Source organism: Janthinobacterium sp. LS2A, from assembly GCF_036543145.1.
Lineage (GTDB): Bacteria > Pseudomonadota > Gammaproteobacteria > Burkholderiales > Burkholderiaceae_D > Janthinobacterium > Janthinobacterium aestuarii.
Genome location: NZ_JAZHPB010000001.1, coordinates 458949 through 572401 on the forward strand (window position 1 = coordinate 458949; position 113453 = coordinate 572401).

Below are 113453 nucleotides of genomic sequence, written 5' to 3' on the forward strand. Positions count from 1 at the left end.
AATACCAGGCCAGCAGGAAAGAGAACAGCAGGCTGGCGGCGATGGCGGCGGCCAGGGGAATAAAGGTGCGGTAGGGCGTGTCCATGCGCGGGGGCGGGCCGCGGCTGAATTCGCCGCGCGGCGGCGGCGCGCCCGCTGCGTGGGGCTGCGGACCGGGTCCCATGGCGCGCGGGCCGCTCATGGCGACGGCGTTCAGCGTGTCGCGCGCGGCGCCCGCCTCGGCATTGCGGAAGCGTTCGGACGAGGGCAGGAACAGCAGGTAGCGCTTGCCGTCGCTGCCGGCCGCGTCGCGCACGACGGGATGGGCCTGGCCCTCTCCCTGTCCCAGCATGGCGCGCGCCTTGGCCAGCATGGTGGCATGCACCGTGCGGCCCATCAATTCTTGTCCTTTGGCATCGACGGCAAATACGCGCATGCGTTCGAGCTTGCCGAGGAATTGCCGCAATGCCTGGCTGCCACCCGCTTCCAGGGTGGCGCTGGCGGCCTCGATGATCATTTGCGCGGGCGGACTGGTGTCGATGTCGAGGGCCCGCTCCTGCTGCGCGGCGCGGTTTTTCAGCCAGAAGGTGCCGCCGATGCCGATGGTGGCCGTCACTTGCGCCAGCATGATGCACAGAAAAAACTTCCAGAACAAACGGCCCACGCTTACTCCTTGATCAGCTGGTAGCCGAGGCGGTACACGGTCTGCAGGCAGGAACGGCCGTCGGCCAGGCTGCCGAGCTTGCGGCGCAGGCTGCTCAAGTGCACGTCGATATTGCGGTCGAAGCGGGCCATCGGGCGGCCCAGACCCAGTTCCGACAATTGATTCTTGCTCACGGGCTTGCCCGCATGGCGCACCAGCACTTCCAGCAAATTGAATTCCGTGCTCGTCAGCTCCAGGTGCGCGCCGGCCCAGGCAACGCGGCGCTGTTCGGGCCACATCGTCAGTTGCCCCACGGTCAGGGGCGCGAGGCCCGACGCATCGTGCGGCGCCGCTTGGGCGCGGCGCAGGATGGCGCGGATGCGCGCTGTCAGCTCGCGCGGCGTGCACGGTTTTGTCACGTAATCGTCGGCGCCCAGCTCCAGGCCAACGATGCGGTCCGTATCGTCGCCGCGCGCCGTCAGCATCAGGATGGGCAGGTTGCTGCCGGCGCGGATGCGGCGCAGGGTTTCCAGGCCATTCATGCGCGGCATCATGACGTCGAGGATGGCGATCGCGTACAGGCCCGTCAGCGCTTCGGCCGCGCCGCTTTCGCCGTCATGCACGGCGCGCGCGTCAAAACCTTCCTGCGTCAGGTATTCCTGGAACATGCCGACCAGTTCCACGTCGTCATCGATTAACAAAACCTTGCTCATGCCTGTGCTTTTTTCGGGTGAATATCGTCCGATGATAGCAGTCAACAGGCGCTGTTCAGCGTGGTTTTACCCGCTTTTACACACGTTCGCTTACATTTGCTGCCCTTCCTTTACGTGCTTTTACGCGGCCCTGACGTTGCTTTACACGCCAGGCGCCGACAATCAGGGCTGACCGTTACGAAAGGAAATCCCGATGAAATACCTGAGCATCATGCTATCCCTGTTGCTGTTGTCCGCCTGCAGCATGCCCTTGCTGGCGCTGGCCCAGCCAGGACCGCCGCCCGGCTTGCCGCCGTTTCTGCATGGCATCGGGCTGAACGAAGCACAGCAGGACAAGGTTTTTGCCGCCACCTACGCCCATGCGCGCCTTGAGCAGCAATTGCTAGCCGTGCTGACCCCGGAACAGCGCCAGCAGGCGCAGCAGCGGCACGACGGCCGCCAGGGCCCGCGCCACCTTGAGCGCGCCGAGTAAGCGGCCGGCGCGAGCACAGGGATAGCCAGCATGCGCATCCAGGCGCTTTCGCGACGGACCACGCAGGTGTTGTACCTGTGCGCCAGCCTGAGCCCCGCCCTGGCGGGCTTGCCCCATTTGATGGAATATATATGGAATTACATGATCACGGTCTGGCATCCGACCTCGAAATGATGCGCCGGCAGGCGGCTGAACGGCGGCAAGTGCTGCGCTGGCTGCTGGCCGGCGCCGCCACCTTGCCTTTGATCAGCTGCGGCGGCGGTTCGGCCGCCGGCACCACGGCGGCCGGCAACGGCGCCAGCACGGGCACGCTGGCGACACCCGCCACGGGCGCCTGCACGGTGATCCCCGAAGAAACGGGCGGGCCCTATCCGGCCGATGGCACGAACACGCATGGCGGCAGCATCGTCAACGTGCTGAACCAGTCGGGCGTCGTGCGCGGCGATATCCGCGCCAGTTTCAATGGCGCCACCGGTGTGGCGGCGGGCGTGCCACTGACCATCCAATTGCAGTTGCTCAACGCCAGCGGCGGCTGCGTCAGCCTGGCCGGCTACGCCGTATATGTATGGCATTGCGACCGCGACGGCCTGTATTCACTGTATTCGAGCGGCGTCACGGCGCAAAATTACCTGCGCGGCGTGCAGGAAACGGACAGTACTGGCAACCTCAGCTTTACGACCATCTTTCCCGGCTGTTACGCGGGACGCATGCCGCACGTGCATCTTGAGGTCTACCCGAGCCTGGCCAGGGCGGCCTCTGCCTCGAACCGCATCAAGACCTCGCAATTCACGTTCCCGATGGCAACCTTGAACGAGGCCTACGCGGCCAGCGGCTACACGGCCAGCGTGCGCAACCTGGCGCAGATCAGCTATGCGAGCGACAACGTTTTCAGCGACGGCACCCGCCTGCAGATGGCCACGGTGACGGGCAATGCCACCGATGGCTACGTCGCCACCTTGGTGATCGCCGTGAACGGTTAAGTCACCGTCATGAAACCCAGGTCGCGCCGGCTGAAGTTGCCGATGTTCGGGAACACCTCGGCCAGCTGGCTGTCGGCCACGCCGAACCATTTGGCCAGGGTGGCGCCGTACTGGTCGACGGACGTGGTCGGCAGCAGGGCGCCGGAACCGACGTCCAGCGCATGGCCGACGCCCGTGACGGGGAAGGCGCCATAGATGTCGCGGCCCTTCACGGCACCGCCCACGACAAAGTGGTGGGCGCCCCAGCCGTGATCCGTGCCATCGCCGTTGCTGCTGAAGGTGCGGCCGAAGTCCGACGCCGTAAACGTCGTCACCTGGCGCCGTAGATCCACACCCTGCAGAGCTGCCAGGGTTGTGTCGAAGTATGCGAGCGCATGGGCCAGACGCGCCATCAGGTCGCCATGCAGCACTTTTTGCCGGTCATGCGTGTCGAAGCTGCCCAGGGTCACATAAAACACTTGCCGTTTTGCCCCCAGGGCGCCGCGCCCGCCGATGATGCGCGCCACCGTCTGCAATTGCACGGCCAGCGGATTGACGCCGGACGCGCCCGTGTTCGGATTGATGTAGGGCGGCGGATTGGGCACGCCGCCCGTGCCGGCCGCCAGCATGGCGCCGCTCAGTACGCTCTGGCTGGAAATGGCGCGCTGAACGACGGCCACGTGTTCCTGTTCGATCAGGTCGCTGCCCGCCTCGTTGATGATGGCTTGCAGCGCGCCCGCGCCGCCCGTGCTGCCATACAGGCTGCCGCTCATGCCACGGATGGGCACGGCGCCTGCCTGGCCCACCTGGAACTGGCGCACCTGGCGCCCGCTGAGGAAGACGGTATTGCCCGCAGCGGAAATGGCCGTAAACATGGCATTCGTATTCAGCGAGCCGGCCACGTCGGCCACCCGGCCGCCCCAGCCCACGGTGGCGCCTTCCGGCGAACCCGACTGCCACGTCGATTGCTGGTCGTTGTGCGAAAACAGCTTGGGTGGCAAGGCCACGCTGCCCGCCTTGTATTGCGCCAGGGTGGCCGGCTGGATCAGCGTGCCCACATTGGCCACGATGGCGGCGCGGCCATTGTCGAACAGGCCTTTCAGGGGCGCCAGTTGGGGATGCAGGGCGAAGGCGCGGCCCGTTTGCGCGGTGGCGGGCACGATGGGCAAGACGCCGCCCGTCTGGCCCACATCGGGCAGATGGATGGAATCGCCGCCGCCCGTGTTGCGCAAGCGCGTGTATTCAGCCCACGAGGTGGGATCGGTGGCCAGCACCGTGTTGAAGGCGTCGTTGCCGCCTGCCATGAACAGGCAGACCATGGCCTTGTAGTCGCCGGCCGATTGCGCGGCGGCATTGCCCATGGCGGCCAGGTTCAGGGCGAAGGGGGCGGCCGTGGTGCCGGCCAGGCTCAGCATGGAGCCGAGGAAGCGGCGGCGGGAAAATGGGGTGTTTTGCATGTGATCGCTCTTACTTTTGTACCAGGTAGGCCGGCGAGGCCATGGTCAGGAAAATGGCCAGCTTGACGCGGCTGGCCTGGGCGGCGGCTACCTGGGCGGCATTGCTGGCCGTGGCCGCAGGGATGCTGATGCCATTGACGGCGGTCAGGATTTGCCCGCGCAGTCTGGCGGGCATGCTGCCATGCATCAGGAGCAGGTTGATGCGGTCGAGCAGGGCGCCCGGGTCGGCGGCCAGCGCCAGTTCGCGCGTGTAGTCGGGCTTGATGGCGCGGCCGTCGCCCACGCCGCTGTTGATGGCTTCCTGCATGAAGTTCAGATAGCCGGTCACCGATGGTTCAGCCGTGATCTGCAGTTCCGGCGCCACCAGGCCCGCGCCGGCCAGGGCGGAGTTGGGCGGCGTATAGCCGGGGCGGAAAAAACTGAACACGGAGGATGGATTCAAGGGACTCTGGCCCAGGCCGCTCAAAGGGTCGTCGAGGTAATACAGAGTGTAGCGGCCGCTGGCCGGCTTGGCATCGAAGGCGCGCATCCAGCCAGCCAGGCGCAGCAGCGGTTCGCGCAGCTTGCCCGTACGCAAGGTGGTGCCGCCTGGGGCCAGCGCTTCCGGATCGAGCAGCACGGCGCGGATGACGGCTTGCATGTCGCCGCGCACGCCGCTGCCATTGTTGGCAAACACGGCTGCCACGCGGCCCACGTAGGCGGCGCTGGGATTGCTGCTGACCAGGCGCTGGATCAGCTGGCGGGCAAAGAACGGCCCCGTATTGGGGTGGTTGAACAAGGTGTCGAGCGCCAGTTTCAGGTCGGCCTGGCCGCTGCTGGCGCCGGAGATGCTCTGGCCCAGGAAGCGCTTGTCGCCGCTGGAATGAAAGGCCGCGTAGTTCTGCATCGGCTTCCAGTCACGGTCGGGGTCGGTCGTGCTGGCATAGAAGCGCGCGTCGCTCTGGTCCGGACCGGCCCAGCTCCAGCCCGTAAAGACGCGAGCCAGGCCTGCCACGTCATCGTGCGTGTAGGTATCGATGGGCTTGCCACCGGACAGTTTCAGGCTGCCATCCGCATTCAACTGGTACAGGCCAATGGTAAACAGCTGCATCACTTCGCGGGCGAAGTTTTCATCGGGCGTGCGCGTCGCCGATTCCTTCTGGTTGCGCAGGTGGGACAGGTACAGTCCCATCATCGGATGCAGGGCCACGCCTTCCAGCAGATTGCGGAAGTTGCCAAAAGCATGCTGGCCCAGCATGTCGTAGTAACTGGCCACGCCACGCACTCTTGGGCGCACGGACTCGTTCTGCATGGAAATGACGAAGATTTCGGACAGGGCAAAGGCCATGCGCTGGCGCAATTGATCCTCGCCGCGGATGCCCTGCTGCCAGAACGTTTCATACATCCCCGTAAAGCCGACCGCTTGCCCGCCGGCGGCCTGCGTCGCCAGCATGGCGTCGATATATTTCCGGTGCAAGGTTTGCGGCTTGGAAAACTGCGCGCGGAACCACGCTTCGCTGTCGCTGGCGGCCAGCGCGTCGATGGCGGCCATATTGGGCCCGAACGTGGCGCGGCCCAGGAAACGCGACGCTTCCTGGCGCGTGAAGGTGACGGCCGTCCGGCTGGCTGGGGGCGTGGTCAGGGGGGGAGGCGGGATGGTATCGCCCGCCGAGCTGTCGGAGGCGTCGTTCGCTGGCGGCACGACCGAGATGTCCGGGTTCTGGATGGAGCCGGTTTTGCTGTCGCCGCCACCGCCGCAGGCGGAAAGCAGGCTGAACAATGTGATGGCCAGTAAACGGCGCAAAGTAGGATCAGTCATTAAGTTTCTTTCAGGCAATCAAATTCTAGCCCGTTAATTGTAGGCCTTAGCTACCAAAATCCTGTTTTCAATTAACTATTTACGTGTTGGCCACGTTTTCAGTTGCCGGACGTTGGCATGATGTTGTGGTTGTTTTTGAAGCTGTAGAGCGAACTTTACTGTTTGAAAATAAAAAATATTTTTTGCCGATCGCGGTCACTGTTGCGGATAGGCGACGTAATAAATTTCATCGAATTAAGCTTGTTTGAAAGCTCATGGACAGGGCGAAAACAGCTTCGCCGGAAACCATGGTTTTTACGCTATCGGCGAAACGCCGTTCGCCGCTACCCGCTCCTCTCCCTTGTCCTTGCTGGCACGGCCCTTGCGATAACAGGGCATGGGCCGCGTGCCTTCCCTTGTTGCCGGAGTCTGCCATGACCAGCCGTCTGCTCGCCTATCGTCCCGAAATGGAATTGCCTGAAGCGCCGGGCATGCTGCCTTTGCAGCAGGAAGATGAACTGGCACTGGCGGCGCAGTTGCTGGAATTGCAGGCGCCGGCCCAGTTCGATGGCTTTTTGGCGCGCCAGCTGGGTGCCACGGCGGCGGGCCAGCAAGTGCGCGGCACGCCGCTGGAAGGGCCGCTGCGCCAGCTGCTGGGCAAGGTGGTGGCGTCCCTGCTGCCCCTGCATGGCGGTTCGCCGCAGGCGCTCAAGCGGCGCGCGGCCGGCATCTTCGGCATGGAACTGGAAGGATTGAGCCCGGAAGACAAGGAATTCGAACTGGCGCGCCAGGTCGTGCACCTGATCGATGCCGTCAATACGGCGCTGGCGCAGGACGGCGGCACGGACGCGCGCACGCCCAGGGCGAGGGTGGAAACGGCCTTGCTGCAAGTGGCGCGCAGCGTGGCGCCAGGCTTGCTCAGGCAGGCGGCGCAAACGCCGGTGCGGGACGGTGGCCGCTGGCGCCGCGAGGGCGGGCACATCGTCGTGCTCGATTGTTAGCCGGACGGCCATCTGTCCGGCGCTGTAGTGTCAACTGAGGTCTCAACCAAGGTGCTAACTTTTAGGAGCTCATCATGCATGACTTAGATCGTACGACCCTGGAATACGGGCAGGAGATGTCCGGCTTTGAAGCGGAACAGTTCGAGTTTGGCCAGGGCGAGTGGAGCGGCGAGGGGGGCGCGAACGCCATGTTTTCCGAGACCGAGGAAATGGAACTGGCGAATGAACTGCTGTCGGTCAGCAATGAAGCCGAACTGGAACAGTTTCTCGGCAATTTCCTGCGCAAGGCTGCCTCGGTGGCGGGCGGCATCATCAAGTCGCCCGTGGGACAAGCCATCGGCGGCGTGCTCAAGGGCGTAGCGAAAAAAGCCATTCCCCTGGCCGGCGGCGCCATCGGCGGCTATTTCGGCGGCCCGCTGGGCGCCAAGATCGGCAGCGGCCTGGCCTCGGCCGCCGGCAACGCGCTGGGGCTGGAAGCGGAGGCGTCGTCGAACGAAGACCGCGAATTCGAGGGCGCCAAGCAGTTCGTGCGCCTGGCCGCCGACACCGTCAACCGCGCCGCGCAGGCACGCGGTGCGGGCGACCCGCGCGCCATCGCCCAGGCGGCCGCCAGCGCGGCGGCGCGCCAGTTCGCGCCCGGCTTGCTGGGACGCCCCGGCAGCCAGGTCGCCACGCAGAACGGCAGCGGCGCCGGTGCGGGCGGCGGCATGACGCAGGGTGTCGGACGCGGCCAGGGCCAGGGCGGCATGCGCCCGGCCAGCGGACGCTGGGCGCGCCAGGGCCACAAAATCGTCCTGTACGGCGTCTGACATCATGGCCATCGGCGCTTACGCAGCCTGGATGCTGGCGCAGGAGGCGCGCTCGCTGCTGACGCGGCTGGCGCGGCTGGAACCGTTCGCGCTGATCGAGCCGACGGTGCTGGCGGCCGCCCTGATGCCCAGCGCCCAGTCGGCCATCGAAAGCCAGCTGGTGCAGGGCCGGCGCGCATTGCGGCGCATGGTGGCCCAGTTCCAGTGGTGGCTGCGGCGCGAGCACGCCGACGGCGCCAGCATGGCCACGGCCGCCGAGGCACAGCGCCGCTTCACCTTCCTGCGCCTGAAATTCAATGCCGCGCTGACCCAGTTCGACCTGTTCAACGAAGTCATCACGCAGCGCAGCGAGCACAAGACGGGGGTGTGGCTGGCCGGCCTCGACATCGTTGCCGCCGACGCGCTGGCGCTGCCCGGCAATGTGTACCAGGCGCCGCCCGTGATCTGCTACCTGGACCGGGGGCCGGGCGCGGCCATCCGCCGCGCGCGCACGCGCCTGCCCGGTGGCGGCGACAATCCCGTCGCCATCATCCGCCTGCCGCGCGAACGCATGATCGGCAGCAGCATCGCCTCGTCGCTCGTGCACGAGGTGGGCCACCAGGGCGCGGCGCTGCTGGACCTGGTGGCGTCCTTGCGGCCCGTGCTGCAAGCCATGCAGCACGGCGGCAGCGGTGCCGTGCACGTGTGGCAGCTGTGGGAACGGTGGATTTCCGAGATCGTGGCCGATTTCTGGTCGCTGGCGCGGGTCGGCGTGGCCGCCACCCTGGGCCTGATCGGCGTGGTCAGCCTGCCGCGCGTGTTTGTTTTCCGCCTCAATATCGACGATCCGCACCCGGTGCCATGGCTGCGGGTGCGCCTGAGCTGCGCCATGGGGCGGGCCCTGTATCCGCATCCGCAATGGGACCGCCTGGAGCAGCTGTGGCTGTCGTACTACCCGCTGGCTGGTCTGCCGCCGGCCCGGCAGCGGCTGCTGGAACAGCTGCAGGCCAGCATGGCGGCCCTCGTGGGCTTGCTAGTGCAGCACCGGCCGCCGGCCTTGCGCGGTGGCTCGCTGGCCGAGGCCATGGCCGTGCACACGCGCCAGCCGGCCGTGCTGGCGCAGCTGTTGCGCAGCTGGACCCTGGCGCCGGCGCAGATGTACCAGGCCGCGCCGACCCTGGTCTTCGCCGTGCTGGGCCAGGCGCGCGCCAGCGGCACCTTGAGCCCGGAAGACGAAAGCGAGCTGCTGGGGCGTTTGCTGACCCACTGGGCCCTGCGCAGCACCCTGGACACGTCGGAGCTGTGCGCCGATGTCGTGCGGCATGGCCGCCAGTCCGGCAGGCCGCTGCCGCCCCTGGCATCCCGTTTGATTATCCATTGAGGAGAATGACATGAGCAGCAAGACGAGCAGCAATATGGGTGGCAAGAACAGAGGGGCGGGCCAGGCGGGTCCGAAACACCACGGCGGCAGCATCGCCGTCACCGTGCACGAGCAGGATAGCGGGGCCATGGTCGTCAATGCCGCCATCAGCCTGTACCGGGGCAATGATGCTGATTGCCATCTGTTCAATGCCGCCACCTGGGTACCCGCCCCCGCCATGCTGGTGAGCGTGCGCTGGACGGACGGGCGTGGCGGCACCGTGTTTACCGACCTGGCGACGGGCAGCTACGTGGGGGTGTATGGCAATTTCCCCGCCACGTCGCCCCAGTGCGTGACGGTGCAGGCCGGCTGCAGTGCCGTGCTGTGCTTCACGCCACAGCTCAACCCGCAGGTGACGCTGGCGTTTGAAACGGCCGATTGCCATCCCAGCGACTGCAATTTCGGCAGGGTGGGCGACCGCGCCGTGGCCACGATCTCGTTTGACGGCGATCAAAGCGCCGATGGTCGCGACCAGGTGCAGGTGCTGGCCGCCGCGCCATGGGTACCCCTGCGCGGCACGCCGAACGCTTTCTCCACCCCGGTGCGGCGCGCCGGCATGCACCGTTTCATGGGGCAGATGATGCTGTCGCAGCGGCCCGAACTGCGCAGCGCCTTGCCCGTGCCGGAAGGGCTGAGCCCGAACGCCATGCTGGCGCTGGATGCGGAATACGAGACGGAAGAGCGCCAGCCGCAACCGATCTCGGGCAATGTGGGCGTGTCGCTGACGCGCACGGAAACGGAGCCGACGGAAGACTTGCCGCTGTGGACCCTGATACGCAACAGCACCGAGGCGATGTCGTTTACAAATTACCTGCATTTCATGGACAGCCTGTTTTGCGGCGACCTGGCCAGCGTGCGCGGCTTCGAGCAGGAACGCTTCGTCAAAAAGACGGAGATGTTCCAGCAGCTCAAGCAGCGCCGCGCGCTGCCGTTTTCCGATGCCGATTCCTACCGCGTGCTGAAAGTGGCGACGGAAGCGTTCGTGATGGTCAATTGCGGCGTGCTGAACCAGCCGCTGGCCTTCAATCCGGCCGAGGACAACGCTTACCTGGACCGGCGCGACATCCCCCAGGGGCGTGACCTGGAAACCGTGCTGCGCAATGACTACCTGGAAAACATCGACGGCTTCCAGACCTTGCCCTACCTGGCCGTGATCCGCCGCAAGCTGCCCGACATTCCCATCAGCATCCCGCGCGGCCAGGAAGGCGAAGTGGACCTGTGCTTTGGCATCATCCAGGAAAAGCTGGCCAATCCTTGCCTGCTGGAACTGATCTGGTCGTACTGGCATGAAGAGGGCATGCTCGTGCAAACCATGAACGCCATCGCGCAACGCTTCCAGAACCTGCGCGCGCCGGGCAACCATCTCGACCCCCTGTCGAACACGGAAATCGACATGCTGCGTCCGCTGAATAATTTGCTGTGGGGATACACGCAGGATGAACAGCATCGGCTGACCGTGATGCGCCGGAACTATGAGTATGACCATCACTACGGTGTGCGCCTGGACGGCAAGGCAGTGCAGCACTTCCGGCCAGCCGATAGCCGCTCCAAATTCCTGGAAGCGTTCCACCACTTGCTGCGCCTGCTGACTTCGTTCTACAAGCAGGATGACGACACCACCGTGAAGGCCGACGCCTTCCCCGTGCTCAATGCCTTGAAGGAAATCCACCTGATCCTGTCGCAGGGCGCCCACAACCAGTTCGGCGACTTGCCGTCGACGGCGCGCATCGAGATGCTGATGCAGCAATGGATGCTGGCGCGCCCCGAATTCCGTGAATTTTTACCGACGCGCGTGATGGTCGCGTATCCGGAACCGTGGATGGACAGGGTTGACGCCATGAAAAAACTGCAGGGCTGGACGGATACGAGCGTGATGCATTTCCGTAACCTGGCCATCTTTGGCGAGCAATTGCTGCTCTCCGTGCGCTACGGCAACTGGAGCGACATTTATGAGCCGACCCAGGCGTTCAACTGGGCGCGTTTCTGGCGCCCGCAAGTGCAGGGCTATATCCACGGCTACCGTGCCGCCACCGGGGTCGACCTGTCCGTCGACAGCAACGACCCGGTGGTCGAATCGACGATGCCCTCGGTGTTGTTGCGCCAGCGCCTGAGCCAGCAGCTGCGCAGCGTCTAGGACGGGAGCGGGGCGCGTGCATGCTCGACTTTACCAGTGCCCTGTATCTGGGCATGCGCCATCCGGCCGCCGCGCTGGCGCCGTGGAGCAGCCTGACCCTGGGCCAGCCGGCGGCGCTGCAGGAGCTGCCCGGCGCGCCGGCCCTGGCCGCGGATCTGGCGGCTCTGCAAGGCTGCGAGGCGGCCTGCGTGCTGCCGTCGACCCTGCACCTGTTCTGGGACCTGTTCGGCATGCTGGCTGCCGAGCGCCTGGTGATCCTTGTCGATGGCGGCAGTTACGCCATCGCGCGCTGGGGCGCCGAGCGGGCGCAGGCCCTGGGCTTGCCGCAGCAAGTGTTTCCCAGCGGCGAGATGGCGGCGCTGCGGCAACTGGTGGCGGCCTGGGGCAGGCAAGGGCGGCGTCCATTGATACTGGCCGATGGCTATGTGCCTGGCAGCGAACAGGTCTTGCCGCTGGCCGGCTATGCGACGCTGGCGCGCCAGGGCGGCGGTTATCTGCTGCTCGACGACACGCAGGTGCTGGGCGTGGCGGGTACACAGGGCGGCGGCTCGGCGCGGCTGCATGGTTTGCAAGGGGAGTCGCTGATCATCGGCGCCTCGCTGGCCAAGGGCTTCGGCGTGCCGCTGGCCGTGCTGGCCGGCAGCCGCAAGCTGCTGCGGCGCTTCGCGGCGCACAGCCAGACACGCGTGCATGCCAGTCCGCCTTCGGCCGCCGTGCTGGCGGCGGCGCGGCGGGCGCTGGCGCTCAACGCGCGCCATGGCGACACCTTGCGCGCCAGCCTGGCGGACAGGGTGGCGCAATGGCGGGCGGGAATGGCGGCGGCCGGCATCGCTTGCCGGGGCGGCAGCTTTCCCGTGCAGCGCCTGCCCGGGCGCGCCCATTTGCAGCTAGCCTTGCGCGCCGCGGGCGTGCTGGCGCTGGCGCAAGCGGGGGACGGTCCCGGCGCGCTGACTTTTCTGCTGCGGGCCGACCAGACGCCCCGGCAACTGGAACAGGCAATGAACTTGCTTGAACATCATACGAGGAGGCGATATGAACGAAGCGTTTGAAATGCTGCCCTTTGGGGGACAGGCGGGAGCGGCCGGCGAGCAGGAGTGGCTGGGGGAATGGTCGCAGGAGTGGTCGCAAGAAGGGACGCAAGAGGGGGAGGACGAGGGCGAGTGGGAAGGTGAATGGGAGAGCGAATGGGAAGGCGAGCGTGCGCGCCCTGGCGGTGGGCGCGGCGCCATGCGCGGTGGCGGCCTGCGCGCAAGGCCGCCGCTGCGGGGCCCGCGCCGTCCCGCGCCGCCACGCTACCAGGGCCAGGGGCGCCGGCCACCGCGCTATCCGCCGCCGCCCTTGCCGTATCCGCCACGCTACCGGGGCTGGGGCGGCTATGGCGCCATCTATCCCACCATTTATCCGGCGCCGTATCAGGACACGGGCCAATATCAAGACCAAGACCAGGGGCAGGATCAAGGAGCGGATCAAAACCCGGACCAGGATGACGGCCAGATGCAGGGCGAAGTGCCGCCCATCCTGGCGTCCACCCTGGGCCGCGTACCGGGCGCGGCCGCCTTGCGCTACCAGGCGGTGGGCGCGATTCCGCAGGCCGTCAACGATGCGAACGCCACGGGGCCGGGCCTGTATGTGATCGAGTTTGACACCAAGGATGGCCGGCGCGCCTACAGCGGCCAGACCGACGATTTGCGGCGGCGCCTGAAACAGCACCATCTGTGCGGCAAGATGATGGGCATCGACATGAGCGCGCATGACGTCTATGTGGCGCCGCTATCGTCGGCCGCACAGCGGCGCATTCTGGAAAAGGGTATCCACAGCGACATGTTTACCCACCGGCGCGGCGTGTTGACGAACCAGCGGCGCGAACTGGAAATGGCCGTGCTGGGCGAAATGTGGGGTTGACGACGACAGTAGCTTGACGACTGTGAAGGAGAGCATCATGCACCAACTCGAATGTGAATGCGGGCAATGCCGGCAGCGGGCCGGCGCCGCGTTTGAAGTGCTGGAATTCGGCCGGGAGTGGCCCGGCAAGGGCCGCGCGCCGGCCGTCTTCAGCGAAGAGGAAGAAATGCAGCTGGCCATGGAATTGCTGGAAGTGGCCAGCGAGGAGGAACTGGAGCAGTTTCTCGGCAATGTCTTCAAGAGCGTGTGGAAGGGCGTCAAGAAAGTGGGCGCTACGATCGCCAAGGTGGCCAAGCCGCTGGGCGGCGCCTTGAAGGCCGTGGCCAAGACGGCCTTGCCCTTTGTCGGCGGCGCCCTCGGTTCGATGATCCCGATACCGGGCGTGGGCACGGCGCTCGGTTCGGCCCTGGGGCGCGCGGCCAGCAATGCGCTGGAGCTGGAAATGGAGAACGCGGCGCCGGCCGACCGCGAGCTGGAACTGGCGCGCCGCTTCGTGCGCATCGCGGGACAGGCGGCGCGCCTGGCCGGCGACAGCGATGGCAGCGCGCGCGCCGTGGAAAGCGCGCTGACGCGGGCCCTGCACCAGCAATTGCCGCACTTTCGCTCGCCTGCGCCGCAGCAGGAAGATGAAAGCGGACGCTGGCGCCGGCGCGGCAACCGCATCGTCGTCATGGGCGACTGGCAATAGCGTGGCACGATGATCATCGATTGCCATTGCCATGCGGGTCCGGGAGACGGCTTGAGCGGGCCGTGGGACAGCGATGCGCCGCTGCAGGCCTATTTGCGCCGCGCGCAGGCGGCCGGCATCGCCCGCAGCGTGCTGTTTGCCACCTTTCACTCCGACTACGCCATCGCCAACCATGGCGTGGCGCGCCTGGTCGCCTCCGATCCGCAGCGGTTTTACGGCTTTGCCTTCGTGCATGCGCGGCGCGACCGGGGCCGCATCCAGGACATGGTGCGCACGGCCGTCGAGCGTTACGGTTTTGTCGGCATCAAGGCGCACCGGCTTGACGCGCGCATCAGCGGCGAACTGTGCGAGGCGGCGCGCTTCTTCGGTTTGCCCGTGCTGTACGACCCGGCCGGCGAGGTGGCCGTGGCCGAGCTGCTGGCGCAGCAGTATCCCGACGTCAATTTCATTTTGCCGCACCTGGGTAGCTTTGGCGACGACTGGGCGGCGCAGCTGGCGCTGATCGACCACCTTGTGCGCCATCCGAATATCCATACGGACAGCTCGGGCGTGCGCCGCTTCGACTTGCTGCAGCAGGCCGTGCGCCGCGCGGGGCCGCACAAGGTCCTGTTCGGCTCGGACGGTCCGTGGCTGCATCCGGGACTGGAATTGCACAAGATCGAGTTGCTGGGATTGCCGCCGCTCGATGCGGCGCTGGTCACGGGCGGCAATTTTTTGCGGCTGGCGCGGCTGGCGTGAGGCAGATCAAAAGGCCGCCGGCGGTGTCGCGGCAGTAGCGGCTTGCTCCGCGCAGGTAGCCGCCTTGCGGCGTATCTGCAGGGCGCGGTCGGTCACGCCCAGGCGGGCGGCCGCGCGCTGGTTATTGCCGTGCTCCTCGGCCAGCACCAGGCGGATGGCCACGTCGGTGGCGCAACGCGTGATGTGCGACAGCTTGCAGCCCTGGGCCAGGGCCCGCCGCACGGCCGCTTCGAAATACTGGTCAGGCCAGTGCGGTGCCAGCAGCTGTTCGTTTGGCGGCAGGGCGCCGATGGTGATGGGGCCGGGGCCGCAATGGCGGTGCCAGATGCGCGTGACGGTCTGGCGCAACTCGCGCACATTGCCCGGATAGTCGCGCAGCAGTAGGTATTCGCGCACGGCCGCGTCCAGCGCGGGCGGAGGGCGCTGCGCCAGCTCGGCGAGGAAATGCCGGGCCAGCGGCAGGATGTCGTCCTGGCGCTCGCGCAGGGGTGGCGTTTGGCAACGCCAGCCGGCGATGCGGTAATACAGGTCGGCGCGAAAGGTGCCGCGCGCCACCTCATGTTCCAGTTCGCGGTTGGTGGCGCAGACGAGGCGAAACTGGGTCGGTTGCCAGGTATTGCCGCCCACGCGCTTGTATTTGCGCTCCTGGATGGCGCGCAGCAGCTGCGCCTGCAAGGGCAGCGGCAGTTCGCCCACTTCGTCGAGAAACAGCACGCCGCCGTCGGCCAGGGCGAAAGCGCCATCGCGCGCGGCCGCCGCGCCTGTAAAAGCGCCCCGTTCATGGCCGAACAGTTCGCTGCCAGCCAGGTCCGGCGACAGGGTGGTGCAGTCGAGGATGGTGAAGTCGCCGCTGCAGTTGCCGAGGCGGTGGACCAGTTGCGCCAGTAAATCCTTGCCCGTGCCCGTCTCGCCCGTGATCAGCATCGACGCCTGGCTGAAGGCGGCCATTTCCACCACCTGGTGCAGCAAGGCGGTCCAGGCCGCGCTCTCGCCCACCAGCTGCTGGCGCACGGCGCCGGACGCCAGCAGCTGCGCCACGGCCTGCCAACGCTGCAGGCGCGCCAGCACCTGGCCCGCATCGATGCTACCGGCCGGCCACAGCAGCACATCGAGCGCGCCGGCCGCCAGCAGGGCGCGCTTTTGCGCGCAGCTGGGAGGCTGGCCGCAGGCGGCAATGGCCAGCACGGAGGCATGGCGGCACAGTGCTGGCAGCGCTTGCAGCAGCGAGGCATTGGCCTCGGCAAACAGGACGATGCCCGCCCCATCTTCCTCGCCATCGTGCCGCCGGGCTACAGTTACCTGAGCCTGCTTCAAGGCCGTCATCAGCAAGGCGCCACTGCCAGCCGCCGCCTGCTGCACGATTTCCAGCCACACCTTGAGCGTCATATGCCAGCCATCACGAGGGCACGAGTGGCCCATCTTAGAAGCCCGATACCCCAGCCGTTTGATCTGGCGCAAGCGTGCGCGGTAGTGCATCAAATGAAAAACGCCGCCTGATTTGCATCAGGCGGCGCTATTTAATGAAGTTCAACGAACGTCAACGTCTTTAGACGTTCTCATCCAATTTCACGCAATCAACAAAATATCCGCGCTTGCCATCGACTTCGCGTTTCACGAGACCATGCACATCCGTCTCGAAGCCCGGGAAGCGCTCGTTGAAGTCGCGCGCGAAGCGCAGGTAGTCGACGATGGTCTTGTTGAAGCGCTCGCCGGGGATCAGGAGCGGAATGCCCGGCGGATACGGCGTCAGCAGGATGGACGTGATGCGGCCTTCCAGTTCGTCGATGGCCACGCGCTCGATTTCGCGGTGCGCCATCTTGGCGAACGCGTCCGACGGCTTCATGGCCGGGATCATGTCCGACAGATACATTTCCGTCGTCAGACGCGCCACGTCGTAAGCCTTGTAGAAATCGTGGATCTGCTGGCACAGGTCGCGCAAGCCCATTTTTTCGTAGCGTGGGTTGGCTGCCGCGAATTCCGGCAGGATGCGCCACATCGGCTGGTTCTTGTCGTAGTCGTCCTTGAACTGCTGCAACGCGGTCAGCAGGGTATTCCAGCGGCCCTTGGTGATGCCGATGGTGAACATGATGAAGAACGAGTACAGGCCGCATTTTTCAATGATGACGCCGTGCTCGGCCAGGTATTTGGTGACGATGGACGCGGGGATGCCCGTGTCGCCGAACTGGCCGTCCAGCGACAGGCCCGGGTTGACGATGGTCGCCTTGATCGGGTCGAGCATGTTGAAGCCGGGAGCCAGGTCGCCGAAGCCGTGCCAGTCATCCTCGGCGCGTATCATCCAGTCTTCCTGCTGGCCCATGCCTTCGTCGTTGAAGCTGGACGGACCCCAGACCTGGAACCACCAGTCCTGGCCCCATTCCTGGTCGATCTTCTTCATGGCGCGGCGGAAATCGAGCGCTTCCATGATCGACTCTTCCACCAGGGCCGTCCCGCCTGGCGCTTCCATCATGGCCGCGGCCACGTCGCACGAGGCGATGATGGAATACTGCGGCGACGTCGAGGTGTGCATCAGGTAAGCCTCGTTGAAGGCGTCCTGGTCCAGCTTGACCGTGTCCGATTCGCGCACGAGGATTTGCGAGGCCTGCGACAAGCCGGCCAGCAATTTGTGCGTGGACTGGGTCGAGAAGATCATCGATTCCTTGGCGCGCGGACGGTCCTTGCCGATGGCGTGCATATTCTTGTAGAAATCGTGGAAGGTGGCGTGCGGCAGCCATGCTTCGTCGAAGTGCAGGGTGTCGATCTTGCCGTCCAGCATTTCGCGCAGGGTTTCCACGTTGTAGATCACGCCATCGTAGGTCGATTGCGTGATGGTCAGAATGCGCGGCTTCTTGTTCTTTGCTTCGCGCGCAAACGGGTTCGCCTCGATCTTGCGGGCAATGCTTTCCGGCGTAAATTCATGCAGCGGGATAGGGCCGATGATGCCCAGGTGATTGCGCGTCGGCATCAGGAACACGGGAATCGCGCCGCACATGATGATCGAATGCAGGATCGATTTGTGGCAATTGCGGTCGACGACGACGATGTCGCCTGGCGCGACGGTCGAGTGCCATACCATCTTGTTCGAAGTCGACGTGCCGTTGGTGACGAAATAGCAATGATCGGCATTGAAGATGCGCGCCGCATTGCGTTCCGACGCGGCGACAGGACCCGTATGGTCGAGCAGCTGGCCCAGTTCTTCGACGGCGTTGCAGACGTCGGCGCGCAGCATGTTTTCACCGAAGAACTGGTGGAACATCTGGCCGATCGGCGACTTCAGGAAAGCCACGCCGCCCGAGTGGCCGGGGCAGTGCCACGAGTAGGAACCGTCGTTGGCGTAGTGCACCAGCGCGCGGAAGAACGGCGGCGACAGGCCGTCCAGGTAGGATTTCGCTTCGCGGATGATGTGGCGCGCGACGAATTCCGGCGTATCTTCGAACATGTGGATGAAACCGTGCAGTTCGCGCAGGATATCGTTGGGGATATGGCGCGAGGTGCGCGTTTCGCCGTACAGATAGATGGGGATGTCGGCGTTCTTGTAGCGGATTTCCTCGACAAAGGCGCGCAGCGATTTCAAGGCGTGGTCGGTTTCCTCGATGGAACCGCCGCCGAATTCTTCATCGTCGATCGACAGCACGAAGGCTGACGCGCGCGATTGTTGCTGGGCAAATTGCGACAAATCGCCGTAGCTGGTCACGCCCAGCACTTCCATGCCTTCTTTTTCCATTGCGGCGGCAAGGGCGCGAATGCCCAGGCCGGACGTATTTTCAGAACGGAAATCCTCGTCAATGATGACGATAGGGAAACGAAATTTCATGCATGTCTCCAAAAAAGCAAGCCGCCCCTGACAGATGTGAAGGGGCGGACTAGGGCGCGACCTCAGGCGGTGATACAAGCCGGCAGCCGCAGAAAAAAAATAAGAACGGGATTCTCGCAGAAATGCGGCCTCTGCGGGAAAAAAATATCGTAGTAAAGCGTCACAAGCGTACGCTAGCGTGACGCATGGGTGTGACAGGGGTATTACAGCAACATTCTGGCCATAATTCTCAACCTTATCAGGCTTTGCGTTCCAGCGTGACAAAGGCGTAAGGCAGGCCGGATTTCTCCGAAACATGCGCTTCGCGCGCGGTCTCTTGCCACACGGTATGGTCAACGGCGGGGAAAAACGCGTCGCAGTCAAATGTCTGGCCGATTTCCGTGATGAGCAAACGCTGTGTCAGGGGCAGTGACTGCTTGTAGATTTCCGCGCCGCCGATGACGTAACCTTCGGCGCCATCGAGCAGGGCGATGGCCGCTTCCACCGACGATACCGCTTCCACGCCCTCATGGCGCCAGTCCGGGTTGCGCGAGATGACGATGTTGCGGCGGTTTGGCAGCGGACGGCCGATGGAGTCGAAGGTCTTGCGTCCCATGAGGACGGGATGGCCCGTCGTCAAGCGCTTGAAACGCGCCATGTCTTCCGGCAGTTTCCACGGCAGGGTGTTGTCGATGCCGATGCCGCCTTGCTGGTCGGTGGCGACGATGATGGTCAGATGGCTCATTGGTTCTGTCAAAGTGGTGGGGGCGATGCCCGATGCCCGTCATTATCGTTGAAATTGCCCGCCGCCTCCAGATGCGCACGCATGGCGCCGGCCAGCGGTCCCGGCGCCTCCAGCGGAATCATGTGGCCGGTGTTCTCTTTCAGCAGGTGCAAGGTGGCCTGCGGCAAGCGGGCGGCCATGGCGCGCAGGTCGTCGGGATTGACGAGCTTGTCGTCTTCGGCGCCCACGATCAGCACGGGAAAACCGAGTTCCGGCAAGCGCGCCATCAGGTCCGGGCGATCGATGGTGGTGATGAATTGCGCCAGCAGCACGTCCTTGCCCAGGTCCAGACCCATCTGCTGGATCAGGCCCGTGATGCCGGTGTCCTGCAAGTGCGCTGGGTGCAGCAGTTCGCGCAGGCGCTGGCGCGTGATGCCCGCATAGGCATTGCGTTCCAGCATGGCGACGATGCGTTGGCGTGCCTCAATTTCCGCCGGCAGCAAACCTTTGGCGGAATTGGCGATCAAAGTGAGCGACTGGACACGCTGCGGGTGCGCCAGCGCGTGCTCGAGCGCCAGATAGGCGCCCAGCGAAAAGCCCACCAGATGGGCCCGTGGCGCGCTGTGGCTGGCGATCAGTGCCTGCATCTGCGGGCGCGTGCGCGCCTCGTGCAGGGGCACGTGCCGCAGATCAAAGGCGCCGCCCAAGGCAGGGGTCAGGCGCGACCACAGGCGCTCGTCGCACAGGGTGCCGGGGATGCAGTCGAGCCGTATCTTGGTATTGTTCAAGGGCAAGCTTGGTTGGGAAAATTTTTGTCGAGCGGCATTATCCGTCATTTTGCGCATTGAGGCAGCGGCATGGTATTTTCTGCATGGCATTATTTTCAATAGTGCGCGGCTGGCAAACAGCCACTTTATGGTAGGCTCATGGCTCATCAAGCCGGCGTACCGGCGACGTGACCTGAAACACCGAATGCAACCCACTAATTATACAAAGAGGAAACACCATGGCGATCAGTTTGCAAAAAGGCGGCAATGTCAACCTGAGCAAGGAAGCTCCTGGCTTGAAGAAAATCGTGATTGGCCTGGGCTGGGACCCGCGCGCCACCGATGGCGCCGCATTCGATCTGGACGGCAGCGCCTTCCTGCTGAAAACGGATGGCAAGGCCCGTTCCGATGCCGATTTCATTTTCTATAACAACCTGAAGTCGGCCGACGGCTCCATCGTCCACGCGGGCGACAACACGACGGGCGGCGGCGATGGCGATGACGAAAAAATCGCCGTCGACCTGGCCAACGTGCCTGCCGACATCGACAAGATCGCCGTGGCCGTCACCATCCACGACGCGGAAAACCGCAAGCAGAACTTCGGCATGGTCGGCAAGGCCTACATCCGCTGCCTGAACGGCGACAACGGCGCGGAAATCGCCCGCTACGACCTGTCGGAAGACGGCTCGACGGAAGCGGCCATGATCTTCGGCGAAGTCTACCGTGCCGGCAGCGAATGGAAATTCAAGGCAATTGGTCAAGGCTTCAAAGGCGGCCTGGGCCCTCTGGCCCGCTCTTTCGGTATTAATGCTTAACAACCAGTTGTTTGCGTAAATGTACCGGGTGGCACCGCTGCCCGGTTCTGTCTTTCCCATCTTTCTCCCTGACTCCATGGAAAACCTGATCAAGGGGCAGCGCTTGGCGCTGTCCGGCCTCGTCACGGGCAATATTGTGCAACTGGGTCTGGCCAGCGCCGGCGTGACGCTGGATTTCGCCTGTTTCGGCCTCGACGCCAACGGCAAGCTGTCCGATGACCGCTACATGACTTTCTTCAACCAGCCGCGCACGCCGTGCGGCGGCGTGGAAACCGCGGCGCCGTCCGGCGATGCGGCCGGTTTCAGCTATCAGCTCGACCGTTTGCCTGCGTCCATCGAGCGCCTGGTCGTCACGGCCGCCATCGATGGCGATGCCACCATGGCGCAGCTGGGCAGCGGCTACCTGCGGCTGCTCGACGGCGGCAGAGAATTGGCCCGCTACACGTATGCAGGCGCTGATTTTGCGCAAGAAAAAGCCGTCATGCTGGGCGAGTTCTACCGCAAGGATGGCGGCTGGCGCTTCATGGCCGTGGGCCAGGGTTTCAATGGCGGCCTCGATGCGCTGGTCGCGCATTTCGGCGGCGAAGTAGCGCCGGCGGTAGCGGAGCCGGCGCCGGCGCCCAAGATTTCCCTGTCCAAAATTTCGCTGACCAAGGCGGGCCAGACGCACAAGGTGTCGCTGGAAAAGGGCGCGGGCGCGCCGAAGAAACTCACCGTCAAGGCGACCTGGGTCGATAACGGCGATGGCGACGACGATAACGACGACCTCGATTTGCGTGTCGGCATCCTCTTGCCGAATGGCCAGATGCGCTTCATCCAGGCGCCGGACACGGCAGGCAGCTTCGACGCCATGCCCTACGTGCGCCACCTGGGCGACGTGGCGGGCGCGGCGGGCAAGGAGCCGGCCACGGAAACAGTGGAAGTCAACCCCGCGCTGGCGCAGCATTACGGCGGCACGGTGGGCCTCGTCTTCAGCGTGTATTCGGCGGTGGCCAATGGCGCCGTCTCGGTCGCGTCCATGCGGCCGAAGATGGTCATGCAATATGGCGAGCAGATCGTCGAGTGCGCGTTCGACTTCCGCCTGTCCAAGGCGGCCGACGATGATTCCGTCTACACCTATGTGATCGGCATGGCGCGCATCACGAACGACAGCATCATCCTCGAGCCGTCCGGCAAGACGTCGGAGCCGGGGAGCGAAGCGACGCCGTGGCTGAGCTGGCAGGGCGAGAACCTGCAGCTGGCCTTCAACGGTCCCGTCGTCTTCAAGGGCGAGGACAAGGAAGACGAAGATGACTGCAATGCCGATAATCCGCGCCGCTACATCGCCTAGGAGACACTGATGGAAACCTTGTCCAAGGGACAGCGCTTGCCGCTGGCCAATCTCGTTCCCGATGGCGTGCTGCAGATCGGCGTGGCCGCGCAGGGGCTGGCGCTCGACGTGGCCTGCTTCGGCCTCGACGCCAGCGGGAAACTGTCCGACGAACGCTACATGACCTTTTTCAACCAGCCGCGCACGCCGTGCGGCGGCGTGGAAGCGCGTGCCGGCAGCGGCGGCGACACGACGGAGTTTGCCTTGCAGCTGGCGCGCTTGCCGGCCGGCATAGACCGCCTCGTCGTGACGGCGTCCATCGATGGCGGCGGCGTGATGTCGCAGCTGCAAGCTGGCCACGTGCGCCTGCAGGCGGGCGCACGCGAGCTGGCCCGCTTTGCGTTTGCCGGTGCGGATTTTGCAGAGGAAAAAGCCGTCATGCTGCTTGAACTCTACCGCAAGGATGGCGGCTGGCGCTGCATGGCCGTGGGACAAGGTTTCAATGGCGGACTCGATGCGCTCGTGCGCCACTTCGGCGGTGAAGTCGAGCAGGCTGCCCCCGCAGCGGCCTCGGCCGTCATGCAGGCGAAGATCAATCTGGAAAAGCGCGTGGAACGCGAAGCGCCGCAACTGGTCAGCCTCGTCAAGCAGGCGGGCGTGTCCCTGCAAAAAGTGGGGCTGCTTGATCACCGCGCCAAGGTGTGTCTGTGCCTCGATATTTCCGGTTCCATGGGACGGCTGTATAAAGAGGGGCTGGTGCAGCGCTTTGCCGAGCGCATCCTGGCCCTGGGCTGCAAGTTCGATGACGATGGCGAGATCGATGTTTTCCTGTTCGGCAAGAACGTCCACCATCCGGCGCCCATGGCCTTGAGCAACTGCAATACCTATGTGAGCCAGGCGATACAGCGCCATCCGCTCGAAGGCGACACGCGCTATGGCGCCGCCATGCAGGCGATCCGCGCGTTCTATTTCCCCGACAAGGCCGGCGGCGAGCGCACGCGGCCCGTCGCGGCCGAGGTGCCCGTGTACGTCATGTTCGTCACCGATGGCGGCACGAGCGATCAGGCGACGACGGAGAAGCAATTGCGCTGGGCCAGCAATGAACCCATCTTCTGGCAATTCATGGGCATCGGCAAGGGACGCAAGTCGAAAAGCAAGTTTCTTTCCGCCTTTGCCGATTCCGATTTCCCGTTCCTGGAAAAGCTCGACGAATTGCAGGGACGCCTGGTCGACAATGCCAATTACTTTTCCGTCAGCTCGCCCGACGAGCACAGCGATGCGGAACTGTATGACTTGTTGATGACGGAATATCCGGGCTGGCTGAAATTGGCACGCGGCAATGGCTTGCTGAGGTAGTGGTCATCGGATGAGGCTGTATGACCACAAGTGCAAGAGATTTGTAAATTGAAGTAAATAACAATGGTTCGCATTTGCTTTGCGTAATGGAGTCGTGGCATGCTTGAACTGTGCCCACACCTGTGCCCTCACGCCGCGGCGTAGTGCCTCATCCGTAGCGTCTCCATTATTTTTTAAGCAAATGCATAAAATCCTCTTTCACTGTCTGGCGGGCGGCAGCCTGCTCGTCTCCGGCGCCGCTGTCCAGGCCCAAACCACGACTATCAGCGGCGACACCGTCGTCAAGCCCGCACCGGCCAAGGCGCCCGCCGCCGATTCTACGCCTTCCGTCAGTGTGACGGCCGAACGTCCCACGGGCCGTATCGACCGCCAAGTCTACGACGTCAAGTCCGACGTGGGCAGCAGCAACGGCACGGCGGCCGATGCCTTGAACAATGTGCCGTCGGTGGCCGTCGATCCCGATGGTTCCGTGTCCCTGCGCGGCAGCAGCAATGTGCAGATATTGATCGACGGTAAACCGTCGGCCATGCTGCAGGGCGACTCGCGCGGCGCCACCCTGAACGCCATGGCGGCCGACGATATCGAATCCGTGGAAGTGATCAACAATCCCGGCGCCCAGTTCGGCAACGAGGCCGGTGGCGGCCCCATCCTGAACCTGGTGATGCGGCGCAACCGCAAGCCGGGCGGCTTTGCCACCGTCAACGCGAATGCGGGCATCGCGGGGCGCTACAACAGTTCAGTGTCCGGCACCTACAACGAAGGCCCGTGGGGCTACCAGGGCGGCATCAATGTGCGCCATGACGGCCGCAATTCCGTGGGCGAGGTCAGCCGCGAGCGCCTGGAACGTAGCACAGGGGCATTTTCCCCCAGCAGCCAGCAATCCACCAACAATGGCTTGAACGACTCGCTGGGCTTGCACGGCACCGTCAATTACAACCTGAACGCCAACGATACCCTGGCCGCCAGCGTGTCGTATAACGGGCGCAGCAACGACCAGCGCTCGCTCGACCGCTACATCAATGGCGACAGCACGGGCAGCACCATCGGCGACTATGTGCGCAGCACCGTGCGCAATGGCGACAGCCGCAACTACAGCTGGGGCGCGCGCTACGACCACAAGGGCGAATTGCCGGGCGAAACCCTTAAAATCGACTTGCGCGTGTCGTCGTCGACCAACGAGAGCGACAGCGATTACGCGAATATCTACGCGGTGGCGCCCGTCAACACCTTCGACAGCCGCGCACGCCAGCACAGCGAAACGGGCAACCGCATCGTCGACTTCAGCGGCGACTACGAGCGTCCGCTGGCGGGCGGCACGGCCAAGCTCGGCTACAAGGTGGCTGACAACAAGAGCAGCTTCGACACTTTATATACGGACATCAACCCGGCCAGCCTGGCGGAAATCGTCAACCCCATGCGCAGCAACCGTTTCGAGCTCGACGAGCGCACTGTGGCCCTGTACGGCTCCTACCAGATGCGCCTGACCGAACGCTGGGGCGCGCTGGCCGGCTTGCGCGCCGAATACACGGACTTGAACGTGCGCCAGATCACCAGCGGCATCGAGGCCAGCAACAATTACGTCAACTACATTCCCAGCCTGTTCGCCACCTACAAGGTCAGCGACGAGAGCAACTTGCGCTTCAGCTATGCGCACCGCATCCGCCGCCCGAATGCGGGCGACCTGAATCCGTACGTGGTCTACCGCGACGAGTTCAATGTGTCGGCCGGCAACCCCAAGCTGAAACCCACGCAGACGGATTCGTTCGAGATCGGCTATGAAACGAAGATCGCGGGCCTGGAAAGCAGCTTGCGCGCCTACCACCGCCGCGACACGGACGCCATCGTCGATTACCGCTACTTTATCAGCGACAATGTGCTCTTGACCACGCGGGAAAACGGCGAGGGCAGCCATTCGAGCGGCCTCGAGTTCAGCGTCAGCGGCAAGCTGACACCATCCTTGACCCTGAACACGAGCGGCAACCTGGCGCGCAGCCAGCAAACGAGTTCCGACGACCTGGGCAACCGCAGCACGCGCACGGCGAATGCACTGAGCGGCCGCGCGCGCCTCAATTACCAGTTCGATGCCAGTAACCAGTTGCAACTGGCCCTGCAAATGCAGGGCAAGACGCTGTCGGGACAGGGCTACCGCTCGCCGAACAATACTTTGAATGTGAGCTGGCGCCACACGGTGACACCGCAGCTGAGCCTGGTCATGAATGTGACCGATGTGTTCAGCAGCAACAAGATGGAAACCGTCATCAACAGCGCGTCCCTGCGCGAGACGAGCACGCGGCGCTTTGATGGACGGATGATTTATGTGGGGCTGTCGTACCGCCTGGGCGGCGCCACGTCGGCGGCGAAAGAGGGCGAGCGCGAACCGCGCTTCGGTCCGCCGGGCGGACGCGGGCCAGGCGGACCTGGCGGTCCCGGTCCGGGCGGACCGGGAGGCGAACCGGGCTAGGCCGCCAGCGCGATCTGGTGCAGGAAGTCAATGAAATCGTCCGTATGAAGCTCGAAGCGCCATCCGCCCGCGCCATGTTTGGCGCGGTACACGGGCAAGTCGCCGTCGATGCTTCTTTCTTCCAGATGCACGCAGTACGGGTCGCCGCCCGCGTCAGCAATCACCACCAGCTTCGGTGGCCAGGACGCGATTTGGTGATGGTGCACCGCATGGACGGAGTAACCGTGCTGTGCCTTCACCAGCTCGGCCGCACCGTACAGATGCAGGCCCTGCGGGAAGCGCTTGCCGTCGACATGCACGCGCAGCGGCGAATACCATTCCAGGAAGCGGTGGTATATTTCCGGCAAGACCCAGTGCGCGTCGATCTCGGCCATGTCCATGGCGCTGGCGATCGTCAGCCAGTTCGACGGTTGGGCCAAGTCCTGTTCGTGTTGGCGCCGCGGCGCCAGTTTTCGTTCCAGGAAGGCGGCTGCCATTTCCAGGCGCGAAAGCGGCTGGGTTAACGTGTAATGCGTGGCGGGCGCCCTGTAGCCTGCGCCGTCAAAGTAGCCGTCCGCTTGCCATGCCAGCACGGCGTCCAGCCGCAGTTGCTCGGCCTTCCAGTGGCCGGGGTCCTGCGGCAAACCGGCATCGAAAGGCTGGCGGCTGAACACGGCCAGGCTTTTGACGGCCTTGGCGCGCACGCTGAGCTTGGCGTTTTCCGCCGTGGCCAGGGCCACCAGCCGGGCATAGGCTTCCTTGCCCATGCTTTTCAGCATGCCATCCACGCCCCAGTAGGCGAGGCCGTCGATATCGAGGCTCCAGCTGAAAAAGTCGCCGTATTCTCCCGGCTCGGCCAGGGCGACGATATCGGTCATCAGGAAGGCGCGCCAGTGCAGCAGCTGGCCTTCCCTGGCATAGGCGATCAGGATGGCCAGCACGGCTTGCCGCTCGTCGGCCCCATGCTTTTTCAGCAGCCGGTCTTTCAGGCGGGCGAACTTGTTGCCGTCCGTTTCGTCAAACAGCTTGCGGTGCAGTGCTGCCAGCGGTGCGGCCGCCATCAGACGGCCATCGCCGCCTTGATCGGCGCATGGTGTTCATAGCCTTCCAGCGAGAAATCCGATGGCTCGATCTTTTCCAGCCATTCCGGCTCGTACTTGCCCGTTTTGGCGTAATCGGGCACGCGGTCGGAAATGACAAACTTGGGCGCCGGGAAGGGAGTGCGCTTCAATTGCTCTTCCACCATGTCGAGGTGGTTTTCATAGATGTGCGCGTCGCCGATGAAATAGGTGAACCAGCGCGGCGTGTAGCCCGTCAGGCGCGCCACCAGATGCAGCAGGGCCGCGCCTTCGGCGATGTTGAACGGCGTGCCCAGGCCGATGTCGTTGCTGCGCACATATAAGCACAGCGAGATTTCGCGCGTGCTGGCGTTCGGGATGAACTGGTACAGCAAATGGCAGGCGGGCAGGGCGACGGCATCGAGCACGGCCGGGTTCCAGCCGTGGAACAGGATGCGCCGGCTGCCGGGGTTTGTCATGATGGTGTCCAGGCATTCGCGCAACTGGTCGACGGCCTTGTACAGCAGCACTTTTTGCACGTCATCTTCGACGATGGGAGCAACGAGCGTAAAACCGTTCGCTTGCGCGTCGGCGATTTGCGCGGGCTGGGCGGCGTCGAGCAGTTTATACGCAGGCCACTGGCGCCATTGCACGCCGTACACGGGACCGAGGTCATCCTCGCCTTCGCGGTAGGGGTTGGCCAGCCATTGCGCATTTTCATTGGCGTTCTGATCCCAGACCTTGCAGCCCAGCGCGCGGAACTCGGCCGCGTTGCGCGAAGCGCGCAGGAAGGCGCACAATTCGCCGATCACGGATTTGAAAGCCAGTTTCTTGGTCGTCACGGCAGGGAAGTTGCCGTTGGCCAAGTCGAAACGCATCATGGCGCCCGGCACGCTCAGGGTGCGGATGCCCGTGCGGTTGTCTTGCCAGCTGCCCGTTTCGAGCACGGTCTTGATCAAATCTTGATATTGCTGCATGTATTTCTCCAACGGTAAGGATGGTGATTGTAACGCAGGCGCGACAGGCGGGATGTGGCCCGCACACATAATTACGCTGCTGTCTTACCTGCAAACATGACTCTGTGGTAATTTGTGTGTCCTTAAAGAAATACACAGAAACGGCAGACGCTGCACCATGTTCTTGCGACAATTTGTAAATAATAATAACGGCGCCATGGTGGAGATGAGCAGGGCCGATTTTCTCAAGGCCAACTTGCGCCTGATCCTCGCCTGGCCCCTGCTGGGACTGGTCCTGTGCGCGGTGCTGTGGACGGCCACCTTGCTGCAGCTGGAGGCGGAAAAGAAGGTGGCGCAGCAGCAGGCGCTCGACAGCGTGTCGTCGCTGTCGAAAGCCTATGGCCAGTATCTGCTGCGCACCCTGGAGCAGATGGACCAGCTGACCTTGCAACTCAAGTATGAATGGGAAAATTCGCGCGGCCAGCTGCGGCTCGACCAATTGAAGACGCAGGGCATGTATGCCTTGCCGCAATTTGCCATCGTCGCCATCCTCGACCGCAAGGGGCATCCCGTGACGGCCACGGCGCCGCTGCAGCGCCTGCGGGTCAACGAGCGCAGCGATTTCCTGCTGCGCCACTGGCGCAGCAATTCCAGCGCCCTGCGCATCGCGCTGGGGCGGGCCAATGCCGCCAATGTGAACGATCAGGCCACGGTGCCCGGCGCCGACGAAAGCCTCGTGCATTTCACGCGCCGGTTGGAAGACGAGGATGGCAATTTCGACGGCGTGCTGCTGATCTCGATTCATTCCGGCTATTTTTCCGAATTCTATAACAGCGTCAGTTTTGGCAAGTTCGGCATGTCGGCCATGGTGGGCGAGGAGGGCGAGCTGTTCAGCACACGTCTCGGCTCGCGCGTGCTGCCGGCCCAAAGCGCCCAGGGCACGCCATTCCTCGACACCAGCTTCCTGGAAACGGAGAGCGGCGCCCTGCATTCGGGCGGCAGGATCGCTTTTTCCGACAAGCAAAGCCGCTACGTGGGATGGCAGGCGCTGAAAGCCTATCCGTTCACGGCCGTGGTCGGATTGTCGGACGGCGAAATGCTGCATCCCTACGAGGAAACGCGCACGATTTATATCGGCATCGCCCTGGCCGTCACCATGCTGCTGCTGGCCTTTACCGCCATCGCCACCATGCTGTCGCTGCGCCTGGCGTGGCGCCACCACCAGTCCGAAGGCGTGCGCAATGCCTACCGCATGGCCACCGAAGGCACGAGCGACGGCTTTTATATCATTGCCGCCCTGCGCGGCGCGGACGGCAGCATCCTCGATTTCGAGATGGTCGACTGCAACGAGCCGGGCGCCGGCTACTTTGGCGTGCGGCGCGAACAATTGCTGGGCATGCGCCTGCAGTCGCGCGCCCATGAGCCGTATTTCCGCGACCTGATCCATAATTACCGGGCCGCCATGGTTTCCGGTTTTTCCGAGGAAGAGATCGAGCTGCCGGAAGGTAACCCCTTCAAGCTGCGCTGGATACGCCGGCGCGTGGTGCGCAGCGGCGACCGCCTGGCCGTCACCCTGCAAGACATCAGCACGGCCAAGGAGCACGAGCACGACTTGCGCCGCCTGGCCAACGAGGATGGCTTGACGGGCTTGCCCAACCGCTACTGGCTGCAGCAATTCCTGCCCGGCGCCCTGGGCCGGGCCGCCATCGCGCGGCGCATGCTGGCGCTGCTGTTCATCGACCTCGACGGCTTCAAGGATATCAACGATACGCAGGGCCACGCCGAGGGAGATAAAGTGCTGCGCGCCGCCTCCTTGCGCCTGAAGGCCGTGCTGCGGCCGGGCGACCACGTGGTGCGCCTGGGCGGCGACGAATTCGTCGTCGTGCTCGACCCCGTGGAAGACGACAGCCGCGCCGAGCAGGTGGCGCAGCGCATCGCCATCGCCTTTGACGAGCCGTTCTACCTGGGCAGCGAGCGCCACAAGATGGGGGCCTCGATCGGCATCAGCCTGTATCCGCGCGATGGCGCCGAAACGGACGTGCTGCTGAAGAACGCCGACATCGCCATGTATGCCGTCAAAGTGGCGGGCAAGGGCCATCACCGCTTCTTCCAGCCCGAACTGTTCGAAACCATCCGCAGCCGCCGCGAACTCGAGCAAAGCCTGGTGGCGGCGCTGGAGCTGGACCAGTTCCTCGTCGTCTACCAGCCGCGGGTCGACGCCATGAGCGGGCAGCTGTGCAGCATGGAGGCGCTCGTGCGCTGGCACCATCCGCAGCACGGCATGGTGCCGCCGCTGGAATTCATCCCCGTGGCCGAGAGCAGCGGCCTGATTTCGCAGCTGGGCGAAGTCGTCATCGAGAAGGTGTGCCTGCAGATGGCGCGCTGGCAGGCCAGCGGACTGGAACTGGTGCCCGTGTCGATCAACGTCTCGGCGCGCCAGTTCGGCCGTGGCGACGTGCACCAGGTGCTGGCGTCCGCGCTGGCGCGCCACCGCATCGATGCGCGCCTGATCGAGGTGGAAATCACGGAATCGGCCATGATGGATGAACAGAACCGCGCCGTGGAGCAGCTGTCGGCCATCCGCGCGCTGGGCGTGCGCCTGCTGGTGGACGATTTCGGCACCGGATACTCGTCGCTGTCGCAGCTGCAGAAGTTCGCCATGGATGGCTTGAAGATCGACCGCGCCTTCACCATGGAGCTGGGCCGCTCGGAGCAGGGCGAAGTCTTCGTGCGCGCCATCCTGTCGATGGCGCATGCGCTGGGCATGAGCGTGGTGGCCGAAGGGGTGGAGACGCGCGAGCAGCTCGACATCCTGCGCACGCTGCAATGCAACGAAGTGCAGGGCTATTTCATCTCGCGCCCCGTACCCGCCGAACAGATGCTGGCGCTGATGCATCAGCGCTTTCTGATACCGCTTCCAGCCCCGGCGCTGGCCCTGTAGAACGCCGTGATTGGTGTGGAAAACAACGCTGTTTCATAAAAAGAGCGAACGTTCGCTTTTTTCTAAAAAATATTATATGCTTCGCTCATGCCGTCAGTGAATTGGAGTTCACGGCGGCAAGAAAAGTGCAAGACGGGGCGGCTTGAGATGCCCGCGACAGTGTGCCGAAGACCTTCATATAATAAAGAGAGACTAACTTGAAACATAAATATCTGCCCCTCCTGATCGTTGCCGCGTTCGCCGGCATCTCCTCCACCGCACAAGCATCGGGCTACCGTTTTGGCTCGCAAAGCGTTTCCGCGCAAGGCTCGGCCGATGCCAGCGGCGCGGAAGCGGCCGACGCATCGACCATTTTCTACAACCCGGCCGGCATGTCGCGCCTGGAAGGCACGCAATTCCTGGGCGGCGGCACCCTGGTGGTACCGCATTCGACTTACCAGGACACGGGTTCGAAGACTTTCACCGGCCGCAATCCGGGCGGCACGACCAAGGACTACGCGCCGGACGCCGTCTTCGCGCCAGCCCTGTATGCGAGCAAGAAGCTCAATGAGCAATGGACCGTCGGCATGGGCTTGTTCGTGCCGTACGGCGCCAAGCTCGATTACGGCAATGACTGGAGCGGCCGCTATGCGATCACCAACATCAAGCTCGAAGCGATCGCCCTGAATCCTTCCGTTTCCTTCAAGGTCAATGAACACCATTCCTTCGGTTTCGGCGTCACCGCTGAACACATGAAGGCGGAACTGGGCCAAGCGGTTGACGTGCCGGGTTCCGTGGCCTTCCTGGCCCAGCACGCGCCAGCCGCGTCGCAAGCCTTCCTGGCCAATATCGCCAAGACGCAGGGACTGGCCGCCGCGCAGGCAGCCGGCGCCGCGCTGAAGGGCGCCAAGGATGGCCACGCATCGATGGATGGCGACGACTGGGGCTTCGGCTTCAACCTGGGCTACCTGTACCAGATGAATGAAGGCACGCGTTTCGGTATTTCCTACCGTTCGTCGATTTCGCACAAGCTGAAAGGCGACACGATCTGGGACTTCTCGCAAGTGTCGGACAACGCCGCCGTCAATGCCTTCATCGCCAAGGCATCGAACAAGGTCAATTCCAAGGCGCTGGTGGAAGTGCGCACGCCGGAAACCCTGTCGATCAACGCCTTCCATCAGATGGATGACCGTTGGGCCTTGATGGGCGACGTCACCTGGACCCGCACTTCGCGCCTGCAGAACCTGGACATCCAGTTCCCGCCGACGGCCGAAGGCGCCGAGCGCATCCGCCAGCAGTGGAAGAACACCTACCGCGTCTCGCTGGGCACCAACTACAAGTACAGCGAAAACCTGCTGCTGCGCGCCGGTATCGCCCACGACCAGGCGCCAGTGCGCAGCGCCGAGCTGCGTCATCCAGCGCTGCCGGACAGCGACCGCATGCAGTACTCGATCGGCGCGAACTGGAAGCTGAACGCCAATTCCTCGCTCGACCTGGCTTACAGCTTCATCGACTTCAAGGATGCCAACGTCAACTACAAGAATGACTGCTCGCCGGTGACCCCTGGCTGCACCGGCAACGGTGAAACCACCAAGGGCCTGTTCAAGACCCGCATGCAGTTGATCGGTCTCGCTTACAACTACAAGTTCTAAGCAGGTAGTGGCGGCCGACCCGGTCGCCATGAAATGAAAAAAGCGCCTTCGGGCGCTTTTTTTTCGGGGTCAGACCCGCTGGGTCTGACCCCAGCCTTTCATGGGTTTTCGGATGTTGTCGGCTTACGCGCTGCGCGCTAACCCGACCTACCCGACCTACGCCGACCTGCGTTGCTCAGGCTTTCATGCGCATGGCCTGATCCAGCAAGGTCAATGCCAGCCGCACGGTGTCGTCGGGCAGGTCCAGCAAGTTATCTCCCACATACCACTCCACCACGCTGTGCCCGGGCAGGGCGGCGTGGCTGGCGCGGCCGAACAGCCAGATGCCGTGGTCTTCCGCCACCTGGTTGCGGATCGCGATGGCCCGCTCGCGCGAGACGGGCAAGTGCAGGTGCAGCATGTTGGCTTGCGGGGCGGCGGGATTGACGGCAATCGATGGAAAATCGCGCAGCAGCGCGTACAGCCACTGCGTGCGCGCAAAATACTGCGGCATGGCGGCGAGGCGCGCGTCGAACTGCATGGCGGCGGCCACCACGTAGGGCGTACGGTGGACGATATTGCCGCCTTGGCGGCGGAACCACTCGCGCGCCCGTTCGACAAACGGGCGGCTGCCAGCCAGCACGGCGCCGCCGAGGCCGCCGATGCCCTTGTACAGCGACACGTAGACGGAATCGAAGCCGCCGCAGATGGCGGGCAGGGACTGGCCAAAACCCGCTTGCGCTTCCCACAGGCGCGCGCCATCCATGTGCAAATGGATGTTGTGCTCGCGGCAGTGCCGCTTGATGTCGTTCAATGCGTCCCACGACGGGCACTGGCCGCCGATTTCGCGCATCGGCAGCTCGACCTGCGCGGCGCCCAGGGCATCGGGTACGGCGCGCAAGTCGTCCACCGTCCACGGACGGTGCGGGTCGCCCAGTATCAGACCTTTGAAGTGGTCGAGCAATTCGTGGTTGCCGCGCTCGTGGCGCAGGATGTGCGAGGTCGGGTGCAGCGCCACCAGGCGCGAGCCGCGGTCCTGGCACGCCAGGCGCAGGGCGGTGACTTGCGTCATGGTGCCCGTGATGCAGAACACGGCCGCTTCGAAACCGAGCAGGCTGGCGATCTTGTTCTCGAACTGTTCGATCAGCGCGCCTTCGCCATAGATGTCGTGCGCAACAGCGTTGGCGTCGCACCAGGCGGCCATGGCCGCGAAGGTGGCCGCTGGCGTTGGCTGGCGTTGGCCGGGCAGGACGGTATGGCAGCGCTGGCGCAGTTCAAGCTCGTTCACGGTGTTTTCCTTACAAGGTGGCGGTGGCCAGTTTCGCGCCAAAGCCGATGAACATGGCGCCCACGCCGCCACCCATGCCGGCCGACAGGCGGCGACGGCGGCGGAAAGTGTCGGCCAGGCGGGCGCCGACAAAGATGATGGCCGTCAGGTAGCTAAAGCTGATCACTTGGCAAATCAGGCCCAGGCCGACGAAGGACAGCACGGGATTCGGGAAGGCCGGGTCGACGAACTGGATGAAGAACGAGATGAAGAACAAAATGGCTTTCGGGTTCATCAGGCTGATGATCAAGGCCTTGCGGAATGGATCGCTTTCCTTGACGGGCGCTGGCGCGGCAGGCGCTTCACCGTCGGCTGGCGCGGGCGCGCGCAGCTTGCGCCAGCAGCCGATCAGCATTTGCAGGCCGATCCAGCCCAGGTAGGCCGCGCCGATGTATTTCACCACGTAGAAGAGGGCAGGGCTGGCTTTCAGCAGGGAGGCCACGCCGCAGGCCGACAGCACCATCAATATCAGGTCGCCGGCGAAGATGCCGAAGGCGCCCTGGTAGGCGGTGCGCACGCCGCGCTGGGCCGCGACCGACAGCACATACATGGAATTGGGACCGGGCAGGATGACGATGAAGATGGTCCCCAGTAAAAAGGTCCAGAAATCGGTGATGCCCAGGTTGGCGTGGAAAAGTGCGTTCATGATGGTTCTGTTTAATTGAGTTGTACGTGATGGAATTGCAGGGCCGCTAGATTCGCATAGATGCCACCCAATGCGACCAGTGACGCGTGCGTGCCTGTCTCGACGATCTTGCCGTCTTCCATGACGATGATGCGGTCGGCCCGCTGGACGGTGGCCAGGCGGTGCGCGATGATGACCGTGGTGCGTCCCACCATCGCCGCTTCCAGCGCCTTTTGCACCAGGCGTTCCGATTCCGCGTCCAGCGCGCTCGTCGCTTCATCGAGCAGCAGCAGCGGCGGGTTTTTCAGCAGGGCGCGGGCGATGGCGATGCGCTGGCGCTGGCCGCCGGACAGGCGCACGCCCCGTTCGCCGAGGAACGATTTGTAGCCGTTCGGCAGGCGCTCGATGAATTCGTGGGCGGCCGCCATCTTCGCGGCCGCGATCACTTCCGCGTCGCTGGCGCCGGCGCGGCCATAGCGGATGTTTTCCATGGCGTCGGCCGAGAAGATCACGGTATCCTGCGGCACGATGCCGATGGCGTCGCGCAGGGTGTGCAGGTCCAGCTGCTTGATATCGACGCCATCGAGGCGGATGCTGCCGCTTTGCGGATCATAGAAGCGCAGGAACAGCTGGAACAGCGTGGTCTTGCCGGCGCCGGACGGGCCGACGACGGCCACCGTTTCGCCAGCGCGGATGTCGAGGCTGACGTGATCGAGCGCGTGGGTATCGGGACGCGACGGGTACGAGAACATCACGTCGTCGAGCGACAGCGCGGCGCCGGTGGCGGCGCGCGCGGGCAGCGGCAGCGGCGTGGCCGGGGATTCGATTTCCGATTTGACGGCCATCAGTTCCAGCAGGCGCTCGGTGGCGCCGGCCGCGCGCTGGGCTTCGCCCATCACCTCGGACAGGGCGCCGATGGCGCCGGCCACGATGGAGGCGTACAGGATGAACTGGCCCAAATCTCCGCCCGTCATCGAGCCTTCCAGCACGGCGCGCGCGCCCAGCCACAGCACGAACACGATGGTGCCGAAGACGAGCAGGATGGCGATCATGGTGAGCAGGGCGCGGGCGCGGATGCGGCGCATGGCTGTCATGAAGGCGCCTTCGACGGAGTCGCCGAAGCGCTTCGATTCGATTTTCTCGTGCGTGAATGCCTGCACGGTGGGCATGGCGTTGAGGATTTCGCCGGCCATGGCCGACGCGTCGGCGATGCGGTCCTGCGAATCGCGCGACAGCTTGCGCACGCGGCGGCCAAAGACGATGATGGGCACGACAACGAGGATCAGCAGGCCGATGATGATGCCGGCCAGCTTGGCGCTGGTGACGAACAGCATCACCAGGCCGCCGAGGAACAGCAGCACATTGCGCAGCGCCATTGAGATGCTGGTGCCGACGACGGCCTGGATCAGGGTCGTGTCGGTGGTGATGCGCGACAGGACTTCGCCCGTCTGCGTCGTTTCAAAGAAGGCGGGGCTTTGCGTGACCACGTGGCGGTACACGGCGCTGCGGATGTCGGCCGTGACCCGTTCGCCCAGCCACGACACCGTATAGAAGCGCGCGGCCGTGGCCAGCGCCAGGATGGACGCCACGCCGAACAGGGCGAGGAAGACCAGGTCGACGTGCTGGATGCTGCTTGAACCGGCCGCGCCGCCGAAACCGAGGTCGATCATCTGCTTGAAGGCGGCAGGGATGGCCAGGGTCGAGGCGGCGGCCACCACCAGCGCGATACCGGCCAGGAAGAACTGCTTGCGGTACGGCGTCAGAAAGGGCATCAAGCCCTTGAAGGCGGCCAGGCTGCCTTTTTTCAGTTCGCGGCTGGTGCCGGTGTCGGGCGTGGGTGCGGTGCTTGCGGCGGTTGTTGAACTGGTGCTGCCTGTTTCTGTGCTGGTTGTCATTGTTTTTCGCTTAGTCTTTACTGTATTTTGTACTGCTTATAACTTCATCGGCTGGACGTAGCCCGTCATTTCCAGGTAGGCGCGGCCCACCGGCTGGCCGTCGCGCTCCACCGTCACGGCGCCTTCCCAGTACACGGCCCCCGTCGAGCGGCGCGAATCGAGTTCCTGGTCCGCTTGCAGTGGCTTGATGTGCCAGCGCGTGGCACCAGTGCGGATCTCGGTGGCGACCGGGTATTCGGCTTGCGTGCGGGGCGAACGCCACAGCTGCGTGGGCGTGAAATCGACGTCGCCGGGCGCGAACTGCGTCATCTTACCGGACGCATCGCGCCATGTCGCGTGCGCCCATAGTTTAGCACCTGTCTTGCTGCGGATCTGGAAGGCCATCAGGGCGCCGCCGTCATCGAGGTTGGCGCCTATCCAGTTCCAGCCGCTGGCATCCGCATCGAGCACCTGGCTCGACCACTCGTGATCGAGCCAGGTGGTGCCCGTCACGGCTTCCGGCTTGCCGCCCGCGCGCGCGATCGTGCCCGTCGTGCGCAGCTGCGGTTCGCTGTAGTAGTAACTCGATTGCGCGGGCCGCGCGCCCTTGCGCGAGTAACCGTTCTCGCCCTGCAGCAGCACGGGTTGGCTGGGGGAAAGGGTCAGCTGCAAGTTGAATTCGCGCGCGGCCAGGCTGACCCGGTAGCTGCCGTCTTTTTGCCGCTGCATGCGCCAATCGTCGAGCTTCACGTCCGTGTCGCCCACCTTGGCGTAGGCCAGGCCGAAGCCCTCGCGCGCGCTTTTCTCGTCGTGCAGCAGCTTGCCCACCTTCGGGTCGGACAGGGCCGCGTGGCCGATGATCAGCTGTTTCGGCGCGAACGCGCTGGGGTTATCCGTATCGGTGGCCGTGGCGCTGCGAAAGAAGGTCACCTGGTAGCCCAGCTGCTCGCCGCTGGCGGTTTTTACCCAGCCCGTGGCATACCACCATTCCGTTTTATAGGCGGGATGGGCGCCGAAGTCGTGCGGCAGGCGCAGGGTCTGGCCGGCCGGCAGCGGCGTGACGGGGGCGAAGGCGGGCGGCGCGGCCAGCGCAGGCAAGGCCAGCGCAAGCAGCAAGATGAAAGTATGGCGCATTACCAGTCCTCCCTGACGGCGCGGATGGGGCCAGTGGACAGCGCCTGGCGGCCCGCGATCAGCGCCGTGGCGGCGGCTGCCGTCAGCAGAGCGCCGGCCACGGTGGCGATCAAGGGCCACGGCAGGTGCAGCTGCATGGTCCAGTGGAACGATTGGGGATTGACGATGAAGACGAGCACAAAGCTGATCAACAAACCCAGGACAAAACCGGTGGCGATGCCCAGCGCCGTCAGCGCGCCGCCTTCAATCGCCAGGATGGATAAAATCTGCCCGCGCGTCACGCCCACGTGGCGCAGCATGCCGAATTCGCGCGCGCGCGCCAGGGTCTGCGCGGAAAACGTGGCGGCCACGCCGAACAGGCCAATGACGATGGCGATCGCTTCCAGCAGGTACGTGACGGCGAAGCTGCGGTCGAAAATCTGTAGGCTCAGGGCGCGGATGGCCGACGGGTTTGACACTTCCAGGCTGGCGCCAAACGGCAGGCTTTTCAGGCGCTGCTGCAGTTCGTCGCCCGTGGCGTCCTTGGCCAGCCACAGGGCCGCGTCGCTCACGTCATTGTCGCCGGTCAGGGCGCGGTAATCGCCGAGCGGCATCTGGATGGCGCCGGACGAGCGCGCATAGTCGCGCCAGATGCCGGCAACAAAGAACTGGTGCGAGCCGCCCGCCAGCGGCAGGGCGATCTGCTGGCCAGGCTTGACGTTATACAGGTCGGCTGCCGCCTCGGATAGCCACACGGGTTTCGCGCCATTGGGCACGGGCAGGGTGTCGCCCACCAGCACCATGCTCTTGCCCGGGTCTTGCAAATTGATGGGGCGCGCCAGCAGCGCCACGTTCGGCCGGTCGGGCGCCAGCGACAGCGAGCGCACGCGCTGGAAATCCACCCTGGCCACCTCGGGCAGGCCGGTGATGCTGGCCTGTTCGCGCGGGTTCAAGCCTGCCGTGCCGCCGCTGGCGGCCGTGCGCGCATACACGTCGGCGGGCAAGATCTGCAGCAGCCAGCCATCGACGGAGACGCGGAAACTCGACACCATGATGGCCATCGCCACCATCAGGCTAAAGCTCGACAGCACGCCGCCGAGGGCGATGCCTGCCTGGCCCGAGGCGTTCGCCAGGCGCGCCAGGGTCAGGCTGCGCACGGGCGCATGTTTGCTCGTTTCCGTGCGCAGCCAGGTGCGTTGCAGGAAACGGAAGACGACGGCGGCCAGTTGCGGCATCAGGGCGATGGCGCCGATCAGCAGCAGCGCAATGGACAGGTAGCCGAACAGGGGCAGCTCGAACACGGGCGGCAGGAAGGTCAAGGCGCCTGCCAGCAGCAAACAAGCCAGCGCCGGCCAGGTTTTTGCCAGGCGCGTCGTCACGACTTCCTCGCTGCCCGATTTCAGGGCGATGGCGGGGGCGGCGCGGGCCGCTTCCAGCGCGGGCGCGGCGCAGCCCAGCAAGGCGACGCCGAGGCCCAGCGCGAAGTAGACGAAGGCGGCGACGGGCGTGAATTGCACCTGCGGCTGCACGCCCGCGAAATAGCCGGCGCCCAGGTCGCCGCCGAAAAAGCGCAGGGCCACGGCGGCCATGGCGTAACCGCCGGCGATGCCGAGAGCCGCACCGACGACACCGAGGCTGGCGCCTTCCAGCAGCACCTGGCGCAGCAACTGGCCCCGCTCCATGCCCAGCACGCGCAGCAGCGCGAATTGGCCGCGGCGGCGGATGACGGACAGGGCCTGCGTGGAAAAGACCAAAAAGGCGCCCGTAAACAGGGCGACGAGGGCCAGCACCGTCAGGTTGACGCGGTAGGCGCGGCTCAGGTTATTGTTGCGGCTATTCTGGTTTTCGTCATTGGGCTGGCCCACCTGGAAACGCCCCGGATACTGCGCTTCCAGCGTCCGCGCCAGGTCCGCCTGGAAGGCGTCGCGGTTGACGCCCTGGCGCAGTTTCAAGTCGATGCGCGACAGCTTGCCCAGCTTGTTGAAGCGCCACTGCGCCGCGCCGATATCCATCACGGCGATGCGCTGGCCGGCGCGCGCGCCCTGCAGCGAACCGGCCACGCGCAGGGACACCGTGCCCGTGCCCGATTGCAGGGCGACCTGGCCGCCTTCGGCCACGGCCAGCCAGCGCAAGGCGGCCGGCGACAGAAAGACGGCGTCGTCGGCCAAGGTGTCGAAAGGCTGGCCTTCGGCCGGCGCGCCGATCAGATCGGGCGAGATGAAGCCGGCGCGGAAGACGTCGAGCGCCAGGATGTGCAGCGGGCCGCCGTCCTTCTTGCCGGCCACGCCGGCTTGCAGTTCCAGCACGGGCGAGGCCACGGCCACGCCGTCGCGCTGCGCCAGCTGCGGGTAGATGCTTTCGTCGAACAGCGCTTCGCGCCCGGCCACCTGGACGTCGGCCTGGCCGGACAGGCTTTTGACGGCCGTGGAAAACTCATTGAAGGCGGCCGCGTTGATCAGATGAATGGCAAAGCCCAGCGACACGCCGATGGCGATGGCGAGGATGGCGACGAAGGCGCGCACGGGATGCGCGCGCCATTCGCCCAGCAGCAGCCAGCGCGACAGCAGGCGCGTCGTCGCCGGGCTGGCCAGCGGCGCACTCAATTCAGGCATTCGACGGCCAGGCGTTCGCCAGCGCGCCGCGCTTTCAATTGCGCCGCGTCGCGGGTTTTATCGCCCGCACCGACGGCGTCCTGTGCCGCCCATTTCTGTTCCAGACGCAGCTGCGCGCAATGCTTGTCGCGCGTTTCCTTCTGCTTGGCGGCCCGTTCCCGCGCCTGGTCAGCCAGATTGTCCTGCTTCTTGCGTGCCGCCTCCAACTGACTGGCCACCCGTTCCTGGCGCGTGGCCGCACCCTTGTCGACGGCGGGCGGAGGCGAGGGGACTTCCAGTATCTGCAATTGCCCACCCGTGCAGGGCGTGGCGCTGTAACTGGTCTGGCCATCCTGCACGCATTTGTAGACGTCCTGCGCACCGGCGGAGCCGGCCAGCAAGACCATGGCATATAGCAGGAGGGACGGCGATTTCACAATATCTTCCCTGGATTCATGATGTTCTGCGGGTCCAGCGCCTGTTTGACAGCGCGCATCAGCTGCAGCTCCAGCGGCGACTTGTAGCGGGCCAGGTCGTCTTTCTTCAGCGCACCGATGCCGTGTTCGGCCGAAATCGAGCCGCCAAAGCCGTGGACCTGGTCATGCACGATGCGGTTGATCGCATCCTGGTTGGCCAGGAAGTCGCGGTCCGTCATGCCGGCGGGCGGCGCCACGTTGTAGTGCAGGTTGCCGTCGCCAAGGTGGCCGAAGCACACGAGCTGGCAGCCGGGGAAGGCCGTTGCCAGGGCCGCATCCGTGACGGCGATGAAATCGGCGATGCAGGAAATCGGCAGCGAGATATCGTGCTTGATGTTCTTGCCCGCCTGCGCCTGCGCCAGCGGGATGTGTTCACGCAGCTGCCATAGTCCCTCGGACTGCGCCACGGAACTGGCGACGACGGCGTCGGCTATCAATGCGTCTTCCAGTGCCGCGCCGATGCTCGCTTCCAGCAGTTCCACTGCGTGCGCCTCGGACTGGCTGCTCGATAATTCCAGCAGAACGTACTGGCCATGCTGCTCCGCGAAAGGCCGCGGCAACTGCGGGAACTGTTCCGCCACCAGTTGCAGACAGTATTGCGACATCAGTTCAAAGCCCGTCAGGCTGGCGCCGCAATGGTCCTGCATCAGGCTTAATAAACGCAGGGCGTGGGCGGGCGAAGGCATGGCGGCCAGCGCCGTGATGCAGGCTTTCGGCTGTGGATACAGTTTCATGACGGCGCCCGTGATGACGCCCAGGGTACCCTCGGCGCCGATGTACAGGTCGCGCAGATCGTAGCCGGTATTGTCCTTGCGCAGGCCGCGCAAGCCGCTCCAGATTTCGCCCTGCGGCGTGACCACTTCCAGGCCCAGGCACAGCTCGCGCGTATTCCCGTAACGCAGCACGGCCGTGCCGCCCGCGTTCGTCGCCAAATTCCCCCCGATGGTGCAACTGCCTTCGGCCGCCAGCGACAGGGGGAACAGACAGCCGGCGGCGCTGGCCGCTTCCTGGATGGTTTGCAAAATGCAGCCCGCATCGACCGTGATGGTGCGGTTGACGGGATCGAGCGCGCGGATGCTGTTCAGGCGCGCCAGCGACAGCACGACGGCCGTGCCGGCGGCGTCCGGAATGCTGCCCAGCACCAGGCCCGTATTGCCGCCCTGCGGCACGACGGGCACCTGCCATTGCGCGCAGGCGCGCAGCACGCCCGCCACCTGTTCCACCGTGGCGGGGCGCAGTACGGCCAGGGCCTTGCCCGTAAACCGGTCGCGCCAGTCGGTGAGGAAGGGGGCCGTGTCGGCGTCGTTGGTGAGTACATAAGTGTCGCCCAGCAGGTCGCGGCAGGCGGCGAGGAAATCTGTTTGGTCAGTCATTTCTTGATGCTCACTTTATTCACTTTTTCCAGCAGCTCTTTGGCCATGCGCTTGGCCGCCTTCTTATACGGGCGCAGATACAGCACGGCGCAGACAAAGTAGATGCAGACGATAACCGCTTCGCCCCAGGCCATCAGGGCCGAGGTGGCGTTCGTGTCGCTGTAGCCGCGCACCACGCCTTCCGTGAAGTACAGCAGGATCACCATCGACGACCATTGCAGGGTATAGACGTCGCGCTTGATGACGCCGTACAGTGGGATGAGCAGGGGCGCGGCCTTCAGGACGACCCAGGAGCCGCCCGGCTGCAGCGGGGCGACGACGGTTTCCCACAGCACGCACCAGACGATCAGCGTGACGAGGCTGGCGATGGCGCCCCAGTGAAAATACTTGTGCAGTACGCCGTGCATCATGCGCCTGCCAGTTTCGCGGCGTTTTCCGCCAGGCGCCGGCCCAGGGCGATGGCCAACCGCTTTTCATCGTCGCTGAGCGCCTTGTCGCCGTCGATGCCCGACCAGTGCGTGGCGCCATACGGCGAGCCGCCCGTGGACGTCGTCATCAGTTCGGGATGCGTGTAGGGCAGGCCCATGACCAGCATGCCATGGTGGAAGAGCGGGATCATCATCGACAGCAGGGTCGATTCCTGGCCGCCGTGCAGGCTGCCCGTGGACGTGAATACGCAGGCGGGCTTGCCGGACAGGCTGCCGGCCAGCCAGTCGCTGGCCGTGCCATCCCAGAAGTACTTCATGGCAGCGGCCATGTTGCCGAAGCGCGTGGGCGAGCCCAAGGCCAGGCCCGCGCATTCCTGCAAGTCTTCCAGTTCCACATACGGAGCGCCATCAGACGGCACCTCGGGCGCTGTCGCTTCGGCCACCGTCGAGACGGCGGGCACGGTGCGCAGGCGCGCATCGCAGCCAGGCACGCTTTCCACTCCCTGGGCTATCAGCTCGGCCAACTGGCGCGTGGCGCCATGGCGTGAATAAAACAATACGAGAATAATCAGATTGGTTGGCTTCATCATTGGTATTATAGGGCGCTTTACAGCCTGATACGACTGCTGTCATGGCGCCGTTCTGATTTTGCACATGTTTTCAAAATATATATTCCCGTTCTTTCAATACCTGTGGCGCACCCTGCACATCGGTGCCGACATTGTGCGCGGCCTGACGTGGTCCGAAACGCGCGACCTGCTGCAGTTCGCGCGCCGCCGCGTGCGCGAGGAAAGCCTGCCGCAAGTGGCCGGCAGCCTGACGTTCGCCACCGTGTTCGCGCTGGTGCCGCTGCTCACCCTGGCCCTGGCGATCTTCACCACCTTCCCCCTGTTTAATACCTTCCGCCACGCGCTGGAAGATTATTTCGTGCAAAGCGTGATGCCCAAGGGGATATCGAACACCATCCTCGATTATCTGACCACGTTCGCCTCGAAGGCCACGCGCCTGTCGGCCATCGGCGCGGGCGCCCTGATCGTCACGTCCGTGGGCATGATGGGCTTGATCGAGCGCGTCTTCAACCGGATCTGGCGCGTGCGCCAGGAGCGCCGCTGGACCAAACGTCTACTGGTTTACTGGGCCATCGTCACCCTGGGACCGCTGCTGGTGGGCGTGTCGCTGACGGTGACCTCGCGCCTCTTCATGGCCACCAGCGGCGTGGTGGGCGCCGTGCCTTTCATCGGCGCCGTGTTTTATACGCTGGTGTCGATCGGCCTGACCATGCTGGCGTTTACCCTGCTGTACATCGCCGTGCCGAACCGCGACGTGGACTGGCGCGACGCGGCCTGGGGCGGTTTGCTGGCCGCGCTGGCGTTCGAGGTGGCCAAGCGGGGTTTCGGCGAATTCATCCAGGAATTCCCCACGTATTCGCGCATCTACGGCGCGCTGGCCGCCTTGCCGCTGTTCCTCGTGTGGATATACCTGAGCTGGATGATTACCCTGGTGGGCGCCTTGCTGGTGGCCGCCTTGCCCGTCGTGAAATATGAGCGCTGGTGGTACGAAGCGGCGCCGGGCAGCGAGTTCGTCGACGCCGTCGCCATCCTGAAAGTGCTGCACCAGGCTTGCCACTGCGCCGATTCGGCCCTGGTGGGCGCGGCCGAGATCCGCCGCAGCACGCGCCTGGGCTTCGAAGAGATGGAAACCCTGCTCGACAAGATGGTGCAGCAGGGCTGGGTGGGACGAGTCAACGTGGATGGCGCCGTGCGCGTGCAATGGGGCAAGCGCGTGGCCGACAGTTCCGACCACTGGGTCTTGCTGGGCAACGTCAACCGCATCAGCCTGGCCGACGTCTACCGTTTATTCGTCTTCGGCGGCATGCGCGTGAACTCCGGCTATCCGGCCGGTTCCACGAATGAACGCGACATCAAGGCGGCCGAAGAAGCGGCAGCGCTGGCGGCGCAGGTGGAAAACGCCGTGGAGCAGGGACTGGGTTTGAGTCTGGCCCAGCATTTTGGGGAGGTGCGATGTAGTTGAGTAGGGCGTTACAGAGGCATGACATGCGTCCCGCCGTCATGCCCTGTTTGACGCATTGTTGGATTCAACTTTTCTTAACCACTTTTACCGGTTTTTCAAGAATAATACGTTGCGTGTGTTTTTCCTGATTTTTCACCAGTTTTTCTGCACTGATGATGCGACTCCCGGCCTTAAGTGCGCCCCAGGCATAATAGCCAAAAACAAGCGCGCTCAATACCGCTAGCGAAATGGTTGTCCCTACTGACGTCTTTTTTAGTATTTCTTGTGAAAACAAGATAGGCGCATAAGCGATGAATGCCGTCACAATGTAAATTGTCAGATACCATGCCTTGCGCCAATTTCTCGATAAATTGGAACAAAATTTATCTTTGAAGACTATTTTATTGTTGCCACTGCTTTTTGATAATTGCAAATAGGGTCTGCCAAGGACGAAATTTTTCAAGGCTTGTGGTGCTTCCTTTACCGTGAGCAGATATGAAACTTCTTCAACGGTCAAAATGGTTGTTCCAGCCAGAGCTTGATAACCTTTTTCCAAGGCGTAGGGATGCATTCCGGGGAAATTTTCTACATCTTCAAGAAATTTCTTCGAAAAATTATAATCTTCGCGCAATCTATTCCATTTCACCGTGAATAAGTCATATAGAACTTTTGTCGCCGTGATGAAGCCCAGCACAAACATCCCGATTTTTACAAATTCATCCAATTGCATCTTAAAAACTCCTCAAGGTATGGCGGAATAAGATGATAATTATAGGAGGAGGGGAGATTGTTTTTCGTGGGATATTGAAAGCCTTTGATTATTATCAAAGGCTGGCGATTATGTTGTGTAATGAATAAAATAAAAAATTGATAATTTCACCATATTGTTGGTCTTAACGCTGTTTTCAGCGCCACTGCCTTGAACGCTTCCGCATCCTGCGCCCGCACCACGCCCAGATAATACGTATCCTCACCGCCGTGCATGTTCACGAGGCGCAGCTGGTGCGGCGCCAGGTGGGCGGCAATGGCGGCCAGTCCCTCGGCCATGGCGTCGCCGTCTTGCTGGTCCGCCCAGCGGAAGTCCCGCAGCGCGGGCAGGCCGATATGCTGGCCGATGAGGGCGATCTGTTCGACCGATTTCCAGTCCAGGGTGGTGCCGTGGCCCAGCGTATCGGCGGCTGTCGACCACAGAAGGAAAAAGCAGGCCGCTTCGGGCGAGTCGCCTTCGTATTCCTCTTCCGGGTCGTCCTCCGCTAGCGCTTCCAGCGTGATGTCCACGCAGCGCGCGGCCAGGTCCGCATCGCCTTGTAAGAGCAGGGCGGCCATGCTGCGCAATTGCCCGCGGTCGGCCTTGGCCAGGATTTGCGCCGGCGTGAAGCTGCGGCGCTTGGCCGGTTTCTTTTTGCCCAGTCCCATGGCTTCGCTGAGCTGCGCCGTGATGTTGGCCTTGAAGTTCTCCACGGTGTCGAACTGTTCCAGCAGCTGGCCCGTGAAATCCATGCTCCAGGCCATGCCATCTTTCACCACATATAAAAAGTCGCTTTGCACGGCTACGCCGCGCAGATGGTGGGCCGGTGGGTACAGCGGCGTGAAAGCCGGTTTTCCATCGAGGGTCAGCATGCAGGCGAGGCCTTGCGCATCGATGGCGAAGATCCGGTTCTTGCGCAGCTTCGGTGGCGACGAGGTGGTGGCGCAATCGATGGCTTCGTACTGGCACGGCGCCAGCAGTTCGCCCTGGTTATTCGCCAGGCCAAACAGGAAGCGCCCGTCGATGCGCTGGCTGACGATGGCGATCTTTTTCTTCGTGCCGAAATCCTGCACGGAGCTGTAGGCTGGCGGCACCACGACCTTGCCCATCTTGTCGACCACGCCATACACATTGCGTTTGTTGTCATCGTCAGCCTGGTCTGTCTGGCGCTTGATGTCGATCAAGCCATCTTCGCGCAGGCATATGTTATCCACCCTGTCGATGAGCAGCGCGCCGTCGGGCAGGCGCAGCAGGCGGCTGGCGCCGTCCGGATCGATTCTCTGCAGCAGGTGGGGGCCGATCACGTACAGGGCACCGGGGGCGGGCGGCAGCACCAGCGTGCCATTCAAGTCCATGACGCCGTGCGCGTCGGGCGCGTCCGCCGTGGCAAAGGTGATCCAGCCATCGTCCGCATAATAAACGCCCAGGTCCACATAGCGCTGCGACAGCGGCACGATCCAGCGGCCATACGGCGTGACCAGGCCGGTGACGTCCGGTTCGCCGGCGGTGCTCACTTCATAGCACAGCGCGTCTTCTTCCCAGCCCACCACTTCCAGGCCTTGCAGGAACGGCAGTTCGTCCGCGCCCAGTTCCTCGACATCGGCCAGCTGCGCGCTGGCCGTGGCCGACCAGTAGCCGGTGGCCGGCGACGCGGCGCCTATGGTCAGCAACGGCGCCAGCGCGTCCCGGTCGCCGCGCAGCAGGGCAGAGTGCAAGGCTTGCGCCTCGGCGCGCAGGGCGTCGAGCCCGGTCGCGTAGTCCGGCGTGCCGATATCGTGCGCGATCAGCTGCACGCCATCGAGGATCAGCCACGGCTGGCCGCTGGCCAGCAGGGCGCTGATGGCGCCGCGCGCGACGATGGCGGCCGCGTCGCGCGGCCTGTCCATCAGGGCGGATAAGGCGTGCCAGCTGGCCTGCGCCTGCGCCATTGGTGCGGCCAGTACGCAGGGGCAGTCTTCGCCATCGCCGTAGATGGGCCAGGCGACAGCTTGCGTGCCGGCGCCGACGAGCAGCTTGAACAGCGTAGGTACGTCCAGCCGCCACTCGGCCAGGCCCGTGATTGCGTCGGTATCGAAGCCGGCCTGGCCGGGTAAAAAGGCGGTGCTGAACAGGGCTGCGGTATTGATCATGTCTCTTCGTTAAAAATGTTGGGGGATCAGGGCGACGGCGGCATGAGCCAGTGCGCCAGCGCGCCGCGCTCTAGGCCCAGCTGCTTGGCCGCGGCGGCTGCCTCGAAGGCCCACAGGCCGTAGTAGCCGCCCAGTCCCTGCGCGCGCAAATGGCCGTTGAACCAGTCCTCGTGGACCAGCGCACCATGCCAGCTGGCCAGGTAGTGGCGCAAGTGCTCGAGCTGCTGCGCAGGGTCTTCTGCGTCCAGGCAGTCGTACAGGGCGGTATAAGGCTCGGCGAAATACCACTCGTCGATGGCGGGACGCTGGGGATCGACAGCGGACAGCAGCGCTTCGTACACGCCGTCTTCGCCATCGAAGGCCGTTTGCAGGGCGGCCAGGCGCATGGCCAGGTCGCGGCGGCCGAACAGCAGGGTCGCGCCCAGCAGCTGCAGGGTGCGCGCGTAATCGGTCAACTGTTCGAAGTCGAAGGCGGGCAAGGTATCGTCATCGTAGGCCGCAGCCAGGGCCGCGCGCGCCGTCTCGCAGGCAGCGACGGCCGCTTCCAGCGCTGGCTCCACTTCCGGCAAGGGCAAGCCTGCCGTGTAGCGCAGCGAGAATACCTGGTAAGCCGTGCTGGCGGCCGCGCATGCCCAGTAGGCCGCGTCGCCGCCGTCGTTTTCCGCCTGCGTCTGCGCGCGTGCGTAGGCGGTCAGCAGGGCGTCGAGGTAGGCGAGGTTGCGGGCAAAATCGAACGGTGCGGGCGGCGTCTGGCGCGGCGTGCAAGGCCAGGGTGTGGACGAAACCGGGCAGGTGTCGGCGCAAGCGCGCTGGATGGCCCAGTCGGCGAACACTTGCTGCAAATATTGCGCCGTCTCGTCGTCGTGCGCGATGGCGCCCGCGCCTACCAGGGTCGTGCCCAGCAAGGTGTAGCCGGGAAAGCGGCTGCTTTCGTAGGCGATGGTCGTCACGCTCTGGATAGCCTTGCCGTCACTGAGGTCGCGCACGCGGAAGTACACATCGTCCCAGCCGGCCAGCGGTGGCGCTGGCGGTTCATTCGGCAAGGTGGCCCAGCGGCCGTCGGCCTGTTCTTCATAGGCGTCGAGCAGTTCATCGATGCCACCGGGGCGGTCGATGCGGTTGTTGGCGTCGTATTGCAGTCCCAGTTCGGCCGCGAATGCCGCCGCGTGGCGGCCCGCGAAGACCAGGTATTGCGCGTTCAGGGTGCCGACCAGGAGGTCCGTGTGCTGGCCCGCCACCACCAGCGCCTGCGGCAGCCGGTACCAGTGGTGGCCGGGGATGCCCGCCATGGGGCCGTTTTCGTCCGCTTGCGGGTTGGCGCAGCGCAGCTGTTCCAGCCAGTTGTAGCGTTCGTGCCGCGCCGCTTCCGTGCCGCTGCCGCGGCCAGTCAATTCATCGAACAGGGTATTCAACAACATGTGCATCTATCCTAAAAAAAAGCGTTCATGCCGCTGCCGTTTGCGCAAACGCAAATAGCGCGTCTAGCACGGCGTCCGGCTGCTCGGCCATCAATTCGTGTCCGCTGTCGACCTGCACCACGGTGCCATGCGCGATGCTTGACGTCAGCAGCCTGGTCGACTTGGGCGGCGTCATCATGTCGCGCGCGCCGAAAATGAACAAGGTGGGGCAGTGTACCGAAGCGGCGGCGATTTCGCCGTTCGCATAGGCATTGCAGGCGAAAAAATCCGTGTGAAACACGTGATCGGGGTTGAGGGCGGCGATGCGCTGTTTCAGGCGCCGCGCGCCGCCCATGGCATAGAAGCCGGGGCCGGGGAACGACGGCTTTTGCGCGATCGACGAGTGCGACCAGATATTGACCATGTCGATGGCCGCCTGTTCGTCGTTCAATGACGTTTCCAGCAGCGCCGGCGAGACCTTCATCGGATAGGTGGAGCCCAGCATGGCCAGGTGGATGACCCGATCGGGCGCGAGGAATGCCGCTTCCAGCGCGATTAATGAGCCCATGCTGTGGCCGATCAGCATGGCCTTGGCCGCGCCGGCGGCGTCCAGCACGGCCAGTATCCAGCGCGCCAGCTCTTCAACGCTGCTTTTCGCCGCGCCCAGGCTGCGCCCGTGGCCTGGCAAGTCGACGGCCAGCACGTTCCAGCCGTGGTGGGCGAAATAGCGCGTTTGCAGCGCCCACACGGAGTGATCGTTCTGCGCGCCGTGGATGAAGACGGCCGTGGGCTGGTGTGGGTTAAAAGCCTTGCCACCCGTGTAGCAGTAGGCGACGGTATTGTCGATGGTGAACAGCATCTCAGGCGCCTTTCTGCGACAGTTTCAGGCCACGGGCCAGGTCTTCGATCAAATCGTCCGCGTCTTCCAGTCCCACGGACAAGCGCATGGTGCCCTGCGTGATGCCCGCCTGCGCCAGCTGGTCGTCGGGCACGCGGAAGTGCGTGGTGGAGGCGGGATGGATGACGAGCGACTTGGCGTCGCCCACATTGGCCAGGTGCGAGAAGATCTTGAGGCTGTCAACAAAGCGCTGGCCGGCCGCACGGTCGCCGCGCAGGCGGAACGTGAACACGCCGCCCGCGCCTTTCGGCAGCAGGGTTTTCGCCAATTCGTAATCGGGGTGCGAGGGCAGCTCCGGATAGGACACGGATTCCACGGCCGGATTGGCCAGCAGGAAATCGATCACCTTGCGCGTGTTGGCCACGTGGCGGTCCATGCGCAGGCCCAGGGTTTCGATGCCCTGCAGGATGGCGAAGGCATTGTGCGGGCTCATGACGGCGCCGAAATCGCGCAAGCCTTCGCGCCGCGCGCGCAGGGCGAACGGCGCCACCGTCGATTCCTCGGCGAAGACCATGCCGTGGAAGCCTTCATACGGTTCGCACAGTTCGGCGAAACGGCCCGTCTTGTCGTACGCCGTTTGCCAGTCGAAGGTGCCGCCATCGACGAGCAAGCCGCCGATGGCCGTGCCGTGCCCGCACAGGAATTTGGTGGCCGAGTGGAACACCAGGTCGGCGCCATGCTCGAAAGGGCGCAGCAGATACGGCGTGGTAAACGTCGAATCGAGCATCAGCGGCAAGTGGTGTTCGTGCGCGAGGGCGGCAATCCGGGGGATGTCCAGCACGTCGAGACCTGGATTGCCCAGGGTTTCCGCGAACAGTATCTTGGTATTCGGGCGGATGGCGGCGCGCCAAGAGTCCACGTCGCGCGGGTCGACAAAGGTCGTCTCGATGCCGAAGCGTTTCAGTGTGTAGGCCAGCAGGTTGTGCGAGCCGCCGTACAGGGCGCGCGAGGCAACGATGTGCGAACCGGCGCCGGCGATGGTGGACAGGCCCAGGTGCATGGCGGCCTGGCCGCTGGCCGTGGCGATGCCGGCCACGCCGCCTTCAAGCGCGGCGATGCGCTCTTCCAGCACGGCGTTCGTGGGATTCGAGATGCGCGAGTAGACGTGGCCGGCCCGCTCCATATTGAATAGCGAAGCCGCATGCTCCGAACTCTTGAAGGCAAACGAGGACGTGAAGTGGATGGGCGTGGCGCGTGCGCCTGTGGCCGGATCGGGCGCGGCGCCTGCATGCAGGGATAAAGTATCGAAACCGGGGTATTTCGGACCGCTCATGGTGTCTCCGCCAAGTTTTTATAGTGGCAAGATCGTAACCTGATTTGCAGCGGAGCAAAAGGGCTCCTGTGCAGGGCGCATGGCGCCGTGCTGGCGGGCAGGGCGTGTAACCTGAAGTGTAAAAAAAGTGACCAGCAAGGCAGGGCGGTGGTAGGATACCGGATCAGTGATATTCGGGCTGTTTGACCTGTGCGCGTGCGCCGCGCCGCAGGGAAGGCGGCTACGTGCCAGCGAATTCCTGGGCTTCAGGCGAACTCTCATCGCAAGTCCACCAGGAAAGATTTTATGCCCGCAATATCGTTCGACGGCTCCCTTGCCGTTCCCGGACTCTCTATCGTCGACGGCCTGTGCCAGGCAGGCTGGCTCATGCAAGAGCATTTTATCTCGCCTGAACTGAGCCGCCAGCTGGCCGCCGAATGCGTGCAATCCATGCTCAGCGGCAAGATGAAGGGTGCCGGCGTGGGCAGCGGCCATGCGCCGCTGCTGCAGCCCGATATCCGCGGCGACCATATCGAATGGCTGGAAATAGGCCGTTCCGAGGCGTGCGACCGCTACCTGGCACACATGGAAACGCTGCGCTGCATGCTCAACCGCGAGCTGTTCCTGGGGCTGGAAGAATACGAAAGCCATTTCGCGCTGTACGCGCCGGGCGCCTTTTACCGGGCCCATCTTGACCGTTTCCGCGACGACGACAAGCGCACCGTGTCCGTCGTGCTGTACCTGAACGACGACTGGCTGCCCGAGCACGGCGGCGCGCTGCGTCTGCACCCGCAAGGCGCGCCCGTGGTGGACATCCTGCCGCAAGCGGGCCGCATGGCCATGTTCATGTCGGGCGAGATGCTGCACGAAGTGCTGCCGACGGCGCGCCAGCGCCTCTCCATCGCAGGGTGGTTCCGCCGCCGCGCGTGATGGAACGTGGCGCGCAATCCCCCTCGATTTGATTGCGCGCAAGGCTGGATTTTTCCGCAGGCATAGGCTACAGTCGCAGTAAGGGCTAGAATAACTAAAATACCAATCACGCGGACAGGACGGCCAATATGAAAGTATCTGAAATTCTCCAAGTCAAGGGCAATATTCTCTACACGGTCACGCCTGACCAGCCCCTGCTTGACGCGGCCAATACCATGGCTGAAAAAGACATCGGTTCGCTGGTGGTCATGGAATTTGGCGACCTGGTCGGCATGCTGACCTTCCGCGAAGTGTTGAACGCGCTGCATGAAAACGCGGGCCAGATCGGCGGCGGCACCGTGCGCAAGCACATGGATGACCACCCGATCACCGTCACGCCCGACACGGAAGTCAACGAAGTGCGCCGCATCATGCTGGAAAAACATGCGCGCTACCTGCCCGTCATGAACGCCAAGACCCTGCTGGGCGTCATCTCCTTCTACGACGTGGCGCGCGCCGTGCTCGAAGCGCAAAGCTTTGAAAACCAGATGCTCAAAGCGTATATCCGCGACTGGCCGGCCGAAACGACGGACTGATATCAGCATGCAGTAAAAACGACGCCGGCAACTGCCGGCGTTTTGCATTGGCTATCCAGGGTGGCGCCTACGCCGCTCCCTGCAGCGCCTCGTTGTTCAGCCAGGTGCCCAGCGCCGTGGCCGTCATGGGGCGGGCGAACAGAAAGCCTTGCGCCATCGGGCAGCCCAGCGCCTGTAAGATTTGCGCTTGCCGCTCGTCTTCCACGCCTTCCGCGATCACGGCCAGGCCCAGGTTGCGGCCCAGTTGGATGACCATCTCGGCGATGCTGCTGCCGCGCGCGGAACCGGTGATTTCCGTCACAAACGCACGGTCGATTTTCAGGCGGTCGACCTGCAGGCGCTGCAAATAGGACAGCGACGAAAAGCCCGTACCGAAGTCGTCGATGGCGATGCTCACGCCCGTCTGCTTGATCTGCCACAGCATCTTGATCAGCAGGTCCGGCTCTTCCATGGCCATCGATTCCGTGATTTCCAGCTCGATGAATTCGGGCGGCGCCTGCGTCTCTTCGAGCGCCGCGCGCAGCATTTCCAGGAACAGCGGGTGGCGGAACTGCACCTGCGACACGTTGACGGACATGACGAAGTTGCGGTGCCCCTGCTCGCGCAACAGCACCAGTTCGCGGCAGGCCGTGCGCAGCACCCATTCGCCGAGGTCGATGATGATGCCCGAATATTCGGCGATCGGGATGAAACGGTCGGGCGAGATGAACTTGCCGTCCGGCGTTTGCCAGCGCAGCAGCGCTTCCGCGCCCACGGGGCGGCGCGTCGTCAGGTCGATCTGCGGCTGGTAGACGACAAACAGCTGGTCCTGGCTGAAAGCCGTGCGCAGCGCGTGCATCATGCGCACCCGTTCGCGGATTTCGATGCCCATGCTGCGCGAGAAATAGAAGTGGCCGGCGCGCTGCTGGCTTTTTGCCCGCTTCAGGGCGATATCGGCATCCTTGAGCGCATCGGCGCCCGTGCCCGTATGTTCACCGAGCCGCACGAGGCCCAGGGTGGCCGACAGCTGCACGTCTTGCCCATCGATGCAGAACGGCGGCTGGAACAGGGCCAGGATATTGTTCGGGTTGACTTGCGACGAGTCGCCCAGCACGCAAAAGATGTCGCCGCCCAGGCGCGCCACCGTCAGCTGGGGGCCCAGCTGGGTTTGCAACCGGCCCGCCACGGCGATCAGCAGGGTGTCGCCGAACTGGTGCCCCAGCGCGTCGTTGGTCTCGGCAAAGTGGTCGAGGTCGACCAGCGACAAGGTGGCGTCGTCGCGCGCGGGGCCGGACAAGGTGGCGTCGAGGATTTCCACCAGGCGCGTGCGGTTGGGCAGCTTCGACAACTGGTCGTAGAAGGCGGCATTGTGCAGGTGCGACACCAGCTCGACGTTGTCCAGGCCCACGGCAACGTTGCTGCAGAAGACTTCCAGCAGGCTTTCATCGATGGCGGAAAGAGGGCGTGGCAGCACCAGGTAGGCGGCCGCATCGCGGCTGGCCTTGCCCGCGAAGTACAGGGTGGCGTAGTCGTGCGCATACACATTGCGCCGCTGCGCCAGCGTGTGCTCGATGGCGGCCATCACGCGGGGGTTTTGCAAGCCGCACAGGGCGCTGTGCGGCAGGCTGGAAAAGCTGCCCGTGCAGGCCGAGACGAGCAGCTCCTTGCTGCCATTGTCCTGCAAGTCCTGCACGCATAGCACGCCGTCGGCGCGGATGCCCAGCAGGTCGGCGATCTGCGCCAGCACGCCGGCCGAGAAATTCTGCACGCCGTGCAGCGCCATCAGCTGCGTGCTGGCGTGGACGATACGGTCCAGGCCGCGCCGGCTGCTGTTGATCGAACGGATCTGCTCGTATGAGCGGATGGCCGCCGTCACCGTCGTAAACAGCTTGATGCGCGTCAGTTCGGACTTGGTCTTGTAGTCGTTGATGTCGAAATCGCGGATGGCGTCGATTTCCGGCGCATAGCCTGGCTGGCCCGTGCGCAGGATGATGCGCACGTCCGTCATTTTCAGGGTTTCGCGGATGTAGCGCACCAGGTGCAGGCCCGCGTCATCCTGTTCCATCACCACGTCGAGCAGGATGACGGCGATGTCGTCTTCATGCCTGAGCAGTTCGCGCGCCTGGCCGGCCGAATACGCATGCACGAATTCCAGCGGGCGGTGCTGCATTTCCAGGTTGCCGAGGGCGAAAGTGGTGGTGGAGTGGACGTCTTCATCGTCGTCGATGATCATCACCCGCCAGACGCTGCGCGGTGCGGCCGTCAGGGGCGCAGCCGGTTGCTCATCGAGGAATACCAGGTCGTCGTGATCGTCCTTGTTGGCGTCAAGGGGGATGATCGGTGCGGGCATGTATAGCTTCTCCAGGATGACTCGATATTTTTTACGAGCGCGTCGCAAAAGCCCATGGCGTTGTTGCGTTGCCTTGCCGTACTTGCGTACTGTCTTCGGCAACGACGCCTAGCCCTGGGCATTTTGTGACGAGCTCTCGGCGCAGCCCTCAACCAGTATTTTGTGATGCGCTTTGATCCAAGTATATAGCTATTTAATAAGCAAAATGTTTTTTTAAATCTATTCTGTGGAGCAATATTTCTTGTTTTGCATTATTGCAACTCATATTTGGTGTTTTTGTGTGAAAAAATACACGGGATTAAAAAATGGCGATTTGGGCGGGGGAATATCGGGCCTCGGTGTGGCATTAGCGGCATGGCATGCCCCGCAGGCTGGTAGAATTGAGTTTTCCAGTCCTCACACTTCCTACTATGTCCGGCAATTCTTTTGGCAAGCTGTTTACTGTTACCACTTTCGGCGAATCGCATGGTCCGGCCATCGGCTGCGTGATCGATGGCTGTCCGCCGGGATTGATCCTGTCGGAAGCCGATATCCAGCCCGAGCTGGACCGCCGCAAGCCGGGCACGTCGCGCCACGTGACGCAGCGCCAGGAATCCGATACGGTCGAGATCCTCTCCGGCGTGTACCAGGGCGTGACGACGGGTACGCCCATCGCGCTGCTGATCCGCAATGAAGACCAGCGCAGCAAGGATTACGGCAATATCGCGGAAAGCTTCCGCCCCGGCCACGCCGACTACACCTACTGGCACAAGTACGGCGTGCGCGATCCACGCGGCGGCGGGCGCTCGTCGGCGCGCCTGACGGCGCCCGTGGTGGGTGCGGCGGCGATTGCCAAGAAATGGCTGCTGCAGCAATACGGCACCACGTTCAAGGGTTGCATGAGCCAGCTGGGCGACATTCCCGTGCCATTCCAGTCGTGGGAACACGTGCATGCGAATCCGTTCTTTGCCGCCAGCGGCGACGCGGACCTGATCGCGCGCATGGAAGAAGCGATGGACCAGTTGCGCCGCGATGGCGATTCCATCGGCGCGCGCATCGACGTGATCGCGCAAAACGTGCCCGTCGGCCTGGGTCAGCCCATCTACGACAAGCTTGACGCCGACATCGCCTATGCCATGATGGGCATCAATGCGGTGAAAGGTGTGGAAATCGGCGCCGGTTTCGATTCGGTGGCACAGAAGGGTTCAGAGCATGGCGACGAACTGACGCCGGAAGGCTTTATCGGCAATAACGCGGGCGGCGTCCTGGGCGGCATTTCGACGGGGCAAGATGTCAAAGTCTCGATCGCCATCAAGCCGACGTCGTCGATCCGCACGCCGCGCCGCTCGATCGATAAGGAAGGCAATCCCGTGATGGTCGAAACGTTCGGCCGCCACGACCCGTGCGTGGGTATCCGCGCCACGCCGATCGCCGAAGCCATGCTGGCGCTGGTGCTGATCGACCACGCCCTGATGCACCGCGCGCAATGCGGCGATGTGTCGGTGAGTACGCCGAAGTTGAAGTAAGTTGAATGTTCTGGTGTCGGATTACGGGCCTGCGGCCCTAATCCGACCTACGGCCTATGCCATGCGTAGCGGCAAAATGTAGGTCGGATTAGCGCAAAGCGCGTAATCCGACAACATTGTTGGCGTCCGGTCACGCCACTTTATTCGCCACCAATTCCAGCTGGTGCCGCATCTCCACCGACTGCACCAGCAAAGCCCGGATATCGTTGATCAGGTTGAACTCCGTCTGGTTCAATTGGATCGGCGGGAAGCTGTCGTCCCAGTCGCCATATAAAAATCCCGTGGGATGGCCGTTGGCCGACAGCGGCAGCACGACGAAGCTGCGCGCTTCCGACAACGTCGCTTTCCACCATTGCGGCAGCTTGGCGGCAAATTTCGGGTCGCGCGCATTGTCGATGAAGATCACGCGGTCGCTATTGAGGGCCGCGTGGAACACGTTCGGCTCATACGCGTCGCCAAACACCATCAAATCCTGCAAGTCGGCCATGCCTTCGCCCATGCTGATGCGCGCCGAATACAGATGATCCCTGTGGTTGCGCACGAACGCCACCGAGCGCGAAAAATCGAAGCCCTGGTGCAGCGTTTCGAGCGCCATCGAGACCATCTGTCCCGGGCTGGCGCTGCCGATGGCGCTGCGCAGGTCGGCCAGGCCGCCGATCAATACGCGGTTGCCTTCGGCGCGCATGCGCGTCGACGCCAGCTGGCGCGCGCGCCGTTCGGCCGGTTTCGACAGGGGCGCGATCGACAGGTCGGCCGCCGCCATCGCCTTGGCCTTGTCCACGGCCACCACGAGGTCGGTCGCCGTGATGCCCAGGGTGCCCGCATAATCGTCGATCAGCGCGTGCACTTGCGCCGCGCCGGCCGCGTCGTCATGCCACAGCGAGTCGGCGCAGCGCGCCGCCATCGTCGACAGGCCCGCCATCCAGTCGGCGCCGCTGACGGGAGAGTTGTCCGGCGACGGGTCCATCGGACGCATGCCGTTGATCAGGTGCTGCGGCAAGCCCCAGTGGGCGGCCGTGGCATAGCCCACTTCGGGCAGCGACAGCCCTAAAATTTCGCGCGCGGCGGCAGCCTCGTTGCCGGGACCCGCATGCGCCTGCATGCGCGCCCAGAAGTCCGTCATGTAGAACGTCACCATCATGCGGCCCAGGGTGTGCAGCATCGAGCAGACGACGGCCTGCTCCGCCTGCAGGCTGCCAGCGCTGGTGGCCACCTGCTGCGCCACCATCCCGGCCAGCACGGCCTTTTCCATTTCCACATGGGCGCTGACGGAATCGGGCGACGCCTGCGAAAGCTCTTCGATCAGCTTCAGGCCCAGCGCCAGATGGCCGATGGCGTCGATGCCCAGCACCAGCACGGCCTTCGACACCGTGTTGACCCGCTGGCCGAAGGCCGAATACATGCCGCTGTTGGCCAGGCGCAGCACCTTGTGTGTGAGGACAGGGTCGGACAGCACCGTTTGCGTGATGTCGAATTCGTGGTCGTCCTCGCCGCGCATGGCGCCGAGGATGGCGCTGATGGCTTTCGCGAAGCCGGGCATGTCGCCCTGCTGGCGCGTGCGCGCCCACAGCAGGTCGAGGGTGTTCTTGCCCAGCTGTGTCGGTACCGTGAAATGACCTGGATTCATTGCACCCCTCCGCGCGGTTCATTGGCAGACGGCACAGGCACCAGCGCCGCATAGGTTTTGTCGCTCAAGGCCGCTAGCGCGGCATGGGCCGGCATCGGTTTGCCCGTCAGGTAGCCTTGCACGTACTGGCAGCCGCGCGACTCGATGAAATGCATCTGCTCTTCGGTTTCCACGCCTTCGGCCACCACGGACAAATTCAAATGCTTGGCCAGGTCGAGAATGGTGTTGCAGATGGCCGCATCCTTGCTTGATGCGGGCAAGTCCTTGATGAAGGTGCGGTCGATCTTCAGCACGGAAATGGGGAAGCGCTTCAGATACGCGAGCGAAGAATAGCCGGTGCCGAAATCGTCGATGGCGATGCGCGCGCGGCGCTCCGTCATCTTGACGAGGATGGTTTCCGCATGCACGGGGTCGATCATCAAGGTGCCTTCCGTGATTTCCAGCACCAGGTGTTCGCCCGAGAGTCCCGAAAACGCGATCGCGTCATCGAGCACGTCGAGGAATTTGTCGTTGCGGAACTGGCGCGGGCTGATATTGACGGAGATGTACAGCGGCCGCTTGGCCACTTCCTGGAATTGCTTGAGCTGCACGCAGGCCGCCTTCAATGCCCAGGCACCGAGCAGATTGATCAGGCCATTGGCTTCGGCAATCGGGATGAAGCGCACGGGCGGCACCAGGCCCAGGGTCGGATGCTTCCAGCGCATCAGGGTTTCGAAGCCCTGGATTTGCCGCGTGTGCGCATCGACGATGGGCTGGTAAAAGAGCAGGAATTCGCCTTCGCGCACGGCTTGGAACATGGCCGCTTCCAGCGAGATGTCGTGTTCCGACGGGCCGTTCAAACGCGGGCTGTAGACCAGGCAGCGGGCCTTGCCCGTTTCCTTGGCGCGCGACATGGCCGCATCGGCCAGCGCCACCAGGCGCACTTCATCTTCCGCGTGCAGCGGATAGATCGACACGCCCACGGAGGCGCCCACGTAGATCGTGTGGCCGTCGACTTCGAATGGCGCCTGCAGGGTGGCCAGCAGGCGGCCCGTCACCAGCTTGATCTGCGCGTCCGTGGCGCTGCCGGGCAGCACGGCGACGAATTCATCGCCGCCCACGCGCGCCAGCGTGTCGCTGTCGCGCAGGGTCTTGCGCAGGCGCGCGGCGGCCAGGCGCAGCACGGCGTCGCCGACGGGGTGGCCCAGGCCATCGTTGACCTTTTTAAAGCCATCGAGGCCGATGGTGGCGACGGAAAAGCCCTGGCCCGAACGGGCGGCCTGGGCGATCACCATGCGGATGCGGTCCGACAGCAGCAAACGGTTCGGCAAGCCGGTCAGCGCATCGTGCGTGGCCATATGGCGCAGCCGTTCTTCCGTATTGTGCTGGGCCGACGTGTCGCGCCCGACCACCAGCAATTCGGCCACACCGGCCGCGTTCATATAAGAAGACAGGCGCAGCTCGAACCAGATTTCCTGGTCCGGCGTTTGCAGGCGCACTTCCAGGCGGCCCGGTTCTTCCAGCGCGTCTTCCAGCGCAGCCTGCAGCGCCGCGCGCGACGCTTCGGTGGCCAGCGGCAGCAGCAAGTGGCCGGTCAGGCCCGATGGCGCGCCAAACAGGGTGGCCGCGCGCTTGCTGGCGAACAGGATCAGGCCGTCCGTATCGAGCCGGAACACGACGTCGCCTGCCTCTTCCATGAGGTTGTCCAACTCGTGGCGGGCCTCGCGGTGGGCGGCGGATGGGGTACTGGAAAACATCGTGCTGGCTTTTACCTTTTTATTATCAGTGCCGGCGCCGGCTGCAGGGCAGCGCGCCAACGGAAAGAGTGCGTCGTGCGTGACGCGCGCCATAGGGGCCGAAAGAGCGGCTATCGGAACGCGATCCACACGAAATGTATCATTGAAAAGCACCCTATTACATGAAATAGAGCAACATTGCTTCAGGTTTTGTAAATATTCCTGCCTTCCATGAAAAAAATCATGCCGCGCGACACACACAGGCATTTTCATTCCCCATGGAAACATTTATCTGCGCTTGCTTCCACTGGCGCGCTTGCCCCGCCATGCGCTTTACGCTAGTCTGGCTGGCAGGCGGTGTTGACGGTGCGCCAGCGACGGCAAGGGCGCCATGATAACAAATCGCGGGAGACCCCCATGAATGCTTTTGACACACATGAAGTTTTCAACCAGGCTAAGCCGTTCGAAAACGTCAATCTGTTTGCCTGCGACCCGGCGCTGATCGAAGCGCTGCTGCGCGAAGGCGGCGGCTCGGCGCTGCAGGAGCTCGACGCGCTGGGCGAGAAGCTGGGCCGCGCCGAGACCTATGCGCTGGCGCGCCTGGCCAATATCCATACGCCCGAGTTGCAGCAGTTCGACCGGGCCGGGCGCCGCATCGACGAAGTGCTGTTCCATCCGGCCTGGCATGAACTGATGGCCATCCTCGTGGGCGCGGGGGCACATGCTTCGCCGTGGGCCGCGCCCGGTCCCGGTGCCCAGGTGGCGCGCGCGGCCGCCTATCTATTAGTGGGACAAGTGGAAAACGGCACGCAGTGTCCCGTGACGATGACGTATGCCTCGGTGCCGGCCTTGCGCCAGGCGCTGGAGCTGCCACAGATCGCGCAGCGCTGGCTGCCGAAAATCCTCTCGCGCGACTACGATCCACGCTCCCTGCCCGTGGAGCAGAAGCGGGGCGCCCTGGTCGGCATGGGCATGACGGAAAAGCAGGGCGGCTCGGACGTGCGCAGCAATACCACGCGCGCCGTGCCCGTGCCGCCGGCCGAGGCGCAAGCCCAGTTCGGTGGCGAGGCTGATGGCGTCTGGCGCATCATCGGCCACAAATGGTTTTTTTCGGCGCCCCAGTGCGACGCCCATCTGATCCTGGCGCAGGCGGACGAGGGCGGATTGTCGTGCTTCTTCCTGCCCCGCTACCTGCCCGACGGCAGCCGCAATGCCATCCGCGTGCAGCGTCTGAAGGATAAATTGGGCAACCGCTCGAATGCGTCGTCGGAAGTGGAATTTACGAATGCCTACGGCTGGCTCGTGGGGCAGCCGGGGCGGGGCATACCCACGATTCTGGAAATGGCCAGCCATACGCGTCTCGATTGCGTGCTGGGCAGCACCGGCATCATGCGCGCCGCCTTGACGCAGGCGCTGCACCATGCGCGCCAGCGAGCCGTGTTCGGCAAGCCGCTGGCCGAGCAGCCGCTGATGCAAAACGTGCTGGCCGATTTGGCGCTCGAATCGGAAGCGGCCACGGCCTTCGCGCTGCGCCTGGCCCGCTGTTTCGATGAAAAGGACGATCCGCGGCAAGCGATGTTGGCGCGCGTGCTCACGCCGGCCGGCAAATACTGGATCTGCAAGCGCGGTCCCGGCTTTGGCTTCGAGGCCATGGAGGTGCTGGGCGGCACTGGTTACGTGGAAGACGCGCCGCTGGCGCGCCTGTACCGCGAACTGCCCGTCAACTCGATCTGGGAAGGCTCGGGCAATGTGATGTGCCTCGACGTCTTGCGCGCCTTCGGCAAGTCGCCGGCCGCGCGCGACGCCCTGGCGGCCGAGCTGGCGCTGGCCGGCGATGATGACGCCGCCTTTGTTGCCTACCGCGCGCGGCTGCTGGCCGACCTGGACGGGCCGCAAACCGATGAATTTGGCGCCCGGCAATTGTCCGAACGCATCGTGCTGGCCGTGCAGGCGGCCTTGCTGCTGCGCCATGCGCCGCCGTTTGTCGCGCAAGCATTCCTGCAATCGCGGCTGGTGCAGGCGCCGGGCGGGGCGTATGGCCGCTTGCCGGTTGGTACCGATTGCACGGCCATCCTGGCGCGCGCGCTGCGCGAGTATTGATTTCAATAAAACCGATTATTTCGAAAATTCCGGCCACAGGCGGCCTGCGGGCTGGGATAATGCCGCAATCCATCATTTTATCGATACACAGCGCGCTTGCGGCCATGCTTGCCGCCGCGCCAGACCGTAGAGAAAGAAAAACAATATGAAACAAGACCCACGCTTCCCGAATTTGTTCATTACCGATCACCCTTTGATCCAGCACAAACTGAGCCACATGCGCGAGCACGACACGTCGACGCGCACCTTCCGTGAATTGCTCAAGGAAATCACTCTGCTGATGGGCTATGAAATCACGCGCGACCTGCCGCTGACGACACGCGAAATCAAGACCCCGCTCGTCACCATCGACGCGCCTGTTATCGCCGGCAAGAAACTGGCCATCGTGCCCATCCTGCGCGCCGGCATCGGCATGAGCGATGGCTTGCTGAACCTGGTGCCATCGGCGCGCGTCGGCCACATCGGCGTGTACCGCGACCCGGCCACGCACATGCCCGTGGAATACCTGGTGCGCCTGCCGGACCTGAGCGAGCGCACCTTTATCCTGTGCGACCCGATGGTAGCGACCGGCAATTCGGCCGTGTACGCCGTCGACGTGCTGAAAAAACGCGGCGTGACCGACGAGCAGATCATCTTCCTGGCCCTGGTGGCCGCACCGGAAGGCGTGACCGTGTTCCAGAACGCGCATCCGAACGTCAAGATGTTCTGCGCCGCGCTCGATTCGCATCTGGATGACCACGCCTATATCGTGCCGGGCCTGGGCGACGCCGGCGACCGCATCTTCGGCACCAAGTAAGCAGCGTCAGGCGAGTATTACGATGGCAACCTTGATCGACCCGGACTTTCGCGCGCGTTTGCGTGCCCTGAATGAAAAATATGCGGCTGGCGTGCCGGCCCTGTTGCAGGCGATCACGCAGGCAAGCAGCCGCTGCGACAGCGAAGGCCCCCGCTTGGAACCGTTGACGGAGCTGCACCGCGCGCTGCATGCGGTGGCCGGCTCGGCCGCCACCTTCGGCTTTGCCGCGCTGGGCCAGGAATGCCGGCGCATCGAACAGCTGGTGCGCGCCATGCTCAATGCCCCTGCGCAAGCAGTGGCGGAATGGCCCGGCGTGCGGGCGCAAGTGACGGCGCTGCTGGACTGGGCGGGACGCGATGCGGCGGCCACCCATTTCATTGCATGAGCGACAGCACTATAGAGATGTGGTTGCAATGATTCATTTGATACAACGCAAAGCACCCGCGTCGAAGATTAGGATATAGTGTCTCCATGCCGCTGGTACAGGGCGCCGCAAGACGGGGATTTGGCTATTAAAGTAGTGTTCGTAAGTTTATTTTGCGAAAGAATGGTTTTTCTCAGTTTTGTTGGTATAATTGGGCATCGTTGGATTCGAGGTAGTAGTGCAGTTTGTCTGTCATTTCTTTCTTGCTTCAAACGATATAACGGGCGCAAGCCCAACTTAACTGAAATAGGAAATTGTAATGGCAACTGGCATCGTAAAATGGTTCAATGATTCGAAGGGTTTCGGCTTTATTACCCCTGACGAAGGCGGCGAAGATCTGTTCGCTCACTTCTCGGCTATCCAGTCGAACGGCTTCAAGTCCCTGCAAGAGAACCAACGCGTTTCTTTTGAAGTGACCGCTGGCCCTAAAGGCAAGCAAGCTTCGAACATTCAGCCAATCTAATACGCTGGATCAAACGAAATAAAGAAATCCTCGGTCTCCGAGGATTTTTTTTCGCCTGAATTTCCGTGAAATATCGGTTTTGCGAGTGTTTTATGGGCTATGCGGCTCTTTTCAGCGTGCTTTGCGTCATCAGGTAGGTCGGCTTAGCGCTTGCGCGTAAGCCGACAAGAGTGGCGTTGGCAAGATGTGTGGGCTGGTGTCGGCTTACGCTGTGCTAAGCCGACCTACGCTTGCCAATGCTGATCCGGGAGTTGTTGTTTCCTCATGCGTCACGACGCCGGACAAAACCGTCGCGAGCGGAAGGAAGAGGTGGCCGAGAAGCGCAACCGTACTCTAGTACGGTGAGCATCACAGGCCGCCTATGCCGACGCGCAGCAGGTTTGGTCCCGCGTCTTCAAATAGCCCGTTCGCGCCAGTAGTCGGGTTGCGAATAACTGTGCCTTAAAAAATCCACGAACGCCCGTATGCGCAGCGGCAAGTGGCGGCGCTGGGCGAACACGGCATAAATGTCATTGCCCGGGGCGGCGAACTGGTCCAGCACCGTCACCAGCTGGCCCGAGGCGATCTCGGCGCCCACTTCCCACATCGAGCGCCACGCCAGGCCCTTGCCTGCCAGCGCCCAGTCGTGCAGCACTTCGCCATCGTTGCAGACCATATTGCCCGCCACCTTTAAAATGATGTTCTTGCCATTTTCGCGGAAGGTCCAGCCCCGCTGGCTGCCTTCGCTGCTGATCGCCAGGCAATTGTGTTTCGCCAGGTCGGCCGGGATACGGGGCGTGCCCGCCCGTTTCAAATAGGCGGGCGAGCCGACGAGCACGCGCTGGTTGTCCGCCAGCTTGGTGCTCACGAGCGAGGAATCGGACAGACTGGCGATACGGATGGCCACGTCGATGCCTTCGCCGATCAGGTCGACGAGGCGGTCGTTCAGGTTCAGCGACACCGTCACATCGCGGTGCTCGGCGACAAAAGAGGGGATCAAGGGCGCCACGTGCTGGCGTCCGAAGCCGGCCGGCGCGGAAATGAGCAGATGGCCGCTGGCCTTCACGCTGCGCTCGGCCACGGCCGCTTCCGCTTCCTCCAGTTCACCGAGGATGCGCTGGCAATCTTCGAGGAAGGCGGCGCCTTCATTCGTCAAGGCCAGCTTGCGCGTCGTGCGCTGCAGCAATTTGACGCCCAGGCGCTGCTCCAGCGCATCGAGGCGCCGGCCTATCATGGCTGGCGCGATGCCTTCCGCGCGCGCGGCGGCCGACAGGCTGCCCTTGGCCACCACTTCCACGAACGTCGATATTTGTCTGAACTGCCCCATGCCGTGCTCCCGCGATGTCATCACTTGTGATAAAAACGCATAGATGAAGTGATTTTTAATCTCGTTTCCATGCCTTATAGTGCAATACTATAGAACAAACGCGCCGCCCGGCAGAGTGTTTTTGCGCCTCTGTCCAGCTTGTCCGCGCAGTCGTTCAGCTTATACTTGGATCACCAGATTACCTTTGCTTATATTGACTAAAAACCGGAGAACTTCATGACGCAGAACACGATCGCACTTCCAGAAGGCATGCAAATCACGGGTGACATCCAGCCCGGCTACGAACAGATCTTGACGCCGGCCGCGCTGGCACTGGTGGCCAAGCTGACGCGTGAATTCGAGCCGCGCCGCCAGCAATTGCTGGCCGTGCGCGTGGAGCGGGCCAAGCGCCTCGACGCGGGCGAGCGTCCTGATTTCCTGCCAGAAACCGCGCACATCCGCGAAGGCGACTGGAAGATCGCGCCGATCCCGAAGGCGCTCGAATGCCGCCGTGTGGAAATCACGGGCCCCGTCGAGCGCAAGATGGTTATCAACGCCTTCAATTCCGGTGCGGACAGCTACATGACGGACTTCGAGGATTCGAACACGCCGAACTGGGACAACCAGATCACGGGCCAGATAAATATGTTCGATGCCGTGCGCAAGACGATTTCGCTCGAGCAAAATGGCAAGTCGTACAAGCTGAACGACAAGATCGCGACACTCGTCGTGCGTCCGCGCGGCTGGCACCTCGATGAAAAGCACGTGCTGGTCGATGGCAAGCGCATTTCCGGCGGCATTTTCGATTTCGCCCTGTTCATGTTCCATAACGCCAAGGAACAACTGGCGCGCGGCGCCGGTCCGTATTTCTACCTGCCGAAGATGGAATCGCACCTGGAAGCGCGCCTGTGGAACGATATTTTCGTCATGACGCAAAATGAATTGGGCTTGCCACAAGGCACGATCAAGGCGACTGTCCTGATCGAAACCATTCTGGCGGCCTTCGAGATGGATGAAATTCTGTATGAGCTGAAAGAACACAGCTCGGGCCTGAACGCGGGACGTTGGGATTACATCTTCTCGTGCATCAAGAAATTCAAGCTGGACAAGGATTTCTGCCTGGCCGACCGCGCGAAAGTGACCATGACGGCACCGTTCATGCGCGCCTACGCCTTGCTGCTGCTGAAAACCTGTCACAAGCGGGGCGCGCCAGCTATCGGCGGCATGGCAGCCTTGATCCCGATCAAGAACGATCCGGAAAAGAACGACATCGCCATGGGCGGCGTGCGCAACGACAAGGCGCGCGACGCCACCGACGGCTACGACGGCGGCTGGGTGGCCCATCCGGGTCTGGTGGAGCTGGCCATGGGCGAGTTCACGAAAGTGCTCGGTGACAAGCCGAACCAGATCGAGAAACAGCGTCCCGACATCGACGTGAAAGCGTCGGATCTGCTGAATTTCCAGCCGGAAGCGCCGATCACGGAAGCAGGCTTGCGCTACAACATCAACGTCGGCATCCACTACCTGGGCAGCTGGCTGGCTGGCAATGGTTGCGTGCCTATCCACAACCTGATGGAAGACGCGGCCACGGCCGAGATCAGCCGCTCGCAAGTGTGGCAGTGGATCCGCTCGAGCAAGGGTGTGCTGGAAGATGGCCGCAAGGTGACGGCCGAGATGGTGCGCGCCATGATTCCGGAAGAGCTGGCCAAGGTGCAGCGCGATGCGCCAGGCGGCAACGGCCCGACCTATGTACGCGCCGGCCAGATTTTCGAGGAAATGTCGACGTCGGAATCGTTCGCCGAATTCCTGACCTTGCCGCTGTACGAGGAAATCTGATCCTGATCAAATAGATCAATAAAAAAGCCCGGCGGTGCCTGATGGTATCGCCGGGATTTTTCTTTTTGGAAGCAGCAGCTTAAAAGTTGTTTTTCCACATCCGTAGCGCGGCAAACGCTTCCACGGGGGAGGCATCTGCCGTCAGCTTGCCTTCCACCTTCAGGCTGGTCAGGATCGCCGATTCGCGGTAGCGCAGGAAGGGATTCGTGGCCTTTTCAAGGGCAATGGTCGACGGCACGGTCGATAATCCCTGCTGGCGCTTTTCCGTGTCGATGGCGATGCGTTCCTGCAGGGCCACATTGCCCGGATCGACGGCGTTGGCAAAGCGCAAATTGGACAAGGTGTACTCATGCGCGCAAAATACCTCGGTATCGTCGGGCAGGGCGGCCAGCTTGCCCAGCGAATCGGCCATCTGGCCCGGTGTGCCTTCGAATAGGCGGCCGCAGCCGCCCGCAAACAGGGTGTCGCCGGAAAACAGCCACGGGGCGCCGCTGCGCTCGTCACGCTGGCGCACGTAGGCGATATGCCCCTTCGTATGGCCGGGCACGTCGATGACGGTCATTTGCAGGCCCAGCTCGGGCACATGGGCGACATCGCCTTCGGCAAGCGGTTCCGTGATGGCTGTGATAGCCTCATTGCGCGGGCCGAAGACGGGGACGGCGAAATGCTGCAACAATTCAGGCACGCCACCCGTGTGGTCGGCGTGATGATGCGTGAGTAAAATGGCGGACAAGGTCAACTGATGGGCTTGCAGCGCATCGAGGATGGCCGTCGCATCGCCGGGATCGACCACGGCGGCGTGGCGGCCGTCGTGGATCAGCCACAGGTAATTGTCGGCAAAGGCGGGCACGGCAAGTACCGATAGAGCGTGTTCAGGGGAGTGTGTCATGAGCAAAAGAGAAAACTGAATGGACAGTGTGGCATCCGAAAAATCCATTATAGCGCTTGACGGCTGGCTGCAGACGCCGGCCGGTCTGTACGTGCGCGCCTGGGAGCAGCAATGCCTCGACAGCCTGACCGTCGATATCTTCGGTTTTAATGCCGTGCAGATCGGCTTGCCCCAGCTCGACGCGCTGGCCGCCAACCGCATGCCGAACAAATGGCTGCTCGATGCGCGCTTGCCTCCGCGCCCACCGCAAGAGAAGCGCCTGACCCTGGTGTCGGCCTTCGATGAGCTGCCGTTCGATTCGCAAAGCCTGGACCTGGTGGTCTTGCCGCACGTACTCGAATTTGCCGCCGAGCCTCACCAGGTCTTGCGCGAAGTGGAGCGCGTGCTGATCCCGGAAGGGAGAGTGATCGTCTGCGGCTTCAATCCGGCCAGCCTGTGGGGCATGCGCCAGGGTCTGGGGCGGGTCACGGGCCGCCACTACCTGCCGCAGGCAGGCGAGCTGATCTCTATGCCGCGCATGAAAGACTGGTTAAAATTGCTCAACATGGGCGTCAGTCAAAGCTACTTCGGCTGCTACGCACCTGCCTGCAGGACAGAAAAATGGCTGCGCCGTAACGCTTTCATGGACAAGGCAGGTGCGCGCTGGTGGCCATATCTGGGCGCAGTGTATATAGTGCAGGCGATCAAGCGCGTCAAAGGGATGCGTTTGATCGGTCCGGCGTGGACCAAGAAACCGGCGACGGCGCCCGCAGGCGCACCGGTCACGAATAAAAGGCGGGAACAGCAAGATGGATAAGGTTGATATTTACGCCGATGGCGCATGCAAGGGCAATCCCGGCACGGGCGGCTGGGGCGCGCTGATGGTGGCCGATGGCGCCAAGAAAGAAATTTATGGCGGGGAACTGAATACGACGAATAACCGCATGGAATTGAAGGCCGTGATCGAAGCCTTGACGGCGCTCAAACGTCCGTGCCAGGTGGTGTTGTATACCGATAGCCAGTACGTCCAGAAGGGCATCAGTGAATGGATCCACGGCTGGAAGGCGCGCGGCTGGAAAACGGCGGCCAAGGCGCCCGTGAAAAACGTCGACCTGTGGCAGGCGCTCGACATCGCCCAGGCCGTGCACGAAGTGGAATGGCGCTGGGTGCGCGGCCATAATGGACATCCGGGCAACGAGCGGGCCGATCAACTGGCCAACTTGGGCGTGGAAACGGTACGTGCCTGAGAACTAAATTTCTGCCCTGCAGCAGCGGGCGGGACGTAACCGGAGGGCACAGGTTTGCTATACTGTGCCCTTCGCTTTTTGCTTTTACGACTGAATTCACTATGCGTCAAATTGTTCTCGATACTGAAACCACCGGCCTGAACCCGCGCACGGGCGACCGCATCCTGGAGATCGGGGCGGTCGAGCTGAACAACCGCATGTTGACGGGGAATAATTTCCACCATTACATCAATCCCGAGCGCGACTCGGAAGAGGGCGCGTTGGCCGTCCACGGATTGACGACGGAATTCCTCAGCGACAAACCGAAATTCGCGGAAATCGCTGACGATTTCCGTGCCTACATCGCCGGCGCCGAGCTGATCATCCACAACGCCCCGTTCGACATCGGCTTCCTGAACGCGGAATTCAAGCGCCTGAACCTGCCACCCGTGCACGAGCAAGTGGTTGGCGTGATCGACACCCTGGTGCAGGCGAAGGAAATGCATCCGGGCAAGCGCAACTCGCTTGACGCCCTGTGCGACCGCTATGGCGTCTCGAACGCTCACCGCAAGCTGCACGGCGCGCTGCTCGACTCCGAATTGCTGGCCGACGTCTACCTGGCCATGACGCGCGGGCAAAACAGCCTGAGCATGGAAGAAGAAGTGGAAGTGGCCGCCGACGGCGCCGTGCTGGAAATCGTGCCCCTGGCCGAAGTCATCTTCCAGAGCGCCACGGCCGACGAGCTGGCCGCCCACGAAGCCACCATCGCCGGCCTCGACAAGGCCGCCAAAGGCCAGTGCATCTGGACCGCCGTCACGTCGCCGCCAGCGGCCGCCTGAGAAAAAGCGAGAGCGTAGCAAATTTCATGTTGCCAGCCCTTGCAGATGCCGCAACACCTATGCGATAATTCGCCTCGCTTCGGGAGGTTAGCTCAGGGGTAGAGCACTGCATTCACACTGCAGGGGTCGCAAGTTCGAAACTTGCACTTCCCACCAAAATTTTAGTTTGTATTCAAAGACTTGGGATTTCATATCTTGTCTGAATAGGAACTTGGGGCAAATCTGGGGCAATGGGTTGTTAACCCGCTGTCCAGCCCCAAACGATACGGCCGCTTCCTGCGGCCGTTTTCACGTCAAGCGAGTACACAAGCTTAGCTTGCGGGCGCTTCCTTGCGACGAAATTGTTAAGCTAAACCAGCGCCAGACCTATTTGTTGCCAGCGCCAGCGGGTGCATTGCTGCGCCCTCCGCCAGATGGCTTGCCCGTTGCACTTGGCCACCCTCCGCCATTTCCTTGCCCACGGCCACCGCCAGATGCTCCGCCACCTTTACTGCCACCGCCCAGGGAACCACCACTACGGCCCCCGTTATTACCGCTACCTTTGCTCATTTTTATCTCCTTTCCGGATCACTGTGAATCGCCACGAGTCTGCTGGACACCCGCTAGCCTTTCAAAATGCCTTCGCTCGCATTCGGAATGCAGCTCATTTCTTGTCGCCTTTGTTGCTTGCCGCTTCACATCACGGACATGCGGCATTCGCTAGGCCTCCGGTGTTGCAAGCGTTGAGGTAGCCTTGCGCCACTGCGGGCGTCAATTTGCCGCCCGTCTGTGCGTTTATGAATGCTGTGCGACAAGCGCTTTGACCGTTGCTCCCCGGTACAATCGTTTGAGCGTTCATGCGTTGAACATAGGTGACGGGGTCGACGCCACAGAGCAGGGCGTTGCTTTGCGCGACAAACGCTCCGGCAGCGTTCTGGACGATATTGGTCGCTTGTTCGCAGTTGTTGGCCTGAGTGCGCACTGTCAGGTGGAGAGGGACGGGCGGGTTCACGCCATTTGGCTGGAGGCCGAAAGTCAAGTGAACGTCGGGTTGTGCGGCAGTCAATTCACACACTTGCAGGTTTTGCGTAGCAGGGCTGAGGCTTTTGCAGAGGCCGCTGGTGGCGGCATTGCCATAAAACGCCAGCGATGGGCATCGATTGGGAACCTGCGCCAAAGCACAGGAGGAGGCGGACAACAGCGAAACGATCATTGCGGCATGACGCATCTGGGATTTCATCTTGTTCCTTTCGACTTGGTTGAGTGGTTGAGTTTGGTATCTTAAAGTGAGGTCTGGCGAGTAGCTCCAGGATGTAAGAAATACAAATCCTATATGTTTCTACTGAAGAAAAACTATTCAAATGTAATAATATTAATTTTTTGAAAATATCGTTGATATGCATCAGTGGTGTCCCGTTCCAACTGAGGACAAGTACGCTTTCCAGCTATCGGGGATGTTATCTGCTGATGCGATAGCGCTCTTGATCCTTTCCTTGGGCGGAAAAATTATCGATCCGGCTGCCGTGCGATCGTCCCGATACTGGCTCAGGAAGTACGGATCGTCTTCGGTCAAGTGTTGCAGGGCGTCAAACAGCGCTGTGATTTGCGCCTCAGTGAAATTCTCCGTTTCTCCATACCTCAGTACGCCAAATGATCTGCTCCAAGTGCTATCGTTCACTAAACGGTCTACACGTTTGCTCAGTATGAGTCGGCTAGCTGGCATTGCCCCTCTCCCTGGAGCGCGGTCCCCGCGCAGGGAACGAGGGAGGTGAGTGAGAGGCTGGTGCAGTGTTCGGATCTGACATACCGTCTCACCGATTTCCCGGTTGAACCCATCGATCTTTTGCCGGGCTACAGCACGCTGGGACGTTGCCTTCGTATGCCGATCATGCAACTGACGGCAGGTTGCGGCATGATTGCTGCGGTATTCCTGCAGGCGTGTCAGGATCGGTCGCCGCTGAACGGCGCGCGTCAAGCGTCGGTGATCGGCGTTGAGCAACCGCAGGTTCGCCTGCCGGCTTAACATCACTGGCATGCCCGCTGCTTCCGCAGGTAGGGCAGCCCAGTTCGCCGCTGCTCGGCTCGGCACCATCGTTCATGAAGACAAGGCCGCCCGACGTCGAGGCGATCAACTGGCCAGCGGCGCGCGCGGTCGCGATGGCCTGCTGCGTTTCTGGCGAGAGGTCGCTGAAATGGATTGATCAGCGCTTCCCTCAGCGACTCTCCTCAAGGCATTTACCGACAGGCACCCGGCGGCGTGCCGATGACGCGCTTGAAAGCACGACTGAACGCGGCTTGAGATGTATAGCCAAGGCGTCGGGCGACGACGTCGATGGACACTCTTTCGTGAGTGAGCAATTGTGTGGCAAGACGCATTCTCAATTCCGTGGCATAGCGCAGGGGCGGCACTCCGATGGTGGTTTCAAAGCGTCGCGCGAAGACTGAGCGGGAGATATGACACTCCGCAGCCAACTGTGCAACTGTCCATTCACGACCAGGCTGGCGGTGCAGCGCCAATATGGCACGAGCAAGGCGCGGATCACGCAAGGCGGCGAGGAGACCAGAAGCGTTTTCACAACCGGATTCAATCCAGCCGCGCACGATCATTGCTGCCGCGACCTCCGCTAGGCGAGCCAGAATGCCTGCAAAGCCAATACGGCCGGCGCAGATTTCACGCTTCATTGAATCAAGAACAGGCAGTAACCCAGGATAGCCTTGCGCTTGCGTGTCAGCCACCATGACGGTTGGCATCAGCTTGCCGATCCCTTGCATCCCGCCGAGATCGAATTCCATGCAGCCGTAAAAAATAACCGCACTGGGCACGGGGTGCGTACTGGGACATGTGTCTACTCCGCTAACGGATTCACCAAGGGGCGCGGCATCGAACTTTGCGATGTCCTGAAATGCAATACCCGCATCCGATAGAAGCTGATGTCTCCGACCGTGAGGCATGAACGCCGCGCTACCGGCGGACAGCTGATGCAACTCACCATCATCCGTACATATGAAGGCAGTGCCAACGGCCAGGAAGTGGAAGTAGGCGTGGCCTGGCTTGTCTTCAAAGCCGATGCCGAAAGCTGGACCGGTCTGAATGCGGCGGTACTGGACTCCACGCAGGCGCATGCCTGTCAATAGTTCACTGACGAGATTAGATGATGGAGAAATTTGACTTTGCTTGCTCATTTTAGGTGTTTTGATCAAAACATCAGGATTTACCATCATAGATCATCCTGGATTTTACCTCTAGACTTTCGACTCCGATTGTTTTAGGGATTGTAGAGATGAACAACGATGTTTTTGCTACCGGGCAAACGCCCAACGCGAACGATGCGTCTGTTTTAGAGCCAGCGGCAGCAGCATGGATGGCAGTGTTTTCACTGGCAATGGGGGTTTTCGGTTTACTGACGGCGGAGTACCTGCCAGCCAGTCTATTGACCCCGATGGCCTTCGATCTTGGCGTATCGGAGGCACTAGCTGGTCAGGCAGTGACGGTGACGGCCGTCGTGGCCATGTTCGCCGGGCTGTTGGTGCCAGGTCTCACGCGTCATTTTGACCGGCGTGTCGTCTTGTTGGCTTTCACGGTGCTGATGATCGCCTCCAACCTGCTGGTGGCGTTGTCCTCAAGCTTGACAGTATTGTTGGTGATGCGCATTCTTCTGGGCGTCGCGTTAGGTGGCTTTTGGAGCATGGCGGCAGCCGTGGCTATGCGGCTGGTGCCGGCAAAGTTGGTACCGCGAGCGCTCTCCATCATATTCAGCGGCATCGCCATCGGGACGGTCGTTTCCGTACCGTTGGGCAGCTACTTGGGGGGGCTATATGGCTGGCGCAGTGCATTTATAGCAGCCGCGGCTGTCGGAGGGCTAACACTTGTGTTTCAATTGTTCACGCTGCCCCGTATGGCGCCGCGCACGATGATGCGCACCACATCGGTACTGGGACTGCTCCGTCGCCCGGGGATTGGGATCGGGATGCTGGGCTGCGTACTTGCCCATACCGGGCAATATGCATTGTTCACCTATATTCGCCCCGCTCTTGAAAGCGTTGTCCAAATAGATGTAAACGGTTTGTCTCTGATGCTCCTGGGTTTTGGTGTCGCCAACTTCGTTGGCACGCTGCTGGCCGGCTGGCTAATGGAGCGTAGCCTGCGTGCTACTTTAGTGCTCATGCCTGGGCTGGTGGGCTTGTCGGCATTCGCCATGATCTTGCTGCCAGTCCAAGGAACAGGCCTGATGCTTTTGGTCGCTCTGTGGGGCCTGGCGTTCGGCGGCGTACCTGTCGCCTGGTCCAACTGGGTAGCCCGTGCCGTCCCTGATCAAGCGGAGACAGCTGGTGGCATGGTCGTCGCTGCGGTGCAATCTTCAATAGCTGCCGGCGCTGCATTGGGTGGCATGATGTTCGGGTTGGGTGGAGTGACAGGCGTTTTCATTATTGCTGGCGTTGTGATGCTGCTCGCTGCTCTCGTTATCGCTTTAAGAGTTCGGGTTGAATTGCCGCAGTGAACCGCCACAAGTTCGCTAGACGCTCTTCAGGCGATCAAAATCCTGCTTTTCGCAATTGAGCGGGTTGGAAGGCTCATGATGACCAGTCCACTGTGAGCGTGCAAAGTCCCCGATCTGGCTGAGCGCACGAAGTAGATGACCGGCTAGTTTATCGTAGCCAACTATGCCGTCATAGCGCTCAAAAGCAGGCGCTCTGCTGTTGCCTCGCCCAGCTATGCCATCCTTCGCCGGCAGTTATGGCTAGGGAAGGCCTGCTTTTGCTCGCTCATACGGCCGTTGAATCGTTCAACCATGCCGTTCGTTTGCGGATGCCGGGACGGTGCCAGGTGGTGTTCGATGCTCATACCTGCTTGGCCAATTCTGTTCCAGCAAACTGAAAACCTTGGACGTTGGCAAAGATCGGATCCTTAAGTTCCGGCAACTCGTGATAAGGGAGCGCGGTTTCAGTGCTTTTCGATAGAAAAAGGCGCCACCGCCGACCAGAATAATATTTTTAATGTCAGCAGCGCCTTGCGGAAGCGATCGATTGATGATTTCCTTATCCATGACGGTCTCCTTTTGATAATTGCCGCGACAAGATGACTGTTCAGGGCGGTGGGCTGAGTCGTTAATATGCTCCTCCCGGCATCAAGCCGGGCTGCGGCAATTGCCGGCGTATGTTAATTACCCACGGCCCGATCCGGGATGATCCACTGGAAGTCCGTGAGAGTGAAGGGTGCCAGGCACGAACTCTTGGGGTTGAGCGAGGCGCGCAGGTTCGGGCATTGCGGATTTTGATAGCTGGCCACGCCCGGAGTCATGGCTTTAAAGCTGCTGGGCCAGCCTGCGTTGGCGTGGCAGGTGTAGCAACTGGTGCCGACCGGGTGCGTCACCAGTTCGATGTACGGGTTGGTGGCGACGGGGAGCAGGTCCGGGTTGCCTTTTTCCGGGATGCCGTAGGCTTCCGTCAGCAGATAATGTTTCCACGGTCCCGTGGCCTGGATGTCGGCCGGGCGGTTGGCGGCATACGGCATGCTGCCGGGGCGGTCCGACCACCACACGCTTTGCAGGCCCCAGCTTGGGATTTCCTTGGTATTGATGTGCATGGCCACCGTGACCAGGTAGTCGCCGGCGCCGAAGGGCTGGCCGTTCAGCCAGTAGCAGGCGGCGTTGATGATGGCCTTGTCGGCTTCATCGAAACTGGCCCAGTCGGCCGCACTCACCTTGTGGTGGTAGAAGTCCTGCAAACCGTATACCTTGGCGGCTTTGGTGATGACGGGCCATGGCGTGGTGGTATCGTGCTGGTACAGGCCGTGCAGGTAGCTGACCTTGGCCATCTGGCCCACCTGCTTGCCGTCCGGGTCGATGGCAATGGCCGTACGCCACTTTTCGTAGCCCGCATAACCGGTATATTTGGCGCTGAAGTCGTCGTGCCACACGGGCAATGCGGTCAATCCCCTGGCTTTGACGGGCCAATACATGTGCTTGGTCACGACATAGCTGGCTGGCGCATTCAGGTTGTGCACGCGCTTGGCTGGATCGTCCTTGCTGTACAAGGCATCGAGCGTGCTTTGCTTGTAGACGGGCTGTTTCGGGTCGCGGATGAAATCGAGCGCCTCCTTGCTCAGCGATTCCGTCGCGATCATGATATCGCCGTTGAAGGCGAAGTGGATGCCGTCGCGGATGCTGATTTTGACTTTTCCCCCTTCCGTCGTGCGGACTATGGCGCCAGGATATGCGGTGATGACCTGTTCCGGGATGCGGTAAAACGGTGTGTTTTGCACGTTGACGGGAGTCAAAGTGCTCGCCCCCAGGCGGCCCATGCGGCGCTTGGCTGGCTTCACCTCCGCCGTGGCGGCTGCCGCATCGCCGTTCAACGCTGCGGTGTCGGCGAACGCGTCAGTGCCGTTGGGCCAGGTGTACCAGACCGGCCAGTCCAGGCCGGCGGCTGGCTGCATGATGCCGGCCCACAAACGCCAGCCGTGCGCGCGCACGACGGCGTTGTCGCCTGTCTTTACGGCCGTCTGCAGCGCGCGGGTTTCTGCCGGTTCCAGATAGCCATAGCCTTTGGGGAAGGGCTGGTAGGCGGGCGTGCCGGCCGCTGCGGTGGCGCAGAACAAGACGGCGAGGCTGGCGGACACTAACTTGGGAGCGGACATGAGTGCACCTGTTTAAGTTGAGTTATTGAAAGACATAGTATCCGCAAATAATTGATGAAATCTCAATAATTGTCACCGCTGATTGCCCTGGCGAACGACACCGTGTATGGTCTCGCAAGCCCGGCGCCTGGCTGGTGCCGCCGGGCGTTTGATTGCCTCATCTGAATGACATACACATGAAAAATACCAACAAGGCCACCCTGACCGGGCTGGGCGCCATTCTGCTGTGGAGCGCCATTATCGGGCTGATCCGCAGTGTCACTGACCTGCTGGGACCCACGGGCGGGGCGGCGATGATGTACAGCGTGGCGTCAGTGTTCCTGCTGCTGTCCGTGGGTTATCCGAGGCTGAGCGAATTTCCGCGACGCTACCTGGTCTGGGGCAGTGTGCTGTTCGTTACCTATGAGCTGTGCCTGGCGCTATCGATCGGTTATGCGAGCACGGCGCGTCAGGCCATCGAGGTGGGCATGGTGAATTATCTGTGGCCGACCTTCACCATTGTTGCGGCCATCGTGTTCAACGGGCAAAAGAGCAATTTCCTCATCGTGCCAGGTTTCCTGCTGTCCGTCGTCGGCATCTGCTGGGTGCTGGGCGGCGAGCAGGGCTTTGACCTGGCCGGCACCGTGGCCAATGTGCGGAGCAGCCCGCTCAGCTATGGCCTGGCCTTCGCGGGCGCGCTGATCTGGGCCGCGTATTGCACCGTGACGGCGCGCCTTGCGCAGGGCAAGAATGGCGTGACCCTGTTCTTCATCCTCGTTTCCATCAGCTTGTGGGTCAAGTATTTGCTGCAAGGGGGCGGCCAGATGGCGTTCACTGCCGAGGCCGTCACTTATCTGGTCCTGGCCGCCGGCGCCATGGGCTTTGGCTACGCCGCGTGGAACGTGGGTATTTTGCACGGTAACGTCACTATCCTGGCTGGCGCCTCGTATTTCATCCCCGTGCTGTCCGCCGCGCTGTCGTCGCTGCTGCTGCGCACGCCGCTGTCGCTGGCTTTCTGGCAGGGCGCGGCGATGGTGTGCGGCGGTGCCATCCTGTGCTGGCTGGCGACGCGGGCGGGACGTGCGAGGCCGGTCATCAGCTAGCACTAGCCGAAACACGCCGCCGCGCAACCGGCCAGGCGGTGCGGGCGGGGCTATTGACGCCCGCGCCATGCGGGCAGGATCAAGGTATCGCCATCAGAAAGTCCTGCAGCCCGGACCGGGAGCGAGTCCCCACGACTTGCCGAAGCTGCCCCGCTTGCACGCTTCAAGCGTGAGATTGGGCCTGGATTTGCCGCTGCATTGCCGCGCGGACCAGCAAGGGGCGTGGCCTTGCTGGTCCGCGGTGGCATCCTTCTCTGCCTTGGTGGTGGCCGGGCTGGCCGCCGCATTTTCCTTGGGTGTTTCCTTCTCCTGCTTGGCGGCACCCGCCATGGAAACCGCCGAGATCAAGGCGACAAGGCAAAACAGACGTTGCAGTTTCATATAAACCTCCTGGTTGGATGAGAAATGTCAAACACACTGTTGTACTGCTGGGAAAGAACGGCGATTCAATTTTCCATGGCTTCTGGCGGGCTCGCCTTGTCCGGCGGGGGAATGTTGGTGCGGTCCTGATTCCGGTAGGCGATGGGCCTGATCTGCGTCCCATCCGAGCGCGTCACCACCAGGTCGGTCAGCAATTGCCATTGCCATACACGCGCCGTTTCCTTGAAGATCAGCTGTTCCGAATATTCGACGCTGGTCTCTTCCGTGCGGCCGTTTAGCTGCGTTAATGAAAATGTGTTGGTCATGGAAAGGGATGCCGAGGCGGTGGGACCTTCGAACACGGCACCGACCTCGACATTCGTGGTGATCGACGTCGAGCGTTCGAAGGTCGTGGATTCCTCTTTGGTCACGCCGACGCGGTAGGTTGTCGTCGTGGTGCCGCCCCCGGTCGGCGATAAAACGTTGTAGCAAAAGTAATAAGGCTGGGCGGCGATGAAATAGAAGGGTGACGTGTATGGCTGGTCGGGTACGTTGCTGGCGTCACCGGGGATGGCGGTAAACGGGACGATCACGACTGGGCTCAAGCCGGCCTTCAGCTTGTGGTTGACCACAATTGCCGGGTCCAGCTCCGGCCGTGGCGGGCCTGGAAAATCAAATGGCTCCACGTCGAGGCAGGCCATGGGGAGGCGCAAGTAAAATGCCGGCAAGCTGCCATAGGTATACGCCAGCGGCGACAAAAGGACATATCCGTCCTGAACATCCTTCCATTTGTCCGGGCGCGCCTTCGGCGCTTCCACGCTGCCGCTGCTGTGCCATCCGTGTTCTTGCCATACGCGGATCTTGTCGACGGAAATGCACAGGTCTTTTCTCACGCACCAATAGTTGCTTCTGTCCGGTTCCCTGGCGTTAAAGCAGATGCCAAGCGCGTAATAGCCATCGGGCGCAATGGGCTGCCAGTAGCAGATGTCCCGGGGGTTTTTGGAGCCTCTGTCATTGACCAGAAAACGGAACCCCGTCGGATGCGCCAATGCGGGACCCAGGGCGGACGGCGGCGCTTCCGGGCACGGTGACAGGTAAAACATGGGAGATGCCCGGGGCGGCTGATACGGCGGAGCCAGTCTGGTGGACACCGCGATGTCGCCGACGGGCAGGCAATTCGCATCGCGCTGCCCGCTGCCCGTGAAATGGTAAAGGCCGATCCACGGCATGTTGTTCAGGTCGGGGGGGAACGTGCTCAGGTCCAGTTGGCTCCATACTTCGGTGAACTCATCCGGCTTGGCCAAAGTCAAACAAATTTCACCGTAGCGCACCGCCGTCTTTGTCCAGTCCCTGGCGCGCACCGCCTTGACGATGGCGGCGTTGGCCTTTTCATTGTACGGAGCCAGGGCGGGGGCGAAGGTGGCATCGTTGTTGTCGTTACGCATGGGTGCAGAACTCCGTCGAGAGTAGGAACCGGTCCCGCAGCTGTCGCGGGCGGGTAGGGAACTTGATTCTCCATCCCCGGTTCATGCCGACTTGACACCCTGTTTCACTTTTTTAAAATATTATTTTGAGGAAAGATCATTCCGGACTGTGCCTGAACTGTTCCCGAATTGTTCTCGAAAATCGCGCGGCGACATGCCATACGCGCGGCTGAACGCGCGTGAGAAATCGGAGGCGCTGTTGAAGCCCAGTCCCAGCCCGATCTGCGTCACGGCAAGATGGCGCATGCTGGTCAGTTCATGTGCCGCGTCGCGCAGGCGGCAATGGCGGATGTAGGCGGCCAGGCCCCCCTGGGATTCAAACAGGCGGTAGATGGTCGAGCGCGCGACGGGAAACGCCCGCATCACGCCGTCCGGCGTCAGATGCTCCTCGTGCAGGTTCGCCTGGATATAGTGTTCGATCTGTCCCTGCAGCGCGGCGCGGGCGACAGCGCGCCCATGCTCTTCCAGGCGCTGCTGCTTGGCAAATGCGGCAATGATCAGCCGGGCGCACGTGCGTAGCGTCTGCTCTTGCTGGTCTGCCGGCAGCGCTGGCAGGCGCTGGCATAGGATATTCAGGTAAGCCGGTAGCATGCGCGTCAGTGGCGTGGTATAGCCGACGATGCGGCCATGAATGGCTTCGGCGTCAGGCAGGTGCGCGCTGACCGCGGCACGGGGCAGGAAGAAGGCCAGTACATGCGCCCGCGTCGGCCGCACCATGCGCATCGGCTGGTTCATGTCCAGGGCCAGTATGCCTGGCGTGTATTGCAGCGCTTTTGCGCTGGGGCGCGCCGTGCTGGTCTCGATAATGCCCTGCACGGCGATGTGAAAGACGAAATCGCGCATGCTGTCGGTGGAGATGCGCTCATTGCTGCGCAGCTGGGTAACCGCGTCCGTGCGGCTATCCAGATATGCCATGTCCGGCAGCAAGTACGTGTCGAGTTCTGCGTGAAAACCATTGCCCAGCTGCTGGCGCCTTACCTGGAGGTCAAGGAACCGGCCCAGATAATCGCGCCAGGCCAGTAGCTGCAGTTCCTTGTGCTCGCTTGCGACGCTGAAGTGCTGCCGCGTCAGCCCGCTGACGGGCGGCGTGCGGGCATGCCTGATGTCACGCGCGGCAAGTAGGTCGCGCATTGCCGTGGAATATTCCTGGCTCAATGGTGGTGGCTCCAGCGCTAGAGGGTAGCTGTTGCCGGCAGCTTGTCAGCCAGCACCATGATCTTGCCGGGATTGGGCCTGGCCGTCAAGACACGTCGCCAGCCGCTAATGCGACAGCACCGAATCGCGCGACTTATGTCCGAGGTAAGGCAGCAAGCTGATGAGGCCAAGCACTGCCAGCGCGACACCGACCCACAGTGGCGAGCGCAAGCCGTAGCCGGCGGCGATGCCGAGGCCGCCGAGCCATGAGCCGGCGCCCAGGCCGATGTTGATGACCGAGGTATGGACGGTGTTGACCAGCGGCCCCGGATGGGCGGTCTTCATCACGCGGGCGATGATGGCGGGATTCATCGACATGCCGACCAGGCCCGTGACGACCAGCAGGGCAACGCTGATGGTCTTGTCGTGCGCAAAGACGGCGAACAGCGCCAGGCTGATGCTGAGGATGACCATGCCCCAGACCATGATGACGGTGGTGTAGCGGTCCGCATAACGGCCGACCACGCCATTGCCCACTACATTGGCGACGCCGTAGACGCCCAGCAGCCAGGGGATAGCGGACGTCGGAAAACCCGTAATTTCCGTCAGGATGGCCGCGAAGTAGCTGAATGCCGCGAAAATCGCTCCGATGATGAGGCCGCTGCTGGCGTACGCCGCCCACAGGTGGCGGTTGCGGAATTCGCCCAGTTCCTTGCCGAGGCTGACGACTTCAGATGGCTTGGTGCGCGGCACCAGCACGGTGATGAGCGCCAGGCACATCAGCGCGAGCAGCACCACCAGCCAGAAGCTGGCGCGCCATCCCAGGTGCTGGTCGATGAGCGTGGCGACCGGCACGCCCACCACCGAAGCGAGCATGAGGCCGCCGATCACGACGGCGGCGGCGCGTCCGCGCGCGTTGGGGGTGACGATATCGGCGCAGATCGCCAGGGACAGGCCAAAGCAGGTGGCGGCGGCCACGCCCGTGACCACCCGTGCGACGGCCAGTACGTCATAGCTGGTGGCGGAGGCGGCGACGGATTGGGCCAGGACATAAAAGCCCAGCAGCCACAGCAGCCCCTGCTTGTTCGGCACGCGCAGCTTGAGCAGGACGATGGTGCTCAGCGGTCCGCCGATGACCATGCCCATGGCGTAGAGGGAGATCAGATAGCCGATCCGTGTCACCGGTTCGTCCATGGCCAGGGCCAGTGACGGCATCATGCCCGCCACCATGAATTCGGAGGTGGTTAACGAAAAGATCGTCAACCCCAGAATGTAAACAACCAGCGGCATAGCAATATCCTTCGAGAGTAATAACAAAAAACACTAGCCAGGGATGGCGCGCGCCGGCCGCATGCGGCCCTTGCACGCGCCATGCCCTGGTCAGGTGTTGCAAGACGTAAAGACGCTGTCCGGAATGTCGCCGACAGACAGGTTGGGAAAGTCGCGTATCGAACGGTGCTGCGGGTCGTTGCCGGTGACCATGCGCAGCAGGCGGTTGCCGCCGGCCTCCAGGTAAAACACCGATGGCGGCTTGCCCGCTGGCTCGACTACCCAGGCATCCGCCTCGCGGCCCAGTACGCTATGGCGGCCATCGTGACGGGCGCCGCCGTCCAGCAGCACCGCTTGCGGCAGGAACAGCGCCTGAAACGGCGTCACCTCGTCGGCCAGCGCCGTTCCCTGCAGCTGCGCGCCAGTTGCCTGCGCCTGCCGTGCATAAGCCACTTTCTGCTTGCGGCTTTGTTCACGCCGGGCGTCGCCGATTTCCGACATCCACAGCAGGTGTCCATGTTCCTTTTCCGGCCAGGGGTTGAACAGGCCATCGATGCGGCAGATGTTGCGCGCATAGTCGAACCAGCAATAGCCGGACGTGATCTGGTCGTCCTCCTGCATCGGCGTCCAGTAGGAAACATAGGCGCTGCTCCATTGCATCGGCAGCAGCGGCGGGGAGACGTGTGTCGGCATGGTATCTCCCTAGCGGCCCAGCGCGTAGCCTAGGCTGGCCATCAGCGCTTCCTGCAGCGATGGCAAGTCCTTGCGGCGGGCGTCGAAGCTGTCGGTCAGCTCTGCATTGCTCAGGTCGATACGCTCGCCTACGGTTTCAAACCACAGGCGGCTGGCGTTGGCGTGGTCCTTGAACAATTGCATCAGAGGCACGGCGCGGGCGTTGAAGCTGTCCAGGGCGGCGGCCGTGCCAGCTTCGGTGTTGAGGATTTTGACCAGCAGCAGGGCCGCCACCACCGCCATGGTGGTGCCATGGCCGATGGAAAAATGCCCCGATTGCAGCGCATCGCCGAGCAGGACGAACTTGCCGTCGCAGGCCCGGTCGCGGCTGAGGGTCATGAAGTTGCGCCAGCCCTGGCCCGGTTGGCTCTGTAGCCCATGTTCGCCGAGCTCGGCTTTGAACGTCTTGGCGACATATGCGGCGGCGTCGCGCTCGGACAGCGCTTCCAGCCCGGCCCTGGCGTACGTCTCTTCGCTGCATTCGACGATAAAGGTGCTCATCGTGTCCGAGTATTTGTAGGCATGGCCGATGAAAATGCCTTGCTCATTGCTGCGGAACACCAGGTTCATCTGGTCGAACAGCTGGGTGGTGCCGTACCAGATGTATTTGTTGCGGCCGAAATCGATGTGCGGCACCAACGCTGGCGGCAACTCCAGCGATTTGTAATTGACGCCGTTCGCTACCACGACCAGGTCGTACTCGGCTTCCAGCTGCGCCCGGGGCGCCGGCGGCGTTTCATAGCTGATCGCGATGCCGGCCGCCACGCACTTGGCGCGCAGCGCCTGCACCAGGGCCTGGCGTCCCACGCCGCACAGGGTCACGCCGGTGCTCATCAGGTTGGGCTGGTCGTGGTGCACGAGCTTGAATTCTTCCAGGAACTGCGGATTGAGCCGTTCCGGCTGCTCCAGGTAAGAGAGCGGATTGGCCGGATGGCGCGGCGGGCGTCCCGGCAGCACCACGCCCCAGCCCACCACTTCTTCCGGGGTGTTTTTTTCCGTGATGCTGATACTCCAGCCGGGCTGGGCTTGTTTCATCTGACTGGCGAAGAGCAGTCCTGCGGGGCCTGCGCCGATAACGAGAATGTTCATTAATTTACCCTTCCAAGTTTGTACCAAACGTTTTGTTTCTTCTGGATTTGCTGCAATTCATCGTAAGGAACCGATGTGAAGTACAGTTTCTCCGCCATGTCTGGCGGATAAACACGGGGGAATTTCTTGTGCATGTAGCGCGTGTAGCGCGTCTGCAGGAAGAAAATCAGATTCGGATTGCTCAGCGCTTCATAGTTGGCGATCGCCATGTCCTGCATGGCGTCCGCCTGCACCTTGCGCTGCTGCGTGAACTCGGACAGGGCAGGGCCCAGGGCATTACCGTGCTTTTCCAGCAGGGAAACGAAGACGTGGACGTCTTCCAGCGCCATGTTCATGCCTTGTCCGAGGAAGGGAGCGGTGGCATGCGCCGCATCGCCGATCAGCAGGATATTGGCCTTGTAGTGGAAGGTGCTGGAACGGACATTGATGAGGTCGTTGCTGGGCAGCGCCATGAACTGGTCGAGCATTTCCTTGCGGCGGTCCGGCGGCAGGTTGCCGAAGTAGCGGCTGAAGAAGTCGGCCATGGCTTCGCGGTTGAGCGTGCCCAGGCTGGGCGTGCCCGTGTAGGGCAGGCACAGGGCGAAGCTGATGCTGCCGTCCGGAATGGTGGCCGCGCGGCCGGCAAACAGGCCCTTGGAATCCATGCCGAAGAAATACAGTAAATCCTTCCGGAAACCCAGATCCGCCGCGTTCGGCAAGACCAGCGTCTTGTAGCCGTGGCGGAAGTAACTCTGTTTGAACTCGAAACGGCGCACGCCGCTTTGCATGGCGCGCCGCACGGCCGAGTGGGCGCCGTCGGCGCCGATGACCAGGTCGCCATGCAGCTGCTGCACGGCGCCGTCCGGGCCCTGGATCAGCACGATTTTTCTTTCCAGGTCGACATCCAGGCATTTATGCTCAAAGTAATACTTCACCTCGTGCAGGACGGCATGCCGGTTCAGCAGGCGCTGGAAGGCAGTGCGGTCCAGCGACAGGGGAAACAGGCCTTCGAGCGGGGTCAGCTCGCGTATGCGGTGCCGGCCGCCCACGCAAAATGCCATGCCGACGATGGGTTCGCCGCACTGGTCGAGCTCCTGCTTGCTGATGCCAGCCGCCAGGACGGCCTTGATGCCGCGTACCGTCATGCTCACGCCGATGGCGCGCGAGTTGACCGGGTCGGAGCTGGCGGCATTCTCCAGCAGTGGATCGCCGCGTTTTTCGATAACGTGGACATCGTGTCCCCGTTGCGCCAGATAAATGGCGCTGAGGCTACCTGCCAGGCCTCCGCCGACGATAATGATTTTATGCATTTCAAGCCTCTCTTGACATCTTTCCCCGAGATAAATCGGTAAGTTGCTGATTAAAAAACTCCAACATCTCTATCGGCGCCATGCCGATGACATCGCTCTCAAGGCCGCGCGCGTACTGCGCCAGCGCCTGGCATTTCTGCGCCAGCATGTTGCAGCCCAGGCTGTAGTCGCTGCTGATCAGACTGCTGACCGGCTCCGGCACGGGCGGTCCAGCATGGCGGCCGGGCACGCCGGACGGCATGTTCATCAGGGCGGCCGACAGGGGACGCAACAGGCCGGTCATGATGTCGATGGACGCATTCATCAGGCGCGAACGGCGCAGGCTGCCCAGCGGCCGCTGCGCGAAATGGTGCGCCATCATCAAAAAGGTCAGTTCGTAGCAGCCTTGATACAGCTGCATCAGCGCTCGCGCCTTCCGGTCGGTCACCACGGTGCAGTCCGCACGCGCTTCCAGCACGGGATTCTTCAGCGCCGGCAGCGCCGGCTCGAACGGTTTTTCGCAGGCTGAAAACTTGCCGGCCACGGCGCGCAGCCGCTGGAAGTGCGACGAGGCGAAATGCGGCGAATCGACGGCCACGCCTTCCCCCTGTTCGGTGACGAAGTCGATGGCAAACAGCGCGCTGTCGCGGTCCGATACTTCCAGCTGGTAGCCGGGATAGGCGCGGTTGGTCAGTTCTTTCAGGAACAAATGATGTTCGCCGCCGCGCTTGCCGCCGCCGCTCTCGAACAGGCCGGGCAAGTCGGCAACGGCCTGGCGGATCGCGATATAGAAGGTGGCGATGGATTTGCCTGGCGTGGGGATGTAGTCGGGCCATTCGAAACGCACGAAACGGGCCAGCACGTGTTCGGAAAATGGCTCGAACGCAAATTCCGTGTCCAGGCCGAAACGCTTGCGCGCCAACTGGCCCATCACCGGGGTGCCGCTATAAAACGGTTCGCCTAGCGCCATCAGCACATTGTTGACCAATAAATAGTGAATCATTTCTTCATGGGCGATCTCCAGCAGCGCGCCGCGCGTGCCGCTGTTGCGGCGCCGGTCTTCGGCGCCGCAGGCCAGTTCCAGCTCGGCCGGCAGCCAGCGGCCAGCCTGCACCAGCGCCGCCCCCTGCGCATAGTTGGGAATCGAATACGCGGCATACAGGTACTGCAGCATCAGCGACAGTTCCAGGTCGATGGCCTTTTTCAGTTCCTCGATCAGCTCGGCCTTGCTGCCGATGACAGGCGGCACCGCCGCTTCCGGCACCGCCGCCTTGGCCTTTGCCTCGACCTGCGTCAGGTATTTCAGGAACAGGCGCGACTTTGGCAGCGACAGTTCGCGGGTGCTGGGCATGTAGTAGCTCTTGTCGCGGTTCCGCGGATCGCACATCTGCCACATCAGGCGCGAATACGTTTCGCACTTGCACTGGTCCGCCAGGCTGAAGACCTTGTCCGACATGAATGGATACACGAGCTCGTAGTAGCTCATCACATGCCGGTAGAGGAAGGCGTAGTCGACCTGTTCGGCCGGTACGTCATCGAGGTCCCAGTCGTCGGGCAGCACGCGCACGCCGAGGTATTGCTTATCCTTGCCTGCCCCCAGCACGATCCTGGTCGCGCCCGGCTGGCGCCCCGTCAGGGTCAGCGCCGTGTAGCCATGTCCGAGCGGCGATGGCTGCTGTTCCACGGCCAGCAGCGCGCCGTCCTCGGCCTGCGCCGGCAGGAGGGCAGGCGCCGCCAGTTCGCCGCGGAAGCGGCTTTGCACGGTGATCGTCTGCGGAAATTGCTCATGCTTGTTGCGGTTCGGCGCTTCCAGATACAGCTGGTTGCTGTCCGATTGCAGCACCCAGTCGGCTTCGTCCCACTGCGCCTGCGCGCTGCCCAGGCTGAGCGAACCCGTGGCCGCGCCGGCGTGCTGCAGCGGCACGTCGAAGATGCCGTGATGGCGCCAGTAGTCGCGGTACAACTGCTCGGGTATCCGCGCCAGCAAGGTGCCGGCGCCGTCCTGCAGCAGCAGGTCGCCGAGCGCCTGCTTGTCGCCCAGGGCATGCGTGGGATGCTGTTCCGAGACGGCATGCGGATCGCGCGTGGTGAAGGGAATGGCGGTCGGCATGTTGAAAGCGACGCGGTCCGCATGCATTTTCACCAGCACCGGTCCCAGGCTGGCATGGCGCGGCTGCAGCAGGCGGCCGGCCGGATAGCTTGCCAACTCGTCGCGCCGCCACAGGCCGATGCTGCCGGCCAGGTCGTAGAACACGGGCGAATCGGGTTTGAGCGGCGTCGACATATTGAACAGCGCATATTGCACCGTCAGGCCCAGTACCGCGTCGTCGTCCAGGGCTTGCCGCAAGGCCTGCATGCTGGCTGGCAGCGGCAGATCCCCATTGAACAGGAAATGCGGATCTTGCTTGGCCACCGAAAACTGGAACAGCCTGGAGCGGGCGAATTCCTCGTCCAGGAAATGCCCGCTGCGTTCCGTGACATGGTCGCTGCCGAGCCAGCGTACCGAGTGCGCCTGCGCGATATCGGCTGTGAACAAGGTGGGCGTGTTGGGCGTGGCCAGCTTGTCGCTCAAGGTGAACTGGCCGGCGTAGATCAGCGTGGTGTCCGGCTGTGCCGGGTTGTTGTCGATCCACCTGGCGCGGTTGAACGTCGTGCGCAGGTACTCGTTGTAGTGCCCCCACAGGGCCAGCTTGGCGCCCACCAGCGCGTCCTGCGTGTCGACCTCGCCATCGCGCAGCTGGACGCCCGTGATCCGCGCGTTTTCCCACGAGAAATGATTATTGCCGCAAAAGTTGTAGCCTGCCGCCTGGCTGAAGACGCCGTCCGGATCGGGCTTGCCCTCTGCATTGAAGCGGGGGACAAGCTGTTTCAGGTGCGCATGGAATTCGGACGGCGGCCGGCTCAGGTCGACAGCCTCGCCCGCCATCGATACCGCATTCGTGGCGATATCGATGTTGCCGTGCGTATTGCGATTTCCCGTCGGCACATTGGCGCGGGCAAAACCCCGAAAATGCAGGCGGGGGAAGTCAAGTAGGCTCATGCGCGCTCGGTCGAGGAAGTGATGAAGGTATCATTGGCGGCCGCGACCTCGTCCAGTTGAGCTAGCCGTTGCAGCAACAGACCGCTGGCGTGCTGGGCGCTGATCAGGCTGCCTTCCATCCAGCCGCAATGCCCGGTATAGGCATCCGAGCAGGAAATGATGCCGTCCCGGTGCAGCAGGACGGCCGGGTGTTCGGCTTCCGGTTCCACGCAAAACTCGACGCCATGCGGCCAGAACTTGTGGAAGTGCGCCTTGATCCGCGGCAGCGGCTGGCCATCGAGCGGCAGGACTTCTTCCAGGTGGCTGCGGACACGCTCCAGATACACGTCTTCACCGAGTTCCAGGCTGTCGCGCCAGTAGCTGGCGCTTTTGCTGTCGGTGTAGAACAGCACATACTTGTCGCTCTTGAAGTAGATCTTGCGCAGGGGATTGGCCGCCATCAGCACCTTGTCGGTCAGCCCCAGCGCGTCCCACCAGGCCGTGTCGAACGTGAAGAAACCCTTGAACAGGGGCAGCGAGTCGTACTGGAACGGGCTCCAGGCGGCAGGGAAATCCAGGTTCAGGCGCGGCATGGCGGATGGCGGGATGGCCATCACCAGATGACGTGTGCGGTGCATCTGCGTGTCGCCGTGGTGGCTGAAGGCGAGCACATGGTCGGCGCCCGATTTTTCAACGGACAGCAAGCGATGTTCGAGCTGAAATTCCACGCCGGCGACCTGGGCCTGGTGCTGCAACTGGCATAGCAGCGCGTGGTAGCCGTCGGTGGCATAGTGCCACTGGTTGGTGGCGTTTTCCGTGAAGTGCTGCGTTTCCGGGTGTTTCTTGATGATGTCGTAGGCCATGGCCGCCGACACCATCGGCAGCAGCAAGGCGTCATAGCCGGTCGCCTTGATGATGTGGCTGGCCTTGGCGGCGCCCAGGTAATGGCTGACGAAATCGAGGAAGGAGAGGTTAGGATGCTCCTTCAGCATCGGGCTCAGCTCATCCAGCGTCGCCTTCAGCTCGTCCAGCACGCTATCGTGGGAGATGACCTCGGTGAACGGGTAGACCGCATGCGGCAATCCGCTGTCCTGCATCAGTTGCTGGAAATGTGGGTGCAGCTGCGGCGAATAGCGGGCGGCGCCCAGTTCGGCGATTTCCTCGCCATCTATTTTCCGCGACTGGATGCGGCCGCCCACGGTGGCATTCAGGTCGAATACCCGGATGCGCAGCTTCCTGTCGGCGGCGGCGCCGATCAGGCGGCTGGCGCAAATCAAGCCGCCTATGCCGGCGCCAACGATGCAAATGTCAGAATACGTGCTCATACGAAATTCCTTTTTAACGTTCATTAATCAAAAGGCTGCAAAATCGCTAGCAAAAGTTCCCCCTGCACGTGTATGCAAGGGACGGGGACGCTGCGTGTTACGGCACTTGGCGAGCGTTATCAGCTGGGGAATGAAGAGCCTGGCGAAAACTGGCGTTGTGTCTGGAATGGTCGATTCTTGGCAGCAGAGTTTCTGTTTCAGATCAAAGATGGCACCGACAGTAGCCCAGGGTTTGGGCTGTCAATTTGATAAATATCAATGTTGTTGCCGTCTACCAAGCGTGCGCTGATATCGCGGAAATGTTGCTACGCTCCCCGCAAACGGGAGGTGCCATGTCCGACTTCATCGAATTGTTGCAATGGCCTGCCATGGCCGCTTCGCTGCTGGCGGCCTGGCTCGTGGGGTCGCGCGCGGCCGCGCGGCGCTTTGCCGGCTTCTGGGTTTTCCTGTTCAGCAATGTGCTGTGGGTCTGCTGGGGCTGGCATGACGAAGCCTGGGCCTTGATCATCCTGAACGTCTGCCTGGCGTTGACGAACGTGCGCGGCATCGTCAAAAACGAGTAAGCGCGAGACGATTTGCTCAAATATATTTCTGTTTACATATTTGTTTCCATTGGTGCATACATGGCTTGCGGGCCTGCTTGCATCTATTTCCTTGCGGAAAACCGCCATATTCTCCCGTCTGCTTCAGATATTTGCTGTCTTATATAAGATTCGACGCCATCGGATACACAAACAGCGGCAGGACAGTCTAAAATACGTGGTGGGCAAGCACGGCGTCACCGCCGGCACACTAGCCGTCCAAAGCAAGGCTAACCGTCCTGTGTTTGGAATGAAGAAAGTTAACCACCAGGCATCACCGCATACAAGGGAATGAACATGGCAACACAAAAATCCAAAATCATCTACACGCTGACTGACGAGGCGCCGCTGCTCGCGACGTATTCCCTGCTGCCAATCATCAAAAAATTCACCGCGCCGGCTGGCGTGGACGTGGTGTCCAGCGATATTTCGGTGGCGGCACGTGTACTGGCCGAATTCCCCGAATTCCTGACGGACGCGCAAAAAGTCCCGAACACCCTGGCTGAACTGGGCAAATTGACCCAGAATCCGGACACCAACATCATCAAGCTGCCAAACATCAGCGCTTCCCAAGGTCAGCTGATCGCTTGCGTGCGCGAATTGCAAGGCCGCGGCTACAAGCTGCCGGACTACCCGGAAGACGCGAAGACGGACGAAGAAAAAGCCTTGAAGGCCCGTTACGGCAAATGCATCGGCAGCTCCGTCAACCCGGTCCTGCGTGAAGGCAATTCCGACCGCCGCGCACCGAAGGCCGTCAAAGAGTATGCGCGCAAGCACCCGCACTCGATGGGCGAGTGGAGCCAATCGTCGCAAACGCACGTGTCGCACATGCACCATGGCGACTTCTACCATGGCGAAAAATCGCTGACCCTGGAAAAGGCCCGCGACGTCAAGATGGAACTGGTCACGGCCTCGGGCAAGACCATCGTGCTGAAACCGAAGGTTTCCCTGCAAGCGGGCGAAATCATCGACAGCATGTTCATGAGCAAGAAAGCGCTGCTGGAGTTCTACGAGAAGGAAATCGACGACGCCTTCAAGACGGGCGTGATGTTCTCGCTGCACGTCAAGGCCACCATGATGAAGGTGTCGCACCCGATCGTCTTCGGCCACTGCGTGCGCATCTTCTACAAGGACGCGTTCGCCAAGCACGCCGAGCTGTTCGACAAGCTGGGCGTGAATGTCAACAATGGCATGAGCAACCTGTACGACAAGATCGACACCCTGCCAGCGTCGCAAAAGGATGAAATCCTCAAGGACCTGCACGCTTGCCACGCCCACCGTCCGGAACTGGCCATGGTCGATTCTGCCAAGGGCATCACCAACTTCCATTCGCCGAACGACATCATCGTCGACGCGTCGATGCCGGCCATGATCCGTATCGGCGGCAAGATGTGGGGCGCCGATGGCCGTCCGAAAGACGTCAAGGCAGTCATGCCGGAATCGACTTTTGCACGGATCTACCAGGAAATGATTGGCTTCTGCAAATGGCATGGCAACTTCGATCCGAAGACCATGGGCACCGTGCCGAACGTGGGCCTGATGGCGCAGCAAGCGGAAGAATACGGTTCGCACGACAAGACGTTTGAAGTGCCGGAAGGCGGCATTGCCAACATCACCGACCTGGAAACGGGCGAAGTGCTGCTGACGCAAACGGTGGAAGAGGGCGATATCTGGCGCATGTGCCAGGTCAAGGACGCGCCGATCCGCGACTGGGTCAAGCTGGCCGTCACGCGCGCGCGCAACTCGGGCATGCCTGCCGTGTTCTGGCTCGATTCCTACCGTCCGCACGAGAACGAAGTCATCAAGAAGGTACAGGTCTACCTGAAGGATCACGACACCAAGGGCCTGGACATCCAGATCATGTCGCAAACGCGCGCCATGCGCTACACCCTGGAACGCGCCTTCCGCGGCCTGGACACCATCTCGGTGACCGGCAACATCCTGCGCGACTACCTGACCGATCTGTTCCCGATCCTGGAACTGGGCACGTCCGCCAAGATGCTGTCGATCGTGCCTTTGATGGCCGGTGGCGGCATGTACGAAACGGGCGCCGGCGGTTCGGCTCCTAAGCACGTCAAGCAGCTGGTGGAAGAAAACCATCTGCGCTGGGATTCGCTGGGCGAGTTCCTGGCCCTGGCCGTGTCGCTGGAAGACATGGGCATCAAGACGGGCAATGCGAAGGCCAAAATCCTCGCGAAAACCCTCGATGAAGCCACCGGCAAGCTGCTGGACAACAACAAGTCGCCATCGCCACGTACTGGCGAGCTGGATAACCGCGGCAGCCATTTCTACCTGGCCATGTACTGGGCGCAAGCTCTGGCAGCGCAGAAGGACGACGCGGAACTGGCAGCGCATTTTGCGCCAGTGGCCAAAGCCCTGGCCGACAACGAAGAAAAGATCGTTGCCGAGCTGAAAGCAGTACAAGGCAAGGAAACGGATATCGGCGGCTACTACCTGCCAGATCCAGCGAAGACGGAAGCGGTCATGCGTCCTAGCGCCAGCCTGAATGCGGTATTGGACAGCATCTGATGCAGTCCTGACAGGCGGCAGGTTCTTTGCTGCCTGACATAAAAAAACGCCGCCGGAAGCGATTCCGGCGGCGTTTTTCATTTTCGCTTAGTGTTATTGGTAGTGCTTGTAGACTTCGGTGCTGCCATTGCTCTTGACCAGCAAGACGTCATACGCATCCTTGCGCGGACCTTCCATGCCAGGCGAGCCCATTGGCATTGCCGGCACGGCCAGGCCTTTCGCCTTGGGTTTCTCGCGCAGCAGCTGCTTGATCTCGCTGGCCGGTACATGGCCTTCGATGGCGTAGCCGTTGACGAGGCCCGTGTGGCAGGAACCGAGCGCGTCGGGAATGCCGGCCAGCTTGCGGTATTGCGCCGGCATCTCGACATTTTTCGCGCGTACCGTAAAGCCGTTCGTTTCCAGGTGCTTGATCCATGCGGAACAGCAGCCGCACGAGGCGCTCTTGTAAACTTCAATGACGGGCAAGGCCGCCATGGCGAACGTGGGCAGGCCCAGCATGGCGGCGAAAGCGCCGCGCACTAATAAAGGTTTGATCATGTGTTGCTTTCAGACGAAGTAGGTCTATCGTGGCCACCTTGGTGGCCTGCTTTTATTTAAGCGGAAAGCGGTCTAGGAGGCCGGCGCAAGCCGTCGGGAATGAATCCTGTCAGCAGGGTGGCATTGGCTACGGCGGCGTGTTCCGCGCCGTTGAGCACGGCGGAAGGCAGGGGGAAACATGGCGGCATCAGCGCGCCCAGGCAAAAGGCGGAACAGGCGCCGCACGCGGGGTGCTTGGCAGGGGACTTGCTGTCTTCTGGCGCGCTGGCGCTGTCCGGGACGGTGGATGATTGTGCATCGTGATGCTTGCAGGCCGCCGTCATGGCGGCGGCAGGCGAGGCAGCGAGCGGCGCGCACAGCCGCGTGGCGCCCGCAGCGACCGCTTGCAGCGGCACCGCCGTGATCAACAGCAGGATCAGCCATGTTTTGAAGAGTCTCAGCATCGCGGGAAAGTATAGCATGGGGGCACTGTCGCCAGGAGCGGCATCCGCTAGCGCGAGGCGGCGGCCATCACCTTCGACGCGTACATGGCCCGGTCCGCATGGCGCAGCAGCAGCTGCATGGTATCGCCGTCTTCCGGATAGTGGGCCACGCCGATGCTGACGGCGATCTGCAATTGCTGTCCGTTGCCCAGGTGTAGCGGCGCGGCCAGGGCCGCGTGGATCTTTTGCTCGATCAGGCTGACATCGGCCGGCGTGACATTGCTTTCCAGAAGCACGACGAATTCATCGCCGCCCATCCTGGCCAGGGTGTCGGTTTCGCGCATGCAATCGCGCAGGCGGTTCGCCACCGTTTGCAGCAGCAGGTCGCCACAGGCATGGCCGTGGTCGTCGTTGACGCGCTTGAAGTTGTTCAAGTCCAGGAATAGCAGCGACAACCGGTCTTCCTGGCGGTGCGCGCGCGCGAATGCCGTGTGCAGGCGGTCGTGGAACAGGCGGCGGTTCGGCAGGCGGGTCAGCTCATCGTGCATGGCCATGAATTGCATTTGCGTCTGCCACTGCCGGCGCTCGATGGCAGTGGCAAGTTGCTTGCCAACAAATTGCAGCAAATCCCGGTCTTGCTCCGTGCCGATGGCGGCGTCCTGGCCGCCTTGCAAGGCCAGCGCGCCGATGCTGCCCATGGAGCAATACAGCGGCACGGCAAGCCAGTACGAGGGCAGGGCGCCGGCCGCCGTTTGCAGCGCAGCCGGCAGGCCGGCCAGTTGTCCCGCCTGCAGCAGCAGGGGGCGGCCGCTGCGCAGCACTTCATCGCACAGCAGGCTGGCCAGCGAAGACGTTGGCTGCGGCACGCTGTCGCCGGCATGGCAGGTCATCAAAGGCTGGGCGCCGTGTTCGTCATGCAGCAGCAAGGTCAGGCTGCGCGTGGGCAAGTGTTCGCCGATGATGTGCTGGATACGGTGCAGCAAGGCGGGCAAGTCTTGCGTCGCCTGCATGGCTTCGGAAATGGCGTACAGCGCGGCCTGCTTTGCCTGCGCCTGTTTCAGCAAGGTGATGTCGCGCGCCACCGCCACGCGCAGCTGGTCGGCGGCGGACCAGCGGGCCGTCCACATGATGTGCGCCAGGCTGCCATCCTTGCGCAGGTAGCGGTTTTCAAAATGCGTCTGCGCATGGCCATCCATGATGGCGCGCGCGGCGGCCAGGGTACGGGCGCGGTCGGCGGGAGCGACCAGGTCGAGCATCTGCTTGCCGACCATTTCCTGCTGCGTGTAGCCGAAGATGCGTTCGCAGGCGGCGCTGACGAAGACGAAGCGCCCGTCCACGTCGACCATGCACACGGCGTCGAGCAACAAGTCGGTAAAGCTGGCCAGCGGCGCGCGCAGAATCTTGTGTTCCATACGATACATTTTGAGACATTCCCGGCGGTGAATCAACTTGTTGCGGGGCGGCTGGGTCATCCGTATGAAAATGTTTCATTTCCCCGACACTCATGCTTTGCCGTTTCTTGCCGTTATAGCAGTATTGCCACGCAGTACTTGCCACCACGTCAGATAACGTGACACAAGGCTTGCCTGGCGCCAGGTGATTGCAAAAAAACTAACCATATCGAACTTTTATGATGCCCCTACTCGCCACTTGCAAGGTTACAGCGCCATGACCTCCATTTCTCCACTGTCAAACTGGAATAGCGCCCCGTCAGGGGCTTCCTCCGCCACGCCGAACCGCACGCAGGCGGCATCGCCGTCGTCCCCATCCACGCCGTCTTCGATCGTTGCCCTCAGTCCGGAGAGCGTGAACGACAGCAAACCGGCCGCGCTCGTGAAGCCGCCGATGGTGTGGGAAAGCGCGACACGCAACAAGGTCAGCGACGCGATGACGAAGAGTTTTTCCTCGTATGCGTTTGGCGGCCGCTTCAGCGGCCTGGGCGCTGCCATGCTGGGACAGGCCAAATTGGGCAACTACAATTTCTCGCAGGCGATGCGTCAGCCGCCGCCGAGCGCCACGCCGAATGTCTATGCGGCGTCCGGTATCGCGCCGGGCAGCCTGCATGGCAATGGCGAAGACCGGGTTTCCCTCAGCATCACGACCAAGAGCGGCGTGGAAGTCAAGCTGTCGCTCGACAGCCAGGGCGACGGCCTGGCCGTGAGCATGACGACCAGTGGCGACCTCAGCGACGCTGAGGCGAGCGCCCTGGGCGAGCTGGCGAAGGGCTTCCAGGAAGCCATCGACGGCATGGGACAAAGTACGCCGAAAATCAAGCTGGAAGGCTTGATGCAGTTTGACCAGCAGCAGCTGGCCTCGGTGAAACTGCATGCGGAAGTCAAGGTGCGCGGCGAGCCGGAAAGTATTCAAACCCTGGATTTCCAGGCCGATGGCGCGCAGCGCAAGGTCAGCTTCAGCGGCGAGGCCGGCAGCCTGGAGCTGAAAGTCGATGCCAGTCAGCTCAATACCCTGGGCAGCAAGGAAAAGCAGGCGAAGGCGCTGGGCAGCTACATGAAGCAGTTCGACCAGGCGGCGTCGCGCGGCCATGGCGACGCGGGCCTGGTGGCCATGCTCAAGGATAGCTTTACAGCCTTGCACAGCAATACCGCCGCGCCGCAGGTGGCCACAGAGAGTCCCGAGACGGGCAAGTGGCGCCTGGCGGCCGAAGACAAATCCATCCTGACGGGGCTGGCCGATTTCAGCGCCTCCGTGTCGCAGGCCGTGAAATTCAGCAATCCCATGCGCAGTTCGGAAAAGGATGGCTTCAATTATGACGTGTCGCAAAAGACGCTGCAGGCCGGCGCCAGCCAGGATGAGCGTTCGGTCAGGCAGCAGCAGCAATCGAAGCTGAGCGCCAGTTTCCATGAGACGCTCGTCCCCGGCGTGCCGCTGCGCTTGCTGGACAATACGGAGTCGCAGAACTATACCTACCACCAGATCGAAGATACGGCCAGCAGCGACGCGCAGGTGGCCTACAAGGATGGCAAGATGGTCAAGGCGAGCTTGCGGCAGGAGGGCAACCAGTCCGAGCATGTCATGAAGTATTTCCTGGGCAAGCTGGAATCGGACAAGACGACGCCAGGTAACTATTCCGTGCTGCGCGACCTGCTGCCTGTGCTGGGTCCGTACAAGACGGGCGAACTGGGCATGACTCCCGAGAAAAAGGCGGAGCAGCGCCAGCAGGCGATGCTGACCTTGAGCGACGACGTGCTGCTGCAATCGTATGCGGGCCAGAGCATCGGCCTGTGGCGAGCCGATGTGCAGCCGGAAGAGAATGTGGCCGCCACCGCTTAGCAATAGCGCGCTGAATGCAAAAAGCCCGTCTGCGAAGACGGGCTTTTTGTTGCCGATTGCAAAATACTGCGCAAGCCTATGCCTTGGCCTTGTTTTGCTTGATCCAGTAGCCGATGCCCAGCGCGGCGAGCCACACGGGGATCAGGTAGACGGAGATGCGCAGGCCCGGCGTCAAATACATGATCACCAGGATGCCGGCCAGGAAGACCAGGCACAGGTAGTTGGTGAACGGGTAGCCCAGGCTCTGGAACAGGGTCGTCTTGCCCTCGGCCCTCTTCTGCGCGCGGAAGCGCAAATGGATCCAGCTGATCATGGCCCAGTTGATGATCAGGGCCGAAACCACGAGGCCCATCAGCACTTCGAACGCTTCGCCCGGCATGAAGTAATTGACCACCACGCAGGCGCCCGTCGCCAGCGCGGACACGCCCAGCGCCGCCAGCGGCACGCCGCGGCGGTTCAGGCGCAGCAGCGCGCGCGGCGCATTGCCTTGCTTGGCCAGGCCGAACAGCATGCGCGTGTTGCAGTACACGCCACTGTTGTACACGGACAGGGCGGCCGTCAGCACCACCACGTTCAGGGCCGTGGCCACCAGGTTGCTGTCGAGCGCATGGAAGATCAGCACGAAGGGGCTGCCGCCGGTGACGACGTTTTGCCATGGGTACAGCGACAGCAAAATGCCCAGCGCGCCGATATAGAAGATCAGGATGCGGTAGATGGCCTGGTTGGTGGCGCGCGGGATCGTCGTGCTCGGATCATCCGCCTCGGCCGCCGTGATGCCCACCAGTTCCAGGCCGCCGAACGAGAACATGATGACGGCCATGGCCATCACCAGGCCCTGCCAGCCATTCGGGAAGAAGCCGCCGTGCTGCCACAAGTTGGCTACCGACGCCTGCGGACCCGCGTCGCCGGAAGCGAGCAGGTAGGCGCCGAAGACGATCATGCCGATGATGGCGACCACCTTGATGATGGCGAACCAGAATTCCATCTCGCCGAAGGCCTTCACGTTCAACAGGCTGATGGCGTTGATGGCGCAAAAGAAGATGAGGGCCGAGACCCAGGCCGGCACGCCGGGCCACCAGTACTGCACGTAGATGCCGACGGCCGTCAGTTCGGCCATGCTGACGAGCACATACAGCACCCAGTAATTCCAGCCCGACAGGAAGCCGGGCAGGTGGCCGCAGTATTTGTCGGCGAAATAGCTGAACGAACCGGCGACGGGTTCGTCGACCACCATCTCGCCCAGCTGGCGCATGATCAAAAAGGCGATGACGCCGGCGATGCCATAGCCGAGCAGCACCGAAGGTCCGGCCATCTTGATGGTTTGCGCGATGCCCAGAAACAGGCCGGTGCCGATGGCGCCGCCCAGGGCGATGAGCTGGATGTGGCGGCTTTTCAGACCGCGCTTGAGCTCTTGTGGTTCGGTAATCCCGACTGCCGTCATATGTTTTATCCTGTTTTTACGGGGCTGAGGTCGCTGATTCTAAAGCATGGACGGGCAAAGCAGGAGCGAAATGCATGTTGCACTGCAGAGGCGCAAGAAAAGCCCCGCATCTTCGCCGAACGGTGCGCAAAACGGCCGCCCAGGCGTCTGCTTTTACGCGCCGGCCGCGACGATGGCCGGTTCGTACACGGCCAGGAACTCGGGCGGCAGGCGGCGCGCGCGGCCGCTGCTCAGTTCGATGCAGATCAAGTCCCAGCGTCCGCGCACGACGGTGGCGCCGTCGCTGTCGCGCACGAGCTGGAAGCGCCGCTCCATGCTGGAACGGCCATCGCTGGCGCACAGCCAGGTGGCCAGGGTCAGCGCTTCGCCGGCCCGCGTCGGCAGCAGGTAGTCGTATTCGCCGCGGCGTATCGCCATGGCCCGGTCCAGGCGCCGGTAATCGTCGAGGTCCAGTCCCAAGGTGGCCGAATGATGCCAGGCGATATGCTCGCACCAGCGCACATAGACGGCGTTGTTCGTGTGCTGCAAGCCGTCGATGTCGTCCGGTTCCGGCGTGACGGGCAGGGTGTGGGCGTGCGGATAATCCCAGTTCAAGTGCGTTCCTTTCGATACGGTGGCGGCTGATTGTACGTGCTTGCGCTGCGTCCTGTCTGCGGCGCACGCATGGAAAAGCGCTGTTTTATCCCTTGATGTATGATGCATCATAATTTTTTGAATCTGAAAACCACTATGAACCATCCCCTGGACAGCCTGGTGCACGTCAATCTGGGCAAGTCCGTGTATGCGACGCTGCGCGATGCGCTGGCGGCCGGGCGCTTCCAGCCCAACGACCGGCTGCGCATCCGCGAACTGGCGCTGCAGCTGGGCACGAGCGTGACGCCCGTGCGCGACGCCATGCTGCAACTGGTGCAGGAAGAGGCGCTGGTGCTGCGCTCGCCGCGCGACTTCCGCGTGCCCGTGCTGAGCGTGGCGCGCTACCTGGAAATCCGCGCGCTGCGCCTGGAGCTGGAAGGCTTGGGCGCGTTCGAGGCGGCGCAACGCATCGACGACGCCACCCTGGCCGACCTCGAGCGCCTGCTGCAGGCGAACGAAGAGGCCATCGCGCGCCACGACTTGCCGGCGGCCCTGCAATGCAACCAGGCGTTTCACCTGGGCCTGGCGCAGGCGGCCGGCATGCCGACATTGAAACGCTTCGTCGACCATCTGTGGATGCAGACGGCGCCGCTGATCGCCGCCGGCTACGCGAGCTTTTCGCCCGACATGCGGGTGGGCCACCACCACGCCATCATCAGCGCGCTGCGCCAGCGCGACGGCGCGGCCGCGCGGCGCGCCATCGAACAGGACATTCTCGACGGCGGGACGCAGATGCTCGCGTATGTGATGCGGCAGGAGCGCATGCACGCCGGGGCAACACAGAAAGAAAAGGACGAGGAAGAACATGAAGCACAAGACTGAACAGAAAATTGAACAGAAAACCGCCATCGTCACGGGCGCCAGCCGCGGCATCGGCCATGCGGTGGCCGAGCGCTTCCGCAGCCTGGGCTGGCGGGTCATCACCGTCTCGCGCAGCCCGATTCCCGGCGGCTGCCCGCGCAGCCAGGAGCACAACACGCATGTGTGCATGGATTTGTCGGACCTGAGCCAGATCGGGCAGATGGTCGATACCCTGCGCCCCATGCTGGGCGACTCCAAATTGCACGCGCTGGTAAACAATGCGGGCGTCTCGCCGAAGGGGCCGGGCGGCTCGCGCGTCAATTCGCTGACCACCGACATGCAGACGTGGCAGGAAATGTACAACACGAATTTCTTTGCGCCGCTGGCCCTGACGCGCGGCTTTGCGCAGGAATTGTCGAACGCGCATGGCTCCGTCGTGAACCTGTGTTCGATCGCCGGCTACCGCGTGCACCCGTTTGCCGGTTCCGCCTACGCCAGTTCGAAGGCGGCGCTGGCATCGCTGACGCGCGAAATGGCCAACGACATGGCGCCGCTGAACGTACGCGTGAACGCCATCGCGCCGGGAGAGATCGACACGGCCATCCTGTCGCCGGGCACCTCGCACATCGTCGACACGCAAATCCCGTTGCGCCGCCTGGGCACGACTGCCGAAGTGGCGGATTTGGTGGAGTTCCTGTGCAGCGAGCGCGCCTCGTACATCACGGGCGCGGAAATTCCCATCGACGGCGGCCAGCGCATTTAAGGAGGAGGAAGAGCATGACAAAACATATCGGCATCGTCGGCTGTTCGGCCGAAGGCGCGGCCCTGTGCTACCGCACGATCTGCGAAGAGGGCGCGCATGCGCTGGGCGCGTATGAACACCCGGAAGTATCGATGCATACGCCGCCGCTGGCGCGCTACGTGGAGTGCCTGAACGGGGGCGACCTGGCCGGCGTGGCCGAGCTGATGCTGGCGTCGGCGCGCAAGCTGCACGCGGCCGGCGCGGAGTTCCTGATCTGCCCCGACAACACCATCCACCAGGCGTTCGAGCTGATGGCGCCCCGTTCGCCGCTGCCGTGGCTGCATATCGCGGACGTGGTGGCTAGCGAAGCGGCCGCGCGTGGTTTCCAGAAAGTGGGCTTGACGGGCACGCGCTGGCTGGTCGACAGCGCCGTGTATCCGGACAAGCTGGGCGCGCGCGGCATCGCTTGCGTGCGGCCCGGCGAGGACGAACGCAGCGAGATCAACCGTATCATCATGGAAGAACTGGTGCCGGGCGTGGTCAATCCGGGCAGCGTGGCGCGCTTCCAGGCCATCATCGGCGGCTTGCGGGAGCAGGGCTGCGACGCCGTCATCCTCGGCTGCACGGAAATCCCGCTGATCATCAGCGACGCCAATTCGCCGCTGCCGACCCTCGATTCCACAAGGTTGCTGGCGCGCGCGGCCTTGCGCCGGGCGCTGGAAACCTAGCGTTCCAGCTGCGCCTGCAGCGCGGCCACCACGAGCGCATGGTCGTCGGCCTGCGCCAGGCCGGACACGGTCACCGTGCCCACCAGTCCCACGCCGCGTATCAGCAGGGGGAAAGCGCCGCCGTGGCCCGCGTACTCGATGTCGTCGAGGTATTTCACGTCTTCAAAGGTGCTGCCCCGGCTTTTATAAGAGATACCCATGTAGTAGGAGCTGCGGCAAAAGCGCTGTACCGTGTTGTTCTTGCGGCGTATCCAGTCCGCCTGGTCGGCCGTGGCGCCCGTCATGGCGTGGTGGAACAGCACTTGGCCATTGCGCGTGATGTTGACGGTGACGGCTTTGCCCCGCTTGCGCACTTCTTCGACGATCCACAGGCCCACGGCCAGCGCGGCATCGTTGTCGAAGCGTTCGAATTGCAGGGATTCTTCCTGTTGCGCCAGGGTTTGCAGCAAATCGGCGTAATGATCCATCGTGAAAGAGGGCGGTAGTGGCTGGAAGCGCTACTGTAGCGCACCACGGGACAGCCGCGCGCGCTTTTTGTGTGGCGCGGCTAAAATAGGCGGCATGAACCTGTCCCTGTTCGCCGATGAAGAGCAAATCCCGGCCGGCCCCGTGCCGCTGGTGCCGGGCTCGTCCGCGTCCATTCTGCTGCGCGGCTTCGCGCTGCCTTACCTGGGTGAAGTGCTGCCGGCGCTGGACGCCATCGTGCTGGCCGCGCCCCTGCGCCACATGGCCACGCCGGGCGGCTTGCGCATGTCGGTCGCCATGAGCAATTGCGGCCCACTGGGCTGGGTCACGGATGGACGCGGCTACCGCTATGCGCGCCTCGATCCGGCCAGTGGTTTGCCTTGGCCGCCCATGCCGCCCGTATTCCTGCGCCTGGCGCAAGAGGCGGCGCTGGCCGCCGGTTATCAGGGCTTCGTTCCCGATGCCTGCCTGGTCAACCGCTATGCGCCCGGTGCGCGCATGGCCCTGCACCAGGATCGCGACGAATGCGATTTCAACGCGCCCATCGTTTCCGTCTCGCTGGGCTTGCCCGCCACCTTCCTGTTCGGCGGCGCAGAGCGGGCCGACAAGGCGGCGCGCATCGGCCTGCTGCATGGCGACGTGGTGGTGTGGGGCGGCGCCGACCGCCTGCGCTTCCACGGCGTGGCGCCGCTGAAGGAGGGCGAACACGCGGTGCTGGGCGCGCAGCGCATCAATTTGACGTTTCGCAAGGCTGCCTGAGCTGGCGCCATGGCGTACCTGGCTTGCGTACGTACTGGGCATGCACGTAGCGCCACGGAATGGCCAGGTAGACGAGCACGACGAACGATATTTCAAACACATATTGCATGGTGGCGGGATCTACCCCGCCGTGCAGCCATTGCGGCAGCGGCACGAGCAGCAGCCACAGGGTCTTCCACAGCGCTTCCCACAGCAACACGGGCAGCATCTGCAGCGGATAGCGCAAACCCAGCAAACACAGCAATGAAAACGCGGCCAGCATGCAGTTCACGGTGCCGCGCATCAGTTCCCACGGCGCGTGCGGCGTGACGATGCCGGGCCACAGCACGCTGCCGAGGCCCAGGACGACCAGCAGATACATGGCGCGCAGCGCATACAGACGGGCGGTCGATACGGTATTCATGGTGCGGTCTCCTGGTCATGGGGGGCGATGAAGGGCTTTATTCGACTTCCTTGAGGATGGTTTCCAGGCTGCCCAAGCGCGCCTGGATCTGCGCCACGGATGCGCTCAAGGCGGCCAGCGACGCTGCCGTTTCCACCTGTGCGGCGGCCATCGACTTGGCCAGCTCCTGGTAGGCGCCGTCCTGCGCCAGCCTGGCGCGCGCCTGCACGATGCCGGACGTGTATTTGAGGGCGAAGATGATGACGGCGGCCGTGCAGGGGAAGAAGAAGGCGGCAAAAAAGATATTTTCAGACATGATGACCTCTACAGTTCAGGATTGATCCGGGTTGGGAGTGAGCGAGGATGCCGCCGCGGCGATGCTGGCCGGCGTCAGCCGCAATTCAAATGGGCTGGCCTCGAAATAGTTGAGGGCCTTGCCGTCGTGCGACAGCTCCAGCTGGCTGGTGACCAGTCCCGCGTGTTCCAGCTTTTGCAGGTGCAAATGCAGCAGGGGACGGCTGATGCCCAGGTCGCGCGCCAGCTGGCTGATGTAATTGCGCCCGCCGCTGGCCAGCGCCGCGATGATGCGCAGCCGGTGCGGGTTGTCGAGCGCCGCCAGCATGAGCAGCAAGCGCTCGCCCGTCAGTGGTGTGTTGATATCTGTCATGTGTCAACATTATCTGACATGTGTTAGCGCGTCAAGAAAAATATCGCATCATATTAATGCAAACTACTTGCAAATATGGCGCCGCCTCTGCAGACTGCCGTGAGAAGGGCGGACGAGCAGGCGTTCGCGCGCTTGAATGGTGCTAATCTGATGTATGTGGAAGACGCGGCCCGCCGCGTGCAGGCGGCGCTGGCGCCATACTGTGCGCAGGCGTGTGTTACCGTACGGCATATGGAGAGCCTGCATCCGCACGATGCCGTGGCGCAAGCGGGCAAGCTTGCCTGAGCTTTTCACTCAACCACCGTGGAGGTAGACAGCATGCCGGAGAAAATCGCGCAGGAGCCTGACGAAGACAGCCTGGAAGAGCAAGTGGAGCGAGAGCGGCGCGAGCATGCGCTGATCGACGAGGAAAAGCTCGGTATGGACGAGCTGGAAGAGGAGCGGCTGAAGAGGGAACACCAGCCTGGCGCACCGGCAGGGCGCTAGCGTCAAGGCAATGTTATCAGCGCTGGCCTCGCGCCGTGCTGCCCGGTACAATTTCGCTTTGTCCTACTCCCCCAACCCCGGAGGCTCATGAAATATCGCGCATTCTTCCAGTTCATCCTCGGCCTGACAGGCGCCGTACTGGCCGCCTCGCAAACCCAGGCCGCCACCATCTGCACGGCCATGGCCGACGCCAAAACAGGCACGGTCTTGCTGCAAGAGGGTAATTGTCTCGACAGAGTCACGCCCGCATCCACGTTCAAGATCGCGCTCAGCCTGATGGGCTATGACGCCGGCTTCCTCAAGGATGAGCACAAGCCCAGCCTGCCATATCGCCAGGGCTATGTGGACTGGGGCGGCGAGGCCTGGCGCCAGGATACGGACCCGTCGCGCTGGATGCAGTATTCCGTCGTCTGGTATTCGCAGCAGATCACGCAGGCGCTGGGCGCCGAGCGCTTCCAGAAATACGCGAAGGCTTTGCGCTATGGCAATGCGGACGTGTCGGGCGACAAGGGCAAGGACAATAGCCTGGAACGCTCGTGGATCAGCTCCTCGCTGAAGATTTCGCCGCTCGAGCAGCTGGGCTTCCTGCGCAAGCTGGTCAACGATCAGTTGCCCGTGTCCAAACAGGCCATGGAACAGACGCGGCGCCTGACGCGCTTGGCCGATGTGGACGGCTGGCAAGTGCACGGCAAGACGGGCGCGGCTTTCCCGCGCAAGGCCGACGGCAGCTTTGATGAAGCGCATGGCTACGGCTGGTTCGTGGGCTGGGCCAGCAAGGGCGAACGCAGCATCGTCTTCGCGCGCCTGGTGCAGGACGAGCAGAAGGGCCAGCAGTCGGCAGGCCTGCGCACGCGCGAAGCGATGCTGAAAGAATTGCCGGCCCTGCTGGAGCAGGCGCAGAAGTGACGGCCAGCATCGTTGCCGCCACCTTCATCGCTTCCGAAGGCGAGTACCTGGAAGCCGTCATCGAAGTGGGCGGCCAGCGCCTGCACGTGATGGACGAGTTTGGTGGTGCGCAGCTGGCCGCCGGCACGCAAGTCCAGCTCGAACTGTGGCCCATGCCCGGCGAGCTTGACGATTGGGACGCCATTTTCCGTGCCAACCCTGGCCGGGAGCAGGGCCTGCTCCGGCTTGACGGCTGGCGCTACCTGGCGCTGGGCGTCGTGACCCAGGTCGACCCCGTCATCTGCGATTGCGGCTTGCTGCAATTGGAAAACCCGTTTACGACGCATGATGTGCGCTGCGTGGGCGCGTATGTCGGCGTCACTGTGGTGCGCCTCGATGCTTGCCTGGCGTAAATTCCGGCCCGCTTTGTTGCCCGCCCTATATACTTGCTGAAACGGATTTTCCGGCATCAGACAAGGTTACAGGCATGGCATCAGGCATGGAGCAGTTTCAGGAAAAAGCAAGGCAGGCATGGATATGGACGCGCGCGCAGGCATTGCGCGTGGGAAGTGCGGCGTGGGTGAGGGCGGTGGCCTTGTACCGGCGTGGTCACGCGCACTTGATGACCTTGCCGCCCGTGCGGCGCGCGCTGGTGCTGGGGCTATGGTCTTTCCTGGCCGTGCTGGCGCTGCTGACCTTGTACATGCTGCTGCTGATCCCCCTGACGCCGAGCATCCACGACTTGCGCCAGGCGCGCGCGGCCGCGCCGAGCACCATGGTCAGCGCCGACGGCAAGGAACTGGCCCGCTTCGACCAGGGCTTGCAGGAACGGGTCACGTTAAAACAGATTTCGCCGAACGTGATCAGCGCCTTGATCTCGACGGAAGACCACCGTTTCTACCAACACCACGGCGTCGATTTCACGCGCACGGCGGGCGCCATCCTGCACACGGCGAGCGGCAACCCCCAGGGCGGTTCCACCATCACGCAGCAGCTCGCGCGCAATATGTTCCCCGAAGAAATCGGCCGCTCGCGCAACCTGAACCGCAAGCTGAAGGAGCTGATCACGGCCCTCAAGATCGAGGCCACCTACAGCAAGACGGAAATCCTCGAAGCGTATTTGAATACGGTGCCTTTCCTGTACAACACCTACGGCATCGAGATGGCGGCCCGCACCTATTTCGACAAGCCCGCGTCGCGCCTCGATATCCTCGAAAGCGCCACCCTGGTCGGCATGCTCAAGGGCACGAATTACTACAATCCCGTCGGCAATCCAGAACGCTCGCTGCAGCGCCGCAACGTGGTGCTGGGGCAGATGCGCAAGCATGACGTCATCGATGAGGCGCGCTACAAGCAGCTGGTGAAACGGCCGCTGCGCCTGCATTTCGAGCGCCAGAGCGAGCGTGCCCAATCGGACAGCCACTTCACGGCCTATGTGCGCAAGTGGCTGATCGAGTGGGCTGACGAAAACGATTACAACCTGGAACTCGATGCCCTCGTGGTGCACACCACGCTCGATTACGACTTGCAGCAGGCGGCCGAGCGCGCCGTCGAGCGCCAGGCGAATGCCTTGCAGGCGATCGCCGACGTGGAATGGAGCCGCGCCGGTGTGCCGTCGTCCACCTCGACGGGCATGTACGCGGGCATGCAGGGCGGCAGCGTGGCGTTTGATTATTTCTGGAAATCGCATCCTGGCTTGCTCGACAGTTTCGTGCGCGAATCGGCCGACTACCGCAAGCTGACGGCCGCCGGCGGCACGCCGGAAGCGGCGCTGGCGCAGCTGAAGGGCGACCGCACCTTCATGGCAGCCCTGCGCAAGTCGAAGACGCGCCTGGAAGCGGGCTTTACGGCCATGGACCCGGCCACGGGCGCCGTGCGCGCCTGGGTGGGCAGCCGCGACTTTGCGCGCGAACAGTTCGACCACGTGTCGCAGGCGGCGCGCCAGCCCGGCTCCACCTTCAAACCCATCGTGTACGGCGCGGCGCTGGAAAAAGGCTTGAGTCCCGAACACGTGTACCGCGATGCCGTGATGGATATCAAGGCGGCCGACGGCACGAAATGGCGCCCGACGGACATGAGCGGCACGACGGGGCGCGACATGACCATGCGCGACGGCCTCGTCTACTCGAAAAACACGATCACGGCGCAAGTGATGCAGGACGTCGGCTTGCCGCCGATCATCAAGCTGGCGCGCGCGCTCGGTATCCGCGACAGCAAGCTGGAAAAAGTGCCGTCGCTGGCGCTGGGCACCAGTCCCGTCACCTTGCTGGAAATGGTCAACGCCTACGCCAGCATCGCGGCCCAGGGCGAAGCGCGCCTGCCGTTTGTCGTCACGCATATCACGGACCGCGAAGGCAAGGTCATCGCCCGTTTCGGCGAAGACAAGCCCAAGCGCGCCATGCAGGCCGAATCGGCCGCCACGCTGACGGACATGATGCGCGGCGTGATCGACCGCGGCACGGGCACGGCCATCCGCAGCCGTTTCGGCATCCGCTCCGACGTGGCCGGCAAGAGCGGCACGACGCAAAACAATGCGGACGGCTGGTTCATTCTGATGCACCCGGAACTGGTGGGCGGCGCCTGGGTCGGATTCAACGACGCGCGCGTCACCATGCGCAGCAATTACTGGGGCCAGGGCGGCCACAACGCCGTGCTGGTGGTGGGCGACTTCTTCAAGACGGCGCTCGACACAGGAAAACTGTCGCGCGACGCGATCTTCCCCGGCGGCAAGCCGCCACCGCCGCTGCGCCACGTGGAACCGGTCGAGGAACCACAGGATGAACCGGTGGAAGAGCCCGGAGATTTGCTGCAAGAGGGCGCGCCGCCGGCGCCGCTGGCCATGCCGGCCGAAGGCGATGGCGGGCAGGAATCGCATGGCAAGGCGGTGCCGGAGCCTGCTCCTGCTCCTGCTCCTGCGCCCGCGCCAGCTCCCGTACCGCAGCCGGTGCCGGCACCGCAGGGATAAACGCCGCCGCCATGGCGAATGCAACCGTTGCAAAGAATGACCATGACCTCACCGAAGCCCACGCTGCGCCTGATACTCGGTGACCAGCTCAATGCCCAGCACCGCTGGTTCACCGAAGTCGATGACGCCACCATTTATGTCTTGATGGAAGTGCGGCAGGAAACCGATTATGTGCTGCACCATGCGCAGAAAATCCTGGCGATCTTCGCTGCCATGCGCGAACTGGCGCGCCAGTTGCGCCAGCGCGGCCACACGGTGCATTACATCGCCATCGACGAGGTGGCGAGCACGCGCTCGATACCGGAGAATATCGAAGCGCTGATTCTTCGCTATGACGCTTGCGCCTTCGAATACCAGGCGCCAGACGAGTGGCGCCTCGACCAGCAGTTGTACCAGGCCGGGCGCCGCTCGCGCATTCCATGGCGGATGGTCGACAGCGACCATTTCTACACGGCCCGCCACGAGGCAGCCGATATTTTCGCCGGACGCAAGCAATGGCTGATGGAGTTCTTCTACCGCCAGATGCGCAGCGCGCATCAGGTGCTGATGGAGGACGCGAAAAAGCCCATGGGCGGGCAGTGGAACTTCGATCACGATAACCGCAAGCCCTGGCGCGGCACGCCCGCCGAGCCGCCAGACCCGCGCACCGTGCATGACCATTCTCGGCTATGGGAAAGCATCGTCGCGGCCGGCGTGAAAAGCTTCGGCGCGCCGCGTGCGGACCGCCTGGCGTGGGCGCTGAACCGGGATGAGGCGCTGCAGCAGCTCGATGCCTTCATCGAGCGGGCCTTGCCGCATTTTGGCGACTTCCAGGATGCGATGAGCGTCAAGGCGTGGCGCTTGTTTCATTCCCTGCTGTCGTTCGCGCTGAACGTGAAAATGCTTAATCCGCGCGAAGTCGTCGCCAGGGCGCAAGCGGCTTATCACGCCGGCCATGCCCCCTTGGCTGCGGTCGAGGGCTTTATACGCCAGATCCTGGGATGGCGCGAATATGTGCGCGGTGTGTATTGGGCCCAGATGCCAGGGTATGCCGAAAAGAATTTCTTTGGCCATGCGCGCCCGCTGCCGTCATGGTTCTGGGATGGCAAGACGAAGATGCATTGCCTGTCGCGGGCGATTACCCAGTCGCTGGAGCAGGCGCATGCGCATCACATCCAGCGCCTGATGGTGATCGGCAATTTCTCACTGCTGGCCGGCCTCGATCCGGCCAAGGTGCATGGCTGGTACCTGGGCATTTATATCGATGCCTTCGAGTGGGTGGAACTGCCCAACACCGTCGGCATGAGCCAGTTCGCCGATGGCGGGCTGCTGGCCACCAAGCCGTATGTCTGCAGCGCCGCGTATATCGACCGCATGAGCGACTATTGCAAAGGCTGCCATTACGATAAAAAGGCGCGCATCGGCGAGCGGGCCTGTCCCTTCAATGCCCTGTACTGGGATTTTTTCCATCGCAACGCGGACACATTGGAGCGCAATCCCCGCATAGGCATGGCGTATCGCCAGCTGGAGAAAATGGACGAGGCGACAATCGCGGCTTTCCGGCAGCAGGCTGCCACGATGCTGGCCAGGCTCGATTCCCTGTAACGCCAGGCAATATGGCCCGCGACCTGCTCGGAGGGTATTGCGCCCGACCCCGCTTTCAGCAGGGTGGCATGAAGAAACTGTAGCAGAGAAGGTGGCAAAAACTGCCGCGTGGCGCCGGCAGCCTGGCTACCATTTGGGTTGACGCGACCAGCGCAGCACCGTGGCAAGCCTGATTCTCACCGTATACTCATCTCCCGTTTCATGCTCCAGCCACAGGATGCCGTCTTCGATGCTGATCCAGGCATCGACTATTCGGGTGTCGAACGGCATCGCCGTATCTTTGATGTCAATCTTCATTCGTCCAGACTCCACATTGAGCGACCTCAATACCCGCGTCGTTCGCTGCGTAAACTCGATGACGTATGAAGTGCTTGTTTTTTTACTCATCAGGAATGCTCACCCAAAATGCTTTGAATATTTTTTTTAATATTACTACATAAACATTTATCCTTGCGCACGAAGGCGAACACGTCAATAAGCTATCAATAGAAAATTTCTATAAGGAAACATTAATTACCTCAATAGGTTTAATTTAAGTCTGGAACAGTGTTATTTTTACGTGCATAAAAAACATTTCCTGGTTAATTATTTCTTGATGGAATATAGATTTATTTTTTTATAATATTAAATATCTTGTATTGCATGTATTGATATAAATCAATGTTCTTTTGGGTGTTAGCTTGAGGATATATTCTTGCTGCTAGGATATGAGATCAACTTTGTCTACAGTGAGTGATGCATGTCCGATGGAAATGAAAATTTCTCATTAGAAATTAATTGTGTGAATACTGCATCGGCATTTCATGCGCTGTATATCAGATATCGTATCCGCATAAGAAATTTGGTAAGTCAGTCCATTCCTCGCGAGGAAGATATCGATGACATGGTTCAGCTTATATTTTTCAATGTTTTTCTATGGTTTAAAAGAGGTTGTGGGTGTTCGATGTTTTATCCAAAGTTATATTCAATGGCCATGCGCTGTATAAGGTCTGATTATCGTGGTGACGGGGAAATTAAATCAAGTTCGCTTGATTTAATTGATGATACGGATTATTCCATTGGTGCATTGAAAATGGTTCATGAAGATAGTCCGGAAGAGATATGCAGTGCAATGGAAACGGGGATGGAAATTATTCGATTAATCGCCAATTTGCCGGCGCCCTTGAAAAAGGCATTATTGTTGCGCGAGGATGAAGGTATGCGCTATGACGAGATTGCAATAAGGATGGGATGCCCGATGGGAACTGTACGAAGCCGTATCCACAGAGTAAGGGCAGAGATACGCAAGATACTGGAAAAAGATCAATGAGGGGGGCTGCCGAACTACGGTAGTCCCGAAGCGGGAGGTTACGGTGCCTGTTCCATACTTGACATGAATTTACATGGTAAATAAAAATTACATCGGTGGCCTCGTGCAGTTGGAGCTTGATCATCCCAGGCGGATCGACGCATTGACCGCACAAAAAATAGATGTGGCGATTATCTTCCAGGAAATGCTTGGCACCGCTGTGGCGGCAAAATACTTGCACACAAATGGCGTGTCGCTAGCTGTCGCTTTGCGCGTATTGGTATGCGAGCGCAGAAAAGATCCATCGCCGCCAAAAATGATCGGAATTGAAAAACGGTAGGTCCATCGTCGGCCGACCAGGCCCATTGCGGGCCAGACCGTATCGCGTCTCAAGCCCGCCCAGGCGCGCCATCACGGCGCCGTCAAGTCCTGGCGCTGGAATTCGATGCGGTTTTCCTGGTAGTCCCACTTGGTGTAGGGGCCGAACACGCGCCGGTTTTCCTTGCTGTCGGCATTCGACAGTTCGCGCTTCATGCGCCGCACGAGGGCGGGGTCCGTGAGCGGCGAGGTGGTGGCGGCGAATACGTCATGCCGCACGCTCTGTTTCGCGTCGGCGCCGCGCGAAATGATGGTGAGTTTGCGCGACGCGGGATCGAAGTACAGGCGCATGGCGAAGGTGTTCATGTCCTGCAGATACAGGCCGTCGTCGCGTTGCTGGGCATAGAAATAATCGCCGCAGACGGCCTTCGGTTCGCGTTTCCACTCGCAGGACAGGACGATCATCAGATGCCGCTCATCGAGTTGCTTGACCAAAATGCGTCCCTTGGAATAGCCCCAGGTGCTGGCCGGCACGGTCGCCGACGAGGCAAGATTGTATTCGCCCACCAGCTTGGTCAAAGGAAGGGGAGCTTGCGCCGACGCGCTGATGCAGAGCGTCAAGGCGGCAGCCGCTGCGGCGCCGCGTATGCAGGAAAATGGAGTCATGATGGCCATAAAGAAAAGTTGCCATATTATAGATGGCAACTTTCTAATACGGCCACGCGCTAGCGCGGCGCGCCGGCCTTACTTCAGCTTGCTCAATTCCGCGATGTCGATCTTGACGACCTTGTCGCCCACGGCGGCGACCAGCGTCTTGAAGTGCGGCGTCGCTTCATGCGCCGTGTGGCCTGCCTTGTCGGTCCATTCTTCCAGCATGATGAAGCGCGTGGGAATCTTGTTGTCGAGGTGCAGTTCGTAGCGCAGGCAGGCGCTTTCCGCGCGGCTCGGCGGTACGACGGCTTCCAGGGCGGCGCGCACGGCGTCGATATGTTGCGCTTGGGCATCGATGGTGGCGACGATGATCAGGGTCATGGTGGTCCTTGTGGTTGGGGTTCCGCAGCTTAGCGCATCTGGCGCTTCCTTGCCGGCCGGCCACCATGGACTGCGCCGCAACGGCGTGCGGCGCAGTTGGCATTGCTCAGGCCGCTTGCAGCGCGCCGATCTGCTCGAAAGCGCCCGTCAATGCCTGCGCCCTGGCTGCGTCGCTGACCTTGACGCCTTCGGCGCGCACGATCTCGATCTGCGTGATGCCGAGGAAACCGAGGAAGGCGCGCAGATGGCTTTCCTGGTGTTCCAGGCTGGCCATCGGCGTGTCGGCGCCGTAGTAGCCGCCGCGCGTCGAGGCGATGATCACGCGCTTGCTGCCCAGCAAACCTTCGGGACCATTGGCGCCATACTGGAAGGTTTTGCCGGGCACGGCCAGCGCGTCGAGCCACGACTTGAGCTGGCTGGGGATGGCGAAGTTGTACATGGGCGCGCCGATGACGATGACGTCGGCGGCCAGCACTTGCTCGAGCGCGCCGGCCAGCGCCGCGCCGTCGGCGTCGCTGGGCGCGGCCGTAAATTGCGGCAGCGGTTGCGCAGCCAGGTCGCGGTAGTGGACGGTGGCGCCAGGCGCGGCCGCTTGCAGGCGGGCGGCGATGGCGGCGGACAACTGGCGGCTGATGGAATGCTCGCCGAGGATGCTCGAATCGATATGCAGGATGTTCATATGGGCTTTCTTGGGTGGTATGATCGGGTGGTATGTTTTTGTAACCGAGGTAAATATAGTGACTATCAAATGAATGCACAAGAAGGCACTTTTTCCACACTGGGGCACACGGATGTGACTATTGGCGACGCCGCCGCGCAAGGGGCGGAGCTGGAACGGCGCATGCGCGACGAGGGCGGCCATGCGGGCGTGGCCGCTTCCTGCCGCCCGATCACGGACATCCTCACGCGCGTGGGCGACAAATGGAGCGTGATGGTGGTGATCTTGCTGGGCAATGGCACCAAGCGCTTCAACGAGATGCGCCGCCTGATCGGCGGCATTTCCCAGCGCATGCTGACGTTGACCCTGCGCGGGCTCGAGCGCGATGGCCTCGTGACGCGCACCGTGTTTCCCACCGTGCCGCCGCGCGTCGATTACACCTTGACGGACCTGGGCCGCTCGCTGCTGATACCCATCAGTGCGCTGGGCGCCTGGGCGCATGGCCACCGCGATGCCATCGATGCGGCGCGGCTGGCGTTCGATGCCAGGGCCGATGCGAACGCGGCGCCAGACCGTCAGGCCAGCTGAATCACGGCCAGCATGTCGTTGCCATCGGCATCCAGGCCTTTTTCCACGAAGCCCATGCTGGCATAGAATTTTTGAGCGTTGGCATTGCCGGGCTTGTAGCAGATTTCAATGCTGCGCGCATCCGGTCGGGCGCGGATTTCCGCCAGCGCCAGGGCGAGTGCGGCCCTCCCATGGCCTTGCCCCTGACGCCGGTGATCGACCATGAAGCGCCAGATCTGGTAGTGGCCGGGAGGATCTTCGGCATCGGGTGAGACGAACATGAGGAAACCGATCACCTCCTCGGCGCAATACACGGCGCGCGTATGCATGGTGGCGGGGTAAAAGCTGGCCTGCGCGATGGAATAGTCGTTGCTGGCCAGATAGTCGCGCTGCTGGGGCAGCAGGGGCAGTTCGCTGATGATGTCGAAATTGTCGGCCGTGACGGCGCGCAGGCTGATGGTCATGTTCAAAGGCAATGAAAAGGCAGGGCGTACGAGTATGCGGAAAACTTACTCAAAAGGCAATGCTGTTCCACCGCCCGCGCCAGGCAGCGGTGGAACAATAATGGCATGGCCGCCATCGGCATTTACCGGGCTGCCACAGCCTCCGTCCCCGCCTGCGGCGCCTGCCAGCCGCCGCCCAGCGCCCGGTAGGTGGCGACGGCAGCGCGCGCCGACGCCGTTTGCACCTGTTCACGCGCGTCCGCCGCGCGCAGCAGCCGGGAGTCGGCCTGCAGCACGTCAAAGCGGCTGACCGCGCCTTTCTCGTAGGCGGCCAGCGAGGCGGCGCGGGCGCGCTCTAGCGATTCCACGCTTTGCGCCAGTAAAGTAGCTTGCTCTTCGTGGCGCAGCAGGGCCGAGCCGGCGTTTTCCACGTCTTCGGCGGCGTGCAGCGCCGCGAGCCGGTAGGCCGCCAGCAGTTCGGCTTCCTGGCCACGGGAAGCTTCGATCTGCGCGTCGATGCGGCCGAAATCGAACAGGCGCCAGCGCAGGCCCAGCATGCCGGCGGCCTGGCCGGAGCCGCTGCCGAACAGGGCGCCGCCGGCCGTGGCGCTGCCAAACAGCGCGCCCAGGCTCAGTTTCGGGTAATACTCGGCGACGGCCGCGCCGGTGCGCGCG

At 62.7% G+C, this 113453-nt stretch carries 103 protein-coding genes, 1 tRNA gene and 1 pseudogene (2 of these 105 cut by a window edge); 48 read left to right on the plus strand and 57 right to left on the minus strand.

Annotated features, from left to right (window positions below; all coding sequences use genetic code 11):
* Together V3C40_RS02120 and V3C40_RS02125 are read right to left on the minus strand one after the other, a co-directional pair.
* Positions 1-643: the 5' end (the start) of a sensor histidine kinase gene (locus V3C40_RS02120; protein ID WP_219329889.1), read on the minus strand. 836 nt of this gene lie to the left of the window's left edge; 643 of the gene's 1479 nt are visible here — the first part of the coding sequence; the start codon lies at positions 641-643; its stop codon lies beyond the left edge, outside the window.
* Positions 644-645: 2 nt separating this feature from the next.
* On the minus strand, positions 646-1335 hold the full coding sequence (locus V3C40_RS02125; RefSeq protein ID WP_070302760.1) for a response regulator transcription factor: 690 nt from the start codon (positions 1333-1335) through the stop codon (positions 646-648).
* A 193-nt stretch (positions 1336-1528) separates the two neighbouring features.
* On the opposite strand from V3C40_RS02125, the gene V3C40_RS02130 reads away from it, so the two are divergent.
* Positions 1529-1807, plus strand: coding sequence for a hypothetical protein (locus tag V3C40_RS02130; protein ID WP_034755494.1), 279 nt, complete (start codon positions 1529-1531; stop codon positions 1805-1807).
* Between the two features lie 131 nt (positions 1808-1938).
* Complete coding sequence (locus V3C40_RS02135) at positions 1939-2787, plus strand: dioxygenase family protein (protein ID WP_034755497.1); 849 nt, start codon at positions 1939-1941, stop codon at positions 2785-2787.
* Here V3C40_RS02135 and V3C40_RS02140 read toward each other — a convergent pair.
* Positions 2784-4223: a DUF1501 domain-containing protein gene (locus V3C40_RS02140; protein WP_034755498.1), complete on the minus strand. Its 1440-nt coding sequence runs from the start codon at positions 4221-4223 to the stop codon at positions 2784-2786. The two genes, V3C40_RS02135 and V3C40_RS02140, sit on opposite strands and share 4 nt — an antisense overlap.
* 10 nt (positions 4224-4233) lie before the next feature.
* Positions 4234-6021, minus strand: coding sequence for a DUF1800 domain-containing protein (locus tag V3C40_RS02145; protein WP_331776361.1), 1788 nt, complete (start codon positions 6019-6021; stop codon positions 4234-4236).
* Between the two features lie 413 nt (positions 6022-6434).
* On the opposite strand from V3C40_RS02145, the gene V3C40_RS02150 reads away from it, so the two are divergent.
* The 8 genes from V3C40_RS02150 to V3C40_RS02185 all read left to right on the plus strand — a co-directional run bounded on the left by V3C40_RS02150 (position 6435) and on the right by V3C40_RS02185 (position 14671).
* Positions 6435-7001, plus strand: a complete 567-nt coding sequence (locus V3C40_RS02150) for a hypothetical protein (protein ID WP_331776362.1) — start codon at positions 6435-6437, stop codon at positions 6999-7001.
* A 74-nt stretch (positions 7002-7075) separates the two neighbouring features.
* Positions 7076-7810, plus strand: coding sequence for a hypothetical protein (locus V3C40_RS02155; protein ID WP_331776363.1), 735 nt, complete (start codon positions 7076-7078; stop codon positions 7808-7810).
* 4 nt (positions 7811-7814) lie between these two features.
* A complete protein-coding gene (locus tag V3C40_RS02160) occupies positions 7815-9170 on the plus strand; it encodes a hypothetical protein (protein WP_331776364.1) in 1356 nt (451 codons plus the stop codon).
* 10 nt (positions 9171-9180) lie between these two features.
* Positions 9181-11343, plus strand: a complete 2163-nt coding sequence (locus V3C40_RS02165; protein WP_331776365.1) for a hypothetical protein — start codon at positions 9181-9183, stop codon at positions 11341-11343.
* Positions 11344-11363: 20 nt separating this feature from the next.
* The gene (locus V3C40_RS02170) at positions 11364-12392 is read left to right on the plus strand and encodes an aminotransferase class I/II-fold pyridoxal phosphate-dependent enzyme (RefSeq protein WP_331776366.1); all 1029 of its coding nucleotides are present in this window, start codon (positions 11364-11366) and stop codon (positions 12390-12392) included.
* Positions 12376-13245 carry a GIY-YIG nuclease family protein gene (locus V3C40_RS02175; RefSeq protein WP_331776367.1) on the plus strand — a complete coding sequence of 290 codons (870 nt, stop codon included), beginning with the start codon at positions 12376-12378 and terminating at the stop codon, positions 13243-13245. Before V3C40_RS02170 ends, V3C40_RS02175 begins: the two co-directional genes overlap by 17 nt.
* A gap of 37 nt (positions 13246-13282) precedes the next feature.
* The gene (locus V3C40_RS02180; RefSeq protein ID WP_331776368.1) at positions 13283-13933 is read left to right on the plus strand and encodes a hypothetical protein; all 651 of its coding nucleotides are present in this window, start codon (positions 13283-13285) and stop codon (positions 13931-13933) included.
* Between the two features lie 9 nt (positions 13934-13942).
* Complete coding sequence (locus V3C40_RS02185) at positions 13943-14671, plus strand: amidohydrolase family protein (protein ID WP_331776369.1); 729 nt, start codon at positions 13943-13945, stop codon at positions 14669-14671.
* Positions 14672-14677: 6 nt separating this feature from the next.
* On the opposite strand, the gene V3C40_RS02190 is transcribed toward V3C40_RS02185, so the two are convergent.
* From V3C40_RS02190 to V3C40_RS02205, 4 genes are all read right to left on the minus strand, one after another.
* The gene (locus tag V3C40_RS02190; protein WP_331776370.1) at positions 14678-16057 is read right to left on the minus strand and encodes a sigma-54-dependent transcriptional regulator; all 1380 of its coding nucleotides are present in this window, start codon (positions 16055-16057) and stop codon (positions 14678-14680) included.
* Positions 16058-16217: 160 nt separating this feature from the next.
* Positions 16218-18482, minus strand: coding sequence for an arginine/lysine/ornithine decarboxylase (locus tag V3C40_RS02195; RefSeq protein WP_034755510.1), 2265 nt, complete (start codon positions 18480-18482; stop codon positions 16218-16220).
* Between the two features lie 238 nt (positions 18483-18720).
* Positions 18721-19206 carry a dihydrofolate reductase gene (locus V3C40_RS02200; RefSeq protein WP_331776371.1) on the minus strand — a complete coding sequence of 162 codons (486 nt, stop codon included), beginning with the start codon at positions 19204-19206 and terminating at the stop codon, positions 18721-18723.
* Between the two features lie 8 nt (positions 19207-19214).
* A complete protein-coding gene (locus V3C40_RS02205) occupies positions 19215-19973 on the minus strand; it encodes an alpha/beta fold hydrolase (RefSeq protein ID WP_331776372.1) in 759 nt (252 codons plus the stop codon).
* Positions 19974-20191: 218 nt separating this feature from the next.
* On the opposite strand from V3C40_RS02205, the gene V3C40_RS02210 reads away from it, so the two are divergent.
* The 4 genes from V3C40_RS02210 (at position 20192) to V3C40_RS02225 (ending at position 25893) form a co-directional block, all read left to right on the plus strand.
* On the plus strand, positions 20192-20767 hold the full coding sequence (locus V3C40_RS02210; RefSeq protein ID WP_034755514.1) for a TerD family protein: 576 nt from the start codon (positions 20192-20194) through the stop codon (positions 20765-20767).
* 76 nt (positions 20768-20843) lie between these two features.
* Positions 20844-22097, plus strand: a complete 1254-nt coding sequence (locus tag V3C40_RS02215; protein ID WP_331776373.1) for a TerD family protein — start codon at positions 20844-20846, stop codon at positions 22095-22097.
* 9 nt (positions 22098-22106) lie between these two features.
* A complete protein-coding gene (locus tag V3C40_RS02220) occupies positions 22107-23432 on the plus strand; it encodes a VWA domain-containing protein (protein ID WP_331776374.1) in 1326 nt (441 codons plus the stop codon).
* A 181-nt stretch (positions 23433-23613) separates the two neighbouring features.
* A complete protein-coding gene (locus tag V3C40_RS02225) occupies positions 23614-25893 on the plus strand; it encodes an outer membrane beta-barrel family protein (protein WP_331776375.1) in 2280 nt (759 codons plus the stop codon).
* Here the strand turns inward: V3C40_RS02225 and V3C40_RS02230 are convergent.
* Positions 25890-26933 carry an SMI1/KNR4 family protein gene (locus V3C40_RS02230; RefSeq protein ID WP_331776376.1) on the minus strand — a complete coding sequence of 348 codons (1044 nt, stop codon included), beginning with the start codon at positions 26931-26933 and terminating at the stop codon, positions 25890-25892. The two genes, V3C40_RS02225 and V3C40_RS02230, sit on opposite strands and share 4 nt — an antisense overlap.
* Positions 26933-27907 (minus strand): thymidylate synthase, encoded by a 975-nt coding sequence (locus V3C40_RS02235; RefSeq protein WP_331776377.1) that lies wholly within the window; start codon positions 27905-27907, stop codon positions 26933-26935. Before V3C40_RS02235 ends, V3C40_RS02230 begins: the two co-directional genes overlap by 1 nt.
* Positions 27908-28064: 157 nt before the next feature.
* Here V3C40_RS02235 and V3C40_RS02240 point away from each other — a divergent pair, with 157 nt between their 5' ends.
* Both V3C40_RS02240 and V3C40_RS02245 read left to right on the plus strand, forming a co-directional pair.
* Positions 28065-30827, plus strand: coding sequence for a bifunctional diguanylate cyclase/phosphodiesterase (locus V3C40_RS02240; RefSeq protein WP_081367990.1), 2763 nt, complete (start codon positions 28065-28067; stop codon positions 30825-30827).
* A 197-nt stretch (positions 30828-31024) separates the two neighbouring features.
* Positions 31025-32458: an OmpP1/FadL family transporter gene (locus tag V3C40_RS02245; RefSeq protein WP_331776378.1), complete on the plus strand. Its 1434-nt coding sequence runs from the start codon at positions 31025-31027 to the stop codon at positions 32456-32458.
* 175 nt (positions 32459-32633) lie between these two features.
* Here the strand turns inward: V3C40_RS02245 and V3C40_RS02250 are convergent, their stop codons facing one another.
* Genes V3C40_RS02250 through wrbA form a run of 9 tightly spaced genes read right to left on the minus strand, consistent with a single transcriptional unit; the run spans position 32634 to position 42831 of the window.
* Complete coding sequence (locus tag V3C40_RS02250) at positions 32634-33725, minus strand: threonine aldolase family protein (RefSeq protein ID WP_331776379.1); 1092 nt, start codon at positions 33723-33725, stop codon at positions 32634-32636.
* 10 nt (positions 33726-33735) lie between these two features.
* The gene (leuE, locus tag V3C40_RS02255) at positions 33736-34410 is read right to left on the minus strand and encodes a leucine efflux protein LeuE (RefSeq protein WP_072453360.1); all 675 of its coding nucleotides are present in this window, start codon (positions 34408-34410) and stop codon (positions 33736-33738) included.
* An 11-nt stretch (positions 34411-34421) separates the two neighbouring features.
* Positions 34422-36284, minus strand: a complete 1863-nt coding sequence (locus V3C40_RS02260; protein ID WP_219328886.1) for an ABC transporter transmembrane domain-containing protein — start codon at positions 36282-36284, stop codon at positions 34422-34424.
* A 36-nt stretch (positions 36285-36320) separates the two neighbouring features.
* Positions 36321-37397: a lipocalin-like domain-containing protein gene (locus tag V3C40_RS02265; RefSeq protein ID WP_331776380.1), complete on the minus strand. Its 1077-nt coding sequence runs from the start codon at positions 37395-37397 to the stop codon at positions 36321-36323.
* Complete coding sequence (locus V3C40_RS02270) at positions 37397-39988, minus strand: FtsX-like permease family protein (RefSeq protein WP_331776381.1); 2592 nt, start codon at positions 39986-39988, stop codon at positions 37397-37399. The genes V3C40_RS02265 and V3C40_RS02270 overlap by 1 nt, the downstream gene beginning before the upstream one ends.
* The gene (locus tag V3C40_RS02275) at positions 39976-40404 is read right to left on the minus strand and encodes a DUF4124 domain-containing protein (protein WP_331776382.1); all 429 of its coding nucleotides are present in this window, start codon (positions 40402-40404) and stop codon (positions 39976-39978) included. Before V3C40_RS02275 ends, V3C40_RS02270 begins: the two co-directional genes overlap by 13 nt.
* Positions 40401-41816: an FAD-binding oxidoreductase gene (locus V3C40_RS02280; protein ID WP_331776383.1), complete on the minus strand. Its 1416-nt coding sequence runs from the start codon at positions 41814-41816 to the stop codon at positions 40401-40403. The genes V3C40_RS02275 and V3C40_RS02280 overlap by 4 nt, the downstream gene beginning before the upstream one ends.
* On the minus strand, positions 41813-42223 hold the full coding sequence (locus V3C40_RS02285) for a DUF2069 domain-containing protein (RefSeq protein ID WP_070302812.1): 411 nt from the start codon (positions 42221-42223) through the stop codon (positions 41813-41815). Before V3C40_RS02285 ends, V3C40_RS02280 begins: the two co-directional genes overlap by 4 nt.
* Complete coding sequence (gene wrbA, locus V3C40_RS02290) at positions 42223-42831, minus strand: NAD(P)H:quinone oxidoreductase (protein ID WP_034756348.1); 609 nt, start codon at positions 42829-42831, stop codon at positions 42223-42225. Before wrbA ends, V3C40_RS02285 begins: the two co-directional genes overlap by 1 nt.
* A 67-nt stretch (positions 42832-42898) precedes the next feature.
* Between wrbA and V3C40_RS02295 the strand changes: the two genes are divergently transcribed.
* Positions 42899-44275: a YihY family inner membrane protein gene (locus tag V3C40_RS02295; RefSeq protein WP_331776384.1), complete on the plus strand. Its 1377-nt coding sequence runs from the start codon at positions 42899-42901 to the stop codon at positions 44273-44275.
* A 64-nt stretch (positions 44276-44339) separates the two neighbouring features.
* Here V3C40_RS02295 and V3C40_RS02300 read toward each other — a convergent pair whose 3' ends face one another.
* The 5 genes from V3C40_RS02300 to V3C40_RS02320 form a co-directional block, all read right to left on the minus strand.
* Entirely contained in the window at positions 44340-44984 is a 645-nt protein-coding gene (locus tag V3C40_RS02300; RefSeq protein ID WP_072453366.1) for a hypothetical protein, read from the minus strand.
* 146 nt (positions 44985-45130) lie between these two features.
* The gene (locus V3C40_RS02305) at positions 45131-47131 is read right to left on the minus strand and encodes a WG repeat-containing protein (RefSeq protein ID WP_331776385.1); all 2001 of its coding nucleotides are present in this window, start codon (positions 47129-47131) and stop codon (positions 45131-45133) included.
* Between the two features lie 26 nt (positions 47132-47157).
* A complete protein-coding gene (locus V3C40_RS02310; protein ID WP_331776386.1) occupies positions 47158-48549 on the minus strand; it encodes a PoNe immunity protein domain-containing protein in 1392 nt (463 codons plus the stop codon).
* Positions 48550-48574: 25 nt separating this feature from the next.
* Positions 48575-49387 (minus strand): alpha/beta fold hydrolase, encoded by an 813-nt coding sequence (locus tag V3C40_RS02315; protein WP_331776387.1) that lies wholly within the window; start codon positions 49385-49387, stop codon positions 48575-48577.
* A 1-nt stretch (position 49388) separates the two neighbouring features.
* Positions 49389-50699 (minus strand): O-acetylhomoserine aminocarboxypropyltransferase, encoded by a 1311-nt coding sequence (locus V3C40_RS02320; protein ID WP_219328876.1) that lies wholly within the window; start codon positions 50697-50699, stop codon positions 49389-49391.
* A gap of 285 nt (positions 50700-50984) precedes the next feature.
* On the opposite strand from V3C40_RS02320, the gene V3C40_RS02325 reads away from it, so the two are divergent.
* Positions 50985-51608, plus strand: coding sequence for a 2OG-Fe(II) oxygenase (locus V3C40_RS02325; protein WP_072453371.1), 624 nt, complete (start codon positions 50985-50987; stop codon positions 51606-51608).
* A gap of 128 nt (positions 51609-51736) precedes the next feature.
* Positions 51737-52183, plus strand: coding sequence for a CBS domain-containing protein (locus V3C40_RS02330; protein WP_010398828.1), 447 nt, complete (start codon positions 51737-51739; stop codon positions 52181-52183).
* A 67-nt stretch (positions 52184-52250) separates the two neighbouring features.
* Here V3C40_RS02330 and V3C40_RS02335 read toward each other — a convergent pair whose 3' ends face one another.
* Positions 52251-54512, minus strand: coding sequence for a putative bifunctional diguanylate cyclase/phosphodiesterase (locus V3C40_RS02335; protein WP_070302729.1), 2262 nt, complete (start codon positions 54510-54512; stop codon positions 52251-52253).
* A gap of 410 nt (positions 54513-54922) precedes the next feature.
* On the opposite strand from V3C40_RS02335, the gene aroC reads away from it, so the two are divergent.
* Positions 54923-56017 (plus strand): chorismate synthase, encoded by a 1095-nt coding sequence (gene aroC, locus V3C40_RS02340; protein ID WP_070302728.1) that lies wholly within the window; start codon positions 54923-54925, stop codon positions 56015-56017.
* A 130-nt stretch (positions 56018-56147) separates the two neighbouring features.
* Here aroC and V3C40_RS02345 read toward each other — a convergent pair whose 3' ends face one another.
* Complete coding sequence (locus V3C40_RS02345; protein ID WP_070302727.1) at positions 56148-57644, minus strand: HDOD domain-containing protein; 1497 nt, start codon at positions 57642-57644, stop codon at positions 56148-56150.
* Positions 57641-59380, minus strand: coding sequence for a putative bifunctional diguanylate cyclase/phosphodiesterase (locus V3C40_RS02350; RefSeq protein WP_034756356.1), 1740 nt, complete (start codon positions 59378-59380; stop codon positions 57641-57643). The genes V3C40_RS02345 and V3C40_RS02350 overlap by 4 nt, the downstream gene beginning before the upstream one ends.
* Before the next feature lie 396 nt (positions 59381-59776).
* Here V3C40_RS02350 and V3C40_RS02355 point away from each other — a divergent pair, with 396 nt between their 5' ends.
* The 4 genes from V3C40_RS02355 to V3C40_RS02370 all read left to right on the plus strand — a co-directional run bounded on the left by V3C40_RS02355 (position 59777) and on the right by V3C40_RS02370 (position 63142).
* Complete coding sequence (locus V3C40_RS02355) at positions 59777-61459, plus strand: isovaleryl-CoA dehydrogenase (protein ID WP_331776388.1); 1683 nt, start codon at positions 59777-59779, stop codon at positions 61457-61459.
* Positions 61460-61604: 145 nt separating this feature from the next.
* Positions 61605-62255 (plus strand): uracil phosphoribosyltransferase, encoded by a 651-nt coding sequence (gene upp, locus V3C40_RS02360; RefSeq protein WP_034755568.1) that lies wholly within the window; start codon positions 61605-61607, stop codon positions 62253-62255.
* 22 nt (positions 62256-62277) lie between these two features.
* Positions 62278-62640 carry an Hpt domain-containing protein gene (locus tag V3C40_RS02365; RefSeq protein ID WP_034755570.1) on the plus strand — a complete coding sequence of 121 codons (363 nt, stop codon included), beginning with the start codon at positions 62278-62280 and terminating at the stop codon, positions 62638-62640.
* Between the two features lie 298 nt (positions 62641-62938).
* On the plus strand, positions 62939-63142 hold the full coding sequence (locus V3C40_RS02370; protein ID WP_010398811.1) for a cold-shock protein: 204 nt from the start codon (positions 62939-62941) through the stop codon (positions 63140-63142).
* 394 nt (positions 63143-63536) lie between these two features.
* Here the strand turns inward: V3C40_RS02370 and V3C40_RS02375 are convergent, their stop codons facing one another.
* The gene (locus V3C40_RS02375; protein WP_034755572.1) at positions 63537-64448 is read right to left on the minus strand and encodes a LysR family transcriptional regulator; all 912 of its coding nucleotides are present in this window, start codon (positions 64446-64448) and stop codon (positions 63537-63539) included.
* A 216-nt stretch (positions 64449-64664) separates the two neighbouring features.
* Between V3C40_RS02375 and aceB the strand changes: the two genes are divergently transcribed.
* A complete protein-coding gene (gene aceB / locus V3C40_RS02380; protein WP_070302725.1) occupies positions 64665-66263 on the plus strand; it encodes a malate synthase A in 1599 nt (532 codons plus the stop codon).
* A gap of 79 nt (positions 66264-66342) precedes the next feature.
* Here aceB and gloB read toward each other — a convergent pair whose 3' ends face one another.
* Positions 66343-67152 carry a hydroxyacylglutathione hydrolase gene (gene gloB / locus V3C40_RS02385; protein ID WP_331776389.1) on the minus strand — a complete coding sequence of 270 codons (810 nt, stop codon included), beginning with the start codon at positions 67150-67152 and terminating at the stop codon, positions 66343-66345.
* 19 nt (positions 67153-67171) lie between these two features.
* Between gloB and V3C40_RS02390 the strand changes: the two genes are divergently transcribed.
* The 4 genes from V3C40_RS02390 (at position 67172) to V3C40_RS02405 (ending at position 69352) form a co-directional block, all read left to right on the plus strand.
* Entirely contained in the window at positions 67172-67948 is a 777-nt protein-coding gene (locus V3C40_RS02390) for a class I SAM-dependent methyltransferase (protein WP_070302723.1), read from the plus strand.
* Positions 67941-68378, plus strand: coding sequence for a ribonuclease HI (gene rnhA, locus V3C40_RS02395; RefSeq protein WP_331776390.1), 438 nt, complete (start codon positions 67941-67943; stop codon positions 68376-68378). Before V3C40_RS02390 ends, rnhA begins: the two co-directional genes overlap by 8 nt.
* A gap of 101 nt (positions 68379-68479) precedes the next feature.
* Positions 68480-69196 carry a DNA polymerase III subunit epsilon gene (gene dnaQ / locus V3C40_RS02400; RefSeq protein ID WP_331776391.1) on the plus strand — a complete coding sequence of 239 codons (717 nt, stop codon included), beginning with the start codon at positions 68480-68482 and terminating at the stop codon, positions 69194-69196.
* Positions 69197-69277: 81 nt separating this feature from the next.
* A tRNA-Val gene (locus V3C40_RS02405) sits at positions 69278-69352 on the plus strand.
* A gap of 523 nt (positions 69353-69875) precedes the next feature.
* On the opposite strand, the gene V3C40_RS02410 is transcribed toward V3C40_RS02405, so the two are convergent.
* Complete coding sequence (locus tag V3C40_RS02410; protein ID WP_139143344.1) at positions 69876-70415, minus strand: hypothetical protein; 540 nt, start codon at positions 70413-70415, stop codon at positions 69876-69878.
* 528 nt (positions 70416-70943) lie between these two features.
* Here V3C40_RS02410 and V3C40_RS02415 point away from each other — a divergent pair.
* Positions 70944-71198, plus strand: coding sequence for a hypothetical protein (locus V3C40_RS02415; protein ID WP_331776392.1), 255 nt, complete (start codon positions 70944-70946; stop codon positions 71196-71198).
* Positions 71199-71410: 212 nt separating this feature from the next.
* On the opposite strand, the gene V3C40_RS02420 is transcribed toward V3C40_RS02415, so the two are convergent.
* Complete coding sequence (locus V3C40_RS02420; protein WP_331776393.1) at positions 71411-72397, minus strand: AraC family transcriptional regulator; 987 nt, start codon at positions 72395-72397, stop codon at positions 71411-71413.
* A 59-nt stretch (positions 72398-72456) separates the two neighbouring features.
* Between V3C40_RS02420 and V3C40_RS02425 the strand changes: the two genes are divergently transcribed.
* Positions 72457-73674, plus strand: coding sequence for an MFS transporter (locus V3C40_RS02425; protein WP_442907211.1), 1218 nt, complete (start codon positions 72457-72459; stop codon positions 73672-73674).
* A 285-nt stretch (positions 73675-73959) separates the two neighbouring features.
* Here the strand turns inward: V3C40_RS02425 and V3C40_RS28325 are convergent, their stop codons facing one another.
* Together V3C40_RS28325 and V3C40_RS02435 are read right to left on the minus strand one after the other, a co-directional pair.
* A complete protein-coding gene (locus V3C40_RS28325) occupies positions 73960-74220 on the minus strand; it encodes a hypothetical protein (protein ID WP_442907229.1) in 261 nt (86 codons plus the stop codon).
* A gap of 113 nt (positions 74221-74333) precedes the next feature.
* Positions 74334-75812, minus strand: a complete 1479-nt coding sequence (locus V3C40_RS02435; RefSeq protein WP_319991416.1) for a hypothetical protein — start codon at positions 75810-75812, stop codon at positions 74334-74336.
* A gap of 176 nt (positions 75813-75988) precedes the next feature.
* On the opposite strand from V3C40_RS02435, the gene yddG reads away from it, so the two are divergent.
* The gene (gene yddG, locus V3C40_RS02440; RefSeq protein WP_331776394.1) at positions 75989-76894 is read left to right on the plus strand and encodes an aromatic amino acid DMT transporter YddG; all 906 of its coding nucleotides are present in this window, start codon (positions 75989-75991) and stop codon (positions 76892-76894) included.
* 93 nt (positions 76895-76987) lie between these two features.
* On the opposite strand, the gene V3C40_RS02445 is transcribed toward yddG, so the two are convergent.
* The 9 genes from V3C40_RS02445 to V3C40_RS02485 all read right to left on the minus strand — a co-directional run bounded on the left by V3C40_RS02445 (position 76988) and on the right by V3C40_RS02485 (position 88574).
* Positions 76988-77275, minus strand: coding sequence for a hypothetical protein (locus V3C40_RS02445; RefSeq protein ID WP_331776395.1), 288 nt, complete (start codon positions 77273-77275; stop codon positions 76988-76990).
* Positions 77276-77340: 65 nt separating this feature from the next.
* A complete protein-coding gene (locus V3C40_RS02450) occupies positions 77341-78699 on the minus strand; it encodes a Vps62-related protein (protein WP_331776396.1) in 1359 nt (452 codons plus the stop codon).
* A 120-nt stretch (positions 78700-78819) separates the two neighbouring features.
* The gene (locus V3C40_RS02455) at positions 78820-79869 is read right to left on the minus strand and encodes a helix-turn-helix domain-containing protein (protein ID WP_081368119.1); all 1050 of its coding nucleotides are present in this window, start codon (positions 79867-79869) and stop codon (positions 78820-78822) included.
* Positions 79870-79998: 129 nt separating this feature from the next.
* The gene (locus V3C40_RS02460) at positions 79999-81162 is read right to left on the minus strand and encodes an MFS transporter (protein ID WP_331776397.1); all 1164 of its coding nucleotides are present in this window, start codon (positions 81160-81162) and stop codon (positions 79999-80001) included.
* A 90-nt stretch (positions 81163-81252) separates the two neighbouring features.
* Positions 81253-81834 (minus strand): violacein biosynthesis enzyme VioE, encoded by a 582-nt coding sequence (gene vioE / locus V3C40_RS02465; RefSeq protein WP_072453408.1) that lies wholly within the window; start codon positions 81832-81834, stop codon positions 81253-81255.
* A gap of 9 nt (positions 81835-81843) precedes the next feature.
* A complete protein-coding gene (locus V3C40_RS02470) occupies positions 81844-82962 on the minus strand; it encodes a tryptophan hydroxylase (RefSeq protein ID WP_331776398.1) in 1119 nt (372 codons plus the stop codon).
* Positions 82962-84251 carry an FAD-dependent oxidoreductase gene (locus tag V3C40_RS02475; RefSeq protein WP_331776399.1) on the minus strand — a complete coding sequence of 430 codons (1290 nt, stop codon included), beginning with the start codon at positions 84249-84251 and terminating at the stop codon, positions 82962-82964. The genes V3C40_RS02470 and V3C40_RS02475 overlap by 1 nt, the downstream gene beginning before the upstream one ends.
* Before the next feature lies 1 nt (position 84252).
* Complete coding sequence (gene vioB, locus V3C40_RS02480) at positions 84253-87270, minus strand: iminophenyl-pyruvate dimer synthase VioB (protein WP_331776400.1); 3018 nt, start codon at positions 87268-87270, stop codon at positions 84253-84255.
* Positions 87267-88574, minus strand: coding sequence for an FAD-dependent oxidoreductase (locus V3C40_RS02485; protein ID WP_331776401.1), 1308 nt, complete (start codon positions 88572-88574; stop codon positions 87267-87269). The genes vioB and V3C40_RS02485 overlap by 4 nt, the downstream gene beginning before the upstream one ends.
* Positions 88575-88906: 332 nt before the next feature.
* On the opposite strand from V3C40_RS02485, the gene V3C40_RS02490 reads away from it, so the two are divergent.
* Both V3C40_RS02490 and V3C40_RS02495 read left to right on the plus strand, forming a co-directional pair.
* Complete coding sequence (locus V3C40_RS02490) at positions 88907-89137, plus strand: hypothetical protein (RefSeq protein ID WP_331776402.1); 231 nt, start codon at positions 88907-88909, stop codon at positions 89135-89137.
* A 315-nt stretch (positions 89138-89452) separates the two neighbouring features.
* On the plus strand, positions 89453-91684 hold the full coding sequence (locus V3C40_RS02495; RefSeq protein ID WP_331776403.1) for an NADP-dependent isocitrate dehydrogenase: 2232 nt from the start codon (positions 89453-89455) through the stop codon (positions 91682-91684).
* Between the two features lie 93 nt (positions 91685-91777).
* Here the strand turns inward: V3C40_RS02495 and V3C40_RS02500 are convergent, their stop codons facing one another.
* From V3C40_RS02500 to V3C40_RS02510, 3 genes are read right to left on the minus strand one after another with little or no spacing between them, the layout of a single operon-like run.
* A complete protein-coding gene (locus V3C40_RS02500; RefSeq protein ID WP_331776404.1) occupies positions 91778-92221 on the minus strand; it encodes a DUF411 domain-containing protein in 444 nt (147 codons plus the stop codon).
* A 56-nt stretch (positions 92222-92277) separates the two neighbouring features.
* Positions 92278-92664, minus strand: coding sequence for a hypothetical protein (locus V3C40_RS02505; RefSeq protein ID WP_331776405.1), 387 nt, complete (start codon positions 92662-92664; stop codon positions 92278-92280).
* A 47-nt stretch (positions 92665-92711) separates the two neighbouring features.
* Complete coding sequence (locus tag V3C40_RS02510) at positions 92712-94055, minus strand: sensor domain-containing protein (RefSeq protein WP_331776406.1); 1344 nt, start codon at positions 94053-94055, stop codon at positions 92712-92714.
* Between the two features lie 256 nt (positions 94056-94311).
* Here V3C40_RS02510 and V3C40_RS02515 point away from each other — a divergent pair, with 256 nt between their 5' ends.
* Complete coding sequence (locus V3C40_RS02515; protein WP_139248245.1) at positions 94312-95934, plus strand: hypothetical protein; 1623 nt, start codon at positions 94312-94314, stop codon at positions 95932-95934.
* 76 nt (positions 95935-96010) lie between these two features.
* Here V3C40_RS02515 and V3C40_RS02520 read toward each other — a convergent pair whose 3' ends face one another.
* Positions 96011-97375, minus strand: a complete 1365-nt coding sequence (locus V3C40_RS02520) for an amino acid permease (RefSeq protein ID WP_331776407.1) — start codon at positions 97373-97375, stop codon at positions 96011-96013.
* 153 nt (positions 97376-97528) lie between these two features.
* Positions 97529-97969, minus strand: a complete 441-nt coding sequence (locus tag V3C40_RS02525; protein WP_319991430.1) for an acyl-CoA thioesterase — start codon at positions 97967-97969, stop codon at positions 97529-97531.
* A gap of 135 nt (positions 97970-98104) precedes the next feature.
* Here V3C40_RS02525 and V3C40_RS02530 point away from each other — a divergent pair, with 135 nt between their 5' ends.
* Genes V3C40_RS02530 through V3C40_RS02540 form a run of 3 tightly spaced genes read left to right on the plus strand, consistent with a single transcriptional unit; the run spans position 98105 to position 100279 of the window.
* Complete coding sequence (locus tag V3C40_RS02530) at positions 98105-98830, plus strand: GntR family transcriptional regulator (protein ID WP_070302809.1); 726 nt, start codon at positions 98105-98107, stop codon at positions 98828-98830.
* A complete protein-coding gene (locus V3C40_RS02535; protein ID WP_034755644.1) occupies positions 98814-99572 on the plus strand; it encodes an SDR family NAD(P)-dependent oxidoreductase in 759 nt (252 codons plus the stop codon). Before V3C40_RS02530 ends, V3C40_RS02535 begins: the two co-directional genes overlap by 17 nt.
* A 14-nt stretch (positions 99573-99586) precedes the next feature.
* Complete coding sequence (locus V3C40_RS02540) at positions 99587-100279, plus strand: aspartate/glutamate racemase family protein (RefSeq protein WP_034755651.1); 693 nt, start codon at positions 99587-99589, stop codon at positions 100277-100279.
* On the opposite strand, the gene V3C40_RS02545 is transcribed toward V3C40_RS02540, so the two are convergent.
* Positions 100276-100746, minus strand: a complete 471-nt coding sequence (locus V3C40_RS02545) for a heme-degrading domain-containing protein (RefSeq protein ID WP_046682905.1) — start codon at positions 100744-100746, stop codon at positions 100276-100278. The genes V3C40_RS02540 and V3C40_RS02545 overlap by 4 nt on opposite strands.
* Positions 100747-100840: 94 nt before the next feature.
* Here V3C40_RS02545 and alkB point away from each other — a divergent pair, with 94 nt between their 5' ends.
* Positions 100841-101503: a DNA oxidative demethylase AlkB gene (alkB, locus tag V3C40_RS02550; RefSeq protein WP_319991431.1), complete on the plus strand. Its 663-nt coding sequence runs from the start codon at positions 100841-100843 to the stop codon at positions 101501-101503.
* Here alkB and V3C40_RS02555 read toward each other — a convergent pair.
* From V3C40_RS02555 to V3C40_RS02565, 3 genes are read right to left on the minus strand one after another with little or no spacing between them, the layout of a single operon-like run.
* Positions 101475-101906, minus strand: coding sequence for a hypothetical protein (locus V3C40_RS02555; protein WP_034755659.1), 432 nt, complete (start codon positions 101904-101906; stop codon positions 101475-101477). The genes alkB and V3C40_RS02555 overlap by 29 nt on opposite strands.
* A 37-nt stretch (positions 101907-101943) precedes the next feature.
* The gene (locus V3C40_RS02560) at positions 101944-102201 is read right to left on the minus strand and encodes a hypothetical protein (protein ID WP_046682902.1); all 258 of its coding nucleotides are present in this window, start codon (positions 102199-102201) and stop codon (positions 101944-101946) included.
* A gap of 15 nt (positions 102202-102216) precedes the next feature.
* Positions 102217-102552 carry an ArsR/SmtB family transcription factor gene (locus V3C40_RS02565; RefSeq protein ID WP_034755664.1) on the minus strand — a complete coding sequence of 112 codons (336 nt, stop codon included), beginning with the start codon at positions 102550-102552 and terminating at the stop codon, positions 102217-102219.
* A 75-nt stretch (positions 102553-102627) separates the two neighbouring features.
* On the opposite strand from V3C40_RS02565, the pseudogene V3C40_RS02570 reads away from it, so the two are divergent.
* The 6 genes and pseudogenes from V3C40_RS02570 to V3C40_RS02595 form a co-directional block, all read left to right on the plus strand.
* Positions 102628-102837 (plus strand): annotated as a pseudogene (locus V3C40_RS02570) (GTP cyclohydrolase, FolE2/MptA family); the annotation flags it as partial.
* 33 nt (positions 102838-102870) lie between these two features.
* Complete coding sequence (locus V3C40_RS02575) at positions 102871-103038, plus strand: hypothetical protein (protein ID WP_161781517.1); 168 nt, start codon at positions 102871-102873, stop codon at positions 103036-103038.
* 87 nt (positions 103039-103125) lie between these two features.
* Positions 103126-103944, plus strand: a complete 819-nt coding sequence (gene blaOXA / locus V3C40_RS02580) for a class D beta-lactamase (protein WP_219328756.1) — start codon at positions 103126-103128, stop codon at positions 103942-103944.
* Positions 103941-104336 carry a hypothetical protein gene (locus V3C40_RS02585; protein WP_331776408.1) on the plus strand — a complete coding sequence of 132 codons (396 nt, stop codon included), beginning with the start codon at positions 103941-103943 and terminating at the stop codon, positions 104334-104336. The genes blaOXA and V3C40_RS02585 overlap by 4 nt, the downstream gene beginning before the upstream one ends.
* Positions 104337-104410: 74 nt before the next feature.
* Positions 104411-106888: a penicillin-binding protein 1A gene (locus V3C40_RS02590; RefSeq protein WP_331776409.1), complete on the plus strand. Its 2478-nt coding sequence runs from the start codon at positions 104411-104413 to the stop codon at positions 106886-106888.
* 42 nt (positions 106889-106930) lie between these two features.
* Positions 106931-108472: a cryptochrome/photolyase family protein gene (locus V3C40_RS02595; RefSeq protein ID WP_442907213.1), complete on the plus strand. Its 1542-nt coding sequence runs from the start codon at positions 106931-106933 to the stop codon at positions 108470-108472.
* Between the two features lie 126 nt (positions 108473-108598).
* Here the strand turns inward: V3C40_RS02595 and V3C40_RS02600 are convergent, their stop codons facing one another.
* Positions 108599-108769, minus strand: coding sequence for a hypothetical protein (locus V3C40_RS02600; protein ID WP_161781518.1), 171 nt, complete (start codon positions 108767-108769; stop codon positions 108599-108601).
* A 442-nt stretch (positions 108770-109211) separates the two neighbouring features.
* On the opposite strand from V3C40_RS02600, the gene V3C40_RS02605 reads away from it, so the two are divergent.
* Both V3C40_RS02605 and V3C40_RS02610 read left to right on the plus strand, forming a co-directional pair.
* Positions 109212-109781 carry a sigma-70 family RNA polymerase sigma factor gene (locus V3C40_RS02605; protein WP_331776411.1) on the plus strand — a complete coding sequence of 190 codons (570 nt, stop codon included), beginning with the start codon at positions 109212-109214 and terminating at the stop codon, positions 109779-109781.
* 73 nt (positions 109782-109854) lie between these two features.
* Positions 109855-110100 carry a hypothetical protein gene (locus V3C40_RS02610; protein ID WP_070302697.1) on the plus strand — a complete coding sequence of 82 codons (246 nt, stop codon included), beginning with the start codon at positions 109855-109857 and terminating at the stop codon, positions 110098-110100.
* Positions 110101-110171: 71 nt separating this feature from the next.
* Here V3C40_RS02610 and V3C40_RS02615 read toward each other — a convergent pair whose 3' ends face one another.
* The 3 genes from V3C40_RS02615 to V3C40_RS02625 form a co-directional block, all read right to left on the minus strand.
* Positions 110172-110744 (minus strand): hypothetical protein, encoded by a 573-nt coding sequence (locus tag V3C40_RS02615; protein WP_331776412.1) that lies wholly within the window; start codon positions 110742-110744, stop codon positions 110172-110174.
* Positions 110745-110822: 78 nt separating this feature from the next.
* Positions 110823-111110, minus strand: coding sequence for a putative quinol monooxygenase (locus V3C40_RS02620; RefSeq protein ID WP_166447263.1), 288 nt, complete (start codon positions 111108-111110; stop codon positions 110823-110825).
* Between the two features lie 106 nt (positions 111111-111216).
* A complete protein-coding gene (locus tag V3C40_RS02625; protein WP_034755676.1) occupies positions 111217-111789 on the minus strand; it encodes an FMN-dependent NADH-azoreductase in 573 nt (190 codons plus the stop codon).
* Between the two features lie 162 nt (positions 111790-111951).
* On the opposite strand from V3C40_RS02625, the gene V3C40_RS02630 reads away from it, so the two are divergent.
* Entirely contained in the window at positions 111952-112356 is a 405-nt protein-coding gene (locus V3C40_RS02630; RefSeq protein WP_331776850.1) for a winged helix-turn-helix transcriptional regulator, read from the plus strand.
* On the opposite strand, the gene V3C40_RS02635 is transcribed toward V3C40_RS02630, so the two are convergent.
* Both V3C40_RS02635 and V3C40_RS02640 read right to left on the minus strand, forming a co-directional pair.
* A complete protein-coding gene (locus V3C40_RS02635) occupies positions 112344-112799 on the minus strand; it encodes a GNAT family N-acetyltransferase (RefSeq protein WP_331776413.1) in 456 nt (151 codons plus the stop codon). The two genes, V3C40_RS02630 and V3C40_RS02635, sit on opposite strands and share 13 nt — an antisense overlap.
* Before the next feature lie 122 nt (positions 112800-112921).
* A protein-coding gene (locus V3C40_RS02640) for an efflux transporter outer membrane subunit (protein WP_331776414.1) crosses the window boundary here: on the minus strand, positions 112922-113453 show its 3' end. Its footprint extends 938 nt past the window's final position; only the last 532 of its 1470 coding nucleotides appear in the window; the start codon falls outside the window, past its right edge — the gene reads right to left on this strand; the stop codon is at positions 112922-112924.

Coding starts and splice junctions, on each gene's coding strand:
- V3C40_RS02125 (WP_070302760.1), bottom strand. CDS start 1,335: ATGAGCAAGGTTTTGTTAATCGATGACGACGTGGAACTGGTCGGCATG.
- V3C40_RS02130 (WP_034755494.1), top strand. CDS start 1,529: ATGAAATACCTGAGCATCATGCTATCCCTGTTGCTGTTGTCCGCCTGC.
- V3C40_RS02135 (WP_034755497.1), top strand. CDS start 1,939: ATGGAATTACATGATCACGGTCTGGCATCCGACCTCGAAATGATGCGC.
- V3C40_RS02140 (WP_034755498.1), bottom strand. CDS start 4,223: ATGCAAAACACCCCATTTTCCCGCCGCCGCTTCCTCGGCTCCATGCTG.
- V3C40_RS02145 (WP_331776361.1), bottom strand. CDS start 6,021: ATGACTGATCCTACTTTGCGCCGTTTACTGGCCATCACATTGTTCAGC.
- V3C40_RS02150 (WP_331776362.1), top strand. CDS start 6,435: ATGACCAGCCGTCTGCTCGCCTATCGTCCCGAAATGGAATTGCCTGAA.
- V3C40_RS02155 (WP_331776363.1), top strand. CDS start 7,076: ATGCATGACTTAGATCGTACGACCCTGGAATACGGGCAGGAGATGTCC.
- V3C40_RS02160 (WP_331776364.1), top strand. CDS start 7,815: ATGGCCATCGGCGCTTACGCAGCCTGGATGCTGGCGCAGGAGGCGCGC.
- V3C40_RS02165 (WP_331776365.1), top strand. CDS start 9,181: ATGAGCAGCAAGACGAGCAGCAATATGGGTGGCAAGAACAGAGGGGCG.
- V3C40_RS02170 (WP_331776366.1), top strand. CDS start 11,364: ATGCTCGACTTTACCAGTGCCCTGTATCTGGGCATGCGCCATCCGGCC.
- V3C40_RS02175 (WP_331776367.1), top strand. CDS start 12,376: ATGAACGAAGCGTTTGAAATGCTGCCCTTTGGGGGACAGGCGGGAGCG.
- V3C40_RS02180 (WP_331776368.1), top strand. CDS start 13,283: ATGCACCAACTCGAATGTGAATGCGGGCAATGCCGGCAGCGGGCCGGC.
- V3C40_RS02185 (WP_331776369.1), top strand. CDS start 13,943: ATGATCATCGATTGCCATTGCCATGCGGGTCCGGGAGACGGCTTGAGC.
- V3C40_RS02190 (WP_331776370.1), bottom strand. CDS start 16,057: ATGACGCTCAAGGTGTGGCTGGAAATCGTGCAGCAGGCGGCGGCTGGC.
- V3C40_RS02195 (WP_034755510.1), bottom strand. CDS start 18,482: ATGAAATTTCGTTTCCCTATCGTCATCATTGACGAGGATTTCCGTTCT.
- V3C40_RS02200 (WP_331776371.1), bottom strand. CDS start 19,206: ATGAGCCATCTGACCATCATCGTCGCCACCGACCAGCAAGGCGGCATC.
- V3C40_RS02210 (WP_034755514.1), top strand. CDS start 20,192: ATGGCGATCAGTTTGCAAAAAGGCGGCAATGTCAACCTGAGCAAGGAA.
- V3C40_RS02215 (WP_331776373.1), top strand. CDS start 20,844: ATGGAAAACCTGATCAAGGGGCAGCGCTTGGCGCTGTCCGGCCTCGTC.
- V3C40_RS02220 (WP_331776374.1), top strand. CDS start 22,107: ATGGAAACCTTGTCCAAGGGACAGCGCTTGCCGCTGGCCAATCTCGTT.
- V3C40_RS02225 (WP_331776375.1), top strand. CDS start 23,614: ATGCATAAAATCCTCTTTCACTGTCTGGCGGGCGGCAGCCTGCTCGTC.
- V3C40_RS02230 (WP_331776376.1), bottom strand. CDS start 26,933: ATGGCGGCCGCACCGCTGGCAGCACTGCACCGCAAGCTGTTTGACGAA.
- V3C40_RS02235 (WP_331776377.1), bottom strand. CDS start 27,907: ATGCAGCAATATCAAGATTTGATCAAGACCGTGCTCGAAACGGGCAGC.
- V3C40_RS02240 (WP_081367990.1), top strand. CDS start 28,065: ATGTTCTTGCGACAATTTGTAAATAATAATAACGGCGCCATGGTGGAG.
- leuE (WP_072453360.1), bottom strand. CDS start 34,410: ATGAACGCACTTTTCCACGCCAACCTGGGCATCACCGATTTCTGGACC.
- V3C40_RS02260 (WP_219328886.1), bottom strand. CDS start 36,284: ATGACAACCAGCACAGAAACAGGCAGCACCAGTTCAACAACCGCCGCA.
- V3C40_RS02265 (WP_331776380.1), bottom strand. CDS start 37,397: ATGCGCCATACTTTCATCTTGCTGCTTGCGCTGGCCTTGCCTGCGCTG.
- V3C40_RS02270 (WP_331776381.1), bottom strand. CDS start 39,988: ATGCCTGAATTGAGTGCGCCGCTGGCCAGCCCGGCGACGACGCGCCTG.
- V3C40_RS02280 (WP_331776383.1), bottom strand. CDS start 41,816: ATGACTGACCAAACAGATTTCCTCGCCGCCTGCCGCGACCTGCTGGGC.
- V3C40_RS02285 (WP_070302812.1), bottom strand. CDS start 42,223: ATGCACGGCGTACTGCACAAGTATTTTCACTGGGGCGCCATCGCCAGC.
- wrbA (WP_034756348.1), bottom strand. CDS start 42,831: ATGAAGCCAACCAATCTGATTATTCTCGTATTGTTTTATTCACGCCAT.
- V3C40_RS02295 (WP_331776384.1), top strand. CDS start 42,899: ATGTTTTCAAAATATATATTCCCGTTCTTTCAATACCTGTGGCGCACC.
- V3C40_RS02300 (WP_072453366.1), bottom strand. CDS start 44,984: ATGCAATTGGATGAATTTGTAAAAATCGGGATGTTTGTGCTGGGCTTC.
- V3C40_RS02305 (WP_331776385.1), bottom strand. CDS start 47,131: ATGATCAATACCGCAGCCCTGTTCAGCACCGCCTTTTTACCCGGCCAG.
- V3C40_RS02310 (WP_331776386.1), bottom strand. CDS start 48,549: ATGTTGTTGAATACCCTGTTCGATGAATTGACTGGCCGCGGCAGCGGC.
- V3C40_RS02315 (WP_331776387.1), bottom strand. CDS start 49,387: ATGCTGTTCACCATCGACAATACCGTCGCCTACTGCTACACGGGTGGC.
- V3C40_RS02320 (WP_219328876.1), bottom strand. CDS start 50,699: ATGAGCGGTCCGAAATACCCCGGTTTCGATACTTTATCCCTGCATGCA.
- V3C40_RS02325 (WP_072453371.1), top strand. CDS start 50,985: ATGCCCGCAATATCGTTCGACGGCTCCCTTGCCGTTCCCGGACTCTCT.
- V3C40_RS02330 (WP_010398828.1), top strand. CDS start 51,737: ATGAAAGTATCTGAAATTCTCCAAGTCAAGGGCAATATTCTCTACACG.
- V3C40_RS02335 (WP_070302729.1), bottom strand. CDS start 54,512: ATGCCCGCACCGATCATCCCCCTTGACGCCAACAAGGACGATCACGAC.
- aroC (WP_070302728.1), top strand. CDS start 54,923: ATGTCCGGCAATTCTTTTGGCAAGCTGTTTACTGTTACCACTTTCGGC.
- V3C40_RS02345 (WP_070302727.1), bottom strand. CDS start 57,644: ATGAATCCAGGTCATTTCACGGTACCGACACAGCTGGGCAAGAACACC.
- V3C40_RS02350 (WP_034756356.1), bottom strand. CDS start 59,380: ATGTTTTCCAGTACCCCATCCGCCGCCCACCGCGAGGCCCGCCACGAG.
- V3C40_RS02355 (WP_331776388.1), top strand. CDS start 59,777: ATGAATGCTTTTGACACACATGAAGTTTTCAACCAGGCTAAGCCGTTC.
- upp (WP_034755568.1), top strand. CDS start 61,605: ATGAAACAAGACCCACGCTTCCCGAATTTGTTCATTACCGATCACCCT.
- V3C40_RS02365 (WP_034755570.1), top strand. CDS start 62,278: ATGGCAACCTTGATCGACCCGGACTTTCGCGCGCGTTTGCGTGCCCTG.
- V3C40_RS02370 (WP_010398811.1), top strand. CDS start 62,939: ATGGCAACTGGCATCGTAAAATGGTTCAATGATTCGAAGGGTTTCGGC.
- V3C40_RS02375 (WP_034755572.1), bottom strand. CDS start 64,448: ATGGGGCAGTTCAGACAAATATCGACGTTCGTGGAAGTGGTGGCCAAG.
- aceB (WP_070302725.1), top strand. CDS start 64,665: ATGACGCAGAACACGATCGCACTTCCAGAAGGCATGCAAATCACGGGT.
- gloB (WP_331776389.1), bottom strand. CDS start 67,152: ATGACACACTCCCCTGAACACGCTCTATCGGTACTTGCCGTGCCCGCC.
- V3C40_RS02390 (WP_070302723.1), top strand. CDS start 67,172: ATGGACAGTGTGGCATCCGAAAAATCCATTATAGCGCTTGACGGCTGG.
- rnhA (WP_331776390.1), top strand. CDS start 67,941: ATGGATAAGGTTGATATTTACGCCGATGGCGCATGCAAGGGCAATCCC.
- dnaQ (WP_331776391.1), top strand. CDS start 68,480: ATGCGTCAAATTGTTCTCGATACTGAAACCACCGGCCTGAACCCGCGC.
- V3C40_RS02410 (WP_139143344.1), bottom strand. CDS start 70,415: ATGAAATCCCAGATGCGTCATGCCGCAATGATCGTTTCGCTGTTGTCC.
- V3C40_RS02420 (WP_331776393.1), bottom strand. CDS start 72,397: ATGATGGTAAATCCTGATGTTTTGATCAAAACACCTAAAATGAGCAAG.
- V3C40_RS02425 (WP_442907211.1), top strand. CDS start 72,457: ATGAACAACGATGTTTTTGCTACCGGGCAAACGCCCAACGCGAACGAT.
- V3C40_RS28325 (WP_442907229.1), bottom strand. CDS start 74,220: ATGGATAAGGAAATCATCAATCGATCGCTTCCGCAAGGCGCTGCTGAC.
- V3C40_RS02435 (WP_319991416.1), bottom strand. CDS start 75,812: ATGTCCGCTCCCAAGTTAGTGTCCGCCAGCCTCGCCGTCTTGTTCTGC.
- yddG (WP_331776394.1), top strand. CDS start 75,989: ATGAAAAATACCAACAAGGCCACCCTGACCGGGCTGGGCGCCATTCTG.
- V3C40_RS02445 (WP_331776395.1), bottom strand. CDS start 77,275: ATGAAACTGCAACGTCTGTTTTGCCTTGTCGCCTTGATCTCGGCGGTT.
- V3C40_RS02450 (WP_331776396.1), bottom strand. CDS start 78,699: ATGCGTAACGACAACAACGATGCCACCTTCGCCCCCGCCCTGGCTCCG.
- V3C40_RS02455 (WP_081368119.1), bottom strand. CDS start 79,869: ATGCGCGACCTACTTGCCGCGCGTGACATCAGGCATGCCCGCACGCCG.
- V3C40_RS02460 (WP_331776397.1), bottom strand. CDS start 81,162: ATGCCGCTGGTTGTTTACATTCTGGGGTTGACGATCTTTTCGTTAACC.
- vioE (WP_072453408.1), bottom strand. CDS start 81,834: ATGCCGACACACGTCTCCCCGCCGCTGCTGCCGATGCAATGGAGCAGC.
- V3C40_RS02470 (WP_331776398.1), bottom strand. CDS start 82,962: ATGAACATTCTCGTTATCGGCGCAGGCCCCGCAGGACTGCTCTTCGCC.
- V3C40_RS02475 (WP_331776399.1), bottom strand. CDS start 84,251: ATGCATAAAATCATTATCGTCGGCGGAGGCCTGGCAGGTAGCCTCAGC.
- vioB (WP_331776400.1), bottom strand. CDS start 87,270: ATGAGCCTACTTGACTTCCCCCGCCTGCATTTTCGGGGTTTTGCCCGC.
- V3C40_RS02485 (WP_331776401.1), bottom strand. CDS start 88,574: ATGAGCACGTATTCTGACATTTGCATCGTTGGCGCCGGCATAGGCGGC.
- V3C40_RS02490 (WP_331776402.1), top strand. CDS start 88,907: ATGTCCGACTTCATCGAATTGTTGCAATGGCCTGCCATGGCCGCTTCG.
- V3C40_RS02495 (WP_331776403.1), top strand. CDS start 89,453: ATGGCAACACAAAAATCCAAAATCATCTACACGCTGACTGACGAGGCG.
- V3C40_RS02500 (WP_331776404.1), bottom strand. CDS start 92,221: ATGATCAAACCTTTATTAGTGCGCGGCGCTTTCGCCGCCATGCTGGGC.
- V3C40_RS02505 (WP_331776405.1), bottom strand. CDS start 92,664: ATGCTGAGACTCTTCAAAACATGGCTGATCCTGCTGTTGATCACGGCG.
- V3C40_RS02510 (WP_331776406.1), bottom strand. CDS start 94,055: ATGGAACACAAGATTCTGCGCGCGCCGCTGGCCAGCTTTACCGACTTG.
- V3C40_RS02515 (WP_139248245.1), top strand. CDS start 94,312: ATGACCTCCATTTCTCCACTGTCAAACTGGAATAGCGCCCCGTCAGGG.
- V3C40_RS02520 (WP_331776407.1), bottom strand. CDS start 97,375: ATGACGGCAGTCGGGATTACCGAACCACAAGAGCTCAAGCGCGGTCTG.
- V3C40_RS02530 (WP_070302809.1), top strand. CDS start 98,105: ATGAACCATCCCCTGGACAGCCTGGTGCACGTCAATCTGGGCAAGTCC.
- V3C40_RS02535 (WP_034755644.1), top strand. CDS start 98,814: ATGAAGCACAAGACTGAACAGAAAATTGAACAGAAAACCGCCATCGTC.
- V3C40_RS02540 (WP_034755651.1), top strand. CDS start 99,587: ATGACAAAACATATCGGCATCGTCGGCTGTTCGGCCGAAGGCGCGGCC.
- V3C40_RS02545 (WP_046682905.1), bottom strand. CDS start 100,746: ATGGATCATTACGCCGATTTGCTGCAAACCCTGGCGCAACAGGAAGAA.
- alkB (WP_319991431.1), top strand. CDS start 100,841: ATGAACCTGTCCCTGTTCGCCGATGAAGAGCAAATCCCGGCCGGCCCC.
- V3C40_RS02555 (WP_034755659.1), bottom strand. CDS start 101,906: ATGAATACCGTATCGACCGCCCGTCTGTATGCGCTGCGCGCCATGTAT.
- V3C40_RS02560 (WP_046682902.1), bottom strand. CDS start 102,201: ATGTCTGAAAATATCTTTTTTGCCGCCTTCTTCTTCCCCTGCACGGCC.
- V3C40_RS02565 (WP_034755664.1), bottom strand. CDS start 102,552: ATGACAGATATCAACACACCACTGACGGGCGAGCGCTTGCTGCTCATG.
- V3C40_RS02575 (WP_161781517.1), top strand. CDS start 102,871: ATGCCGGAGAAAATCGCGCAGGAGCCTGACGAAGACAGCCTGGAAGAG.
- blaOXA (WP_219328756.1), top strand. CDS start 103,126: ATGAAATATCGCGCATTCTTCCAGTTCATCCTCGGCCTGACAGGCGCC.
- V3C40_RS02590 (WP_331776409.1), top strand. CDS start 104,411: ATGGCATCAGGCATGGAGCAGTTTCAGGAAAAAGCAAGGCAGGCATGG.
- V3C40_RS02595 (WP_442907213.1), top strand. CDS start 106,931: ATGACCTCACCGAAGCCCACGCTGCGCCTGATACTCGGTGACCAGCTC.
- V3C40_RS02600 (WP_161781518.1), bottom strand. CDS start 108,769: ATGAAGATTGACATCAAAGATACGGCGATGCCGTTCGACACCCGAATA.
- V3C40_RS02605 (WP_331776411.1), top strand. CDS start 109,212: ATGTCCGATGGAAATGAAAATTTCTCATTAGAAATTAATTGTGTGAAT.
- V3C40_RS02610 (WP_070302697.1), top strand. CDS start 109,855: ATGGTAAATAAAAATTACATCGGTGGCCTCGTGCAGTTGGAGCTTGAT.
- V3C40_RS02615 (WP_331776412.1), bottom strand. CDS start 110,744: ATGACTCCATTTTCCTGCATACGCGGCGCCGCAGCGGCTGCCGCCTTG.
- V3C40_RS02620 (WP_166447263.1), bottom strand. CDS start 111,110: ATGACCCTGATCATCGTCGCCACCATCGATGCCCAAGCGCAACATATC.
- V3C40_RS02625 (WP_034755676.1), bottom strand. CDS start 111,789: ATGAACATCCTGCATATCGATTCGAGCATCCTCGGCGAGCATTCCATC.
- V3C40_RS02630 (WP_331776850.1), top strand. CDS start 111,952: ATGCGCGACGAGGGCGGCCATGCGGGCGTGGCCGCTTCCTGCCGCCCG.
- V3C40_RS02635 (WP_331776413.1), bottom strand. CDS start 112,799: ATGACCATCAGCCTGCGCGCCGTCACGGCCGACAATTTCGACATCATC.